General features: G+C 65.6%; 75 protein-coding genes, 3 tRNA genes and 3 pseudogenes. 22 read left to right on the forward strand and 59 right to left on the reverse strand.

Translation table 11 applies throughout. The annotated features are described in order from the left end of the window. The 3 genes from AC1DKD_RS04695 to AC1DKD_RS04705 all read right to left on the reverse strand — a co-directional run. The coding region (locus tag AC1DKD_RS04695; protein WP_477143025.1) for an ABC transporter permease family protein at positions 1–534 on the reverse strand (534 nt) is incomplete at its 3' end. After that, complete coding sequence (locus tag AC1DKD_RS04700) at positions 531–1,583, reverse strand: microcin C ABC transporter permease YejB (RefSeq protein WP_441627430.1); 1,053 nt, start codon at positions 1,581–1,583, stop codon at positions 531–533. The genes AC1DKD_RS04700 and AC1DKD_RS04695, both read right to left, overlap by 4 nt. An 18-nt stretch (positions 1,584–1,601) precedes the next feature. Then, positions 1,602–3,482, reverse strand: a complete 1,881-nt coding sequence (locus AC1DKD_RS04705; protein WP_477143026.1) for an extracellular solute-binding protein — start codon at positions 3,480–3,482, stop codon at positions 1,602–1,604. A 237-nt stretch (positions 3,483–3,719) separates the two neighbouring features. Between AC1DKD_RS04705 and fabI the strand changes: the two genes are divergently transcribed. Next, the gene (gene fabI / locus AC1DKD_RS04710) at positions 3,720–4,508 is read left to right on the forward strand and encodes an enoyl-ACP reductase FabI (RefSeq protein WP_035860500.1); all 789 of its coding nucleotides are present in this window, start codon (positions 3,720–3,722) and stop codon (positions 4,506–4,508) included. A 122-nt stretch (positions 4,509–4,630) separates the two neighbouring features. Here the strand turns inward: fabI and AC1DKD_RS04715 are convergent, their stop codons facing one another. The 3 genes from AC1DKD_RS04715 to AC1DKD_RS04725 all read right to left on the reverse strand — a co-directional run bounded on the left by AC1DKD_RS04715 (position 4,631) and on the right by AC1DKD_RS04725 (position 7,005). After that, on the reverse strand, positions 4,631–5,518 hold the full coding sequence (locus AC1DKD_RS04715; protein WP_477143027.1) for an alpha/beta hydrolase: 888 nt from the start codon (positions 5,516–5,518) through the stop codon (positions 4,631–4,633). An 89-nt stretch (positions 5,519–5,607) separates the two neighbouring features. Then, positions 5,608–5,684: transfer RNA gene (locus AC1DKD_RS04720), tRNA-Arg, on the reverse strand. 103 nt (positions 5,685–5,787) lie between these two features. Then, entirely contained in the window at positions 5,788–7,005 is a 1,218-nt protein-coding gene (locus tag AC1DKD_RS04725) for a GGDEF domain-containing protein (RefSeq protein WP_441627437.1), read from the reverse strand. Positions 7,006–7,400: 395 nt separating this feature from the next. On the opposite strand from AC1DKD_RS04725, the gene AC1DKD_RS04730 reads away from it, so the two are divergent. The 4 genes from AC1DKD_RS04730 to AC1DKD_RS04745 all read left to right on the forward strand — a co-directional run bounded on the left by AC1DKD_RS04730 (position 7,401) and on the right by AC1DKD_RS04745 (position 10,271). Beyond that, positions 7,401–7,477 (forward strand) — tRNA-Pro (locus AC1DKD_RS04730). 746 nt (positions 7,478–8,223) lie between these two features. Beyond that, on the forward strand, positions 8,224–8,445 hold the full coding sequence (gene infA / locus AC1DKD_RS04735) for a translation initiation factor IF-1 (RefSeq protein ID WP_006157708.1): 222 nt from the start codon (positions 8,224–8,226) through the stop codon (positions 8,443–8,445). A 348-nt stretch (positions 8,446–8,793) separates the two neighbouring features. After that, positions 8,794–9,270 carry a SixA phosphatase family protein gene (locus AC1DKD_RS04740; protein ID WP_477143028.1) on the forward strand — a complete coding sequence of 159 codons (477 nt, stop codon included), beginning with the start codon at positions 8,794–8,796 and terminating at the stop codon, positions 9,268–9,270. 146 nt (positions 9,271–9,416) lie between these two features. Continuing rightward, entirely contained in the window at positions 9,417–10,271 is an 855-nt protein-coding gene (locus tag AC1DKD_RS04745) for a GNAT family N-acetyltransferase (RefSeq protein WP_081862006.1), read from the forward strand. A gap of 91 nt (positions 10,272–10,362) precedes the next feature. Here the strand turns inward: AC1DKD_RS04745 and ppx are convergent, their stop codons facing one another. Next, positions 10,363–11,895: an exopolyphosphatase gene (ppx, locus tag AC1DKD_RS04750; protein WP_441627440.1), complete on the reverse strand. Its 1,533-nt coding sequence runs from the start codon at positions 11,893–11,895 to the stop codon at positions 10,363–10,365. A 147-nt stretch (positions 11,896–12,042) separates the two neighbouring features. Between ppx and ppk1 the strand changes: the two genes are divergently transcribed. Continuing rightward, positions 12,043–14,166 (forward strand): polyphosphate kinase 1, encoded by a 2,124-nt coding sequence (gene ppk1, locus AC1DKD_RS04755; protein WP_477103524.1) that lies wholly within the window; start codon positions 12,043–12,045, stop codon positions 14,164–14,166. A 119-nt stretch (positions 14,167–14,285) separates the two neighbouring features. Here ppk1 and phoR read toward each other — a convergent pair whose 3' ends face one another. The 11 genes from phoR to AC1DKD_RS04810 form a co-directional block, all read right to left on the reverse strand. Next, on the reverse strand, positions 14,286–15,629 hold the full coding sequence (phoR, locus tag AC1DKD_RS04760) for a phosphate regulon sensor histidine kinase PhoR (RefSeq protein ID WP_441627444.1): 1,344 nt from the start codon (positions 15,627–15,629) through the stop codon (positions 14,286–14,288). 171 nt (positions 15,630–15,800) lie between these two features. Beyond that, a complete protein-coding gene (gene phoB, locus AC1DKD_RS04765; protein ID WP_441627446.1) occupies positions 15,801–16,508 on the reverse strand; it encodes a phosphate regulon transcriptional regulator PhoB in 708 nt (235 codons plus the stop codon). A gap of 26 nt (positions 16,509–16,534) precedes the next feature. Beyond that, complete coding sequence (gene phoU / locus AC1DKD_RS04770) at positions 16,535–17,239, reverse strand: phosphate signaling complex protein PhoU (protein WP_035860529.1); 705 nt, start codon at positions 17,237–17,239, stop codon at positions 16,535–16,537. A 56-nt stretch (positions 17,240–17,295) separates the two neighbouring features. Further along, positions 17,296–18,084 (reverse strand): phosphate ABC transporter ATP-binding protein PstB, encoded by a 789-nt coding sequence (pstB, locus tag AC1DKD_RS04775; RefSeq protein WP_006157701.1) that lies wholly within the window; start codon positions 18,082–18,084, stop codon positions 17,296–17,298. 53 nt (positions 18,085–18,137) lie between these two features. Further along, positions 18,138–19,025 (reverse strand): phosphate ABC transporter permease PstA, encoded by an 888-nt coding sequence (gene pstA, locus AC1DKD_RS04780; protein ID WP_477111526.1) that lies wholly within the window; start codon positions 19,023–19,025, stop codon positions 18,138–18,140. Positions 19,026–19,036: 11 nt separating this feature from the next. Further along, a complete protein-coding gene (gene pstC / locus AC1DKD_RS04785; RefSeq protein WP_477143029.1) occupies positions 19,037–20,002 on the reverse strand; it encodes a phosphate ABC transporter permease PstC in 966 nt (321 codons plus the stop codon). A gap of 242 nt (positions 20,003–20,244) precedes the next feature. Next, the gene (gene pstS / locus AC1DKD_RS04790; protein ID WP_441627453.1) at positions 20,245–21,279 is read right to left on the reverse strand and encodes a phosphate ABC transporter substrate-binding protein PstS; all 1,035 of its coding nucleotides are present in this window, start codon (positions 21,277–21,279) and stop codon (positions 20,245–20,247) included. 259 nt (positions 21,280–21,538) lie between these two features. Further along, positions 21,539–22,885: a phosphoglucosamine mutase gene (gene glmM, locus AC1DKD_RS04795; RefSeq protein ID WP_035860542.1), complete on the reverse strand. Its 1,347-nt coding sequence runs from the start codon at positions 22,883–22,885 to the stop codon at positions 21,539–21,541. A gap of 87 nt (positions 22,886–22,972) precedes the next feature. Beyond that, positions 22,973–23,770, reverse strand: a complete 798-nt coding sequence (gene folP / locus AC1DKD_RS04800; RefSeq protein ID WP_477143030.1) for a dihydropteroate synthase — start codon at positions 23,768–23,770, stop codon at positions 22,973–22,975. Between the two features lie 251 nt (positions 23,771–24,021). Continuing rightward, the gene (gene ftsH / locus AC1DKD_RS04805) at positions 24,022–25,905 is read right to left on the reverse strand and encodes an ATP-dependent zinc metalloprotease FtsH (RefSeq protein WP_477143031.1); all 1,884 of its coding nucleotides are present in this window, start codon (positions 25,903–25,905) and stop codon (positions 24,022–24,024) included. 103 nt (positions 25,906–26,008) lie between these two features. Continuing rightward, positions 26,009–26,674 carry an RlmE family RNA methyltransferase gene (locus AC1DKD_RS04810; RefSeq protein ID WP_477143044.1) on the reverse strand — a complete coding sequence of 222 codons (666 nt, stop codon included), beginning with the start codon at positions 26,672–26,674 and terminating at the stop codon, positions 26,009–26,011. 194 nt (positions 26,675–26,868) lie between these two features. On the opposite strand from AC1DKD_RS04810, the gene AC1DKD_RS04815 reads away from it, so the two are divergent. Further along, positions 26,869–27,366: a YhbY family RNA-binding protein gene (locus AC1DKD_RS04815; RefSeq protein ID WP_035860547.1), complete on the forward strand. Its 498-nt coding sequence runs from the start codon at positions 26,869–26,871 to the stop codon at positions 27,364–27,366. Between the two features lie 85 nt (positions 27,367–27,451). Here AC1DKD_RS04815 and AC1DKD_RS04820 read toward each other — a convergent pair whose 3' ends face one another. The 15 genes from AC1DKD_RS04820 to gloB form a co-directional block, all read right to left on the reverse strand. Beyond that, on the reverse strand, positions 27,452–27,955 hold the full coding sequence (locus AC1DKD_RS04820) for a DUF4149 domain-containing protein (protein ID WP_035860548.1): 504 nt from the start codon (positions 27,953–27,955) through the stop codon (positions 27,452–27,454). A 10-nt stretch (positions 27,956–27,965) separates the two neighbouring features. Beyond that, positions 27,966–28,442: a transcription elongation factor GreA gene (gene greA / locus AC1DKD_RS04825; RefSeq protein ID WP_035860659.1), complete on the reverse strand. Its 477-nt coding sequence runs from the start codon at positions 28,440–28,442 to the stop codon at positions 27,966–27,968. Positions 28,443–28,666: 224 nt separating this feature from the next. After that, a complete protein-coding gene (gene carB / locus AC1DKD_RS04830; RefSeq protein ID WP_477143032.1) occupies positions 28,667–31,915 on the reverse strand; it encodes a carbamoyl-phosphate synthase large subunit in 3,249 nt (1,082 codons plus the stop codon). 65 nt (positions 31,916–31,980) lie between these two features. Beyond that, positions 31,981–32,661 (reverse strand): leucine efflux protein LeuE, encoded by a 681-nt coding sequence (leuE, locus tag AC1DKD_RS04835; protein ID WP_477143033.1) that lies wholly within the window; start codon positions 32,659–32,661, stop codon positions 31,981–31,983. Between the two features lie 61 nt (positions 32,662–32,722). Next, positions 32,723–33,859 (reverse strand): glutamine-hydrolyzing carbamoyl-phosphate synthase small subunit, encoded by a 1,137-nt coding sequence (carA, locus tag AC1DKD_RS04840; RefSeq protein ID WP_441627466.1) that lies wholly within the window; start codon positions 33,857–33,859, stop codon positions 32,723–32,725. Between the two features lie 337 nt (positions 33,860–34,196). Further along, a complete protein-coding gene (locus AC1DKD_RS04845; RefSeq protein WP_035860557.1) occupies positions 34,197–34,607 on the reverse strand; it encodes a RidA family protein in 411 nt (136 codons plus the stop codon). Positions 34,608–34,697: 90 nt separating this feature from the next. Then, complete coding sequence (locus AC1DKD_RS04850) at positions 34,698–35,138, reverse strand: acyl-CoA thioesterase (RefSeq protein WP_441627468.1); 441 nt, start codon at positions 35,136–35,138, stop codon at positions 34,698–34,700. Next, on the reverse strand, positions 35,135–36,808 hold the full coding sequence (locus AC1DKD_RS04855) for an AMP-binding protein (RefSeq protein ID WP_477143034.1): 1,674 nt from the start codon (positions 36,806–36,808) through the stop codon (positions 35,135–35,137). The genes AC1DKD_RS04850 and AC1DKD_RS04855 overlap by 4 nt, the downstream gene beginning before the upstream one ends. Positions 36,809–36,871: 63 nt before the next feature. After that, positions 36,872–38,035: an acyl-CoA dehydrogenase family protein gene (locus AC1DKD_RS04860; RefSeq protein WP_477103526.1), complete on the reverse strand. Its 1,164-nt coding sequence runs from the start codon at positions 38,033–38,035 to the stop codon at positions 36,872–36,874. Positions 38,036–38,050: 15 nt separating this feature from the next. Then, the gene (locus AC1DKD_RS04865; protein ID WP_441627474.1) at positions 38,051–38,902 is read right to left on the reverse strand and encodes an enoyl-CoA hydratase family protein; all 852 of its coding nucleotides are present in this window, start codon (positions 38,900–38,902) and stop codon (positions 38,051–38,053) included. A gap of 46 nt (positions 38,903–38,948) precedes the next feature. Further along, the gene (locus AC1DKD_RS04870) at positions 38,949–39,749 is read right to left on the reverse strand and encodes an SDR family NAD(P)-dependent oxidoreductase (protein WP_441627476.1); all 801 of its coding nucleotides are present in this window, start codon (positions 39,747–39,749) and stop codon (positions 38,949–38,951) included. Between the two features lie 2 nt (positions 39,750–39,751). Further along, positions 39,752–42,133 carry a bifunctional salicylyl-CoA 5-hydroxylase/oxidoreductase gene (locus AC1DKD_RS04875; RefSeq protein WP_441627478.1) on the reverse strand — a complete coding sequence of 794 codons (2,382 nt, stop codon included), beginning with the start codon at positions 42,131–42,133 and terminating at the stop codon, positions 39,752–39,754. A 276-nt stretch (positions 42,134–42,409) separates the two neighbouring features. Next, positions 42,410–44,302, reverse strand: a complete 1,893-nt coding sequence (locus tag AC1DKD_RS04880; protein ID WP_477143035.1) for a propionate--CoA ligase — start codon at positions 44,300–44,302, stop codon at positions 42,410–42,412. Between the two features lie 282 nt (positions 44,303–44,584). Continuing rightward, positions 44,585–46,270, reverse strand: coding sequence for a transglycosylase SLT domain-containing protein (locus AC1DKD_RS04885; protein WP_477143036.1), 1,686 nt, complete (start codon positions 46,268–46,270; stop codon positions 44,585–44,587). 192 nt (positions 46,271–46,462) lie between these two features. Then, complete coding sequence (gene gloB / locus AC1DKD_RS04890; RefSeq protein WP_441627484.1) at positions 46,463–47,266, reverse strand: hydroxyacylglutathione hydrolase; 804 nt, start codon at positions 47,264–47,266, stop codon at positions 46,463–46,465. Positions 47,267–47,276: 10 nt separating this feature from the next. Between gloB and AC1DKD_RS04895 the strand changes: the two genes are divergently transcribed. From AC1DKD_RS04895 to AC1DKD_RS04915, 5 genes are all read left to right on the forward strand, one after another. After that, positions 47,277–48,068 carry a class I SAM-dependent methyltransferase gene (locus AC1DKD_RS04895; protein ID WP_035860582.1) on the forward strand — a complete coding sequence of 264 codons (792 nt, stop codon included), beginning with the start codon at positions 47,277–47,279 and terminating at the stop codon, positions 48,066–48,068. Positions 48,069–48,157: 89 nt separating this feature from the next. Continuing rightward, complete coding sequence (gene rnhA, locus AC1DKD_RS04900) at positions 48,158–48,595, forward strand: ribonuclease HI (RefSeq protein WP_441627540.1); 438 nt, start codon at positions 48,158–48,160, stop codon at positions 48,593–48,595. Between the two features lie 51 nt (positions 48,596–48,646). After that, a complete protein-coding gene (gene dnaQ / locus AC1DKD_RS04905) occupies positions 48,647–49,369 on the forward strand; it encodes a DNA polymerase III subunit epsilon (RefSeq protein ID WP_441627487.1) in 723 nt (240 codons plus the stop codon). Between the two features lie 120 nt (positions 49,370–49,489). Continuing rightward, positions 49,490–49,564: transfer RNA gene (locus AC1DKD_RS04910), tRNA-Val, on the forward strand. Positions 49,565–49,872: 308 nt separating this feature from the next. Beyond that, positions 49,873–50,244, forward strand: a complete 372-nt coding sequence (locus tag AC1DKD_RS04915; protein ID WP_441627489.1) for a hypothetical protein — start codon at positions 49,873–49,875, stop codon at positions 50,242–50,244. A gap of 104 nt (positions 50,245–50,348) precedes the next feature. Here AC1DKD_RS04915 and AC1DKD_RS04920 read toward each other — a convergent pair whose 3' ends face one another. From AC1DKD_RS04920 to AC1DKD_RS04990, 15 genes and pseudogenes are all read right to left on the reverse strand, one after another. Continuing rightward, positions 50,349–51,011 carry a hypothetical protein gene (locus AC1DKD_RS04920; RefSeq protein ID WP_441627491.1) on the reverse strand — a complete coding sequence of 221 codons (663 nt, stop codon included), beginning with the start codon at positions 51,009–51,011 and terminating at the stop codon, positions 50,349–50,351. A 98-nt stretch (positions 51,012–51,109) separates the two neighbouring features. Next, complete coding sequence (locus AC1DKD_RS04925; RefSeq protein ID WP_441627493.1) at positions 51,110–51,931, reverse strand: IclR family transcriptional regulator; 822 nt, start codon at positions 51,929–51,931, stop codon at positions 51,110–51,112. Between the two features lie 255 nt (positions 51,932–52,186). Next, the gene (locus tag AC1DKD_RS04930) at positions 52,187–53,482 is read right to left on the reverse strand and encodes an MFS transporter (protein ID WP_441627542.1); all 1,296 of its coding nucleotides are present in this window, start codon (positions 53,480–53,482) and stop codon (positions 52,187–52,189) included. 300 nt (positions 53,483–53,782) lie between these two features. After that, positions 53,783–54,739, reverse strand: coding sequence for a PDR/VanB family oxidoreductase (locus AC1DKD_RS04935; RefSeq protein WP_276287907.1), 957 nt, complete (start codon positions 54,737–54,739; stop codon positions 53,783–53,785). A gap of 97 nt (positions 54,740–54,836) precedes the next feature. Further along, positions 54,837–55,826, reverse strand: a complete 990-nt coding sequence (locus AC1DKD_RS04940; protein WP_477143037.1) for a VOC family protein — start codon at positions 55,824–55,826, stop codon at positions 54,837–54,839. Positions 55,827–55,877: 51 nt separating this feature from the next. Continuing rightward, on the reverse strand, positions 55,878–57,350 hold the full coding sequence (locus tag AC1DKD_RS04945; RefSeq protein ID WP_477143045.1) for an aldehyde dehydrogenase: 1,473 nt from the start codon (positions 57,348–57,350) through the stop codon (positions 55,878–55,880). A 12-nt stretch (positions 57,351–57,362) separates the two neighbouring features. Beyond that, positions 57,363–58,067, reverse strand: a pseudogene (locus AC1DKD_RS04950) (aspartate dehydrogenase); the annotation flags it as partial. A gap of 12 nt (positions 58,068–58,079) precedes the next feature. Continuing rightward, complete coding sequence (locus AC1DKD_RS04955; protein WP_477143038.1) at positions 58,080–59,795, reverse strand: thiamine pyrophosphate-binding protein; 1,716 nt, start codon at positions 59,793–59,795, stop codon at positions 58,080–58,082. Next, the gene (locus tag AC1DKD_RS04960; protein ID WP_045238404.1) at positions 59,788–60,591 is read right to left on the reverse strand and encodes an SDR family oxidoreductase; all 804 of its coding nucleotides are present in this window, start codon (positions 60,589–60,591) and stop codon (positions 59,788–59,790) included. The genes AC1DKD_RS04955 and AC1DKD_RS04960 overlap by 8 nt, the downstream gene beginning before the upstream one ends. A 5-nt stretch (positions 60,592–60,596) precedes the next feature. Next, positions 60,597–61,427: an IclR family transcriptional regulator gene (locus tag AC1DKD_RS04965; RefSeq protein WP_477143039.1), complete on the reverse strand. Its 831-nt coding sequence runs from the start codon at positions 61,425–61,427 to the stop codon at positions 60,597–60,599. 68 nt (positions 61,428–61,495) lie between these two features. Continuing rightward, a complete protein-coding gene (locus AC1DKD_RS04970) occupies positions 61,496–62,032 on the reverse strand; it encodes a cupin domain-containing protein (RefSeq protein WP_477143040.1) in 537 nt (178 codons plus the stop codon). A 17-nt stretch (positions 62,033–62,049) separates the two neighbouring features. Beyond that, positions 62,050–62,820: an SDR family oxidoreductase gene (locus AC1DKD_RS04975; RefSeq protein WP_441627508.1), complete on the reverse strand. Its 771-nt coding sequence runs from the start codon at positions 62,818–62,820 to the stop codon at positions 62,050–62,052. After that, complete coding sequence (locus AC1DKD_RS04980) at positions 62,813–63,880, reverse strand: Rieske 2Fe-2S domain-containing protein (protein WP_441627510.1); 1,068 nt, start codon at positions 63,878–63,880, stop codon at positions 62,813–62,815. The genes AC1DKD_RS04975 and AC1DKD_RS04980 overlap by 8 nt, the downstream gene beginning before the upstream one ends. A 119-nt stretch (positions 63,881–63,999) precedes the next feature. Further along, positions 64,000–64,305: a recombinase-like helix-turn-helix domain-containing protein gene (locus AC1DKD_RS04985; protein WP_441627512.1), complete on the reverse strand. Its 306-nt coding sequence runs from the start codon at positions 64,303–64,305 to the stop codon at positions 64,000–64,002. Positions 64,306–64,576: 271 nt separating this feature from the next. After that, complete coding sequence (locus tag AC1DKD_RS04990; protein WP_477143041.1) at positions 64,577–65,458, reverse strand: alpha/beta fold hydrolase; 882 nt, start codon at positions 65,456–65,458, stop codon at positions 64,577–64,579. Between the two features lie 489 nt (positions 65,459–65,947). On the opposite strand from AC1DKD_RS04990, the gene AC1DKD_RS04995 reads away from it, so the two are divergent. Then, positions 65,948–67,045, forward strand: coding sequence for a porin (locus AC1DKD_RS04995; protein ID WP_441627516.1), 1,098 nt, complete (start codon positions 65,948–65,950; stop codon positions 67,043–67,045). Between the two features lie 82 nt (positions 67,046–67,127). Then, positions 67,128–68,111, forward strand: a complete 984-nt coding sequence (locus tag AC1DKD_RS05000) for a Bug family tripartite tricarboxylate transporter substrate binding protein (protein ID WP_441627518.1) — start codon at positions 67,128–67,130, stop codon at positions 68,109–68,111. A 70-nt stretch (positions 68,112–68,181) separates the two neighbouring features. On the opposite strand, the gene AC1DKD_RS05005 is transcribed toward AC1DKD_RS05000, so the two are convergent. The 5 genes from AC1DKD_RS05005 to AC1DKD_RS05025 all read right to left on the reverse strand — a co-directional run bounded on the left by AC1DKD_RS05005 (position 68,182) and on the right by AC1DKD_RS05025 (position 73,654). Continuing rightward, complete coding sequence (locus AC1DKD_RS05005; RefSeq protein ID WP_441627520.1) at positions 68,182–69,303, reverse strand: NADH:flavin oxidoreductase/NADH oxidase; 1,122 nt, start codon at positions 69,301–69,303, stop codon at positions 68,182–68,184. A gap of 95 nt (positions 69,304–69,398) precedes the next feature. Next, complete coding sequence (locus AC1DKD_RS05010) at positions 69,399–70,625, reverse strand: YbfB/YjiJ family MFS transporter (protein ID WP_441627522.1); 1,227 nt, start codon at positions 70,623–70,625, stop codon at positions 69,399–69,401. Positions 70,626–70,674: 49 nt separating this feature from the next. Further along, positions 70,675–71,289, reverse strand: a complete 615-nt coding sequence (locus AC1DKD_RS05015) for a TetR/AcrR family transcriptional regulator (protein WP_441627524.1) — start codon at positions 71,287–71,289, stop codon at positions 70,675–70,677. Between the two features lie 567 nt (positions 71,290–71,856). Then, a complete protein-coding gene (gene waaC, locus AC1DKD_RS05020; protein WP_441627526.1) occupies positions 71,857–72,855 on the reverse strand; it encodes a lipopolysaccharide heptosyltransferase I in 999 nt (332 codons plus the stop codon). A gap of 196 nt (positions 72,856–73,051) precedes the next feature. Beyond that, positions 73,052–73,654 (reverse strand): cysteine hydrolase family protein, encoded by a 603-nt coding sequence (locus tag AC1DKD_RS05025; RefSeq protein ID WP_441627528.1) that lies wholly within the window; start codon positions 73,652–73,654, stop codon positions 73,052–73,054. 145 nt (positions 73,655–73,799) lie between these two features. Between AC1DKD_RS05025 and AC1DKD_RS05030 the strand changes: the two genes are divergently transcribed. Then, positions 73,800–74,672, forward strand: coding sequence for a LysR family transcriptional regulator (locus AC1DKD_RS05030; protein ID WP_441627530.1), 873 nt, complete (start codon positions 73,800–73,802; stop codon positions 74,670–74,672). 185 nt (positions 74,673–74,857) lie between these two features. Then, positions 74,858–76,225, forward strand: a complete 1,368-nt coding sequence (locus AC1DKD_RS05035; protein WP_441627532.1) for an APC family permease — start codon at positions 74,858–74,860, stop codon at positions 76,223–76,225. Here AC1DKD_RS05035 and AC1DKD_RS05040 read toward each other — a convergent pair. Together AC1DKD_RS05040 and AC1DKD_RS05045 are read right to left on the reverse strand one after the other, a co-directional pair. Continuing rightward, positions 76,222–76,806 (reverse strand): TetR/AcrR family transcriptional regulator, encoded by a 585-nt coding sequence (locus AC1DKD_RS05040; protein ID WP_477143042.1) that lies wholly within the window; start codon positions 76,804–76,806, stop codon positions 76,222–76,224. The genes AC1DKD_RS05035 and AC1DKD_RS05040 overlap by 4 nt on opposite strands. Beyond that, positions 76,766–77,254 carry a copper resistance protein CopQ gene (locus AC1DKD_RS05045; RefSeq protein ID WP_477143043.1) on the reverse strand — a complete coding sequence of 163 codons (489 nt, stop codon included), beginning with the start codon at positions 77,252–77,254 and terminating at the stop codon, positions 76,766–76,768. Before AC1DKD_RS05045 ends, AC1DKD_RS05040 begins: the two co-directional genes overlap by 41 nt. 262 nt (positions 77,255–77,516) lie before the next feature. Here AC1DKD_RS05045 and AC1DKD_RS05050 point away from each other — a divergent pair, with 262 nt between their 5' ends. After that, a complete protein-coding gene (locus AC1DKD_RS05050) occupies positions 77,517–77,843 on the forward strand; it encodes a hypothetical protein (protein ID WP_441634055.1) in 327 nt (108 codons plus the stop codon). Positions 77,844–77,964: 121 nt separating this feature from the next. Here AC1DKD_RS05050 and AC1DKD_RS05055 read toward each other — a convergent pair. The 3 genes and pseudogenes from AC1DKD_RS05055 to AC1DKD_RS05065 all read right to left on the reverse strand — a co-directional run. Further along, positions 77,965–78,156 (reverse strand): annotated as a pseudogene (locus tag AC1DKD_RS05055) (alpha/beta fold hydrolase); the annotation flags it as partial. Positions 78,157–78,188: 32 nt separating this feature from the next. Beyond that, complete coding sequence (locus AC1DKD_RS05060; RefSeq protein ID WP_477111205.1) at positions 78,189–79,403, reverse strand: FAD-dependent oxidoreductase; 1,215 nt, start codon at positions 79,401–79,403, stop codon at positions 78,189–78,191. Between the two features lie 49 nt (positions 79,404–79,452). After that, positions 79,453–79,896 (reverse strand): hypothetical protein, encoded by a 444-nt coding sequence (locus AC1DKD_RS05065; RefSeq protein ID WP_477111204.1) that lies wholly within the window; start codon positions 79,894–79,896, stop codon positions 79,453–79,455. A gap of 121 nt (positions 79,897–80,017) precedes the next feature. On the opposite strand from AC1DKD_RS05065, the gene AC1DKD_RS05070 reads away from it, so the two are divergent. Together AC1DKD_RS05070 and AC1DKD_RS05075 are read left to right on the forward strand one after the other, a co-directional pair. Next, positions 80,018–80,896 (forward strand): AraC family transcriptional regulator, encoded by an 879-nt coding sequence (locus AC1DKD_RS05070; RefSeq protein WP_477111203.1) that lies wholly within the window; start codon positions 80,018–80,020, stop codon positions 80,894–80,896. A gap of 125 nt (positions 80,897–81,021) precedes the next feature. Beyond that, entirely contained in the window at positions 81,022–81,459 is a 438-nt protein-coding gene (locus AC1DKD_RS05075; RefSeq protein ID WP_441634063.1) for a MarR family winged helix-turn-helix transcriptional regulator, read from the forward strand. A gap of 138 nt (positions 81,460–81,597) precedes the next feature. Here the strand turns inward: AC1DKD_RS05075 and AC1DKD_RS05080 are convergent, their stop codons facing one another. Next, complete coding sequence (locus AC1DKD_RS05080; protein ID WP_477111202.1) at positions 81,598–81,858, reverse strand: hypothetical protein; 261 nt, start codon at positions 81,856–81,858, stop codon at positions 81,598–81,600. A gap of 197 nt (positions 81,859–82,055) precedes the next feature. Between AC1DKD_RS05080 and AC1DKD_RS05085 the strand changes: the two are divergent. The 3 genes and pseudogenes from AC1DKD_RS05085 to AC1DKD_RS05095 all read left to right on the forward strand — a co-directional run bounded on the left by AC1DKD_RS05085 (position 82,056) and on the right by AC1DKD_RS05095 (position 85,210). Continuing rightward, a pseudogene (locus tag AC1DKD_RS05085) lies at positions 82,056–83,136 on the forward strand (NnrS family protein). A gap of 102 nt (positions 83,137–83,238) precedes the next feature. Continuing rightward, complete coding sequence (gene pdxR, locus AC1DKD_RS05090; protein WP_477111200.1) at positions 83,239–84,678, forward strand: MocR-like pyridoxine biosynthesis transcription factor PdxR; 1,440 nt, start codon at positions 83,239–83,241, stop codon at positions 84,676–84,678. A 94-nt stretch (positions 84,679–84,772) separates the two neighbouring features. Then, positions 84,773–85,210: a carboxymuconolactone decarboxylase family protein gene (locus tag AC1DKD_RS05095; RefSeq protein WP_035871037.1), complete on the forward strand. Its 438-nt coding sequence runs from the start codon at positions 84,773–84,775 to the stop codon at positions 85,208–85,210. Positions 85,211–85,218 lie beyond the last annotated feature (8 nt).

Below are 85,218 nucleotides of genomic sequence, written 5' to 3' on the forward strand. Positions count from 1 at the left end.
GCCCATCAGGGCGCCCGTCAGGGTGCCGATCACCACGCCGATCAGGGTCAGGGCCAGGCTGAACAGCACGGAGACGCGAAAGCCGTAGAGCAGCCGTGCCAGCACGTCGCGCCCGCGGTCGTCGGTACCCAGCCAGTTCTCCGCCGAAGGCGGCGCCGGATTGGGTTCCTTGGAGAAATAGTTGATCGAATCGTACGAATAGCGGTTGGGCGGAAAGATCGCGAAATTGCCATTGCTGGTGATGCGGTCGCGGATAAAGGGATCGAGGTAGTCCGCCCTGGTAGGAAAGTCTCCGTCGAAGGTGTTCTCGGCGTAGGTCTTGACGATGGGGAAATACCATTCGCCCTTGTACTTCACCACCAGCGGCCTGTCGCTCGACAAGGTCTCGGCAACCAGGCTGAGGAGGAAGATGGCAACAAAGAGGATCAGGCTCCAGTAGCCGAGGCGATTGCGGCGAAACCGCTGCCAGGCTCGCTGGCGCGGCGAGGGCGAATGCGGCAGCCCGTTGGGGAGCGTGCGCGAGCGGAATTTCATCGGTGCACTGCCTCGAAGTGGATGCGCGGGTCGACCATCACATAGCAGACATCGGAAATCAGCCGGGTCACCAGGCCGATCAGGGTGAACAGGTAGAGCGTGCCCAGCACGACCGGGTAATCGCGCCGCAGCACGGCCTCATAGGACAGCAGGCCGAGTCCGTCGAGCGAGAACAGCGTTTCGATCAGCAGGGAACCCGTGAAGAAAGCACCGATAAAGGCCGCCGGGAAACCGGTCACAAGCGGGATCAGCGCGTTGCGGAAGATGTGCTTCCACAGCACGCGCCGCTCCGCCAGGCCCTTGGCGCGGGCGGTCAGCACGTATTGCTTGCGAATCTCTTCGAGGAAAGCGTTCTTGGTCAGCATGGTAACCACGGCAAAACTGCCCACCACCGATGCGGTGATCGGCAGCACCAGGTGCCAAAGGTAATCCATTACCTTGCCCATCAGCGAGAGCTGCTCCCAGTTGTCCGACGTGAGCCCGCGCAGCGGGAACCACTGCACGAACGTGCCGCCCCCGAACAGCACCAGCAGCAACACACCCAGCACGAAGCCGGGAATGGCATAGCCCACCAGCACCACCATGCTGGTCACCACATCGAAGCGGCTGCCCGCCCGGATCGCCTTGGAGATACCGAGCGGCACCGATATCAGGTAGGTCAGGAAGAAGGTCCATAGACCCAGGCTGACGGAGACCGGCATCTTCGACTTCACCAGCTCCCACACGCTGCGGTGCTGGAAATAGCTCTGCCCCAGGTCGAACTGGGCGAAGCGCTTGAGCATCATGAAGTAGCGCTCCAGCGGCGGCTTGTCRAAGCCGTACAGGGCCTGGATCTCCTTGATCTTCTCGGGGTCCACGCCGCGCCGGCCGCGGTATTCCGCGCCGCCGCCGCTGGCCTCGCCGCCACCGCCTCCCCTGCCCTTGAGCTCGAGCATCATCTGCTCGACCGGCCCCCCCGGCACGAACTGGATCACCGCGAAGGTGAGGGTGATGACGCCGATCAGGGTCGGGATCATCAGCAATACGCGCTTGAGCAGATAGGCGAGCATCTTGTTTCCTTGTCGCGCTTATTGAGCGGCCGGCTTGGTGTCGGCACGCCACCAATCGCTCAGTATCCAGCCTTCGGCCGTGTAGTAGTGCGGCAAGCGCTGCGGATAGACCAGCTCTTTCCGATATGACACCCGGTGCGAGGCGCTATACCAGTTGGGCACGATGTAGTAGCCGTGCATCAGCACGCGGTCCAGCGCGCGCCCGGCGTTGACCAGTTCCTCGCGCGTATGGGCGTGCAGGACATTGTCCACCAACCGGTCGATGGCGGGCGATTTCAGGCCGAACAGATTATCGGAACCGGGCGTGCCTGCGGCTTCGCTGTTGAAGCGGTCGCGCAGTTCGTTGCCGGGGCTCTGCGAATCCGGGAAGCGGATCGACACCATATCGAAGTCGAAGTCCTCCAACCGCTTCTGGTATAGCGCGAAATCGGTGGTGCGCTGGTTCACCTCCATGCCCAGCTTTTCCAGGTTGCGCACATAAGTGGTAATGACGCGGCTCATGGCGCCGCCGTCATCCAGGAACTCGAAGACGAAAGGTTCACCCTTGGCATTGCGCAGCGCACCATCCGTGTAGGTCCACCCCGCCTGCGCCAGCAACCTGCGCGCCTCGCGCAGGTTGTCCCGCAGGGAGCGCGGCGGATTGGTGGTAGGCATCGTCACGATAGGCCCGAATACCTCCGGCGCCAACTGTGTGCGCAGCGGCTCCAGCAGCGCCAGCTCGCCGGGGCCTGGCCGGCCGTCGAAGGTGGCACTGGCTGCCAGTTCGCTGTTGGAGAACCAGCTATCGAGACGCCGGTAAGCACCGTAGAAAAGCTGGCGGTTCAGCCACTCGAAATCCAGCGCCAGGATCATGGCTTGCCTGACCCGCACATCCTGGAACACCGGCTTGCGCATATTCATGACGAAGCCTTGCATGCCGGCTCCGTTGCGATGCGGAAAATCGGTCTTCACCAACTCGCCGTTGCTAAAGCGCTTGCCCTCATAGCTCTTGGCCCAGCTCTTGGCCTTGTACTCGACGATGGCGTCGAACTCGCCGGCCTTGAAGGCTTCCAGCTTGGCGGTCTCGTCCTTGTAGAGGCGGTAGACCACGCGATCGAAGTTAAAGGTGCCGCGCCGCACCGCCAGGTCCTTGCCCCAATAGGCTGGATTGCGCTTGAAACTGATGCCGCGCCCGGCATCGTAGCGCTCGATCAGGTAGGGCCCGCTGGCCACGGGATCCTCGAAGGTCAGCTTGTCGAACGGTACCGTGGCGGTCCACTTCTTCGAAAAGACCGGCAGCGAACCGACAATCAGCGGCAACTCGACATTGCGCTGCTTGAAATCGAAGCGCACCGTGTGCGGAYCCACCACAGTGACGGCTTTCACATCGGTGCACATGCTGCGGTAGCCTGGGCTGGATGCCTTGCTCATCAGCATGTCGTAGGAATACTTGACATCGCTGGCCAGCACCGGATCGCCGTTGCTGAAGCGCGCCTGCGGCCGAATGTGAAAGGAGACGGACAGCTCGTCCGCCGCCACGGTCACGTCGTCGGCCAGCAAGCCATAGGCGCTGGCGGTTTCGTCGGCGCTGGCGATCAGCAGGGATTCGAACATCAGCGAATTCACGCCGGGGGCGGAGGTACCCTTGAGCGTAAACGGGTTGAACTTGTCGAAGCTGGTGCGGCGATCCGGATTCGCGAGCGTCAGCGTGCCGCCGCGTGGCGCGTCCGGATTGACGTAATCGAAATGGGTGAAGTCGGCGGGATACTTGAGGCCGCCATACTGCGCGAAACCATGGGCCGCGCCAGCGGATAAGGGAAAACCCGCGGCACACAGGGCTACTAGTCCACAGCCCAGCGCCGCAATCGTGCGGAAGCGCTGCCATGCCGCCTGAAGCGGTCTACGTGCGCGAATAGACATCCGGTTGGGGTCCTCCACCTGAATCGGATTCGTCCGCGGCCGTCTGCGGCGCGGTCAAGTTATGAGACAATTTTACATGGGTTCGGCCGGCATTCAGCCATCCGGACATTCCAGTACGCGGCACCGCTAGTTTGCCGGTCGTCAGCCTGCTGCCAAGCAGCCACCGCGGCGCGCGCTGCAACCCGGACGCGATTGCACGAACCGTGCCCGTCCACCTCGAACATCATTGGAGAAGTTATGGGATTTCTCGCAGGTAAGCGAATCCTGATTACCGGCTTGCTGTCCAACCGCTCGATTGCCTATGGCATCGCATCGGCCTGCAAGCGCGAAGGCGCGGAACTCGCCTTTACTTATGTCGGCGAGCGTTTCAAGGACCGCATCAACGATTTTGCCAAGGAGTTTGGCAGCAGTCTGGTGTTCGAATGCGATGTCGGCAGCGACGAGCAAATCGCCGCCACCTTCGCCGCACTGGGCCAGAGCTGGGACAAGCTCGACGGGCTGGTGCACTCGATCGGCTTCGCACCGCGCGAAGCGATCGCCGGCGACTTCCTCGAGGGCCTCTCGCGCGAATCCTTCCGCGTGGCGCACGACATTTCCGCCTACAGCTTCCCGGCGCTGGCCAAGGCCGCACTGCCCATGCTGTCGGACAAGGCCTCGCTGCTGACGCTGACCTATCTGGGCGCGGAGCGCGTGGTGCCGAACTACAACACCATGGGCCTGGCCAAAGCCTCGCTGGAAGCCAGCGTGCGCTACCTGGCCGCCTCGGTAGGCCCGCGCGGCATCCGTGCCAACGGCATCTCGGCGGGCCCGATCAAGACCCTGGCTGCCTCCGGCATCAAGGGCTTCGGCAAGCTGCTGGGCCATATCGAGGAAGCAGCGCCGCTGCGCCGAAATGTGACCATCGACGAGGTCGGCAACGTGGCCGCATTCCTGCTGTCCGACCTGGCCAGCGGTGTGACCGGCGAGATCACCTACGTCGACGCCGGCTTCAACACGGTGGGCGCGAGCCTGCCCGAAGAAGCGTAATCCGGGTGCGGCCGCCTGGGCGGCCGGCCATCGCAAAAAAGGGGCGCCCGGCTTTGGCCGGCGCCCCTTTTTAGTGCCTGCGGCGAGCTGGCACCGGGACCACCGCGCATGGCACGCGCCAACTAATCGGGGCCCGGCGCGGGCAGGAGACCCGAGCGCAGATAAGCAATGATCGGCGCCCAGAAGGCATCCTGACGCTCCGGTTCGATCGCCGCATCGTGCGGCAACGCCGGCAACGCCACCAGTCGCCGCGCCCCCGCGGCGGCACGCTCCAGCCGCTCGGCATGCGCGAAGGGAATCACCTCATCCGCGCGGCTGTGCACAAGCAGCAGCGRCAACTGCAAATTACGCAAGTGCATCTCGTTGTCCCACGGCTCGGGCAACAGCCGCGCCAACCACGCCGGCACCCGCCCTGTCACCACCGCCGCCTCGCGCGCGGACGTGAATCCGGCGGCAATCACCAGGCCAGCCGGCGCCGGGCGCAATGTGGATATCACATCAAGCAGCACCGCTGAGCCCAGCGAAAATCCCATCACATAGCGCCGGGACGACAACGGCGTAGCGGCAAGGAACTGCCCGTAAGCGGCCACGCCATCTTCATGCAGGTTGACAACGCCGGGCTTGCCGTCGCTGGCGCCGTAGCCGCTGTAGTCGAACACACAGGAAGAAACACCGTTACGGTAAAGCAGCGCCTGGGCGCTGGCCCAGTCGGACAGGTTCTCCTCGTCGCCGTGATAGATCAGCACGGCAGGCGCCTCGGCTGCCTGCACCAATACGCAAGAGCCGCGCAACGTGCGCGCCCCGCTGGAAAAAGCGAACTGGCGTGACGGGGCGCCCAGGCGGTCGGGGGTCATGGCATCGGCGGAGCCGGCCGGCTTGGGTTCGAACGCATCACGTTCAACGGCCAGGAACAAGGCATGGCGGGCAGCAGCAGCCAGCAACAACAGGCAGGCGCCGCCGGCCAACCATTGACGCAGCTTCCTGGCACTGCCTGCCGGGGACTTTGCCATGGGGACACCTCGGGAAACGAGACCGTGGCCAAAAACCGCGGCTCAACCCTGGAATCTTAATCCGGACTTGTGGGGAATGCGGGAGAAGGTGGCCCGCCCTACACGATTCGAACGTGTGACCGCTCGCTTAGAAGGCGAGTGCTCTATCCAACTGAGCTAAGGGCGGATACGTGGAAACTGCTGAAGACTACCGATACGAAGCCCGGTATTCTACCTCAGAGCCGCAGCCTATCCTACCGCCCCGACACGGCGCGCCGYACAGGCAATCGTCACGATGCCTGCGAAATCCGCATGCGCGGTGTCTTTGCCATGCCGGCAATTCGCTCGACGGGCTGCGTGGAAACGCAATTCCGACCCATTGTCTTGGCGTCGTAGAGGGCATTGTCGGCTCGGCGCATCAGCGCATCCGCGCCCTCTCCCGGCAGCCGCTCGGCCATGCCGACGCTGACCGTGTAGGAGATCGCATCCGGCTCGGACGGGCATGGCGTTGCGCGCACCAGCATATTCAACCGCAAGCTGATCGCCCGCCCCTGGTCCAGTGACGCATCGGGCATCACGATGCCGAACTCTTCCCCACCCAGCCGGCCGACGAAATCGCCCGTGCGCACCGACTTGCGCAGCAACCCGCTGAAGTGGCGCAGCACGCTGTCGCCGGCGAGGTGGCCGTAGAGATCGTTGATGGCCTTGAAGTGATCAAGATCGATGAAGGCCACGGTCAAAGGACGTTGCAGGCGGTCCGCCTGCTTGCAGGCATCCTCCAGCGCCTCCCAGTAAGCGCCGCGCGTCAGCAAATCGGTAAGATCGTCATAACTGGCGCGATGCTCGAGCCGGCGGCGCAGGCTGTCGTGGGCCATCAGCGCGAAGCTGACCGACAGGCTGACGATGCCGAAGGCGTGCAGGAGGGTGAACGTTCCCTCGGGTGGCCCCTTCGCCAGCCAGGCGAGCCCGGCAGGAAGCAGGGCCAGGTCGGCTGCCTGATAGACGCCCATACCCGCGCAGGCGAGCGCGATCAACCCAAGCGACAGCGCCGCCAGCCGCCCGGTGCCGCGCTTGGCCGGCACTTGCGCCGCCACGACGCGCAGCAACGCGAGCGGAAGATAGATATTGGCCAGGGCGAAGAGCAGCGCCGGCCCCGATGGCGGCGCCCCCGACCAATCGAAGTAGACCGCACCGGCCAGCACCGCAAGATTCAGCAGGCAGAGTGCGCCCGCGCGCCCACGCCTGCCGAAGAAGCAGCGCGTGCCGTAAACCATCAAGGACAGCGCCGCGGTCATGACCATGTCCGCCAGATTGAGCGTCAGCCATTCCGGCAGATAGTCATGCGCGGCAAGCAAGACCGTGGCGGCCGTTACCAACAGGTCGCCAACCGCCCAGGAATTCAAGCCCGCCCGGCCCATACCCGGTGTGCGCTGCAAGACGGCGAATACCACTGCCATCTGCAACCCGAATAGACCCGCGACGAGCATACTAACTTGCGACTGAAACATGATTTCCCCGTCCAACTTGGCAGGTGGCGTTCCATCACGCCACCTTGCGCCCCAGGACCCGCGCGGACCCAAGGTTTTCGCCATTCATTCTTTTTACGCATCTGACCGACTTCATGCGCCCCGGCGGACGAGGGCTGGGCCTCGCGATCGTGGCGAGGGCACTCTTGTTTTCATGCTCGGCGCCAGTCCGGCAGGCGGCACGCTTCCCCTTGCGCCTGACCGGGCGCGGGGTCTGGCCGCTGCGGTGTGCGGATTATGTCAGCGCTTGCGACCAAGTCAAGCGAACCTTACCCATCGAATACGGCAGCGCTACCGGCACCGGCCAGCGCCATGCGCGGCCGGTGCAAAAGTAAAATTTGACCCGTGCCCCCCAGCCGGGCTACAATCCGACGCTTCGGGGCGTAGCGCAGCCTGGTAGCGCATCTGATTTGGGATCAGAGGGTCGCATGTTCGAATCATGTCGCCCCGACCAGTATTTGGCAATATGATCAAAGGCTTAGACCATAGGGTCTAAGCCTTTTTTTCGTCCACTGTTGGTACATGGGCCGAATCTCGGCCACTCGCCTGCCGCCCCCTCCACTGCGCCGCACCAATTCCATGGCAATGCCATAAACATGGGATGCCCCGCGAGAGCCGGAACGACGACACTGATCGCGGGCGGATCCGCAGAACGCCCACACCACTTTTAGCCCGTCACCTACCCGGCCGCGGGCTTTTTTTCGTGTTTTTGCGAGTGGAAACCAACAAGGTACCCGAGAGCACACCACGCCCGGGCAGCACTGGCATGGTATAATCGCGCGTTAGCCCGGGGTGTATGCAGCATGCCCTGTAACCGGGCGCCCTTGCCGAAATCTGCAATCAAGCCGCAATTTATACTGCGACGCAGTATCGGCAAGCCACCGGGAACATCTTGCCCGCTTCATTGCCCCGCGCCTATCACGGTAGCTCGGCCGCATTAGCTTGGGCCGCAACCGGCAAGGCAATCGGCCGGGCACTGACGCGCCCCCTGGCGATTCCCTAACGTGGACCACGTTGCACGCGCTTCGGCCGTGCCGGTCCGGGTCAGCTTGCCTCCCGCAACTCCAAGGCGCAACCAAGCAAGCCGGCGCTTGTCACTGCTGGCACCCGGACCTCGCGAGTCAGCAGGCGGCAAGCCCGCGCTCGCCTCACCGGATTTACCTAAATCATGCAGCCCAAGGCTGCCGTAAAGGAAGAAGATTGGCTAAGGAAGAACTCATTGAATTTGGCGGCGTTGTCTCGGAAGCCCTGCCCGACAATCGTTACCGCGTAACGCTGGAAAACGGCGTGGAAATCTGGGCCTATGCCTCGGGCAAGATGCAGAAACACCGCATCCGCATCCTGGCCGGTGACCGCGTGACGCTGGAAATGTCGCCCTACGACTTGACCAAGGGCCGCATTAACTTCCGCCACAAAGTCTGATCTTCTTCCACGCTCGCCGCCAGCGAGCGTTGCGCCAAGCGCGCTCCCAGGGCACCGCATAGCGGCGGTCCGGCCCAGGGAAACATCTGGCCATTGGTACCGCTTTGGTACCGGCAAGGGCCTGCCGGAAGCGTCGCCGTGGCAACGCCGGCCTGATCCCCCAGGCCTGGCATCCACGTGCTGGCGCCGTATGCGTTTCCGGCGGTCTTGGCATGAGGTGCCCGTCACATGCGCGTCATCCGGGCTTGCGATGCTGCAAGCCCGTTTGGCCGGTGTTTGCCCGCCTTGCATGCACCTGCAGGCGTAGCCATACTCAAGCCACCCCCCTAGTCCGAATACCCCGCCCCCATGAATCTGATCCTTTGGCGCCATGCCGAAGCCGAAGAGTTGCCTGGCTCGCTCGGCCTCAGCCGCAATGCCGACCTGCAGCGCCCATTKACAAGGCGCGGCCATAAGCAGGCGGATGCCTCGGCAGCCTGGCTGCGCGCGCACCTTCCGGCCGGCACGCGTGTTGTCTGCAGTCCGGCGCTGCGCACCCGCGAGACCGCCGCCGCCCTGCGGGAGAACGCCGAGATATTGCCCGAGCTCGCTCCAGGCGCCGACGTCAGTTCGGTACTGGCCGCGGTCGACTGGCCGCAGGGCGCCGAGCACACTGTCCTCGTAGGCCACCAGCCGTGGCTAGGCCGCCTTGCCAGCCTGATGCTGGCAGGCACCGAGATGAACTGGAGCGTGCGTAAGAGCGGCATCTGGTGGCTATCGGGCCGCACCCGCGAAAGCGAATCCCAGGTGGTGCTGCGGGCCGTCATCAATCCTGAATTTCTCTGACTTTTCCAGAGATTTCTTGCCTCCCGGGCCAGGCAGGCTCCACTTGCCTGGCCATCGTCACCGAACCGTCACAGCGGCTTCACGGCACTGTCACCTGCCCTCTCTACATTCGACCGCAACAGTTTCGTCACCGTAAGGACATACTGATGCGAGAGCTACCGACGCCCACCCAGCCGTTGTTCGATTCCTTGCCCAATGGCCTCTCCGGCCATTCGGCGCGGAGGCGTCTTCATCGCCAGCAACCTGCACAGGCAAATGAACAAGGGCATGAACAGCCTGCTTTCAGCGTGGCGTGGGCGCGCCACCAGGACGAAGTAGTCGAGGCGCAACGCCTGCGCTACAAAGTCTTTGCCGAAGAAATGGGCGCAAGGCTGAACCCGTCGACGCCGGAACTCGACGTGGATATGTTCGACGCCTATTGCGACCACCTGATCGTGCGCGACATGACCACGCTCAAGGTGGTCGGCACGTACCGCGTCATGGCGCCRCACCAGGCCAAGCGCATCGGCTGCCTCTATGCCGAGTCGGAATTCGACCTGGTGCGCCTGGCCCACCTCAAACCCAAGATGGTCGAACTGGGGCGCTCCTGCGTGCACCGGGACTACCGTTCGGGCAGCGTGATCATGGCGCTGTGGGGGGGCCTTGGCGAGTACCTGCAGCGCTGGGGAATCGAGTCGATGCTAGGATGCGCGAGCGTGCCGATGAGCGACGGCGGCCACTATGCGGCCAGCCTTTACCGCGTCTTCGCGGAGCGTGCCCTGGCGCCGATCGAATACCACGCCTTCCCGCGCCTGGCCTTGCCGATCGATGAGCTGAACCAGACGCTGGAGGTGGAACCGCCGGCACTGATCAAGGGCTACCTGCGGCTCGGCGCGCGCATTTGCGGCATGCCGGCCTGGGATCCCGACTTCAACGTCGCGGACTTCCTCACGCTGCTGCGCGTGAACGATATGAACCCCCGCTACGCGCGCCATTTCCTCGGCCTGAACCGCGGCGCCTGATCCGGACAGTTCCTGCGCGAGCGCTGGCTCGCACAGGCAACATCGGGTCATTGACCGGGGGCCGCCTGCCGGCCGGCCCCCGCCCTCTTGCTCAGGCGTAGACCACCTTGTAGCGCTTGCCGATACGTTCCCACTCATCGGCTTCCTGCGCCAGGCTGTATTCCACCAGCGGATTGGCTTCGATCCAGGCCTTCGGCAAGCGGACTTCGAAGCCCTCATCCAGTTCGTCCGAGCGCTGACCAACGGTGATCTCCGGCAGCGGCTCGTCGGCGCGGCGCCGGCACAGCACGAAGGCCAGGCGCAGGCTGAACAGCATGCGCCAGTCGAGGAACTTCCCGCTGCCTGACAGCTTGCCCAGCTTGCCGGCGTGTCCGAGCAGTAGCGTCGCCAGCCGTGCCTGGTCGGTCTTGGAGAAGCCAGGCATGTCGGCGTGGGTGGCGATATACGCCGAGTGTTTGTGATAGCCACTGTGCGAGATGGTCATGCCGATCTCGTGCAGCCCGCCAGCCCAGCCCAGCAGCGCAAGATTGTCATCGCGGCGCTCATTGCGCGGCTCGGGAAACTGTGCCAGCAAGCCCAGCGCGGCCTGTCGCACGCGCTGCGCCTGGGCACGGTCCACGCCATAGCGTCGCATGAACTGATCGACGGTAATGGTGCGCATATCCTCGTGATGCGTGCGGCCGAGCAGGTCGTACAGCACGCCGAGGCGCAGCGCGCCATCGGTCACGTCCATGCGCTCGATATCGAGTTCGGCGAACACGCCGAGCATGATCGACAGGCCGCCGGGCAACACGGGAATGCGGTCCGCCTTCAGCCCGACCAGCTTGACCCGGTTGGCGTTCTCCGCCTTGACCAGCGCGCGCTTGAGACGTTCCAGACCTTCACGGGTGATGCCGTGCTCGGCCGGGTTGTCGTTCATGCCGTTCAGCTCGATCAATTCAGCCAGCGCGCGCGCCGTGCCGGACGATCCCACCGCCTGCTGCCAGCCGGCGGCGCGGTACTGGCGCACCAGCACCTGGATCTCCCGGCGCGCGGCCAGTTCCGCCTGCTTCATCGCGTATTCATCGACGTTGCCACTGGGAAAGAATTGCCGGCTGTGCGAGACGCAGCCGATGTACAGGCTCTCCATCAGCTTGGACGAGTAGCCACTGCCAATGATGAACTCGGTCGAACCGCCACCGATATCAACCACCAGCCGATTGCCCGCGCAGGCCGGCGCATCGTGCGAGGCCCCCAGGTAGATCAGCCGCGCCTCTTCCCGCCCGGCAATCACCTCGATCGGGAATCCCAGCGCATGCTCGGCCTCGATGAGGAATTCCGAAGCGTTCTTGGCCACCCGCAGCGTATTGGTGGCCACAGCACGCACATGGTCCGCGGAGAAATCGCGCAAGCGGTCGCCGAAACGCCGCAGCGCGTCGATGCCGCGGCGGCGAGCCGGCTGGTCCAGGTATTTGTCGGGCGTCAGGCCCGCAGCCAAGCGCACGGGCTCGCGCAGCGCGTCGACCTGGAAAATCTGGCTGGCCGGCCCGGATGCGGTCAGGCTCTCGTCCACCCGGCCGATCATCAGGCGGAAGCTGTTGGAGCCCATATCGACGGCGGCCAGCAAGCGAGGGGTTTGGTTCATCGCGGTAGGGGGAATGTTAGTCGGTGCCGCAAGCCGCGGCGCAAAAGATTGCATCGGGCGAAACAAGGCTGCCCAACCATGGAAAATATGTCTTTATCATGTCTGCATCGTGACAAAATCACTTTGTCATCAATTTGACATCAATCTATGAAAAAGTCGCCGCATTACCAAAAGAAGGTCATGCCAATGTCGACAAGCCCACCTGGCACGCTGCTCAACCGTGAACTGGGCATTCTGGAATTCAATACGCGAGTGATGGCACAGGCTGCTGACGCCAAGGTGCCGTTGCTGGAACGTCTGAAGTTCATCTGTATCGTATCAAGCAATCTGGACGAGTTCTTCGAGATCCGCATGGCCGGATTGAAGGAGCAGATGCGTGACAATCCGTCCGGCATCACCCCCGATGGGCTCTCGCTGCAGCAGGCTTACCAGATCGTAACGGAACGCGTGCAAACGCTGGTGGCGATGCAGTATGACATGCTGCAAAACGTGATCTTCCCCCTGCTGGAGAAAGAAGGGGTGTTCTTTCACCTGACCTCCACCTGGAACGAGGCGCAACGCGAATGGGCGCGCAGTTTCTTCGTGCGCGAACTCGGCCCCGTCCTGACGCCGATCGCGCTGGACCCGGCCCACCCCTTCCCGCGGGTACTCAACAAGAGCCTGAATTTTGTCATTGAATTGTCGGGCAAGGATGCCTTCGGCCGGGAGGCCGACCTGGCCATCGTGCAAGCGCCGCGCGCGCTGCCGCGCATGGTCAGGATGCCCGAGGAGCTCTCGGGCTATCCCTACGGCTTTGTGCTGCTGTCGTCCTTCATGCAAGGCTTCGTGCATGAGTTGTTCCCCGCCATCAAGGTCAACGGCTGCTATCAGTTCCGCGTCACCCGCAACTCTGACCTGTTTGTGTCCGAGGACGATATCACGGACCTGCGCGAAGCGCTGCAGGGCGAGCTGCCCACCCGCCACTTTGGCGACACGGTGCGCCTGGAAATCTCTTCCGACACACCGCCGACGATCGCGCGCCGACTGCTGCTCGAATCCGGCCTGGGCGAGCAGGATGTCTACCGCGTGAGCGGCCCCGTCAACCTGGTGCGGCTGATGCAGATCCCCGACCTGGTCGACCGCCCCGCCCTCAAGTACCCGCCCCACGTGCCGGCGCCGGTCAAGGCATTCGTGCCCGGCGTGCCGATGTTCGACGCGATCCGCCAGCAGGACGTGCTGCTGCATCACCCCTACGAGAGCTTCAGTTCGGTGCTCGACCTGCTGCAGCAGGCCGCAGTCGATCCCGCCGTGGTGGCCATCAAGCAGACTGTCTATCGCACCGGCAACGAGTCGCCGGTGATGGAAGCGCTGATGACCGCGGCCCGCAATGGCAAGGAAGTCACGGTCGTGGTGGAACTGCTGGCGCGCTTCGACGAAGAAACCAATATCAACTGGGCCGAACGGCTCGAGTCCGCCGGCGCGCACGTGGTCTACGGCGTAGTCGGCCACAAGTGCCATGCCAAGATGCTGCTGATGGTCCGCCGGGAACTGGCCGGCGCCAAGAGCAAGCAGTACAAGCTGCGCCGCTACGCGCACCTGGGCACCGGCAACTACCATCCGCGCACCGCGCGGCTGTACACCGACTTCGGCCTGCTCACCGCCAACGAGCAGATCTGCGAGGACGTCCAGCATGTGTTTCAGCTGCTCACCGGCACCGCGGGCACCATCCGGCTGAACCATCTGTGGCAGTCGCCGTTCACCATGCAGAGCAACCTGGTCGAGCATATCCGCGCGGAAGCGCGCAACGCCCGCGCCGGCAAGCGCTCGCACATCATGGCCAAGATGAATGCGCTGCTGGAGCCGTCTATCATCGATGAGCTGTACAAGGCTTCGCGCGCCGGCGTGAAGATCGACCTGATCATCCGTGGGGTTTGCGCGCTGCGTCCGGGCGTGCCGGGCATGTCGGAGAACATCACGGTACGCTCGATTGTCGGGCGCTTCCTGGAACATCATCGCGTCTACTACTTCCTGGCCGACGGTGCCGATGTCGTCTACTTGTCCAGCGCGGACTGGATGGACCGGAACCTGTTCCGCCGGGTCGAGGTCGCCTTCCCCGTACTGGACAAGACACTGAAGGCGCGCGTGATCAGCGAGAGCCTGCGCGTTCACCTGCGCGACAATGCTTCCGCCTGGATCATGCAGGAAGACGGTAGCTACACACGCAAGCACACCAAGTCCAAGCAGCCCCACGTCAGCCAGCACGACTTGCTGGCCATGTTCGGCAGTGCCTGAGGCGCGGGTGGCACGGCACGCCTGGCGTGCCGTGTCCAGCGAACTGGAGCAGTCGATGCCCTGGGCCAGCCGCAAACCTCCGGTCTGGGCCGGCGACTGACCACCGAGAATCGCCCTGGTCAGGCTGCCTTCTGCGGCGACTGGCCGGGGCGCGGCACGGCGGCCGGCACGTAGCCACTGCGATCGGTCGGGAATACCACGCGGAACACGCTGCCGCGGCCTACCTCGCTGGTGATACGCAGATCGGCATGATGGCGCGACAGCACGTGCTTGACGATGGCCAGCCCCAGGCCGGTGCCGCCGGTATCGCGCGAGCGGCTGCGATCGACCCGGTAGAAGCGCTCGGTCAGGCGCGGGATGTGGTCGGCGGCGATGCCCAGGCCCGTATCGCTGACCGAGAAGATGGCGTGCTCGTTCTCGTACGTCAGCGCGATGCCGATGCGCCCGCCCTCGGGCGTATAGCGCACCGCGTTGGAAACGAGGTTGCCGAATGCCGATAGCAGTTCCCGCTCCGCGCCGCGGATCACCACCGCCGGATCGATCTGCGCGGACACCTGATGGCCGCCCTGCGACAGCGCCTCGGCGTCATGCACCAGGTGCCCGACCAGTTCGGCCATGTCGATGCGCTCCGGGCTCGGCGGCTGCTCGTCGCTTTCCAGTTTGGCCAGCACCAGCAAGTCCTCGACCAGATGCTGCATGCGCATGGACTGCACCAGCATCATGTCGAGATAGCGGTTGCGATCCTGCTCCGATACCGGCAGGTCGCGCACCGTCTCCAGGAAGCCGGTCAGCACTGTCAGCGGCGTCTTCAACTCGTGCGAGACATTGGCGACGAAATCCCTGCGCATCGCCTCGGTGTTCTCCAGCTTGGTGATGTCGTGCGTCAGCACCAGCTTGCGGTTCTCCCCGTAAGGCAGGATCTGTACGGCAATCACGCTGCGCTTGTGCTCGCCCATGTCGCGCATCAGCAGCGGATCGTCGAAACGCTGCAGGTGCAGATACTGGACGAACTCGGGGCGCCGGATCAGGTGGGTAATGCGCTGGCGCACGTCCCGCCGCGCATTGAGGCCGAAGTGCTGCTCGGCCACGTCGTTGCACCACTCGATCTGGTCGGCGTCATCGAGCATCAACACGCCGTTGGGCGAAGCCTGGATGGCCTGGATAAAGCGGGTATGTTGCTGCTCGACCTGGAGCACCTGGGTACGCCACCGCTTGACCAGCCGATGCAGGCGGTAATACACCTCGCCCCACAGCCCGAGCGCGCTGGGAATCTCGCCGTAGGCCGGCGCATCGAGCACTTTCCACAGGCGGTTGATCTGGTACAGGTAGTAGAGCAAGAGTCCCAGCAGCGCGACGCACATCATGGCCAGCGCGGGTACGGGACCGGCAAGGAAGTACAGCCCCGACGAAGCCAGGGCCAGGAAGATCAGGATGGCCGCCGAACGGGCCCAGATGACGTTCATGAAGAAGGAAGAAGGTCAGGCAGGCGGCAGGACCGCAGGGAATGCGGTGGAGTGTGCCACGAAACAGGCCACAAGAAACAGGCCACAAGCGAGGCAACAAGCGAGCGGCCGGCGGTCGGCCGCCCGCCCGGCGACAGGCGCCACGCCAGCGACGACGTGGCAAGCCTGGTGTCAGTGGCTGGGAGCGCGCGCCAGACGGTACCCGCTGCCCCGCACCGTCTCGATCATATTGCTGTACCCGCCGGGCGTCAGCGCGGCACGCAGGCGCTTGATATGGACGTCGACCGTCCGCTCTTCGACGAACACGTGATCGCCCCAGACCTGGTCCAGCAGCTGCGAGCGGCTGTGCACGCGCTCCGGATGCGTCATCAGGAAGTGCAGCAGACGGAACTCGGTGGGCCCCAGATCCAGCTTGATCAGCCCGGTCTCGTCCTGGCCGGTGACACGGTGCGTGGCCGGATCGAGGCGCAGGCCATTGATGGCAACCACGTCGTCGGTGAGTTGCGGTGCGCGGCGGCGCAACACGGCCTTGATGCGGGCCAGCAGTTCCTTGGGGGAAAACGGCTTGGTGACGTAGTCGTCCGCGCCGGCCTCGAGCCCCAGTATCTTATCCTGCTCCTCGCTGCGCGCGGTCAGCATGATGATCGGAATCTGCTTGGTACGGTCGTTGTTGCGCAGTTCCTTGGCGAAGGTTGCACCCGACTTCCCCGGGAGCATCCAGTCGAGCAACACCAGGTCCGGCAACACGTCGCTCATCAGCGACAGTGCCTGCTCGGCGTTGTAGGCCCGGATCGGATAATGTCCCGCGTGTTGCAGGTTGACCGCGATCAGTTCGGCGATCGCCGGTTCGTCTTCGACAACAAGAATGCTGCTTGGCATGTAGTTTTCTCCGCAGTGGCGCCGTTTTAACTCAGCGCTTCGCGCTCCATGTCCTCACGCGAGGCGTGGCGGACGTCGGTTCCCTTGACGATGTAGATGATGAATTCGGCGATGTTCTTGGCGTGATCGCCAATACGCTCGATTGCCTTGGCGATGAAGAGGAAGTCGAGCGCGACCGAGATCGTACGCGGGTCTTCCATCATGTAGGTGATGAGCTTGCGCACAAAGGCGCGGAATTCTTCATCAATGGCTTTGTCTTCCTTGACGATCCGGGCCGCGGCCACGGTGTCCAGGCGCGCAAAGGCGTCCAGAGCCTGGCGCAGCAGCGCGATGGCCATATCGCCCGAGAGCTTCACCTCGGAATAGTTGATCTGGTGGGCACCCGAATCTTCCATGATGTGCTTGGTGCGTTTGGCGATCTTCTCCGCCTCGTCACCGGCGCGTTCCAGATTGGTGATGGTCTTGGAAATCGCCATCACCAGGCGCAGGTCGCGCGCGGTCGGTTGCCGGCGCGCGATGATATTGCCGCAATCGGCATCGATCTCGAGCTCGAGCGCGTTGAGCTGCTGCTCGCGCGCGATCACCTGGTCGGCGAGATCGGCATCGAACTCCGATAGCGCCCGCATGGCGATTTCGATCTGCGACTCGACCAGACCGCCCATCTGCAGCAGCTTCGTGCTGATGGCGTTCAGGTCGGCGTCGAATTGGGTCGACAGGTGCTTGTCAGACATGTTGTTCTCCTAGCCGCTCTATTTGCATGCTATGCGTTACGTGCACAACGCTCAAATCAGCCGAAACGGCCGGTGATGTAGTCTTCGGTTTCCTTGCGATGCGGCTTGATGAAGATCTTCTCGGTCTCGCCGAATTCGATCAGTTCACCCAGATACATATATGCGGTGTAGTCCGAGCAGCGCGCGGCYTGCTGCATRTTGTGSGTSACGATSACCACCGTRTACTCRTCCTTCAGCTCCGCAATCAGTTCTTCGATGCGCCCGGTCGAAATCGGGTCGAGAGCAGAGCACGGTTCGTCAAGCAAGAGCACTTCGGGGCGGATGGCGATGCCTCGTGCGATGCACAGGCGCTGCTGCTGCCCGCCCGACAGACCATAGCCCGACTGGTTGAGCTTGTCCTTGGCCTCGTTCCACAACGCAGCCTTGGACAGTGCCCACTCAACGCGGTCGTCCATCTCGGAGCGAGACAGCTTCTCGAACAAGCGCACCCCGAAGGCAATATTGTCRTAGATCGACATGGGGAACGGCGTGGGCTTCTGGAACACCATGCCAACCTTGGCGCGCAGCAGGGCGATGTCCTGCTTGGCGGTCAGCAGGTTGTCGCCGTCCATGTTGATCTCGCCCTCGGCTCGCTGCTCCGGGTAGAGCGCGTACATCTTGTTGAAGGTACGCAACAGGGTCGACTTGCCGCAGCCGGACGGGCCGATGAAGGCCGTCACTTTGCGCTCCGGGATCGACATGTTGACGTTCTTCAACGCATGGAACTGGCCATAGTAGAAGTTCAGGTTGCGCACGTCGATCTTGGCGCGGGTCGTGTCGGGAATGTCGATGACGGTCGAGGTCATGCTCGTCTCTCGCAAGGAATTTCGGGAATGCCGTGTGGCTATCACGCCGCTGGTCATTTCTTGAACAGAATGCGGGCCAGGATGTTCAGCGCCAGCACCCCAACGGTAATCAGGAACACGCCGGCCCAGGCCAGTTGCTGCCATTCGACAAACGGGCTCATGGCGAAGCGGAAGATGGTCACCGGGAGGTTCGCCATCGGCTTGTTCAGGTCGCTGGTCCAGAACTGGTTGGACAAGGCCGTGAAGAGCAGTGGCGCGGTCTCGCCGGCGATGCGGGCCACCGCCAGCAGCACGCCGGTGACGATGCCCGCATAAGACGACTTCACCGTGATGGACAGCACCATCTTCCACTTGGGCGTGCCCAGGGCGAAGGCCGCCTCACGCAGTGCGTTCGGGACCAGGTTCAGCATGTTCTCCGTGGTACGCACCACGATCGGGATCTGCAGCAGCGCCAGCGCGCAGATGCCTGCCCAGGCGGAGAAATGGCCCATGCGGGTCACCACCAGCGCGTAGACGAACAGGCCAATCACGATCGATGGCGCCGACAGCAGGATGTCGTTGATGAAGCGGATGAAGCTGGCCAGCGGCGAAGTCTTGCCGTATTCCGCCAGGTAAATGCCAGCCAGGATGCCTAGCGGCGTGCCGCACAGCGTGGCCAGCCCGACCATCACGAAACTGCCGTAGATTGCATTGGCCAAGCCGCCGCCGGCGGTGTTCGGCGCCGGCGTCATCTGCGTGAACAGGTCCATCGACAGCCCGCCCACCCCCAGCGAGATGGTGGTCCACAGGATCCAGGCCAGCCAGAACAGGCCAAACCCCATGGCGCCCAGCGACGCGGTCAGCGCATAGAAATTGGTGCGACGGCGGCGCGCCTGCAGGCGCTTGCGCATTGAGTCCGCATCCGGACTGACTGCCGGAATCGAGGAGGAGGAGGAAGACATTGCGGCTTGGCTCATTTTGCGCCCTCGTTCTTGGCCAAGCGCAGCAGAAGGATCTTCGACAGCGCCAGGACCACGAAAGTGATGAAGAACAGGATCAGGCCGAGTTCCATCAGCGCAGCAGTGTGCAGCCCCGCGCCGGCTTCGGCGAACTCATTGGCCAGCGCCGAGGTAATGCTGTTGCCCGGCGAAAACAGCGAGGCGCTGTCCAGCAGGTTGGTATTGCCGATGACGAAGGTGACCGCCATGGTCTCGCCCAGCGCGCGGCCCAGGCCCAGCATCACGCCGCCGATCACGCCGGCCCGGGTGTAAGGCAGCACCACGCGCCACATCACTTCCCACGTCGTGCARCCSATGCCGTAMGCCGATTCCTTGAGCAGCACCGGCGTGACTTCGAACACGTCGCGCATCACCGAGGCAATGTAGGGAATGATCATGATCGCCAGGATCACCCCGGCGCACAACAGGCCAATGCCCAGCGGCGCGCCCTGGAACAGCTTGCYGATCAGCGGCACCTGGCCCACCGTGGCGGCCAGTGGCTTCTGGAAGTACTCGCCGAAAATGGGCGAGAAGACCAGCAGGCCCCACATGCCGTAGACAATCGAGGGCACCGCCGCCAGCAGTTCGATGGCCGTGCCGAGCGGACGGCGCAGCCACGCCGGCGACAGTTCGGTCAGGAACAGCGCAATACCGAAGCTGATGGGCACCGCGATGATCAAGGCGATGAGCGAGGTCACGATGGTGCCGTAGATGGGCACCAGGGCGCCGTAGACATCGGCGGGTGGATCCCACTCGGCGGTCCACAGGAAGCGCAGGCCGAAGGCCTCGATGGTGGGCCACGCGCTGATCGCGAGCGATACGATGATGCCGCCCAGCAGCAGCAAGGTCACGATGGCGGCGCCGCGCGTCAGGCCACCAAACAAGATGTCACCGGTACGGCTGGGTGGCCGCACAGCGGATAGATCGGATGTAGTCGCCATGATGTGGTTTTTGAGTTCGGTTAAGGGCAGGTCGCCGGCTGCTCCGCCCGCTCAGGCTCGTGAGCCGGCGCATTGCGCTGCGGGTGCCAGGATGTTTGCCATACGTTCTGCGTTGCTGTTTCTGCTGTGATGCTGCTCTGCTGCTGCGTAGTACTTTATTGCCTGCCCGGCGCCTTTTGGGCGCCAGGCAGGCGAAGCTGCAACCCCGGCCCGCACATGCGGCCGGGTTCGCAGCCGGCCGATCAGTTGTACAGTGCCTTGCCCGAACCGTCCTTGACCGAGCTCTTCCAGGTCGCGCGGATCTGGTTCACCACGGCGTCCGGCAGCGGCACGTAGTCGAGATCGCTGGCCATGTTGCCACCGCTCTTGTACGCCCAGTCGAAGAACTTCAGCACTTCCGTGCCCTGTGCCGGCTTTTCCTGGTTCTTGTGAACCAGGATGAAGGTGGCGCCGGCGATCGGCCATGCCGCCTTGCCAGCCTGGTTGGTCAGGATCTGGTAGTACGTCTTGCTCCAGTCGGCACCGGCAGCAGCTGCCTTGAAGGCATCGTCGCCCGGCTGGACCACGGCACCCGAAGCGTTCTTCATGTTCAGGTGGGTCATCTTGTTCTGCTTGGCGTAGGCGTACTCGACGTAGCCGATGGCGCCGTTCAGGCGCTGCACGAAAGCAGCGACGCCTTCGTTACCCTTGCCACCCGTGCCGCCGCCCGGCCAGTTGACCGTGGTGCCCTCGCCAACCGAGCTCTTCCACTCGGGGCTGACCTTGGTCAGGTAATTGGTGAAGATGAAGGTCGTGCCCGAACCATCGGCACGGCGCACCGGCAAGATGTCCTGGTTCGGCAGCTTGGCGTGCGGGTTCAGCGCCTTGATGGCGGGATCGTCCCACTTCTTGATCTTGCCCAGGTAGATGTTGGCCAGCACTTCGCCGGTGATGGTCAGCTCGCCCGGCTTGATACCTTGCAGGTTGATCACCGGCACCACGCCGCCGATCACCGTGGGAAACTGCACCAGGCCTTGCTTGGCGAGTTCCTCATCCTTCAGGGGAGCGTCGGAAGCGCCGAAATCGACGGTCTTGGCGCCAATCTGCTTGATACCACCGGACGAGCCGATGGATTGATAGTTGACCTTGTTACCCGTTGCCTTTTGGTATGCGTCGGCCCACTTGGAATAGACGGGCGCCGGGAAGGATGCGCCAGCACCGGTAATTTCCGCCGCGAACGCAGTGCCCGCCACCACCAACGACACGATGCCTGCAACGGCAGTCTTGACCAGCTTCATATGTCCTCCAGAGACATGGTTGGGGAATGACAATTTTTTGACAAGTCGAACTGTATGCCCCCTGTATGACAATTCCATGACATCACGAGATCTTCTTGCTGGCGACTGGGAAGTTAGCCTCGACTCACATAAAACAGCTGCCGCTCACCTCCCTTCCGCTCTCGCTTCTGGCCTTCAACTCCGCCGGTTAATTGCTGATTGGAGCAAAAAAATGCCGGGCAATGCCCGGCATTCCTGACCGCGTCGAATCAATCGATGCTCAGGCCCGCAACGCGTCCGCCAGCGTCTGCGCCGCCTGCTCCGCGGTATCGGCCTGCTCGGCCTCGACCATCACGCGCACAACCGGCTCCGTCCCCGACGCACGGATCAGGACACGGCCGCGGCCTTCCAGTTGCGGCTCGATCACAGCACGCGCCGCGCTCAGTCCAGCGTGCGACTGCCAGTCGAAGCCTTTCTCGACGCGCACGTTGATCAGCGTCTGCGGGAACAGCGAAACGCCTTCCAGCAACTGGGCCAGGCTCTTGCCGCTACGGCGCAATGCCGCCAGGACCTGCAAGGCGGACACGATGCCATCGCCGGTGGTGTGCCGGTCGAGGCAGAGCAGATGGCCCGAGCCCTCGCCGCCCAGCGTCCACTTGCGCTTGTTCAGTTCCTCCAGCACATAGCGGTCGCCCACCTTGGCGCGCACGAACTCCACGCCCTGGCGCTTTAGCGCCAGCTCGACCGCCATATTGGTCATCAACGTGCCCACCGCGCCCTGTACGGCCTGCCCCGCATGGAGACGATCCTGCACGATGAGGTAAAGCAGTTCGTCACCGTTGAACAGACGGCCGTCGCGGTCCACCACCTGCAAGCGGTCGGCATCGCCATCGAAGGCCAGGCCCAGGTCCGCGCCATTGGCCTTGACAGCCTCGATCAGCTTCTCAGGCGCGGTGGCGCCATAGCCCGCATTGATATTGCGTCCGTCTGGCTGGTTGCCGATCGAGATCACGTCGGCGCCCAGTTCGTGGAAAACGTGGGGGGCAATGTGATAAGCGGCCCCATGGGCGCAATCCACCACCAGCTTGAGCTTGTGCAGGTCCTGCTCGTAGGGGAATGTGCTCTTGCAGAACTCGATGTACCTGCCGGCGGCATCCTCGATGCGGCGTGCGCGGCCGAGATCGTCCGAGCGCACGCACACCATTGGCTCTTCCAATGCCTCCTCGATCGCCATTTCCACCGCGTCGGGCAGCTTGTCTCCGTCTGCCGAGAAGAACTTGATGCCGTTGTCGTAGTAGGGATTATGGCTGGCGGAGATCACCACGCCCGCCGACAGGCGAAGGGCGCGCGTGAGATACGCCACGCCCGGCGTCGGCAGCGGCCCGGTCAGCAGCACGTTGACGCCAGCCGAGGTAAAGCCGGCCTCCAGTGCGGCCTCCAGCATATAGCCGGAGATACGCGTGTCCTTGCCAATCAGCACGGTCGGACGCGCCTGGTCTTGCTGCTTCGCGCCATGGGCGAGCACCATGCCCGCCGCATAGCCCAGGCGCATCACGAAGTCGGGCGTGATCGGCGCCTCGCCTACCCTGCCGCGCACCCCATCCGTGCCGAAGTACTTGCGTGTCATAAGGTCTTTCTCCCGTTGTTCTGTCTTGCGATGCCGAATGCTAAGGGCTAAATGCGCAACGCTGGATGCCAATAGTCAAAACAAATGTTAACTGGCAATGGTTTCATGACGGATGGCCCACCAGATCTTGAGGGCATCCACGGTTTGCGCTACATCATGCACGCGCACGATATACGCACCCCGCTCCGCCGCGCACACCGCCGCGGCCAGGCTGGCTGCGACGCGTTCCTGCGGTGGGCGGCCGCCCAGAATCGTGCCGAGCGTCGACTTCCGTGACAACCCCACCAGTAGGGGCAATCCTTCCACGGCGAGTTGCGGCAACTGGCCCAGCAAGCGCAGATTATGATCCGGCGTCTTGCCGAAGCCAAAACCCGGATCGAGCGTGATGCGGGCATCGTCGATGCCCGCATCACGCAGCACGCCGATGCGCTCCCGCAGGAAGTCGGCCACGTCGCGTACCACGTCCTCGTACTGTGGGCGCTCCTGCATGGTTTGCGGATCGCRTTGCATGTGCATCACGCACAGCGCGGCCTGCCCGGCATCCGCCCCGCTCACCGCCTCGACCGCGCCGGGCATGCGGAAGCCCCAGATGTCATTGATCAGGTCGGCACCGGCGGCCAGCGCGGCGCGCATGACTTCCGGCTTGTAGGTATCGATCGACAAGGCCCGGCCACAGTCGCGCAGCGCCTCGACCATCGGCAACACGCGCTCCAGTTCCTGCTCCAGCGGCAGCGCCGCCGATCCTGGCCGGCTCGACTCGCCGCCAATATCGATGATGTCCACGCCTTCGGCAATCATGCGTTCGGCATGCCGCAAGGCGGCATCGCGGCCGGCATGCTGGCCACCATCGGAAAAGGAATCCGGGGTGACGTTGAGAATACCCATCACCAGGGGTCGGCGGTCACGCGCGAATCGGTAGCGGCCGCATTGGAAATACGAATCAGTTGAGATCGACGACAAGATACGAGAGCGAGAGACGATAAAGGAAACCTGGCTGTGCAATATGCGGCGCCAGCAAAGCAAAAGCCGGCGCACAAGGCGCCGGCTTCAGGCTTGGTGAACAAACGCTACAGCCACCACTACGGCACCAGGGCTACTGGTCCGCCGACGTCGTTGCCGCGCGCCGGCTATGCCGCTCAGGCCGTGGCGGGTGCGTTGGCGGGGGCCACCGGCGAACCACCCGACGGGGTGTTGCCACCACCGTTCTGGCTGGAGGCACCACGCGGCGGCCGCGGCGGCTTGCCTGCCATGATGTCGTTGACCTGGTCCGCGTCGATGGTTTCCCACTCCATCAGGGCCGCGGTCATTGCCTCGACCTTGTCGCGGTTTTCCTCGAGCAGTCGCYTGGCCAGGTTGTACTGTTCGTCGACGATGCGGCGGATTTCCGCGTCGACCTTGACCTGGGTGGCTTCCGACACCGTCTTGGACGACATCTTGCCGAACATGCCATCCTGCTCGGTATCCACATACACCATGGTACCCAGCGTATCGCTCATGCCGAACCGGGTGACCATGTCGCGGGCCGTCTTGGTGGCACGCTCGAAGTCGTTGGAAGCACCGGTGCTCATGGCGTTGAGGAAGACCTCTTCCGCCGCGCGGCCGCCAAACAGGATGGCGATCTCGTCGAGCATGTTGTCCTTGTACTTCGAGTACTTGTCGTGCTCAGGCAATTGCCAGGTCACGCCAAGCGCCCAGCCGCGCGGCATGATGGTGACCTTGTGCACCGGATCCGCCTTCGGCAGCAGCTTTGCCACCACCGCATGGCCGGACTCGTGGTACGCGGTAGCGCGGCGTTCCTCTTCGCGCATGACCGTGGACTTGCGCTCCGGACCCATGTAGATCTTGTCCTTGGCGTCCTCGAAGTCCTGCATGTCGACCACGCGCTTGCTGCGGCGGGCGGCGAACAGTGCGGCTTCATTGACCAGGTTGGCCAGATCGGCGCCCGAGAAGCCCGGGGTACCGCGTGCGATTACCGAGGCGTCGACGTCGTTGCCAATCGGCACCTTGCGCATATGGACCTTCAGGATCTGCTCGCGGCCGCGGATGTCGGGCAGGYCGACGTACACCTGGCGGTCGAAACGGCCCGGGCGCAGCAGCGCCTTGTCCAGCACGTCCGAACGGTTGGTGGCCGCGATCACGATCACACCCGAGTTGGCCTCGAAGCCGTCCATCTCGACCAGCATCTGGTTCAGGGTCTGCTCGCGCTCGTCGTTGCCGCCGCCCATGCCAGCGCCGCGGTGACGGCCGACCGCATCGATTTCGTCAATGAAGACGATGCAGGGCGCCTGCTTCTTGGCGTTCTCGAACATGTCGCGCACACGGGCCGCGCCCACGCCGACGAACATTTCAACGAAGTCMGAACCGGAGATGCTGAAGAACGGCACCTTGGCTTCGCCGGCGATCGCGCGCGCCAGCAGCGTCTTGCCGGTGCCCGGAGGGCCGACCAGCAGCACGCCGCGCGGGATACGGCCGCCCAGCTTCTGGAATTTCTGCGGATCCTTGAGGAAGTCCACCAGTTCGACCACTTCTTCCTTAGATTCATCGCAACCGGCGACGTCCTGGAAGGTGACCGCGTTCTGGTTTTCATCGATCAGGCGTGCGCGCGACTTGCCGAAGGAAAAGGCACCGCCTTTGCCGCCGCCCTGCATCTGCCGCATCATGTAGAACCAGAACACGATGATCAGCAGGGTGGGCCCGAGGTAGTACAGGGCCTGCACCAGCATGTTGGGTTCGTCGTCAGCCTTGCCGGTCACCTGAACGCCGTACTTCATCAGGTCGCCGACCATCCAGATGTCGCCCGGCGAGATGATGGTGTACTTCTGCCCTTCCTTGGGCGTCACCACCAGATTACGGCCTTGCACGTCGACCCGGCCCACCTTGCCGGACTTGGCATCATCCATGAACTGCGAATAGGTGACGCCTTCCTGCGTGCGGGGCTTGTCGAACTGCTTGAAGACGGTAAACAACACCAGCGCGATCACGAGCCAGATTGCCGCCTTTTGAAACAGGTTGTTATTCAAGGCCAAACTCCTTTACGAACGCCTTGCCAACGGGATAGCTGCATTGTAATGCAGCGCCCGGCGTCGGGGGAAAAAGCAAATTGATCGAAGCGATAGGCTCGCTTCACCCCGCCGACTTGAGGTAACGCCCAAGAATGAAGGTCTCTGAAGACTTGTCGCGCGACGCCTTGGGCTTGCGTTTGGCGACCACCTTGAACTGGCGCTTGAACTTCTCCACGATCTGGCTGTAACCGCTGCCATGGAAACACTTTACCAGCAATGAGCCCTCCGGCTTCAGATGCGCCTGGGCAAATTCCAGCGCCAGGTCGCACAAGTAATCGATACGGGCAGCATCGGCAAAGGCTACACCTGACAAATTGGGGGCCATGTCCGACAATACAAGGTCGATCTTTGCGCCGCCGGACGCCTGGAGCACGATTTCCTCCAGCTGCCGGAAAACGTCCTCCTCGCGGAAGTCMCCCTGGATGAATGTGACGTCGGCGACCGCCTCCATGGGCAGCAGGTCGATGGCGATCACCGCGCCGTCGATGCCGCCGTCCTTGGCGCGCGGCGAAGCCGCCAGCTTGTTGCGGGCGTACTGGCTCCAGCTGCCGGGGGCAGCGCCCAGGTCGACAATGACCTGGCCGGGACGAATCAGCTTGTCCTGCTCGTCGATCTCCTTCAGCTTATACGCTGCGCGGGCCCGATAGCCCTCGCGCTGCGCYATTTTGACGTAGGGGTCGTTGATATGGTCGTGCAACCACGCCTGATTGAATTTGTTCTTGGCCATTCCGGAGACATCTGTTTGAGAAAAACGCCGCCGACCCGCGGTCGACCGTGCGTTTTTCACTCGTTTTGCTGATTTTGCAGCCTGACCGTGCCAGTTTGACGGATAATACGCGCCGATTCGCTTTTTCGGCACTTCAGTGCCTTGGTTTGCGCACCACTTGCGCGCCCATTTGCGCCCTCGCCTGCGCTTTACTTATGCCCGCTCTTCAACTCATTCCCGCCCAGCGCTCCGAACTTCGCTCACGTGCCCATGGCCTCAACCCGGTCGTGATGATCGGCGGCGAGGGCCTGACCCGGCCCGTCCTGGCCGAAATCGACCGCAGCCTGGCGTCTCACGACCTGATCAAGATCCGCGTGTTCGGCGACGACCGCGAAAGCCGCATCGCCATGTACGAAGCCATTTGCGAGGATCTCAGCGCCGCCCCGATCCAGCATATCGGCAAGCTGCTGGTGGTATGGCGCCCGGGTCCGGCCGTCCTGAAGGAAAATCGTCCGCAGGAACTGGGCCGCCTGGCCCCGCGTGGCGGCGCCGCGCCGCGCACCGTGACCGTCAGAAAGCCGAGCGCCGCGCCCAATCGCCGCCCCAAGCGCTCGCAAGTGACGGTGCTGGGCAATGAGCGCGTCACCGCTGGCGGCAACGTCAAGCGTGCGCGTGCCCGTCCGACCAGCCAGAAGAAGAAAGCGCTCGACTGAGCGACTGGCCGGCGCCTCCTGACGCGCGCCGGCTTGATATCGGCGCCCCCACGCGGGGGTCCGCCACACTCCTTGCCGGCTTGCCCTACTCGCCCGCCGAACGCGGTGCCGCCGCGCGCCACACCAGGACCAGTGCAAGCAGGCTGTGCGCCAGGTAGAACACGCTGGACACACCATGCAGCATGCCGAACTGCCCCTTATAGGGGGATTCGGACACGCCCACGCCCAGCGCCGTCGCCTTGTCCTTCAGGTTCTCCATGAAGGGCTGGATGCCGAAGTATCCCACCAGCACGCAAAGCAGCATGCCCAGCACCAGCCAGCGCAGCCCCCGGTAGCGCCTCGCGCCACGGCGGATCATCAGGTTGCATAGCGCCAGTTGCAGCACGCCGACCACCACGCCAAGGATTGCCTCGGTCCGGAACAGCTGCCCGGCGATCAGCCCGGCGGTCTCCCGGCTGGGCAGCACCGAAAACAGCGTCGGGGCCACCATGTAGCCCACGGTCCACAGGCTGCCGGCCCAGACTACGGTCAGCAGGAGAAAGATCCGATGCGGCAGCGGCGGCAGGCTCGAGTAGGAGGAGGAGAACACGCAGCCTCGTTCAGACGTAGCGAACCGTGATGACTTCGTACTCGCGCTCGCCGCCAGGGGCCAGCACGATAGCCACATCGCCCTCGAACTTGCCGATCAGCGCGCGCGCGATAGGCGAGCTGACCGAGATCTTGCCGCTGTCGAGGTCGGCCTCGTCGTCACCGACGATCTGGTAGCTCACGGGCTTGCCCGACTCCAGGTCTTCCAGGTCCACGGTGGCGCCAAACACGATGCGGCCATCGGTATCGAGCTGGGTCGGGTCGATGACTTGCGCGGTCGACAGCTTGGACTCCACCTCCAGGATGCGCCCTTCGATAAAGGCCTGCTTTTCCTTGGCGGCGTCGTATTCGGCGTTTTCGGACAGGTCACCCTGCGCGCGCGCTTCGGAAATGGCATTGATCACCGCGGGACGTTCGACGGCCTTCAGGCGCTGCAGTTCCTCTTTCAGCAGCTCGGCGCCGCGCTTTGTAATCGGAATCGTGCTCATGTCTTCGTTCTGCAAAAAAATGAGCCGCAGCGGAGCTGGAGCCATGCACCRGCATCGCTGCCCGGGGCACTTCCGCTCAACCGCGGCCTTTCAGGTTGTCAGGTTGGATCGACCCATTGCCCGGACGCTTGCCCGGTCGGCGGATCGACGGTATTGCTGTTAGTTTAGGCCATGAGGGCTGCCCGCAGCAACTGCGGGCAGCCCAGGGGGCCCAAAGGGGGCCGTCAGGCCAGCGAGGCGTGCAGGCCTTGCAGGTCGTAGACCTCCAGGCTCTGCATGTGCTTCAGACCCTCCACCGCGGCGCGCGCGCCGGCGATGGTGGTGTAGTACGGCACCCGGCTGGCCAGGGCCGAGATACGGATCGAACGCGAGTCGGCGATAGCGGTGCGGGTTTCGTCCACCGTGGTGAACACCAGCGCCAGTTCGCCGTTCTTCAGCATGTCGACGATATGCGGGCGGCCGTCCTTCACCTTGTTGACCACGCGAACCGGGATGCCGGCGGCTTCGATGGCCGAGGCGGTACCGCGGGTGGCAACGATGGGGTAGCCCATATCGTGCAGCATGCGCGCCACGCCCACGGCGTGCGGCTTGTCGCTGTCCTTCACGGTCAGCAGCACCGTGCCCTTCTCCGGCAGGCGCGAACCGGCGGCGAGCTGGCTCTTGAAGAGCGCTTCGCCGAAGGTCTTGCCCACGCCCATCACCTCGCCGGTGGAGCGCATTTCAGGTCCGAGCACCGGGTCGACGCCGGGGAACTTGTTGAACGGGAACACCGCTTCCTTGACGCTGTAGTACGGCGGCACCACTTCGTCATGGATGCCTTGCGAATCCAGCGTCTGGCCGGCCATGCAACGCGCGGCGATCTTGGCCAGCGACAGCCCGGTGGCCTTGGACACGTACGGCACCGTGCGCGAGGCGCGGGGGTTCACTTCCAGCACGTAGACGATATCCTCGCCGTTGACCTGCTGGATGGCGAACTGCACGTTCATCAGGCCGACCACGTTCAGGGCCTTGGCCATGGCGGCGGTCTGGCGCTTGAGCTCGTCCACGGTGGCTTGCGCCAGCGAGTACGGCGGCAGCGAGCAGGCGGAGTCGCCCGAGTGCACGCCGGCTTGCTCGATGTGCTCCATCACGCCGCCGATGAACACGCGCTGGCCGTCGCACAGGGCGTCGACGTCGCACTCGATGGCGTCGTTCAGGAAACGGTCCAGCAGCACCGGGGAATCATGCGACACCTTGACGGCTTCGCGCATATAGCGCTCGAGGTCGCGCGGCTCGTGCACGATTTCCATCGCGCGGCCGCCCAGTACGTACGACGGACGCACCACCAGCGGGTAGCCGATCTCGGTGGCCAGGCGCAGCGCTTCGTCCTCGGCACGCGCGGTGCGGTTGGGCGGCTGGCGCAGGCCCAGCTCATGCAGCAGCTTCTGGAAACGCTCGCGGTCTTCCGCGGCGTCGATCATGTCGGGGCTGGTGCCGATGATGGGCACGCCGTTGGCTTCCAGGTCCAGCGCCARCTTCAGCGGGGTCTGGCCGCCGTACTGCACGATCACGCCGACCGGTTTTTCCTTGTCGACGATTTCCAGCACGTCTTCCAGCGTCAACGGCTCGAAGTAGAGGCGGTCCGAGGTGTCGTAGTCGGTCGACACGGTTTCCGGGTTGCAGTTGACCATGATGGTCTCGTACCCGTCCTCGCGCAGCGCCAGCGCGGCRTGCACGCAGCAGTAGTCGAAYTCGATGCCCTGGCCGATCCGGTTCGGACCGCCGCCCAGCACCATGATCTTGCGATTGGTGGTGGGCTCGGCTTCGCACTCGCCATGCTCGGCTTCATACGTGCCGTACATGTAGGCGGTATTGGTGGCGAACTCGGCGGCGCAGGTGTCCACGCGCTTGTACACCGGGCGCACGCCGGCGGCATGGCGCGCGGCGCGCACGGCCTTGGGCTCGGCGCCCATCAGCTTGGCCAGGCGGCGATCCGAGAAGCCCTTCTGCTTCAGGTGGCGCAGCTCGGCGGCCGACAGGCTGTCCAGCTTGCGCGCCTTGACCAGGGTCTCGGTCTTGACGATGTCTTCGATCTGGGCCAGGAACCACGGGTCGATGTCGGTCTCGGCGTGCACTTCTTCCAGCGACATGCCGATACGGAAGGCGTCGCCCACGTACCAGATGCGGTCCGGGCCGGCTTCGCCGATTTCCTCGACGATCTCGTCGCGGTCGGTGGACTTGTCGTCCAGGCCGTCCACGCCGACTTCCAGGCCACGCAGCGCCTTCTGGAACGATTCCTGGAAGGTGCGGCCCATGGCCATCACTTCACCCACGGACTTCATCTGGGTGGTCAGGTGGCTGTCGGCCTGCGGGAATTTCTCGAAGGCGAAACGCGGCACCTTGGTGACCACGTAGTCGATCGACGGCTCGAACGAGGCCGGGGTCGCACCGCCGGTGATCTCGTTCTTCAGCTCGTCCAGCGTGTAGCCCACCGCCAGCTTGGCGGCAACCTTGGCGATCGGGAAGCCGGTGGCCTTGGACGCCAGCGCCGACGAACGCGATACGCGGGGGTTCATCTCGATCACGATCATGCGGCCGTCGGCCGGGTTGATCGAGAACTGCACGTTGGAGCCGCCGGTATCGACGCCGATCTCGCGCAGCACCGCCAGCGAGGCGTTACGCAGGATCTGGTATTCCTTGTCGGTCAGGGTCTGKGCCGGYGCMACSGTGATGGAGTCGCCGGTGTGGATGCCCATCGGGTCCAGGTTCTCGATCGAGCAGAYGATGATGCAGTTGTCCTTTTTGTCGCGGACCACTTCCATCTCRTAYTCTTTCCAGCCCAGCAGCGATTCTTCGATCAGCAGTTCGCGGGTCGGCGAGAGATCCAGGCCGCGCTTGCAGATTTCCTCGAATTCCTCGCGGTTGTAAGCGATGCCGCCGCCGGAGCCGCCCAGCGTGAACGACGGGCGGATCACGATGGGGTAGCCGCCGGTCGCGGTTTCCTTGGCGATCTGCGTCTGCACGGCCAGTGCTTCTTCCATCGAGTGGGCGATGCCGGACTTGGCCGAACCCAGGCCGATCTTGGTCATCGCCTCCTTGAACTTCTGGCGGTCCTCGGCCTTGTCGATGGCTTCCGGCGACGCGCCGATCAGCTCGACCTTGTACTTGTCCAGCACGCCATGGCGGTGCAGGTCCAGCGCGCAGTTCAGCGCGGTCTGGCCGCCCATGGTCGGCAGGATCGCGTCGGGACGCTCTTTCTCAATGATGCGCTCGACCACTTCCCAGGTAATCGGCTCGATGTAGGTCACATCGGCCGTGTTGGGATCGGTCATGATCGTGGCCGGATTGGAGTTGACCAGGATGACCTTGAAGCCTTCCTCGCGCAGCGCCTTGCAGGCCTGGGCGCCGGAATAGTCGAACTCGCACGCCTGCCCGATGATGATGGGGCCGGCGCCGATGATCAGGATGCTCTTTATGTCTGTGCGCTTTGGCATTGCACGCTCTCATTATTGGCCGGTCCCCACGTTCGCGYGGACCGCACCGGATATCAGGATTCGATTCAGTTCAGGGTGGCCGTCGCCAGCTTGGCGCCGAAGYCGATGAACATGGCGCCCACACCGCTCGCCATGCCCGCCGACAGGCGCCGTCGGCGGCGAAACGCCTCGGCCAGCCTGGCGCCCACGAAGATAATCGCGGTCAGGTAGGCGAAGCTGCACAACTGGCACACCAGCCCCAGCGCGACAAAGGACAGCGCCGGATAGCCGAACTGCGGATCGACGAACTGGATGAAGAAGGAGATGAAGAACAGGATGGCCTTGGGGTTGAGCAGGCTCACCACCAGCGCCTTGCGGAACGGGCTGACGGCACGGTCCACGGGCATCTCGCCCTGTGCCGCCGTCCCGCTATCGCTGCCGCGGCTGGACCAGCCGCGCACGGCACCGCGCAGCATCTGGAAACCGATCCAGCCGAGGTAAGCGGCACCGATGTACTTCACCACGTAGAACAGGCCCGGGCTGGCCTTCAGCAGCGAGGCCACCCCCGCTGCCGACAGCACCATCAGGATGGCATCGCCCAGGAACACCCCGCAGGCGCCCTTGTAGCCTTCGCGCACGCCACGCTGCGCGGCGACGGAAAGCACATACATCGAATTCGGGCCCGGCAGCAGCACGATAAAAATCGTGCCGAGCACAAAGGTCCAGAAATCGGTAATGCCCAGCGCGGTATGCATGAAGGCGTTCATGGGATCGTCCTGCGGTCTGCCTGTCTACTAATCTTCTCGTCTTGACTTCTTCGCTGCGCGCTTACTGGCGTGCGTCCGCCATCATCTTGGTGAAGCGGTCGAACAGGTAAGCCACGTCGTTCGGGCCCGGCGAGGCTTCCGGATGGCCCTGGAAGCAGAAGGCGGGCTTGTCGGTCAGCGCGAAACCTTGCAACGAACCGTCGAACAGCGACACGTGGGTGGTGCGCACGTTGGCAGGCAGGGTATCGGCGTCCACCGCGAAACCGTGGTTTTGCGAGGTGATCACCACACGGCCGTCGTCCACGTCCTTCACCGGATGGTTCGCGCCATGATGGCCGAACTTCATCTTCAGCGTCTTGGCGCCAACTGCCAGCGCCATGATCTGGTGCCCCAGGCAAATGCCGAAGGTGGGGATGCCGCGTTCGATGAACTCGCGGGTAGCGCGGATCGCGTAGTCGCAAGGCTCGGGGTCGCCGGGGCCGTTCGACAGGAAGATGCCATCCGGGTTGAGCGCCAGCGCGTCGGCGGCGCTGGCTTGCGCCGGCAGCACGGTCACCTTGCAGCCGCGTTCAGCCAGCATGCGCAGGATGTTGAACTTGACGCCGTAGTCAAAAGCCACCACGTGGAAGCGCGGCGACGCCAGCTTGCCGTAGCCGGCACCCAGCGCCCATTCGGTCTGGCTCCACTCGTACGGTTCCTTGACCGAAACCACCTTGGCCAGGTCCATGCCGGCCAGGCCGGGGAAGGAGCGCGCCAGGTCGATGGCCTTCTGCACATTGTCCTCGCCAGCCAGGATGCAGCCGTTCTGGGCACCCTTCTCGCGCAGGATACGGGTCAGCTTGCGGGTATCGATGCCGGCGATCGCCACCACCTTTTCCTGCTTCAGGTAATGGCCGAGGGAATGTTCCTTGCGGAAGTTGGAGGCCAGAAGCGGCAGATCCTTGATGATCAGGCCGGCGGCATGGACTTTCGTGGCTTCGACATCCTCAGAATTGACCCCGACATTGCCGATATGCGGATACGTCAGCGTGACGATCTGCCGGGAATAGCTGGGGTCGGTGAGGATTTCCTGGTAACCGGTCAGAGCGGTGTTGAACACCACTTCGCCGATGGTATGGCCGGAAGCGCCAATGGAATAGCCACGAAAGACCGTGCCGTCTGCAAGCGCGAGAATGGCGGACGGAAAAGACGGTAACACGGGTAGGCTCCTGCTGGATTCACCCCGTGACCGACCTGCTCAACGCCTCTTGCCCCGTTGTCCGGCGGGGCGACAGGCAGCGTGATGGACGCGATGCTTGTCGCCGGGGCCGTTCGCCTGGTGCTCGATACGCCACACAAATTAGTGCAGCGGAGCCAAGGCGAAATGGGGGCGGCGGAAGGTGGAATTCGGTAGGCGCTAGGGTGAGGGGTTCTGAAAGCGAAACTTTTGGATTATACCCCGCGCCACCCATTTTCTCAAGTTATCAAGGACTTGCGGACGCGGCAGGGCCGCTGCGCGCGCCCGCCGGCAGGCCGGAACGCCCGGCCGGCACCGCTCATTCGCTGGCAGGCACCACCGCCGTCACCTCGATCTCCACCTTGGCGCGGGCCTCCACCAGATCGGCGACCTCGACCGCCGTCATGGCCGGGAAGTGACGCCCGATGGTGGCCCGGTAGTGCTCGCCGATGGCGCGGTAGGCGGCGACATATTCCACCTTGTCCTTCACGTACCAGGTCATGCGCACGATGTGATCGGGACGCGCCCCACCCGCGGCCAGCACCGCCACGATGTTGCGCAGCGCCTGGCCGACCTGCTCGGCGAAGTCATCGGTTTCGAACTCGCACTGGCCGTTCCAGCCGATCTGGCCGCCGACGAAGAGCAGGCGGCTGCCCACCTGCATCTCGGTCATGATGCCGTTCGAGTAGCCGCGCGGCGCGGCCCAGTCTGGTGGCTGGAGAATCTTCATGGTCGGTCTTCCGTAATCAGTGATTGGGATCTGGTTGGTTCGCACCACGCCCCGGACGGGCGCATGGGTGCGGGATGTCAGGTGGCGCGCTTACCGCGCCGCGGCTTCTTGCCCTGGCGCCAGGAAGCGCTCCATGCCCGCGCGGACCTCCGGCGGCAGCGCGCGCGGCATCATTTCGCCGGTATCGACGCACACCAGGCGCTGGGCGATCTCCACGCGGAGGTCCGCGGCAGGCCCGACGAAGCGCACCTGCAAGGAGAAACTGGTGCGCCCCAGCCGCGTCACACGCAGCTCCCGCGTCAGCAACTCGCCCAGCCGGCTGGGCGCCACGAAGCGGCAGGACACTTCCGCCGTCGGCACGCCGGCCTGTGCCGCGCCATGCATGGCGTCGAAGGACCAGCCCAGTGCCTCCCGAAACCAGTCCTCGACCAGGTCGTTAAGCATCTCGAAGTAGCGCGGGAAGAACACGATGCCGGCGGCGTCGCAGTCCTTGAAGCGCACCCGCACGGTGTTGGTGAACACTTCGCTCACGGCTGGCGCCCTCCTCCGGCCGCGCCGGCCTGCTCCGCCATCTGCCGCAACCGGAAGCGCTGCAGCTTGCCGGTCTCGGTGCGCGGCAGCGCATCGACGAAGATCACCCGGCGCGGATACTTGTACGGCGCGATCTCGGCCTTGACGTAGGCCTGCAGCACGGCGCACATCTCCTCGCCGGCCACCACGCCGGGGCGCAGCACCACGTAGGCGGCGACGACCTGCCCGCGCTCGGGATCGGCCATGCCGACGACGCCGCATTCGGCCACCGCTTCGTGCCGCATCAGCGCGCTTTCCACTTCCGGCCCGGMAATGTTGTAGCCGGCCGAGACGATCATGTCGTCGGAACGCGCCTGGTAGTAGTAGTAGCCGTCGGCATCGGCCATGAAGGTGTCGCCCGGCAGGTTCCAGCCGTCCCTCACATAGCTGGCCTGGCGCGGGTCGTCCAAATAGCGGCAGCCGGTGGGACCGCGCACCGCCAGCTTGCCGACCGTGCCGGGCGGCACCGGTTGCATCGACTCGTCGACAATCTGCGCGACATAGCCCGGCACCACCTTGCCGATGGCGCCCGGCCGGACTTGCGCGCCGGCGCTGGAAATGAAGATATGCATCATCTCGGTGCCGCCGATCCCGTCTGTCATCTCGATGCCCGTGGCCGCCTTCCAGCTCTGGCGCGTCGCATCGGGCAGCGCCTCGCCGGCCGAGACGCTCTTCTTCAGGCTGGAGATGTCATACCCCGGCGCCAGCGCCGCCATCTGCCGGTAGAAGGTCGGCGCGGTGAACACGATCGTCGCGCGCCAGGACTGGATCAACGYAAGCAGGCTCTCGGGCGTGAGCCGCTCGGCCAGCACGGTGGACGCCCCGACCCGCAGCGGAAAGCACAGGATGCCGCCCAGGCCGAAGGTAAAGGCCAGCGGCGGGGTGCCGCAGAAGATGTCGTCCGGCCCCGGCTTGAGCACATGACGCGGGAACAGGTCGCACATGGCAATCACATCGCGGTGGAAATGCACCGTGCCCTTGGGCTGGCCGGTAGTCCCGCTGGTGAWGGCGATCAGGCAGATGTCGTCGCTAGCGGTATCGCACGCGTCGAACGACTCGGGCTTGCCGGCCATGGCGGCTTCCACCGAGTCTGCGCCGCTGCCGTTGAAGTAGCGCACCTGCGCCAGGCTCGGGCAATAGTGCTCGTTGCCGGGATCCAGATTGGCTTCGAGTTCTTCGCGCAGGCGCTCGTCGCACAACGCCGCGCTGACCGCGGCACGGTCGATCACCTGCTTGAGTTCCTTGGCGCGCAGCAACGGCATGGTCGGCACCGCGATCAGCCCCGCCTTGACCACCGCCAGCCAGCACGCTGCCATCATCAGGTTGTTGGGGCCGCGCAGCAGCACGCGATTGCCCGGCACCAGCTCCATATCGCCGGTCAGCACGTGGGCGATGCGGTTGGAGAGCGCTGCCAGTTCGGCATAGCTGACGGTGCGATGGGCGCCGTCCTGCTCGTAGCGGATCGCGATGCGCTCGCCCCGCCCTTCGCGCACATGGCGCTCGACCAGTTCCAGCGCGCAGTTCATGCGCTCCGGATATTGCGTGTCCGCGTTGAACAGCAGTTCCGGCCACTGCTGCGGGAGCGGCAGGCGGTCGCGTGCAAAGGTATCTAGGTGGGCTGTGCTCGCCATGGTTGTCTCCGCTTCCTTCATTCTGGTGATGCTGGTAAGGGCTGTCCGGCCGCGTCGATCACGCTATGCGCGATGCTGTGCCAGCGTTTCGCGCGCGATGATCAGCTTCTGCACTTCGGTGGCGCCTTCGTAGATCCGCAGCGAGCGGATCTCCCGGTACAGGCTCTCCACGCGCGTGCCCACCTTGACGCCGAGCCCGCCGAACATCTGCACGGCGCGGTCGATGACCTGCTGCGCGTTCTCGGTGGCCACCATCTTGGCCATCGCCGCTTCGCGCGTGGTGCGCACACCCGCCACATCGCGCAGCCACGCGGCGCGGTAGGTCAGCAGCGCGGCCGAGTCGATGGCGGTGGCCATGTCGCCGATTGCCGCCTGGGTCAGTTGCAGGTCGGCCAGCACGCCGCCGAACATGGGCCGCGCGGTGGCGCGCGCGAGTGCTTCGTCAAGCGCGGCGCGGCCGAAGCCCAGCGAGGCGGCCGCCACCGAGGCGCGGAAGATATCCAGCGTCATCATGGCCACTTTGAAGCCCTGCCCTGCTTCGCCCAGCCGCGCGCCAACCGGCACCCGGCAGTTCTCGAAACGCAGCGTGGCAAGCGGGTGCGGCGCCATGACATCGATCCGCTCGGCGATGGTCAGGCCCGGCGTGTCCGCGTCCACCACGAAGGCGGAGATGCCGCGCGCGCCCGGCGCTTCACCGGTGCGGGCGAACACGCAGTAGAAGTCGGCGATGCCGCCGTTGGAGATCCAGGTCTTCTCGCCATCGATCACGTAATGATCGCCGTCCAGTACCGCGCGGCATTGCATTGCCGCCACGTCGGACCCGGCGTCGGGCTCGGACAGGGCGAACGCAGCGATCGCCTCGCCGCGCGCCACGCGCGGCAGGTAGCGCTCGCGCATGGCGTCGCTGCCGGCCAGCGTGATGGCGCCGCTGCCCAGGCCCTGCATGGCGAAGGCGAAATCGGCCAGGCCATCGTGACGGGCAAGCGTCTCGCGCAGCAGGCACAGCGAGCGCGAGTCGAGCGTTTCGAGCGCGCCGCCATAAGCAGCGGGCACGCAGTAGCGCAGCCAGCCGGCCTCGCCAAGCTGGCGCACCAGCGCGCGGCAGGCGGCGTCGGTGTCGCTGTGATCGACCGCGAGCGAGGCCGTGGCCCACGCGTCGAGCCGTTGTTCCAGTTCGCGGTGCGCGTCGCCGAAGAACGGCAGGGCGAGATAGCTTTTGTCGGACATGAAGTTTGTACCCTTTCAGTCGCCTTCGAACACGGGCCGCGTCTTGGCCACGAACGCGTCGTAGGCCCGGCGGAAGTCCTTGGTCTGCATGCAGATGGCCTGCGCCTCGGCCTCGGCCTCGATGGCTTCGTCCAGGCCCATGTTCCATTCCTGGTGCAGCAGCTTCTTGGTCACGCCGTGGGCGAAGGTGGGCCCGGCGGCGATTTGCGCGGCCAGCGACTGGGCTTCGGCGAGTACCGCGTCCGGTGCGTGCAACGCGTTGAAGAAGCCCCATTGCAGCCCTTCCTGCGCAGTCATCGCCCGGCCGGTGTACAGCAACTCGCTGGCACGGCCTTGTCCGATCACGCGCGGCAGCAGCGAGCAGGCGCCCATGTCCGCGCCCGCCAGGCCTACCCGCACGAACAGGAAGGCGGTCTTCGCCTGCTCGGTGCCCAGCCGCATATCCGAGGCCAGCGCCATCATCGCGCCGGCGCCCGCGCAGATGCCGTCGACGGCGCTGATGACCGGTTGCGGGCAGGCCCGCATGGCCTTGATCAGGTCGCCGGTCATGCGCGTGAACTCGAGCAGCTCGGGCATGGTCATGCGGGTGAGCGGGCCGATGATTTCGTGGACGTCGCCGCCCGAGCAGAAGTTGCCGCCGGCGCCGGTGATCACCACGGTCTTGATGTCCGTGGCGTAGCACAGCGCGCGGAACAGATCGCGCAGTTCGGCGTAGGAATCGAAGGTGAGCGGGTTCTTGCGCTCGGGGCGGTTCAGCGTCACGGTGCCAACCTTGCCGTCGGCCGAGACCGACCACAGGAAGTGCTGCGGCTGGTAGCCGGCAAAGCTGCGCTTGTGGTGGCGCATGTCCAGTGCTATTTCACTCATCTCGTTTCTCGCTTGCCTGTTCTGGTTTTCTCGAATTCGTTCGGGATCAACCCGCCATGACCTCGCCACCGGCCACTGCGATGGCTTGGCCGGTGACCGCGCTGGCGGTGGGCTGGCACAGCCATGCGACCGCGTCAGCCACCTCGCCCGGCTGCACCAGCCTGCCCTGCGGATTGCCCTTGGACAACTCGGCCCGGGCCTGCGCCTCGGTGCGGCCGGTCTTGCCCATGATGTTGGCGACCGCGTCGCGCACGATGTCGGTCTCGGTATAGCCAGGGCAGACCGCATTGACGGTCACGCCGCTGCTCGCGACTTCCAGCGCCAGCGAGCGGGTCAGTCCGATCACGCCATGCTTGGCCGCGCAGTAGGCGCTGACATAGCCGTAGCCAACCAGCCCGGCCGTGCTGGCCACATTGACGATGCGGCCCCAGCCGCGTTCCAGCATGCCCGGCAGCGCTGCCTGCGTGCAGAGGAAAGTGCCGGTCAGGTTGACCTCGAGCATGGATTGCCACAGGGCGAGATCCGTCCTGGCGAAGCTCGCGCTGCGCGCCTGCCCGGCATTGTTGATCAGCAGGTCGATCGGGCCCGCGCGGCCGGACGCTTCCGCGAACGCCGCCGCCACGCTGTCGGCCTGCGAAATATCCGCCGTCACCGTGCCGAGCATGGCGGGCGCGACGACCGCCTCGGCGAGCGCATCGGCTGTCGCTGCCAGCGTGGCCGCGTCGCGCCCCAGCAAGGTGACGCTGGCGCCTTGCGCGAGCAGGCGGCGCGCAATGGCCGCGCCGATGCCGCGTCCGCCACCGGTGACCAGCGCGTGCCGACCCTGCAGGGAAAGATTGGCGCTCATGCTCAGTGATCCTCGGGCTGACGGGCTTGCCGTGCCTGTTGCGCGGCCCGCTCCAGGTTGGTTTCCAGCTGGCGCTTGCCGGCCTGGTATTGCTTGGGCCATGCCAGGTCGCGATGGCCCAGCCGCGCTGCCTCGTGGATGGTCCAGGCGGGGTCCGCCAGGTGCGGGCGGGCAATCGCGCACAGGTCGGCACGGCCGGCGGCGATGATGCTGTCGACGTGGTCGGCTTCGAAGATCGCGCCGACAGCGATGGTGGCAATGCCGGCCTCGTTGCGGATGCGGTCGGCAAACGGCGTCTGGTACATGCGCCCGTACACCGGCGCCTGGTCAGGACTCACCTGCCCCGAAGAACAGTCGATCATATCGGCGCCCGCAGTCTTGAAGGCACGTGCGATCTCGATCGCATCGTCCGGCGTGATGCCGCCTTCGACCCAGTCGTGCGCCGAAATCCGCACCGACATCGGGCGCTCGTGGGGCCACACAGCCCGTACCGCCGCAAAGACTTCGAGCGGGTAGCGCAGCCGCGCGGCCAGCGAGCCGCCGTATTCGTCGCTGCGCTGGTTGGTCAGCGGCGAAATAAAGCTGGAGAGCAGGTAGCCGTGGGCGCAGTGCAGCTCGAGCCAGTCGAAACCCGCCTGCGCGGCACGCCGCGCGGCGGCCACGAAATCGTCCCGCACCTGATCCATGTCCGCGCGGCTCATCTCGCGCGGCACTTGCGACACGCCCGGCATATAGGGCAGCGGCGAGGCCGACATCACCGGCCAGTTGCCGCTGGCAAGCGGGTAGTCCATCGCTTCCCAGCCGAGCTGGGTCGAACCCTTGCGCCCGGCGTGGCCAATCTGCATGGCGATGCGCGCATCGCTGTTGGCGTGCACGAAATCGACGATGCGGCGCCAGGCGTCGCGCTGCGCGTCGTTCCACAAACCCGGGCATCCCGGGGTGATGCGCGCATCCGGAGAAGTACAGGTCATCTCCGCCACCACCATGCCGGCRCCACCGAGCGCGCGCGCGCCCAGGTGGGTCAGGTGGAAGTCGCCGGGCACGCCGTCCTCGCAGGAATACATGGCCATGGGCGACACCACCACGCGGTTCTTCAGCGTGACGCCGCGTACACGGAACGGCGTGAACATCGGCGGCACCGCGCGCGCATCGGCGGGTTGGCCGGCATTGGCAACGTTGGCCGCCGCCTGTGCCGCGAGCCAGCGCTCGAAGCCCTCGACGTAGCCGGAATCCCGCACGCGCAGGTTCTCGTGCGAGATGCGCTGCGAGCGCGTCAGCAGGGAATAGGCGAACTGCTCCGGCGCCATGCCCGCATAGCGCTCGACGTTCTCGAACCATTCGGTGGAGTTGCGCGCGGCATTCTGGATCTTGAGGACCTCGACGCTGCGGGTGGCCTGGTAACGCTCCAGCGCCTGCGGCAGCACGTCGGCGCCGCCCGGCCCGGCATCGCGGATATTGTTGGCGAGGTCGATCGCATCTTCCAGCGCCAGCTTGGTGCCGGAGCCGATCGAGAAATGCGCGGTATGCGCGGCGTCGCCCATCAGCACCACCGGCACGCGGCGGCCGTCGGCCAGTGTGTTCCAGTGCACCCAGGTGCCGCAGATCACACGCGGAAAGCGGATCCAGTTGGCCGAGCCGCGCAGGTGAGTGGCGTTGCTGATCAGGGCGTTACCGTCCAGGTAGCGGGCAAACAGGCGCTCGCAGAAGGCCACGCCCTCCTCCTGGCTCATCTGCTCGATGCCGGCGGCGCGCCAGACCGGCTCGGGCGCCTCGACGATAAAGGTGGAGGTGTTGTCGTCGAAACGGTAGGCATGGGCCTGGAACCAGCCATGCTCGGTTTTTTCGAAGGCGAAGGTAAAGGCGTCGAACAGCTTGCGCGTGCCAAGCCAGACAAAGCGGCACAGACGGGTATCGATATCGGGCTGGAAGGTCTCGGCGTAGCGGCCGCGCACGCGGCTGTTGATACCGTCGGCGGCGATCACGATGTCGGCCTGGTATTGCTGCGCCAGCGCCTGGTCATCCGTGACGTCGGTCTCGAAGACCAGATGCACGCCCAACTCCTCGCAACGTGCCTGCAGGATATTGAGCAGACGCTTGCGGCCGATGCCGATAAAGCCATGCCCGCCGGAACGCATGGTGCGCCCGCCGATATGGATGTCGATATCGTCCCAGTGGTTGAATGCCTCGTTGATCTGCTGCGCGCTGACCGGATCGGCCTGCTTGAGGTTGTCCATGGTGGCGTCGGAGAACACCACGCCCCAGCCGAACGTGTCGTAGGGCCGGTTGCGCTCCACTACGTAGACCTCGTTGGAGGGATCCCGCAGCTTCATCAGCAAACCGAAGTACAGGCCCGAGGGGCCTCCGCCGATACACAGCACTCGCATCTTGTCGTCTCCTGCGCGCCGGCCCGGATCCGGCTGGCCCGGCCCCTCGCGGCACATGCGATGCGCGGGAGCGCATCTAGATCATACTTAAATATTTGATGCTTAAAATATTAGTCCGCATCGGACCGTCGTGCAAGCACAATCTCTGACGCGGTGCAGCGCGTGCCCCGGGAGGCCAGCTCAGCCAACCCGGCAGCGGCGGATACGCCGCGTTTCAAGCCCTAAACATGCCTCTGCCGCCGCTCGCCCTCCGGCGCGCGGCGGCCTGGACAGCCGTCAGCCTTGCATCGCCGCCTGGAGTTGCGCCAGCGCGGTGGGATCTTCGATCGTGGTGAGATCGCCGGGGTTGCGGCCTTCCGCCACCGCCTGCATGGCGCGGCGCAGCAGCTTGCCGGAGCGGGTCTTGGGCAGCGCATTGACGAAGAACACGCGCGCCGGGCGCGCCACCGCGCCCAGTTGCCGGTCCACGGTCTTCATCACRTCGCCTTCCAGCGCCAGCCGGTCGGCCTGGGTTTCGATGCGGCCCGCGTCGCGCGCGATCACGAACGCCATCGCCACCTGCCCCTTCAGCGCATCGTGCACGCCCACCACCGCCACCTCAGCCACCGCCGGATGCGACGAGATGCTCTCCTCGATCTCGCGCGTGCCCAGCCTGTGGCCCGCCACATTGATCACGTCGTCGGTGCGGCCCAGGATAAAGATATAGCCGTCCTCGTCCTGCACACCCCAGTCGAACGTCGAATAGCAGCGGCGGCCCGGCACGCCGGACCAATAGGTCTTGACGAAGCGTTCATCGTCGCCCCACACCGTGGTCATGCACCCCGGCGGCAACGGCCCGTCGATGGCGACCACGCCTTTCTGCCCCGGCGCGCATTCGGCGCCGGTGGCTTCATCGACGATCTTCAGGTCGTAGCCATAGRCCGGYACGCCGGGCGACCCCAGCTTGGSCGGCARCGGATCGATACCGCGCTGGATGGCGATGATCGGCCAGCCCGTCTCGGTCTGCCAGTAGTTGTCCACCACCGGCTTGCCAATGCCCTGCTGGATCCAGCTGGCGGTGGGTTCGTCGAGCGGCTCGCCGGCCAGGAACARCAGGCGCAGGCTGGAGAGGTCGTAGCGCGTGAGCCAGGCCGGGTCCTGCTTCTTCAGCACGCGAATGGCGGTGGGCGCGCTGAACATGATGTTCACGCGGTACTGCTCGACCAGTTGCCACAGGATGCCGCCGTCCGGGCGCACCGGCGTACCTTCGTACATCAGCGTGGCCATGCCGGCCAGCAGCGGCCCGTACACAATGTAGCTGTGCCCCACCACCCAGCCGATATCGGAGCTGGAGAACATGGTGTCGCCAGCCTTGCCGCAGAAGATGTAATCCATCGAGGTGGCCAGCGCGACCGCGTAGCCGCCGGTGTCGCGCTGTACGCCTTTTGGTTTTCCGGTGGTGCCCGAGGTGTAGAGCACGTAGGATGGCTCGCTCGATTCGAGCCAGACGCACGGCACGCGCGCCGCGCCCACGCGCTCGCGCCAGGCTGCGTAGTCTTCGTCGCGGCCGGGCGTGAGCGCCATCGGCGCGAGCTGGCGATCCACCAGCAGCACGCGTTCGGGCTTGTGCGCGGCCAGCGTCACCGCCTCGTCGAGCAGCGGCTTGTAGGGCACCACCTTGCCCGCGCGCGAGCCGGAGTCCGCGCTGACGATCACACGCGGCTGCGCGTCGTCGATGCGCGCGGCCAGACTGACCGAGGCGAAGCCGCCAAACACCACCGAGTGAATGGCGCCGATCCGCGTGCACGCCAGCATGGCAAAGGCGGCCTCGGGAATCATCGGCATATAGATCAGCACGCGGTCGCCCTTGGCCACGCCCATCTGCTGCAGGATCGCGGCCATGCGGTTGACCTCGTCATGCAGTTCGGCGTAGCTGTAAGTGCGATGCTGGCCGGTTTCGGTCGACACGTAGATCAGCGCGGGCTGGTCCGCGCGCGCCGCCAGGTGACGGTCGACGGCGTTGTGGCAGAGATTGGTGCGCCCGCCAACGAACCACCGGGTAAATGGTGGACGGCTATCGTCCAGCACGGTCTCGAACGGGGTTTCCCAGTCGATGCGGCGAGCCTGTTCGGCCCAGAAACCTTCGGGATCGCTCACTGAGCGTGCGTGCAGGGCACGGGTAGCCGTCATGGCTTGTCTCCTCCGCTTGAATGCGGGTTGTCCATATGCAGTTTGTCTTGGCCGGGCGAACCGCCTGATGCTGTCTGCTGTCGCCCGTTAGTTTGCCACCATTCCAGGCGCATGGCGGCTGGCTTGCCGCAGCCAAGCCAGCCCACCGGTACCTGCAGTCTGGGTACGCCGGCTTACGCAACGCTTACCGCTGACGCACCGCACCAAGCAAAAGGGCGTGCCATTGGCACGCCCTTGATCTGGCTCAAACTTGCTGGCTCGAACCCGTTGGCCCGAGCCCGGTCAGCGCGCGTGCGCCTTGGTCTTGGCAGGCGCCGCGGCAGCCTTGCCGGCTGGCTTCGCGGACGGTTTGGCGCCGGCCTTGGCTGCCGGGACCGCCGGAGCGGCTTTGGCCGTCCTGCCGGCGCCGGCAGCAGCCTTGCGCGGGGCCGCCTCCACCGTCACACGCTGACGGCCCGCCGCGCGGCCCTTGGCGGTTGCCTGCACCGGCTCGCCGCGAACCGGCGCCAGGGCGGACGCAGTGGGCGGCGTGTCGGTGGCACTGGCGAAACGGGCCGCCGAACGCGCGGGCACCATCAACACCAGGCTCTGCCCCGCCACCAGCTTGGTGCCGGAAAGCTTGTTCCAGGATTGCACCTGCCCGGCCGACACGCCGTAGCGATGCGCCAGCGAAACCACCGTGTCGCGCCGCCCCGCGCGCACCACCACGCGGCGCGCGTCCGGCACATCCGGCTCGACAGCCATCATGGCGCTTTCCGCCAGCGTGGCGCTGATATCCTGGCCGTGGCTCTCCGAGCGCGGCACCACCACGGTGGAGCCGGCCTTCAGCCGCATGCCCTTGGGAATGCGGTTGATCTCGCGAATGGTGTCCGCGTCGATATTCAGCCGCGCCGCGAGCGCCTCGATGCGCTCGCGGTTGTCCACCGTCACCGCCGTCCAGCTCGACAGGCCGCCCCGGTAGGTATTGAGGTTGTACTGGAAGCGCTCGGCGTTATCGAACGGCAGCAGGATCTGCGGATTCGCCGCGCCGAGGATCACCGGCCGGTTGAAGGACGGGTTCAGCGCCTTGAACTCGTCGAGCGGCATATTGGCGAGCTTGGCCGCCAGCGAGACGTCGATATCGCGCGAKGTGGTCACCGTGACGAARTACGGGTGRTCGGGRATMTCGGGCAGCTTCACSCCGTACATCTGGGGGTTGGCRATGATGTTCTTSACCGCCTGCAGCTTGGGCACGTAGTAGCGCGTYTCGTTSGGCATGSTCAGGCTGGCGTAGTCCGTCGGCAGCCCGCGCGCCTGATTGCGCGCGATGGCCCTGGAAACCGCGCCCTCGCCCCAGTTATACGCCGCCAGCGCCAGTTGCCAGTCGCCGAACATGTCGTACAGCCGCTGCAGGTAATCCAGCGCCGCGTCGGTCGACGCCAGCACATCGCGCCGCTCGTCGCGGAACATGTTCTGCTTCAGGTTGTAGCTCTTGCCGGTGCTCGGAATGAACTGCCACATGCCGGCCGCCTTGGCGGTGGACTCGGCCTGCGGGTTGAAGGCGCTTTCCACGAAGGGCAACAACGCCAGCTCCGTGGGCATCTTGCGGCGTTCCAGTTCCTCGACGATGTGATAGAGGTAGCGGCTCGAGCGCGCGACCATCCGTTCCATGTATTCCGGCCGCTGCGCGTACCACTGCGTGCGATCGTCAACCAGCGTGCCTTCCAGGTCCGGCATGCCGAATCCGCGGCGGATACGGTCCCAGATGTCGCTTGACGGGCCGCGCAGCCAGTCGAGGCTGTCGCGGTCCAGGTTGATCACGGCCGCGCTGTTGATCGAATTGAGCGGATCGGGCTTCGAATACGCAGGTTTGGAAGCGGAGGCGGTCGTGCTGACGCCATCGGCGGCGCCGGGCGGAGTTGGCGTGCCGGCACACGCTGCGAGCAGCGCGGCACACGCAACCACCGCCAGTAATCGACCAATTTTCATTAAGTTCTCAAATCGTGACGCTAAAAATTTGCCTGATGCTAAGAAAAAGCGGCTTTCGCGTCAATGAAATTTTCCCTGCGGCGGCGCCAGGGCAGCGCCGCCAGGAACATAACGGGTACACGGAAATCGCCCTCCCGGCTTGCGGGGTCAACGGCTGGCGGGTCCGCCACGCCGGCATATGGCAATAAGGAATCAGCGGAAATTGTCTTTCCAGCCACGCAGCGCGCCGAAGGCCGCCGCGTCGTTGGCTGCCGGGCCACCCGCATGGGCGGCCACCGCCAGGCGTACCGAAGGTTCGCGCGAACGCAGGAAGGGATTGACCTCCCGCTCCTGCGCAACCGTGGTCGGTACGGTCGGCGTGCCCGCGGCACGCAATGCATCCACACGCGCCTCCCAGGCTGCCAGCGCGGCATTGTCCGGCTCCACCGCCCGCGCAAAGCGCACATTGCTACGCGTGTACTCGTGGGCGCAAAACACGCGGGTGGCGCCGGGCAGCGCCGCCAGCTTGTCCAGCGAGGCCAGCATCTGCGCCGGCGAACCCTCGAACAGCCGCCCGCATCCGCTGGCGAACAGCGTATCGCCGCAGAACACGGCCGGACCGGCGCCGGGCAGATCCGCCACGTAGGCAACGTGACCGGCGGTGTGACCCGGTACGTCGAGCACCTTGAGTTGCAGCGCGGGATGGGCCACCTCCACGGTGTCGCCTTCGCGCACGGCCACGGTACGCCCGCCGATGCGTTCGCCGGCCGGCCCGATCACGGGCAATGGCGTGCCATCCGGCGCCACCGGATGCGCCGCCAGCAGCTCGGCCACCCCGCCCTGGTGATCGCCATGGTGATGGGTGATTACAATAGCGCCCAGCACCAGCCCCGCGCGTGCCAGGAAAGCCTCGACCGGCGCGGCTTCGCCCGGGTCCACCACGGCGGCGCAGTGACCGTCGTGGATAGCCCAGATATAGTTATCCTGGAATGCGGGAATCGGCTCCACCTTCAACATGCGTGCTCCTATGTCCAAGCGTCCGATTATAAATTGGGAAGACTGGCTTGCCTCGCCTCCCGGGCAATACATGCTCCAGTGGGAGCAGGGTCAGTACGACCGGACCGTCGTGGATATCTTCGGCTACCACGCGGTGCAGCTTGGCCTGCCGCACATTGACACGCTGCGCGAAAACCGCATGCCGTTCTCCGCACTGGCGCTGGCTCCCGGCAGCGGCCCCCATGGCCCACGCGCCCAGGCCGACGCCCGCCAGCTGCTGTGCCGCTTCGACGAATTGCCGTTCGAAACGCAAAGTATCGATCTGATCACCCTGCCCCATATCCTGGAATTTTCGGAAGATCCCCACGAGGTGTTGCGCGAAGTATCGCGCGTGCTGATGCCCGAAGGCCGCGTCGTGGTGACCTGCTTCAACCCCATGAGCCTGTGGGGCGCGCGCCAGGGCCTCAAGCGGCTGGGCGCCGATCCTTTCCTGCCCAACGACAGCCAGTCGATCGGTTTCGTGCGGATCAAGGACTGGCTCAAACTGCTGGGTTTCGATATCATCCGCGGCCGGTTTGGCTGCTATTGCCCGCCCTACCACACAGAGCGCTGGCTGCAGCGCACCGCCTTCATGGAAAAGGCCGGCGACCGCTGGTGGCCGATCTTCGGCTCAGTCTATATGATTTCGGCGGTCAAGCGCGTGCGCAATATCCGCCTGGTCGGCCCCGCCTGGAAGAGTCCCAAGACGGCACTGTCACCCGTCGCCGCGCCGGTGGCCTCGCCCACGGGCACCCACGGCAAGGCGCCCGGCGACGAGCATTGAGCGCCACCGGCGCACACCCAATCACCCCGGTCGGCACCGCGCGCCATTGCCGTGCCAACCTTAGCGACAACGCAATGCAACCCAACGAAATCGAAGACGTCATCATCTACTCTGACGGCGCCTGCAAAGGCAACCCTGGCCGCGGCGGCTGGGGCGCTGTGCTGGTCTCCGGCAGCAACGAAAAAGAACTGTTCGGCGGCGAGCCCCTGACCACCAACAACCGCATGGAAATGACCGCCGTGATCGAAGCCCTGCGCGCGCTCAAGCGGCCGTGCCGGATCAAGGTCTACACCGACTCCCAGTACGTGCAGAAAGGCATCGGCGAATGGTTGCCGGGCTGGAAGGCACGCGGCTGGAAGACCGCCGACAAGAAACCGGTGAAAAACGCCGACCTCTGGCAGGAAATGGACAAGCTCGCGCAGCAGCACGATATCTCCTGGCACTGGGTGCGCGGCCACAACGGCCATCCGGGCAACGAACGCGCCGACGCCCTCGCCAACCGCGGCGTGGAGTCGCTCAAGGGTTAAGGACAGGCCCCGACGGCCGCCTGCCCCGCCCCTCCGGTTAGAATGCCCGCCATGCGACAGATCGTTCTCGACACCGAAACCACCGGCCTTAGCGCCGCCACCGGCGACCGCCTGATTGAAATCGGCTGCGTGGAGCTGCTCAACCGCCGCCTCACGGGCAGGCACCTGCACTTCTACGTCAACCCGGAACGCGATATCGACGAAGGCGCGATCGCGGTGCACGGCATCACCGTCGAATTCCTGGCCGACAAGCCCAAGTTCGCGGAAGTGGTACACGAGATCCGGGATTTCATCCAGGACGCCGAACTGATCATTCACAACGCGCCCTTCGACCTTGGCTTCCTCGACATGGAATTCAAGCTGGTCGGGCTGCCCCCGTTCCGCGAGCACGCGGGCAATGTGATCGACACCCTGCGCGAAGCGCGCCAGATGTTCCCCGGCAAGCGCAATTCGCTCGATGCGCTGTGCGACCGCCTCGGCATCAGCAATTCGCACCGCACCCTGCACGGCGCACTGCTCGATGCGGAACTGCTGGCCGAGGTCTACCTCGCGATGACGCGCGGCCAGAACTCGCTGGTCATCGATATGCTTGACGGCGGCGGCTCGCAGAGCGACGCCGTGGCATCCACTGACCTCTCGCGCCTGGACCTGCCGGTGCTGATGGCCAGCGAGGAAGAGACCACCGCGCACCTGGCCGTGCTCAAGCAACTGGACAAGGCGAGCGGCGGCAAGGTGGTGTGGCAGGAAGATGCGCCCGCGGCTGAAGCCGCGTGAGCCTGCCAGGAAAGCCAGAAGCGATTTTTTGCAGAAATCTCCAGAAAGGGCTTTACAAGATACAAGCGTGCTGACATAATCTTGTTTCTCTGCAGCACAGCAGCAACAACGCAGCAGCAGGGGTGGTTAGCTCAGCGGTAGAGCACTGCCTTCACACGGCAGGGGTCACAGGTTCAATCCCTGTACCACCCACCAAAATTCGGTGAGGAATGAAGGACTTGCGGCGACAGCCCAAGTCCTTTTTTCTTTGGGTGAAAAAATTTCCGCCGAAGCCATCGCGACACCTTGCATTGAAGATGCCGTCGAACCCAGGTGGGCGCCCGATTCTGCGACTCCCCCGATTCCGTCCATTGCCCAAGCGGCGGCGGCCACTGCGGGAAGGCGCCGGGACCATGGCCATCCGGATTCCTCCACCGTCATTCCTTGGTACCATCCAGCCCCAGACTCGTACACAAGCCAAGATGCGCCGCGCTTCCTGCAATGAAATCCTTGGAGATCATGCCGTGCAATACAAGAAGGTGCTGGCAGCGGTAGCCTGCCTGATATCGGCGGCATGCACTACGACCACGCCCGCGCCATCTGCTGGCCGACAGATGTCGACGTATGACATGGACACCGAATACACGGTTGAATACGTTCCAGACGGCTTCACCCTGATAGTCAACTATCGCTATTCGCAGTTCATCGTGCGATCCAGCTCGGCCGATGCGGCGTGCAAGGCAGCGCTTGCCAGCGTAGCCAACAGCCTGGCCGAGCGCCGGCAACGGCCGATCGAGCCGGTCAACGAACAGCTAGTCAAGGTCACTACCACCAGGAGCTGGTCCGGCAAGGTGGCCGCCTGCTCCGCCTCCGCGCCGATAGCCTGGAAACGCTGACGCAGGGCTAATGGCTCACTAGAGAGGCCCTCGGTCCAGAGGGATGGCGACGGGAGGGCCTCCTGTGGAAGATATCCAGCACGGCAACAACGCGCGCCGCCGCCTCAGCCACCGCCCTTCGCGGTATCGGACGTGGCCGGAAAGACGGTCAATCCTTGCGAGGCATCCAGTTTCCGGTGGAACTCCGCGCAGGCCTGATCTTCCTGGATTGGCAGTTGCTCAAACAAGCCCTTCCACAGGAATATGGAGAAGTAAATCTTCAGGTGCTCAGGATAGTCGGGCGCCTCTGGGGCCATTGCAACGCTGAGCGTAAACAAGCCTTCCAATCTGATGCTCCCCCAAGTGCCGGGAGCGCTCGCGGTGCAAGGACCTATCCCAAAGAGGAACTGCGTCGGGACGGACTGCTCAGGACAAGCCAGCACCAGGTCCGAGGGGCCCAAGGCCTCATCATGCTCATCAAGCCGCCCTGCCGACGGGACACGATAGACCGCGAAGAGATTCAGGCCGGTGATACGGCTCAAGGGCTCCATGAAGACGCTTTCGCCGGGCCGGTGGTCCAGGTGGACTTGCCCGGTGGCGTGATACGACAACTTCCTGGTTTTCGGCTGCCCGATCCGGTCAGAATCGGCGCCCGCGCCTTCCTGAACGGTGCCGGCACGGACGAAGCGGATATTCAGCGAGCCCTCATCTTCGATTGCGTATCGCGCAAGCCGGCGGTAACCGCCTTCGCTCCCCACTAGAATCCAACCGCCAACCTTCTCAGCCATTTCGCTTCCCGGGGTTCCCTGATCGTCCTGCCTGGCCGCGCCCGTCCACCAGCGGGACAGGATGGGCCTGCAGGAATTCGCGCCGCTCGCCCGGCACCTTAGAAATTCGCCACCACGCCACCCATCGGCGGCCGATAGTCCAGCAACCGCGACAACTCCGCCGCGGCCCCCCTCACCTGCTCCACCATCGTATCCAGCCGCTCCGGATCGATCCGCGAAGCCGGGATGGTAGCCCCAAGCGCCGCCACCACCTTGCCGCTGCGGTCGCGCACCGGTGCGGCAATGGTCGAGATGCTGGTTTCGAAAAAACCCTCCTGCAGCACATAGCCGCGCTGGCGGTCRCGCTGMACCATGTCGAACAGGGCCTCCACGGTCTTGGGTGTGCTGTCCGAGAAGACTTCCAGTTGCGGCTCGGGATAGAGTTCGCGCAACGCCTCCAATGTCAGGTCTTCAAGCAGCACGCGGCCGAGCACGGTCGCGTGCGCCGGCAGGCGGGTGCCGACATTGACCGAACTGGCGAACGGCGTGGGCGCCACGGACTTGGCCACATAGACAATGGAGCGGCCGTCGCGCACCACGAGGTTGCAGGGGTAATTGATTTCGTCGCGCAGCCGGTCCAGCAGCGGGCGGCCCAGCTCGGTCAGCTCCAGCGAAGCGAGATAATCGAAGCCGAGGCGCAGCACCGCCATGCCGAGCCGGAACTCGCGGCCGCCGTCGGTGCGCTCGACAAAGCCCATCATCTCCAGCGTGGTCAGCAGGCGGAACACCGTGGAGCGCGGGACCTGGAGCCTGCGAGCCAGTTCGGCCGCGGACAAGGTCTTCTCGTTGCGGCTGAACTCGCCCAGCAAGCGCAGGCCGCGTTCAAGTCCCGGCACGATGTACTTGTCCTGGAGATCGGTTGGCTCGACAGCGTCTGTCATGGTGATATCTCTGCGAATGAAGTGCTTTGGCGTTGCTATATGGTACCGGCTTTGGGCCGGGCCCCGCCCGATGCGGGCCCCGCGCCCCGACCCCGGCGCGCCATCCCGCGACTGACCGATATAACACGCCCGGCGTCGATCCTCCAGCACTTCAATCACCAGACCGGTGCGCGGACCCTAGCCCTTCAGGTATTCCCGCAGCCAGGCCGCGCATTCGCTGGCGTGCCGAGCGCCCGCGGCCTCGCACCGCTCGCTTCAGGCCTCGAGTTGCTCGAGGACCTTGCCCTTGGTTTCGATGCCAAGGAAGTGAATCGTCAGCGCGGCCAGGAACGGCACCAGCGCGAGCGCATAGAACGCGCTGCTGAGGTTGCCCGTGCCGATCGTATTGGCGACCAGCGTCGGCGCGAAGATCGCCGCCAGTTTCAGCCAGGCGCCCCCGAAACCGCAGCCCATCGCGCGAATGCTGGTGGGATACAGTTCCGGCGTGTACACGTAGGCCGTGATAAAGCCGCTGGCCAGGAAGCCAAGGGCCAGCGCGCACAGGCCTGCCACCACATACACCGACTCCGCATGGAACACGCCGGCCAGCGCAAGCGACAACGCGCACAGGACAAACGAGACGTTGATCACCGGCTTGCGGCCCACCTTGTCGACGATCATCGCGCAGACCAGCGAGCCCACCACGCCCAGCACTGATGCGCCGGCGGCGAGATTCAGCGCCAGTTGCAGCGGCGCGTGATACACGGTCTTGTAGATCGTCGGCAGCCAGGTCGATAACCCATACTGGATAAAGCCACAGGTGGCCCACAGCATCCACACCGCCAGCGTGCGCCCGATATAGGCCTTGCCCAGCAGGTCCTTCACGCTGCGGCGCGGGTGCTTGTGGGTCATCGCATCGTAGGCGGACACATCGCCCAGCGGCGCCAGCGGCCCCTTGGCGCGCGCCTCGAAGGCCTGCAGCGCGCGGTCGGCTTCCTCCAACCGGCCCTTCTCCGCCAGCCAGCGCGGCGACTCCGGAATGGCCCGGCGCAGGATGAAGAAGAGAATGACAGGGGCGCCGCCGATGAAGTACATGACGGTCCAGCCGAACTTCGGCACCAGCCACGCGCCTACGGCATTGGAGATCAGCAGGCCGATCGGGAACACCACCTCGTACAGCAGCACGAAGCGCCCGCGCCCGTGCGCGCGCGTGACCTCGTTGATATAGGTGGCGGCCACCGGCAATTCGCCGCCAAGCCCGAGGCCCTGCACGATGCGCAGCAAGGCGAAGATTTCGAATGATGGCGCGAAGCCGCAGGCAATGCTCATCAGCCCGATGATGCCGGCGCTCCAGCCAATCGAATGCAGCCGGCCAAAGCGCTCGGCGAGATAGGGGAACAGCAGCGCGCCAATCAGTTGCCCCACCGACGGCGCCGCGATCAGGAAGCCGACCTGGGCCGGCGTGAGCGACCACATCGAGATCAGCAGCGGCAGCGTGGCCGCAATCGCGATCACATCAAAGCCGTCGAAGAACGTGGCCAGGCCGATCAGCAACCGGGCCCGGACATGCATGCCGTTGCTGGGCAGCCGCTCGATACGCGCGATGATCTCGCCGCGCGTGGCCGTGGCCGGCGCGCCGGCCGCGCGATTCGCGCCGCCGTCTGCCGCGATGTTGCTGGATGGGGTCGCCACGCCCTCGGCGTTCGCATCGGCGAACGGGGCCTCTTGTCTCTGGATCAACACGGTGTTTCTCTTCAAAAGTATCCGAGGCACGCAGCCGCCTCGCGCTGGCGCATCGCGGGATTTACCCCGCGCTGGCCACCACCGCCGCCGCCGCATCCGATGCGGCGCGCGGTAGCGCTTGGAGGTCGCTCAGAGGTCCAGCACCAGGCGCTTGCCCTTGCAACCCGACACGCACACCATCATGGTCTGGTTCGATTCGCGTTCGCTCTTGCTGAGCACGCCGTCGCGGTGTTCTGGAATGCCTTCCAGCACGCGCGTTTCACACGAGCCGCACACGCCTTCCTTGCAGCTGTGCTCGACGGCGATGCCCGCTTCGAGCAAGGCATCCAGCAAGGACTTGCCTGCCGGCACTTTCAGCTCGCTGCCCGTGCTTGCCAGCGCCACGGTGTACTCGCCTTCCTGCACGGCCGCCACCGACGGGTCTGCCGCAAAGCGTTCGATATGCACTTCGGCATAGCCGTGTCCGGCGCAGGCGGCTTCGAAGGCATTCAGCATCGGGCCGGGGCCGCAGCAGTAGAAGTGCGTGCTGGCCGCTTGCCCCGCCAGCAGCGCGGACAGGTCCGGCGGGCTGCCCGCCTCGTCGTCGAAGTGCATGCGCACCGCGTCGCCATAGGCGGCCAGCTCGTCCGCGAAAGCCGCTTCCGCGCGAGACCGCGCGCAGTAGAGCAGTGTGAAGGAGCGCCCCAGTTCATGCAGCCGCCGCGCCATGCAGACGATGGGCGTCACACCGATCCCGCCCGCCACCAGCACCGTGTGGGCCGCGCCCTCTTCCAGCGCGAAGTGGTTGCGGGGCACCGCCACGGCAAGCGTGCTGCCCACGCGCAGTTGCTCGTGCACATAGCGCGAGCCGCCGCGGCTGGCGCGGTCGAGCAACACCCCCACCACGTAGCGGTCGCGCACTTCCGGCGCGCCGCACAGCGAGTAGCTGCGCACCAGGCCATTGCCCAGATGCAGGTCGATATGCGCGCCGGGCGCGTACGCCGGCAACTCGCGCCCTTCCGGGTCGCGCAACTCCACGCTGACAATGCCGCGCGCTTCGAAGCGCATGGCCTGCACGCGCAGGGTAAGGGATTGGCTGGTACTCATGGCACTTCCTTGTGTTGCTTTGTATCGCTATGTGTCGCTTCGTATTGCTTCGTATCGCCTTGCTGCCTGTATTGCTACGCTGCCTGCCACACCGTATTCAGCGCTTCTCGGTCAGGAACTTGCCCTGCGGGCCGCCCGCGTTCTTCTGCCGGCGGGTATTACCGTCCAGGCCGCCTTCCACCGCCCATTCCGCGAACATGGTGGGACCCGGTTCGAAATCGCGCGGCTCCCATCCGGCGTCCAGCTGGTCCTCGTCCGCGTAGTACTCGATCAGGCCGCCGGCCGGATTCTTGAAGTACCAAAAGTAAGCCGAGGAAATCGGATGCCGGCCCGGGCCGAGCTGCGTGTCCCAGCCGCTGCGCGACACATGCAGGCCGCCGCCGAATACTTCATGGATATCGCGCACGGTGAAGGCCACGTGGTTCAGGCCGCTCTTGGCCTGCGGCAACTGCAGCAGGAACAGGTCGTGGTGGCCGCCSTCSGSCGCGCAGCGCAGGAAGGCGCCACGGCCGGGATAGTGGTCCGACGGCACGAAGCCCAGCTTCTCGGTGTAGAAGCGCTCGGTCGCCGCCACGTCCTTGACGAAGAACACCACGTGCCCCACCTCGATCGGCGTGGCACGCTCGTAGATCGGGCTGCGCTGGTTCAGGCGCGGCTTGTCGTTCCAGGTGTTCATCGTGGCGCATTCGACCTCGACGTCGCGCTTGCGGGTCAGCTGGAAGCGCACGGCCAGGCCGTTGGGATCGGTGCAGCCCACGCGCTCGCCTTGCTCGCCCTGCATACCGTGCTCTCCCGAGCTGACAAAGCCTGGCTCGGCGCGAATGGCATCCGCGATCTTGTCCAGCGCGGCCTGCGTGTCCACGCCCCACACCACTTCGCGCAGCGTCGGGCCGTCTTCCATCGCCACCGGCAGCGCGGGGTCGTCGGTGCGGCGCACCAGCACGCGGCAGCCGTTCAGCGTCTCGAAATCCAGCCCGCCCTCGTCCTCGCGCACCAGCGTGAGGCCCCAGTCGGCGAAGAAGCGCCGGCAGGCGTCCAGGTCGTCGGCACCGTAGACGATTTCGTCGATGCCCAGAATCGTGTTCATTACCCTCTCCTGCTGTGTCGCTTGTGCAGCGTCCAATTTCGTCGTGCTCACTTAGTTAGCCCACGGCAGCGGTTGTTCATGCATGCCCCAGTACACGSYCTTCTGYTCCATGTACTGCAGGATGCCCAGCCTCCCCTTCTCCCGGCCCAGGCCGCTGTCSCGCCAGCCGCCRAACGGCGTCGAGATCGAGAACTGCTTGTACGTATTGATCCACACGTTGCCCGCCTGCACCGCGCGCGCAAAGCGCCATGCACGCTTGTAGTCGCGCGTCCACACACCGGCCGCCAGCGCGTACACGCTGTCGTTGGCCTGCGCGATCAGGTCGTCCTCGTCGTCGAAGGCCATCGCCACCAGCACCGGCCCGAAGATTTCCTCCTGGCACACGCGGGCGCTGTTATCCAGCCCTTCGATGATGGTGGGCGTGTAGAAGTAGCCGTTCTCGCAGCCCGCCACCGCCGGGCGGATGCCACCCGTGCGCAACTGGCCGCCTTCGGATACGCCCAGCGCCACATACGATTCGATCGAGTCGCGGTGGCGGTCGCTGATCAGCGGCCCCATCTGGGTGCGCTCGTCGGCCGGATCGCCCACGCGCAGGCGCGCCGCGCCCTCGGCCAGGCGGTCCATGAAAGGCTCATACAAGGAACGTGCCACGAACAGGCGCGAGCCCGCGATGCACGATTCGCCCGAGGAACTGAAGATGCCGTACAGCACACCGTTGACGGCATGATCCAGGTCCGCGTCCTCGAACACCATCGTCGGCGACTTGCCGCCCAGTTCCAGCGACACCGGCATCATCTTGTCGGCGGCGATATGCGCGATATGGCGTCCCGTGGTGGTGCCGCCCGTGAATGACACGCGGCGCACCAGCGGGTGCTTGGTAATGGCGTCGCCGATCACCGAGCCCTTGCCGGGCAGCACGCTGATGAGGCCCTTGGGCACGCCGGCTTCTTCGCAGATGGCCGCCAGTTCGAGCGCCATCAGCGGCGTGATCTCGGCGGGCTTGATCACCACCGCGTTGCCGGCTGCCAGCGCCGGCGCCAGCTTCTGCGCCTCGCTGGCGATGGGCGAGTTCCACGGTGTGATCGCCGCCACCACGCCCATGGCTTCATGCACGCTCATGGTGAGAAAGTCACCACGCGCGGGCGTGAGCGTCTCCTCCAGCGTCTCGCAAGCCGCGGCGAAGAACTGGAAGGTGCCCGCGGCGCTGGCGACCAGCGCACGCGTCTCGCTGATGGGCTTGCCGTTGTCCAGGCGCTGGCGCTGGGCGAGGGGCTCGGCGCGCGCGCGGATCAGGTCGGCCACGCGATGCAGCACGGCTGCGCGCTCGTGCGGCTTGCGCTGGGCCCAGCCGCTGGTGAGGAACGCGCGATGCGCACCCTGCACGGCCTCTTCCACGTCGTCCAGGCTGGCCGCGTTCAGTTCCGCGACGACTTCGCCGGTGGCCGGGTAGCGCGTGGCGTAGCGCTCGCCGCCGCCCAGGCGCCACTGGCCTGCGATACAGATGGGGAGAATCTCTTGCTTCATGATGATTGCCTTGCTCAGCTCGAAACCGCCGAAAGCGCCGCGCGCTTCCACATGGTGCACGTTCTCGTCCACGCCCGGATCGGCCAGCAGCCTCACCTGCGTGTGATCCAGCCCGAGCCCGGCCATCGACAGCGTGGCGGCCACATTGGCGTTCTTGGGATAGAGGCGCGCCGCTTCGCGGGCGGTGCCTTCGAAGATCACCGTGGCTTCGGTCAGCGCATCGAGATCGAACAGCGCTTCCGCCGGCGTATCCTTCCACGCGCCAGGCGGCTTGCGCCCGGTATAGACCACCGCATCGAGGCCGCCCACGCGCGCTGCCGCCAGCGCATCGATGGCGCCGATCGCGCCGGACAGCAGCTGCACCTGGGTGCCGCCGCGCCGTGCCGCCGCTTCCAGCCGTTCCGCCAGGCCCGGCGCCGACAGCGCGCCCACCGACACCACCATGCAGGCGATGCCGCGCTCCAGCGCCGGCACGATGTGCTCTTCCAGCGCATGGTGACCGGCGCATTCCACCAGCAGGTCGGGCCGTCCGTCGGCCTGGCTCAGGCTGGTGGCGACGCGCGCCCGCGGCGCCAGCGCGGAGACGGCGTGGCGGGCCTGGTCCATCTGGGCTTCCGGCACCACCACCACGTCGAACACGACATCCGGATCGCTCTTGAGCAGTTCGAGCACGCCGAGCCCGATCGCTCCGCACCCCACCATCGACACGTGCAGCATGTTGCGTCTCCCTCAGACAGTCACGGTGCTGTGTTCGGCCGCGCGCGCGGTCTTCTCGGCGTCGGCTTCCTTGTTGACCGGCGGGCCGGCGAATGCGGTCTTGAAGGTACCGATGGACAGCATGTCGATCTCCAGCAGGAACGGACCTTGTTCGGCGGTCGCCTCGTCCAGGGCGGCGCCGACATCCGCCAGGTTGCTGACGCGGCGATGGCGCAGCGCCAGCGATTGCGACAGTTGCGCGTAATCAGGCGTATGCAGGTCCACGTAGTGGCGGCGGCCGCCGTACTGCGCGTCCTGGATGTTCTTGATCACGCCGTAGCCTTTGTCGTTCATCAGCACGAAGACCACATCGGCGCGTTCCTGCACCGCGGTGGCGAGTTCGCCCAGGTTCAGGATGAAGCCGCCGTCGCCGGCCAGGCAGAAGGTCTTCTTGCCCGATGAAGTCACCGCCGCGCCCACTGCCGCGCCGATGCCCATCGCCAGGCCCTGGCCGATGCCGCCGCCCAGCGCATGCACGCCGGCGCGGGAGTCGAAGATGCGCAGCTGGCGGTTGCCCCAGGTGCTGTTGGAGACGGTAACGTCGCGCACCCAGTTGAAGTTGCGGCCTACCGCGCCCTGTAGCGCCTCCACCAGTGCCGAGTACGGGCCCAGGCCGTCGATCAGGCCGTTCATGGCGGCCTCATGCGCAGCGCGCAGGTCGGCGGCGAAATTCGGATCGACCTTCAGCTTGCCTTCCAGGCGGTCGGCCAGTCCGTCGAGCGCCAGCGCCGCATCGCCGCTGGCGAAGTAGTCGCTCTGGTAGCAGCGGCCTTCGGCGGAGGCATCGGCGTCCACGCGGAACAGCGGGCGCGGCAGCTTCAGTTCGTACTTCAGCGTTTCATTGCCGCGCAGGCGCGAGCCCACCACCAGCATGGCGTCGCAGCTTTGATAGAACTGCTCCACCGGCTTGTGCAGGTTGAAGGCGCCAAGCGAACGCGGATCGTCTTCCGCCACGATGCCGCGACCCTGCGTGCTCGTGACCACACCGAAGCCCAGCGCCAGCAGGCGCTTGACCTGCGCGCCGGCGTGGCGCGCGCCGCCGCCCAGCCACAGCAGCGGGCGCTTGGCCTGGGACAGGCGCTCGGCCAGTTCGTCCAGCGCATGGGCCGAGGGCACATGCGTGGGCACGGCCAGCGGGCGCAGGTCGGTCGGCATCGGGATCAGCGCGGCCTGGATGTCGATGGGGATTTCCACGCTGACGGGACCGCTCGGCGCGGTCAGCGCGGTCTGCACGGCGAGCTTGATCGTGCTGAGCGCGGTATCCGCGCTGCGGATGCGGAACGCGGCCTTCGAGATGGCCTTCAGCATGGTGAGCTGGTCCGGTGCTTCGTGGATGTAAGCCAGGCTCTGGTCCAAGTACGGCGTTTCGATCTGGCCGGTCAGGTGCAGCAGCGGCGTGCCGRCTGTGAGCGCTTCCACCATGGCGCCGGCGGCATTGCCGGCAGCGGTGCCGGTGCTGGTCAGGCACACACCCAGGCCACCCGTGGTGCGGGCACAGGCGTCGGCCATATTGGTGCCGCCCGCTTCGCCGCGCGCGGGGACGAAGCGGATCTTGCCGCGCTCGCCCATCGCGTCGAGGATGGGCATGTTGTGGATCGAGATGACGCCGAACGCAGCCTTGACGCCGCATTGTTCGAGGAAGGCGGCGATGGCGTAGCCCACCGTGACTTGTTGCTGTTCGTTACGCATGACGGGAAAGTCCTCCGGAAATATCGATGTGGCTGCCCGTGGTGTACGAAGACAACGGCGAGGCAAGGAACAGGATCGCGCGCGCAGCTTCCTGCGGCAGGCCAAGACGGCCAAGTTGAATATGCTTTTGCTGCGCCAGGCGCGCGGTCCACGCGGCCCAGTCGAGATCGCGCTCGGATTCCGGGCGCGCTTCGAAGCGCCGGCGCCACTGGCCCGACTCGACCAGGCCGAGCAGGATGCCGTTGACGCGGATGCCCTTGGGGGCGAATTCGGTTGCCAGCGAGCGCACCAGGTTATGCACGCCGGCACGCGCCGCGGACGTCGCCACCATATGCGGCTCCGGCTGCACGGCCAGCAGCGAGTTCACGCAGACGATGGCCGCGCTGTCCGAGCGCTCCAGCTGGGCAAGGAACGCGCGCGTGGCATGGATCACCGAGAAGAACTTGAGTTGCAGCTCTTCGAGCCATGCAGCGTCCTCGGTGTTCGCGAACGTGGAAACGCGGCCTTGCCCTGCGTTATTGACCAGCATGTCGGCCGGGCCGAGCGCGGCCTCGCTGGCGGCGGCAAAGGCGGCTACCTGCGCGGGATCCAGCACGTCGCAGGCGGCGGCGTACAGGCGGGCATCGGGGAAGCGTGCGCGCAGTTGGCTTTCCGCTTCGCGCAGCCGCGCTTCGTTGCGACCGCACAGCGCCACGGCGGCGCGCGCTTCCAGCAGTTGTTCGACGGTGGCCAGGCCGATGCCCGAGGATCCACCCGTGACGACGGCAACCTTGCCGTCGAGTTCAATCATGGACATCGTCCTCACTCCCGATACAGGTTGACCACCTTGCCGTGCTCACGCGGCCGGTAGTCCAGCAGGCGGGACAGCTCGCCCGCGGTGTCTCTGACTTTGTCTTCCATCATGTCCAGTTGCTCCGGATCGATGCGCGAGGCCGGGATGGTCACGCCCAGCGCCGCCACCACCTTGCAGGTACGATCCCGCACCGGTGCCGCGATGGTCGAGATGCTGGCCTCGAAGAACGCTTCCTGCAGCACCACGCCACGCTCGCGGTCGCGCTGCACCATCTCGAACAGTTCCTCGACCGTGGCCGGCGTGCTGGGCGRGAACGCTTCCAGGCGCGGCTCCGGATAGAGCTGGCGCAGCTCAGCCAGCGTCAGGTCTTCGAGCAGCACGCGTCCGAGCACGGTGGCGTGCGCCGGCAGGCGGGTCCCCACGGTGACGGAACTGCTGAACGGCGTGGGCGCCACCGACTTGGCCACATAGACAATCGAGCGGCCGTCGCGCACCACCAGGTTGCACGGGTAACGGATGTCGTCGCGCAGGCGATCCAGCAGCGGGCGTCCCAGCTCGGTGAGTTCCAGCGAAGCCAGGTACTCGAAGCCCAGGCGCAGCACCGCCATGCCGAGGCGGTAGTCGCGGCCGCCGTCGGTGCGTTCGACAAAACCCATCATCTCCAGCGTGGCCAGYAGCCGGAACACCGTGGAGCGGGGCACCTTGAGCCGGCGCGCCAGGTCGGCCGCCGACAAGGTACGGTCGCGGCGGCTGAACTCGGCCAGCAGGCGCAGGCCGCGTTCCAGTCCGGGCACGATGTACTTGTCCTGGCTGTCTTCCGGAAGGCGTTCTTGAGTCATGAGAGGTTCGTGTTCCACTGGGTCCGGCGCACGGCCGCGGTTGCTTTGGCGCGCCGGTTTTTCGCTTTTCAGCGCTTGACCTTGGTGAGCGGATGCTCGGGCGGGTACGTCGGCGTGATCGGCTTCTTGGCGCCGAGCATCACGCACATCAGCGCGTCTTCCTCGCCGATGTTGATTTCCTCGCGGTACACGCCGGGGGGCACCGAGACCAGATCGCGGTCGGTCAGGATGGTTTCGTAACGCTCGCCGTCCTTTTCCAGGATCAGCTTGATCTTGCCGCGCATGACGAAGAAGACTTCTTCCACATCCGTGTGCAGGTGCGACRGGCCTTCGTGGCCGGCCGGGATGATCATGGTCGAGAAGGTGAAATTCTCGGACGGCACGGTATTGGTGTCGGTGGCCACGCCGGTGCCGCCGGTGCCGAGGTAACGCATCTGCGCACGGCGGTACTTGGGATCGTAGTCAGCCTGGAACTTGAGAGCGTCCCAGTCGTAGCGGCGGGTGGAGAAGCGCGCGACGCGGGTCTCCATCCACTGGTCGAAGGAAGCGCCGGACGGCTGCTCCCAGGAACGCTTGATGTTGTCTTGTTGGGAAAGATCGCTCATTTGGATTCCTTGTTGACTCAGTGCATGACGAAGCCGCCGTTGACGGCCAGCGTCTGGCCCGTCACGAAGCGGGACAGATCGGATAGTGCGAACAGCACGGCCCCGGAAACATCCTCGGGTAGCTGCTCGCGGGAAATCGCGCGTTGCTCGCGATACAGGTCGCGCCTCTTCTGGGGCACGTATTCCGTCGCCTCCACCATGGTCAGCCCCGGTGCGATGGCATTGACAGTGACCTGGGCGTCGCCCAGCTCGCGCGCCAGCGAACGGGTCATGCCGATGATGGCGCTCTTGCTGGCCACGTAAGCCAGCAGGTTGGGCGCGCCCCACAGCGGCGTGTCCGACGCGAGGTTGACGATGGCGCCGCGGCGCGAGGCGCGCAGTGCCGGCAGGCAGGCCGTGGTCATCAACCAGGTGCCGCGCACGTTGATGTTCATCACGCGGTCCCAGGTGGCGATGTCGATGGCACTGGCGTCGCGGCCGCCGGAGTCGGTGACCGCGGCGTTGTTGACGAGCCCGTCCAGGCCGCCAAGCCCGGCCACGGCGGCGGCGGCGCAGGCCGTCACCGATTCGGGGTTGCCGAGGTCAAGCGCGAGCGGCAGCGCCGTCAGGCCACGGGCCTGCAACGCGGCGGCTTCCTCGTGCAAGCGATCGGCGAGGATGTCGGCCATCGCGACGGCGGCGCCGGCTTCGGCGATCGCGGTGGCAAAGGCCAGGCCCAGCCCGCGCGCCGCGCCGGTCACCAGCACGCGGCGGCCGGCCAGCAGGTTGTTGCGGTCGATCTCAGGCATGGCTCGCCACCCCGCCCACGGGCTTCAGCATGGCGACCGGCTCGTCGGCGACTTCCTGGTCGGCACGGCGGCGCAGCAGGCGGCGCACGCGCGTGATGCCCACATCATGCTGGTACAGCGTTTCATGTTCGCGCGCGTTCGGCGCCATCATCTCCAGCACCACGCGGTCCTGCTCCAGCACGTCCCAGTGCAAGCCTTCCAGGCGGTTGCGGTACAGGAAGCGCCAGACATCGCGCTCCCAGCCCTGCACGTGGCGGGTACGCCAGAAGAACACCATGCAGTGCTCCTCGTCGACCGGCGTGGCGATGCCGACGATGCCGAACGGGCCGCCGGGGCCCACCTTGGCGCGGTAGGGAATCGCCAGGCGCAGCCACAGGGTGCCGGTCTCGCCGAATTCCACCCAGTCGAAGTTCACGCCGCGCTGGCCGGTCTTCTCGAATACCAGGCCGGTATCGGTTTCGCGCACGGCCATCACGGCCTGCTTTTCACCCGAGGCCATCGAGTGCGACACCGCATGCAGGTAGGCGCCGTGCATCGGGTCCATGACGTTGTCGATGGCGTAGCGGTAGTTGCAGTCCCAGTGCGCCACGCACAGGAAGTTGCTGTGCTCGTCGCTCTCCAGTTCTTCCGGCAGGCGCAGCGCATCGGCACCGCCCTCGCCTTCCACCGGAGCGCGCTCGCCGAACCACAGGAAGATGGCGCCGGCCTTTTCCCGCACGGGGTAGCTGCGCACGCAGGTCTTGCCTTCGAGCGGGCAGTTGTCCACGGCCGGCACGCTCTTGACCTGGCCGTCGCCGCCGACTTCCACGCCGTGGTACCAGCAGGCCACGCGGTCGCCGAGGTTCCAGCCCATCGACAGGCGCGCGCCGCGGTGCGGGCAGCGGTCTTCCAGCGCGTGCACTTGGCCGGCGCCGTCGCGCCACAGCACGATGTCCTGGCCCAGGCGCGTAATGCCGATCGGTGCATGCGTGACCGCCCACGCGGCCGATACCGGATACCAGTAGTTATGCAGGCCGGCGTTCAGGCGCGCCTCAGCACGCGCTTGCTTGTTCGATTCCATTGTTTGCTCTCTTGCGGGTACCGGATCGGATCGCTATCTCGGAAGGGCATGCCTTGTTTCGCCGCCCGTCATGACGCAATCGCGTTGATGTTCTTGAACTGCCTCTTGGCTTCAGCCTCTCAGGCGCCCAGACGGCGCATTTCGGCGAGGAAGCGCTCTTCGGTCCAGGCCAGGCCATCCGCGCCCAGCAGGCCAGCGTCGTTGAACGCTCGCACGATGTCCGCCGGGCTCCTGGCACCGCCCTCGAATGCGGCCTCCAAGGCATCGCCGAGCGCGTCTTCATAAGCGGTGGGGGCGGCGGCGCGGGTCTGCCACACGATATTGGCCACCTTGCCGGGCTGCTCGATGTGGCCCTTGCCGGCGACATTGTTCGGCGCCGGACGCTCCCAGGGCGCCAGGTTCGGGTTGTATGCGAGGTTCTCCATTGCGCTGCTCCTTTGACCTTGTTGCCAGTCCGCTGATCTAGCGTTTTGTTCCACCTATAAAACGCTGATTTAAATATTGAACACAGACACCACTATAGGCAACGAAACTTTAAAAATAGAGTGGGGTTTACCCTGGAGATAAGCCGATGCCACTTGGGACTGGGCACGGGGCCGGGGACCGGCCGGAAGCACGCCGGAAGCGGGCTGGGAAAAACGGTGCGGAAGGGCGCGGCGCGGCTGCGCGCAGCCGTTTCCGCGCCCGGTGGACGTGTCAGGCGAGCGCGCTGCGAATCCAGCGGGCGACAGAGCCTGCCTGCTCCACATAGCAGGCATGACCGGCATCGGGCACCAGTTCGAACGGCAGGGCGAAGCGTTCCGCCAGCGCCGCGCATCCTGGCGGCGGCGTCACGATATCCAGTGCACCACAGCCGACCCGCGCACTGACGCCCGGGTCCCGGCGCGCAAGGTAGTCGCCGATATCGTCTCCGCACAGCATCGCCACGGCTTGCCGGTAGCCGTCCGGGTCCAGGCGGCGCATATTCCAGCGCACCCAGGCCTGCGCATCGGCGTCGGCCGCGGCGCTCAGCAGGCGGCCCGGACCACGCTCGGCCAGGCCCTCCACCCCAACTGCCGCAAGTGCGTCGAGCCGCTGGCGGGCCACCTCTTTTGCCTTTTCAGCCTTGCCGGGGCCGCCGTAGCCCTGGGCCGGGCTGAGCAGCAGCAGTTGTCCGGGAAGCTGCGCCGGGCCGGCTTGCGCCACGTAGGCGGCCRCCATCAACGCGCCGAGCGAATGGCCGACGATCACATCGGGCCGCACGTCCAGTGCGCGCAGCAGCCCCGCCAGGCTCCGGGCGTAGTCGGCTGCCGTGGGCGCAGCGGTTTGCAACGCTTGCGAATTGCCATAACCGGGTGCATCCCACGCAATCACACGGGCATCGGCCGCCAGCAGGCTCGCGCATGGCAACCAGGAAGCCGCGCCGGAACTGATGCCATGCAACAGCACCACGACCGGCCCGTGGCTTCCGCCGCGACGGTAAGCGATTTGCGCGCCGTCGCTGCCGGTAGCCACTCGCCGCTCCGTAAAGCCGGTGTCGAGCGCCCGCAGCAGCGCTGCCGCAGGCTGGATTGCCCGGGATGGGTCATTTTGTTCCATATATGAAACCGTAGTTTGCGAATAAAACCTAGGAAATATAGACCGCCTGCTGCCGGAAATTGATCAGGGTTAACCCCTCGCAAAAAAACTTCCGTAAACCGAGGCGCTGTCACGTTTTGGTGCAGGCGGACATGCCCCGGCACGCCGGCTATCGCCGGTCCCAGCGGCCGTGCGGTTCGTGGCGCGCGGCGGAGTCTTGCCCTACCGAACCATCRCACCGTTCTTGTGCACCGCTGTGCCGCGGATGCCGCTTATGCGGCGCTATCTCGTCGCGTCTCCACATCACTAGGGATTTCCCGCCCATGTTTTTCCGGAAACGAACGGCTATATTTTGCTCGTTGTTTCTTATGTAATCTGATGTTTCACATATAAAACAAAAAGCCGGAACGTGCACAACCAGAGATGCACCCATCCGGACCGGGTAATGGTCTGGCGAAGCATGGCGACGCCAACGAAACAATACGGTGGACAAGGAAGAGGAATCGATCAATGAAACTTGGACGGATTGCGCTGGCTGCGCTTGCAGCCACGGTACCCCTGCTGGCCTCGGCCCAATCGACGGTGACGCTGTACGGCGTGGTCGATACCGGCGTCGAGTACGTGAACAATATTGGCGCAGCAAAGGACAACGTGTTCCGCATGAACACCCTGACCGGGACGGTGCCGTCACGTTGGGGCATCCGCGGCACGGAGGACCTGGGCGGCGGCCTCAAGAGCCTGTTCGTGCTCGAATCCGGTTTCGCGCCTGACTCTGGCACGTCCAACCAGGGCGGCCGGCTGTTCGGCAGGCAAGCCTTGGTGGGCCTCTCCGGCCCCTGGGGCCAGGTGGCCCTGGGCCGCCAGTACACCATGCTGTTCTGGGCCACATTGGACCCGGACATCCTCGGCCCCAACGTGTACGGCTCGGGCTCCCTCGACAGCTATCTGCCGAACGCGCGCGCCGACAACGCCGTTTCCTACAAGGGCACGTTTGGCGGTTTCACGCTGGGCGCCACCTACAGCTTTGGCCGCGATACGGTGAATGCGGGCCCGAGCCCGGCCGGCACCAATTGCGCAGGCGAAAACCCGGCCGACTCAAAGGCTTGCCGCGAATGGTCGGCATTGCTCCAATACGACAACAAGTGGTGGGGCGTGGCAGCGGCCTATGACTCGCTGCGCGGCGGACCCGGAGCATTCGGCGGCCTGTCCAGGAGCAACCAGTCGGACGACCGGCTCTCGCTCAACGGCTATGTGCTGYTGTCCAAGACCAAGATGGGCCTGGGCGTGATCCGCCGCGACAACGATGGCAGCCCGACGCCGCGCAGCGACCTCTGGTACGCCGGCCTGGCGTATGACATCACGCCCGCGTTCACGCTGGCCGGCCAGGTCTACTACCTCAAGTTTCACAACAGCGACAACAAAGCGATGCTGTACGCGCTGCGTGGTACCTACGCCTTCTCCAAGCGCACCTCCGTGTATGCCACGGCCGGCTTCATCGACAACGGCGGCCAGCTCGCCCAGTCGGTCAGCGGCGCCCAGACGGGCTCCAACCCCAAGCCCGGCGGCAACCAGCTGGGCACGATGATCGGCATCAAGCACACGTTCTAAAGCCCGCGCGCCGCCATGCGGCGCAAGCCGGATGGCACGAATCGTCCCATCCGGCGCGAAGTCTACCTAGAGGCGTCTCATCATGAAGTTTGCAACCCGCAACCTGTTTGCTGCCCTCGCAGCCACGGCCGCCGTGATGGCGGCAGGCACCGCCTGCGCGCAGGCCTATCCCAACAAACCCGTTACGCTGGTCGTGGCCTACCCCGCCGGCGGCGATACCGACGTGCTGGCTCGCCTGCTCGCGGAAAAGCTCTCAGCGCGCCTGCACCAGTCCGTCGTGGTCGAAAACCGCACCGGCGCGGCCGGCACGATCGGCAGCGCCTACGTCGCCAAGGCCGCGCCCGATGGCTATACCTTGCTGGTCGCGCCCAACACGGTCGCCATCGCGCCGCTGGTGCTCAAGAGCGGCACCGGGGGCGCCTACGACGTGCGCAACGATTTCACGCCCATTGCGCAGATCGGCATCCAGTCGCTCTTCGTGGTCGTCAATAAGAACTCCGGGATCACCAAGCTGCCCGATCTGGTCGCACGCGCCAAATCCGGCAGCCTGCAAACCTATGCCAGCCCGGGCAACGGTTCGCCCATGCACATTCTTGGCGAACTGTTCAACAAGGCGGCTGGCGTGAAGATCTCGCAGGTGCCGTATCGCGGCACGGCGCCGGCGGTGGTCGACGTGCTGGGCGGCCAGGTGCCGATGACCTACTCCACGCTCGGCGCGGTGGGCCAGTACATTACGGCCGGCAGCATCGTGCCGCTGGCCGTGGCCGACCTGAAGCGCTCGCCGTTCGCACCGAACGTGCCGACGCTGCTCGAACTGGGCTACAAGGATGTGGACGTCGGCGCCTGGCAGGCGCTGCTGGCGCCGAAGGGGCTTTCGCCGGAACTGGTGAAGACGCTGAACGCGCACGTCAACGACATCCTGAAGATGCCCGACGTGGTCGCGCGCATGGCCACCATCGCGGTTACGCCAATTGGCGGCGAACCCGGCACGCTGGGCAAGCTGATCGCGTCCGATTCGACGCGCTATGCAAAGATCGTCAAGGAGTTCGGCATCCAGGCTGACTGACGCGAACAGGTGATGACGGCCCGCCCCTTCCGGCGGGCCGTTTTTCGTTGATTTTTCGCTGACACCGTGACTAGCGTTGCCCGAAGCTGGCATCGAAAAACAGATCCTTGTACTCGCGCGGCTGCGAACGCCAGTACTGCTTCGGCGCATGGACCTGCGCGCCAAGCCTGGCCGCGGCGTGCCACGGCCAGCGCGGATCGTAGAGCATGGCGCGCGCCAGCGAAACCGCATCCGCTTCCCCGTTGGCGATGATGGCTTCGGCCTGCTCGGGCTCGGTGATGAGCCCCACCGCGATGGTCGGCAAGCCGACCTCAGCCTTGACCCGCTGCGCATAGGGCACCTGGTAGCCGGGCCCCAGCTTGATGGCCTGCGCCGGCGAGACGCCGCCGGTAGTCACGTGGATCGCCGCGCAGCCACGCGCCTTGAGCGCCTTCGACAGCGCCACCGTGCCTTCGATATCCCATCCGCCAGGCACCCAGTCGGTGGCCGAGATGCGCGCCCACACCGGCTTGTCGGCGGGAAATGCCGCACGCACCGCGTCGAACACCTCGATGGGGAAACGCATGCGGTTCTCCAGGCTGCCGCCATACTCGTCCTCGCGCTTGTTAGCCAGCGGCGACAGAAACTGATGCAGCAGGTAGCCATGCGCGAAATGCAGTTCGATGCCGTCGAGCCCGAGACGCGCCGCGCGAACGGCGGCGGCGACGAAATCGTCGCGCACCTTGTCCATGCCTGCGCGATCCAGGGCCAGCGGCGCATCCTCGCCCTCCGCGTGCGGCACAGCGGATGGCGCCACCGTCTTCCAGCCCAGCGGCTGTTCGGGCCGTATCTGGCTGCCGCCGTCCCAGGGGGCATGGCTGGATGCCTTGCGCCCCGCATGGGCAAGCTGTATCGCAAGCGCAATCGGCGCGTGTGCCCTGGCTGCGCCGATCACTTTGCCAAGGGCCGCCTCATTCGCATCCGAATAGAGGCCAAGATCCCCCGGCGTGATGCGCCCTTCCGGCGACACGGCAGATGCCTCGATGATCATCATTCCGGCGCCGGACAGCGCAAGCTGGCCGAGATGAATCATGTGCCAGTCGCCGGCCGAGCCCTCCTCGGCGGAGTACTGGCACATTGGCGCAATCACGATGCGGTTTTCCAACCGCAGATTGCCAATGGATAAGGGTTGGAATAACCGGCTTTGACTCATGGGAACGACTCCTTGCTGTTTCCTGGCACTTGTCTGTGGCGTTTGTCTGTGGCGTGCGTGGCGCCCGTCCATTCTAGGACGCCTTCCTGTTTTCATCAGGACGCGGCAACTGGCTGCGGCTTGCGCCCCGTGAGGATGTCGGCGGTCAGCGCCAGGGCCAGCGCCACCGCGCCGCACAGGAAGATCAGCGCATAGTTGTTGTGCGAAAGCGTGAACAGGTAGGAGTAGCCGTAGCCGGCGAGGGCCTGGAACAAGGCAAAGGCCGTGGTGGCGCGGCTCCACGCTGCGCGCTGCTCGAGATGGTCGTGCGGCACCATTTCCTGGATACGCCCGAGCACCAGCGGCACGATGCCGGGCGTGAAAATGCCCAGGGCCACGGTGGCGACGCCAATGAGAATCGGGTTGCCGGACAAGGCAAGCGTGGCTACGGCAATCGCCTGCAACAGCAACGCGATGCGATAAGCCGCGCCAAAGCCGATGCGATCGGCCACATTGCCGCTCAGGACAGGTCCCGCGATGGCCGCGACACCGTACAAGACCCAGTACCCGGCACCGGTCTCCGCACCCCGGCCCAGCCCGCGCGCCACATAATCCACCAGCAGCACCATGGCGGGCACAAGCCCGAGCGCGTTCGCGGCGTACTGGGCGTACAACACGCGCAACGCCGTGTTCCCACGCCCGACCGGCTGCCTACCGGCAGCCGGTGCCGGCGCCGCGGGGGCCGAGCCCGGCCAGCCAAACCAGCTCACGGCGGTCAGGATGGCCGCGAACACGCCGAGACCGATCCAAGTGTCCTTCAGACCCAGCTGTAACAACCTGGGAATGATGGTGCCCGAGGCCGCAATGCCGAGTCCGAGCCCCAGGAAGATCATGCCGCTGGCAAAGCCGCGCCGGGCGGGTGGGATATGCGGCAGGATCGTGGTCGCCACCAGCACCATGATGGCGCCGCCCGAAACGCCGGACGCGAAGCGCCAGGCAAAGAACCAGCTCACCGAGAACGGGTACGCGCAGGCAAAGAAGGCGGCCGTTGCGATCAGCATCAACAGCCGCAACGCATGGCGGTTGGATAGCGCATTGGCAATGGGACGACCCAGCAGCGCCCCGGCCAGGTAGCCGGCGAAATTCGCCGCGCCGAGCGTCACCGCCTGCGACGACGTGAACCAATGCGCCTGGATCAGCGGCGGAATCAGCGGCGTGTAGGCGAAGCGCGCGAGGCCGATGGCTACCAGGCTGCCGCACAACCCGGCGAGGGTGGCGAACAGTGCGCGGGCATCGAGTGTCGACGCCATGGAGCTTGGGATCGTGGCTGTGTTTTCAGACATGATGCATTCCTGCGGATTCGATATGTGGTTCGCTGTGCCGGCGTGCGGCTCATGCCGTGCTGGCCGCGACGGGCAGCGGCGGCAGGCCGAGCAGGCTCAGCGCCGGACTGACGGCGCCGGTGAGCAGCGCGCGTTCCGGCCTGACCCGGGCGAGCACTCGCACCCCCAGCAGGACCGCCAGCAGGTGCGCGCCCGCGTCCGCTGCCGGGAGGACCGTCGGCACCTCGCCGCTTGCCTGCCCCGCCTCCATGCAGCGCTGGAAGAAAGCCTGGATCTGGGCAAGTTCGCCGGCGATGCCCTGGCGGCATGCGGCGTCGCCGGGCGTCGACTCCACCGCGGCATTGACCAGCATGCAGCCGCGGTGCCGCGCGTCCGCAACGGAACGATCGACGATCTCGCCGAAAAAGGACGCGATGGCATGGCCGGGCGTTTGCGACGATTCCAGCCGCGCAATCCGCTCGTGCAGCGTGCGCTCCAGGTAGTGCTCCAACGCGCGCAGGAACAGCCCGCGCTTGTCACCAAAGGCGTTGTAGAGGCTGGGCTGCGTCAAACCCGTGCACTTGACGAGATCGCGCGTGGAGGTGGCTTCGAAACCGTTCGCCCAGAAGGCATCTCCGGCTGCTTCCAGCACCTGTTGTTCGTCGAATTCGCGGGGTCGTGCCATGGTTGCTGCTCCGGCTTGGCTGACTAAGGTGGATCTGGATGGATACGTTTTGTATCGCACGATACAAAAGCGATTATATATCGGACGATATAGAACGCAAGGTGAATGCAAATGACCGTTAGAGGACCAGGGGAACGTTCATCAAATGATCAAGATGGAATGCGGCCAGATAGCGGTATCGGCACATGTGCGAAGCCGTGGCAGGCTATTGCGTCGTGAAAGCCACCCGGACGGGCATATGATGTCGAGACAGACAGCGAACCGCCGCTGCGCGCGCAGCGCCGCAGCTACAGCCATCGTGGGATCTACGTGGACAACGGGAAGGTGATGCCAGGAATGCCTGGAACACCAATTGAACGCGCTTCGGCTGATGGGCGGCTAGATGAAGTTTTAGCGGCAGCGCCGGTGCGACGGCAAGCCATCGCCCAGGCGGGGTACCCGCCCGGCACATCCGGCGTCCGGCGCGCGGGGCGGGCAAGCGATCAACGCGTGACGTGTTGAAGCGCCCGCGGCGGCTGGCTGATCACCCCAGTCCGCAACGCGGGCAGCCGCGGATCGGGCACCGGTTCAGCCCAGGCTGGCGGCCGCCACTTGTGGCCTGGCCTGACCGCCGGTGACCCGGTCGATCGCGGCAAGCACCTCATCAACTTCGGGCACCACGCCGCGGGCGCCCACGGAGACAGACTGGCCCGGCGTGTCGATCCCGAAATGCTGGCTGTCGGTCACCGTGAACAGCATCACCGACGGCTTGCCCAGCGCATCGGCCAGGTGGACGAAGCCGGTGTCGGTGCCGACCACCAGCGCGGCGGCATCCACCCGCTGCGCGCATTCGGTAATGGTCATGCGCGGCAACACCTCGGCGCCGGGAATCTCGGCAGCCAGCGCCTCCGATTGCTCGCGCTCGGCGGGCGAGCCCCAGGGCAACTGAATCTTGTAGCCCCGACCAGCCAGCGTCCTGCCGACCGAGATCCACCGCTGCGAGGGCCATTTCTTGGCCTCGACCGAGGTAGCGTGGAACAGCATGGCGCGTGGCACGCCGTCGGCATTGAGCGGTGCGGCGGGCGCAGGCACGCGCAGTGCGTAATGCTCAACGGGATCCAGTGCGTAGCCGAGCGCGTTGGCGACCACCATGCGCATCTTGTGGCGCGCGGTGGCGTCTCCGTGCGGCCCGAAGATCTGCGTATAGGCGAACACGGCACGCGCCTCGCCCAGATACTCGGCGGCGTAGCCCAGACGCCGGCTCGAGCGCGCCAGCCAGGCCACGATGGCGCTTTTATACACGCCGTGCACATCCACCACCACATCGTACTTTTCGCGACGCAATGCCCACAGTGCGCCAAAGATGGCACGCAGGTCAGCCCAGCTACGGGACTTCTTGAAGCCGCGCAGCGGCGGCGCGATCACGCGGTCGACGCCCACGGCCCAGCGGGGAATATCGGCGCAGGAAGCATCGGCCACCCAGTCGATCTTGGCCTCGGGATAAGCGCGGCGCAGGTCGGACACCAACGGCAAGGTGTGCACCATATCGCCAAGCGAGGTGATCTTGATGAGGAGGATGCGTTTCATGGATAAGGCGGGGATCGGGTTGCGGACAGGCTTCGCCGGCTTGCGGCGAGGCCGTAGTATGCACCAGGGCCATAGCCCGCGCACGCATTACCCGATGTGCACCCGCCTGTAATGGGGTCTGCGCGGCACTCGCCACGCGCCCGCGCCATGCCATCTTTTCCTTCGACTTCCGCTAACGCGCAGCCCGCCCCACCGCTCAACGCCAGGCAGCGGCGCTGGCCACGACCGTGGCAAAGCGGTCATGCAGCGCGGCCAGCGAGCCACGGTGGATTTCCGCCGCCGCGAGGGGCGCTCCGCCCAGCGGGTCCGGCAGGTCCCGCGTGGCGCAGGCCGAGGCCACCACGGTGCTGCGATAACCATGATCGAGTGCGGACCGCACCGTTGCGCTCACGCACATATGGGTCTGGAACCCCGCCACGATCAGCTCCTTGCGGCCAAGTTTTTCCAGCAACACCGCCAGGGTCGTACCGGCAAAACTATTTGGCAGGCCCTTGACCACGGTATGTTCACCGGCCTGCGGCTCCAGCCCCGCGACGATGGCCGCGTAGGGTCCTTCCGGATCGAAGGCGCCGCCGCCGGCCCGGCCGTGATGCACCACGTGCACCACCGGGCTGCCGTGGCGGCGCGCCAGCGCCAGCAGTTCGCCGCACGCCGCGATGGCCGCCGGCATGCCTGTCAGCGGCAGCTTGCCGTCCACGTATTCGCGCTGGTGGTCGATCAAGACCAGGGTGGCTGCCTCCCAGGCCGAAGGAGCGCGGCTGGCGCCGGCGAGGTCGAGCAAGGTGAAGGGTGCGGCCATCGTGATTCCTTTCGAAGTCGGTATGTGAGCCGGTACTGAACGGGTATGGATCGGGTACAGGCAGGCGCCACGGTGGCGGCAACCATGCAAGCGATGATAAGCCGCGCTATCCTGTTCGCCAATTCTCAATTGCCTCACAACCATTGTGCAAAAACGCTCACTGCACTGGGATGACCTGCTGACCCTGTCCACGCTGATCCGGACTGGCAATTATTCGGCCTGCGCCCGCGAACTGGAGGTCACGCACGCCACCGCCATCCGCCGCATCCGCCGGCTGGAGACCGCGCTCGGCAAGCCCGTGGCGACGCGCACCGATGGCGCCTTCGCGCTGTCCGCCGCCGGCCGCGCGGCACTGGCCGCGGCGCAGCAGATGGAGAACTCGGCCGAACGCCTGCTACGCGAAGTGGAGGACGCCGGCGGCGGCGTTTCCGGCGTAGTCGGCATTGCCTGCACCGCGACGCTCGGCAGCAACTTCCTGACGCCGCGCATGTTCGCGCTCTATTGCGCGCACCCGCAACTGGAAGTCCGGCTGGAAACGGACAATCGTATCGCCAGCCTGGCCCGGCGCCGCGCCCACATCGCGGTGCGTCTGGCGCGGCCGCAGGAAAGCGACGTGATCGCGCAGCGCGCCGGCAGCATGAGCTTCGGCCTCTATGCCCCGGCACGGCCAGCCGGTGCCGGCGCCTGGAGCGAGCAGGATCTCGCTGCCGCGCCGCTGTGCGGCCTGCTGGACGAAGGCCTGGCCCTGCCGGAAGCCGAATGGACGCGGGCGCTGGCAGCGCGCAAGGGTTTCCAGTCGAACAATCTGCTGGCGGTGCATGAGGCAATCCGCACCGGCCTAGGTATCGGCCTGCTKCCGCATTATCTGGCGCGCGACGATGCGCGGCTCACGATGGTGCGCGAGGTGCCGGAGGTGGTGCGGGAGATCTGGCTGGCCTATCCGCAGGAATTTCGCGGCGCTTCACGGTTCCGGCCGGTCATCGACTGGCTGGCCGGGGAGTTGCGGCAATGTCCTTGAACCTTGCAACCTGGACGCTGGCCGATGCCGCCCGTGGCGGCGGAATCCGTTGAAAGCGCGGGGGCAGGCAGTATAGTTGGCTAATGCACGCCGGCACGCGCCGTGGCGCGGGTAGCGCGCTCATTGCGATGATTGGCCAGCCGGCCTGCCGCCCCCGGCAAGCCGGCCGCACCGGGAGCACCACCATGGACCGGGACTCACCGGCAAAGCTGGATGCAGGCGCGCTCGGGCTGGGCGAATCCGTGGTGATGGGCGTGGCGGGCACGGCACCCGCCTTCAGCCTGGCGGCAACCACGGCCACCCTGGTCGCCACGGTGGGGGTCCTGGCGCCGGCCAGCTTGCTGTACTGCGGGCTGATCATGTTCGGCGTGACGCTGTCCTACCAGCAACTGAACAAGCTGCATCCCAACGCTGGCGCCTGCTATACCTGGGTGTCCGAGATCTTTCATCCCGTGCTGGGTTTCTTCGCGGGCTGGACGCTGCTGGTGGCCTCGGCGGTATTCATGGTGTCGGGCACCATTCCCGCCGCGACCGCCACCTTGCTGCTGTTCGATCCGGCGCTGGCCGAACGTCCGCCCGTGGTCACGCTGGTCGCAGCGGGCTGGCTGCTGGCGGTAAGCGCCGTCGTGATCAAGGGCATCAAGCTGACCAGCTATACCCAGGTGGCGATGACGCTGGCCGAGGTGGGTGTGCTGGCGGCAATCGTGCTCGCAGCCCTGCTGCGGGCGCCGTTGCCGCTTGCGCATCCGATCTCGCTGTCATGGTTATCGCCAACCGGCTTTACGCCGCAACTGTTTGCCAACGGCGCGCTGGTGGCGCTGTTCTTCTTCTGGGGCTGGGACGTGACGGCCAACCTGACAGAGGAAACACGCGATCCCGAACACGCGCCCGGACACGGGGCCGTGCTTTCCATGCTCATCGTCCTTGCGCTGTTCCTGGCCTTCGTCGTCGCCAGCCTGGCGGTGCTGAGCGACGAGGAGATTCGCCGTGCCGGCACCAATACCGTGTTCGCCCTCGCCGCCCGGCTCTTGCCGCGCCCGTGGGACTACCTGGCCGTACTGGCCGTCATGCTCAGCACCGTGGGTACGCTGGAAACCTCGATCCTGCAGTTCACCCGCACCCTTTACGCCAAAGGCCGCGATGGCTTGCTGCACCCGCGCTATGCCGCATTGCATCGCACCTGGCGCACGCCGTGGGTGGCGACAACCGCGATTGCATCGTTCGGCTTGCTGTTGCTGGCCCTGTCCGCGGGCTTCAGCAGCGTGGGCCAGATCATCCAGGACTCGGTCAACGCCATCGGCTTCCAGGTGGCATTCTATTACGGACTGGCAGGATTCGCCTGCGCCTGGCACTCCCTGCACCATGCCGCACGCACGCCGGCCAGGCTGTTGTTGCGGGTGCTCTGGCCGGCCGGCAGCGCAGCGTTCCTGTGGTTTATCGCGCTTTACAGCATCCCGAGTTTCGACCTGGCCACGCGCGTGGTTGCCCTGGGCGGCATCGCCGCCGGTGCCGTGCCGCTCTGGCTGAACCGGCGGCGCCAACTGACCGCTTAGGCGGCAACGGACGCCATCAGCAGATCCGACGCGGCTTCGATACGCTGGGGGGCGCCGAACAGGCGCGCCACCACCAGCCCGTTCTGCAGGGCGCCGAAGACCGCTTGCGCCATCGACTGAGGAGGCAATGGCATGGCATGGCTCTGCGTAGCCCGCCCGTTCCGCGGCACGCTTTCGAGCAAGCGGGTGAGCCAGCTTTCATTCAGCCGATAGAAATCCTTGAGGATGCGATGCACCGCCTCGGGCAGCAGCAAGGTTTCCGTGGAAAGCATGCCGACCAGGCAGATCGCGTCACCGCCCGCCGTAGCTTGCCAGGGCCTCAGATACGCGCGAGCCTGTTCGGCCACGGGCAGGCTGGTGTCGATGTCGCGCACATACCCGGAGATGCGCGCGCTGTATTCCGTCACCGCCGCCGTCAGCAGGTCCTCCTTGGAGGGGAAGTAGTAATGGATGCTGGAGGTCTTGACCCCCACCTTCTCGGCGAGGTCCCGATAGCTGAAGCCATTGAAGCCCCGCTGCCGCACCAGCACCAGGGTGTGCTCAAGCGAACTTGCCGCTACGGGCGCCATCGGTATAGGCATCCACGCTGCGGGCCGGGGAAGCCGACACGCCGGTACGGTCCAGGCCGGCGACGATACGGGCGCCGTCGGTGTACGGATCAGCCTTGCCGACGCGGGCACCTTCGGTGAACGGGTCGAACTTGCCGCTGCGGGCGCCATCGGTATAGCCATCCACGCTGCGGGCCGGGGAAGCCGACACACCGGTGCGGTCCAGGCCGGCGACGATACGGGCGCCGTCGGTGTACGGGTCAGCCTTGCCTACGCGGGCGCCGTCGGTGAACGGGTCGGCCTTGCCGCTACGCGCGCCGTCGGTGAACGCGTCGGGCGTGGCGCTGCGGAACACATAGCCGTACTTGTCGCCGGCGAAGCTGCTGTCCTTCGGGCCCGAGGCCTGCGCGGTGCCGGCAACGAAGGCGGCGGCAAGGGCGGCGGCGGTGATCAGGGTCTTGGCGAAGAGGTTCGAGGTCATGATGTTCTCCATTCACTTTGAGGATCCGCGCTGGGGCGGAATCGAATCGGTACGCTTTGGAAGCCTTCGTTCTTTCTGGACGGGCGCTCGAGCAGGATTTGCACGTCCATCAACGTGTGCCCGCACCCTCCGGCCCAAAAGGGAATCGCCGAAATGCCAGCAACAAGGATTTACAACGTTTTACTTCAGGCAGCATGAAATCACTCCTACGATGATATTTGCGGGATGCAGTACAGGGTCCTCGCTACCACCGGAGCAAGAGATGCGCAAAGTCCTCACGATGACGTTACTTATCGCCGCCGCGACGGCTTCAGGCTTGAGCTATGCCCAGCAAAAGAAGTTCGACCCGTACACCGACGGCGCCAAGGCAGGCAAGGCCGACCCCTATACGGACGGCGCGAAATCCGGCAAGTTCGATCCATACACGGATGGCGCCAAGCAATCCACCCAGATGGACCTGAATGCCAACCAGGCCAAGCCCGACCCGTACACCGACGGTGCCAAGGCTGGCAAGGCCGATCCCTATACGGACGGCGCGAAGGCCGGCAAGGCCGACCCCTATACGGACGGCGCGAAGTCTTCCAAGTAATTGGCATCCGCGTTGCCGCTCCGCAAGCGGCAACGCATATCCACCATGGCGCGCCTACCGCAGCGAACCCGCGCGGCCTCCTCCCCTAGCCGCGCGGCCTGCACTTATGCCTGTCGCGRCTTCATCCGTGCAACCCCTGCAAAAAGGCAAGCAAGTCTGCATTGACCTGCTCTGCGTTGACCGCGCACATCCCATGCGATGCGCCCGGGCAGACCTTCAGCGTCGCGTTTCTGACCAGCCTGGAGGCCAGCATGGCCGCCGCCCCGATCGGCACGATCTGGTCGGCGTCACCATGCAGGAACGGCGTCGGCACGATTCCGATTGCCGCCCCGCAAGCCGTGGCGCCTAGCCAGCCAGGACGCGCTTGGGCGCATGGGGCCGGCCCCCGTAGCCAAGCAAGATTTCCGTACCGCGCTGCGAAGCCAGGATGGCGTGCGAACTGTGTTCCCGCATGGCGGTTTCGTAACTGCCGATGGCCGCGCGCAGCGAACAGTGGCCGGCGGCGGCCTCGCCCAGTTGCCGCGCCAGCAGGTAGGCATCGTGCAGCGCCGCATTCGCCCCCAGGCCACCTGCGGGACTCATCGCATGGATGGCATCCCCCAGCACCGTGACCGCATTGGTCGGCCAGGCCGGCGGCACGTCTGCCGTCCTGACGGGCAGCATGGCCAGCGAGGCGCGATCGCCCAGCTGGAACAGCGCCCGCAGCCCGCTGTGCCAGTCTGCCGTGACGCGCTCGATGCGCGCGGCGAGTTCGTCCTGGCGCAACGCATCGCCACCCTCCCAGCCGATGCCAAGGCTCTCGCGGGCGCCGACGATGGCCCAGTAGAGATAGTCCTCGCACTCGCCCAGGCGGTAGCCCGTGGACTGCGGCCGGAACCGCATCGGATCGATGATGACCGCGAGGCCATCGCCGAAGACGATAGAAGTCCTGTCCCGCAGCACGCCGGAGATCCGCGCCAGCGCGGCAGGCGTCGGGCAAGTCTTGCCATAGAGGCAGGCGCACCCGGTATCCGCCGGGGTGGCGCCCGGCAAACGGCGCCGGCGCACCTGGGAATTGACGCCATCCGCCGCCACCAGCACGTCCGAGACGGCGGATGAACCATCCGCAAACACGGCGGCCACGCGCCCGTCTTCGCACTCCCGGTAACGCACGCACGCCTTGCCGAAATGCACACGGTCCTCGATGCCGCACAGCAGGACTTCGCGCAGCGTCTGGCGGTTCACGCTCAGGTCGTCCTCTTCAACATTTCCAGCGCCTTCGTTCCCGGCCCGCCGCCACGACTCCACCCACATTCCGGTCACGGCATCGAGCCCTGTGTCAACCACATTGACGCCCTCCACGGGCATCGCGCCGGTTGCCTTGAACAAGGCGAAAAGGTCTGCCGGCAAGCAGGCCTTCAAGGCTTGCTGGCCCCGATGATCGATGCGGATGCGGTAGCCCTGCGTGCGGCTGGCCAGTGCCGCATCGCGCTCGTAGACATCGAAGGCGATGCCATGCCTCCTGAGCCCTTGCGCCAGGCACAAGCCGCCCAGGCCGGCGCCGACGATGGTGATGTGCATGGGCCTCGCCATCAAGGCGCGCTGCGCCGCCACAGCGCCCGCCCGGCGTTCAGCGCGCGGGGCCATCTTGCACTCCGGCAACCGCATTCGCCGTGGTCGTGGCAGCCAGGGCATCGTTGCCCAGCGCCAGCGCTTCCGCCATGGTGGCGGCCATCGCCACGGGCACGCCAAAGGCCTTGACCGCCATCTGCGCCTGCTCGGCCATTGCCGCCCGCTTGTCCGGGTCGGGTTCGATATGGATCAGCGCCCTGCAGCTTCTCCCGAGTGGCGCCTTGTGCTGTTTGAGCCATAGCGCGCGTTGCTTGCGGTCCTCGTGCGCTTCTTCGCCCCGCGCGGCATGGATCAGCACAAAGACCCGGTCCTGCCCGACCAGGGCCGTCATCTCGTCGCGCCACCGGGCGGCGTAGCCTGGCAGCATGGCTTCGGCGCGGCCGACCACGAGGGGGAAGTTCGATACGTCGTAGATGTGGAAGCTGGAAGCCTGTGCTTGCATGTCGCTCTCCTGCGCTGCGGGTAAAAGTTGACGCGTTGAATAAGGCGCCTCGCATGCAGTATCCAGTGGAAGCGGGTAGACTCGATAACGTTATCACGCCTAAAAATATTGAATTCCGGCCATGCCTTCCCGCCCAGCCCATCCTGCGGTCCCTAACGCTGACGACGCGTCCCTGCAGGCGGAAACCCAGACCCTGCTCGCCTCCTTTGCCGACTCGAGCGAGCAAGCGGGCGGCCCTGCCCTGATCGCCATGCGCGGTGCCGACAGGACCGACAACGAATTCCGGCTTGGCACGCGTGAGCTGGACTGGCATAGCCACGTGCGCGGCCAGTTGTTCTGCATCGACAACGGCCTGGTGCATGTCCGCACCCGCCACGGCTCCTGGCTGCTGCCCGCCCAGCGCGCTGGCTGGATGCCGCCGGGCGAGACGCATCGCGTCACCATCAGCGGCGTGCTGGGCGGCTGGAACGTGTGGATTGCCCCCTCCGCGGCGCAGGACCTGCCGCGCCTGCCTTGCGTATTGGGAACCAGCGAACTGATGCGCGCGCTGATCAGCCGTGCTGCGTCCTGGCCCTCGCCTTTCGCGCCGGATCCTGCGCAGGAGCGCATTGCCGCGGTACTGCTCGACGAGATCCGGCAGGCGCCGCGCGAGCCCCTGCATCTGCCCTTGCCAACCGACCGGCGCGCGCTGCGGATCAGCAATGCCATCCTGGGATGCCCGGATGACCATCGCAGCCTGGTGGAGTGGGCAGACTGGGCGGGCATGTCGCCGCGTACGCTATCCCGCCTGTTCCTTGGAGAGACTGGCCTGAGCTTTGCCCATTGGCGCCAGCAGGCTCGCCTGACCCTGGCGCTGGAACGGCTCGCACGCGGCGAAGCCGTGGCCGCTGTGGCCGAGACCCTGGGCTACGCCACGCCGAGCAACTTCATCGCCATGTTCCGCCGTGCTTTTGGCGACTCGCCGGCCCGGTATTTTGCGAACCGCGGACTGGGTGGCTAGCTACCGGAAGCGGCCCGTTCCTCGCCCTCACTCCCGCCCCGGCGGCTCACTGAAAATCCGTAGATTCTGACCTTGAATTTATCTGACTTATCAAATAACATCCATCCAGCAAACAGGAGGCGCCCATGAAGCACTACACCAGAGAGAACTTTCGCCTCACGCAGAGCGTGGGGTTCTTCCTCAACAAGGCCCGCAACCTTGTGCTGATGGAAATGGACGCCGCCCTCAAGGAACTGGATATCACCGCCCAGCAGATGGGCATCCTGCTGTCGCTGTCCCGAGGCGTCGCCACCACCCCGTTCGAACTCAGCAAGCTGCTGGTGATCGACACCGGCCTGATGACCCGCATGCTCGACAAGCTGGAGCACAAGGGCCTGCTGACCCGCTCGCGCAGCGTGGACGACCGCCGCGTGGTCAACCTGGAGCTGACCGCCAAGGGCCATGGCGTTGCCGAACAGATCCCGGAGATCGCCCCCGAGGTGCTGAATGCGCGCCTGAAGGATTTCACCAAGAGCGAGTTCGACGAGTTCATCCGCCTGCTCGGCAAATTCTCGGCCGCCTGAGCGCATCATTTTTAATTATTTAAAAGCGCGCGACAATTTCCTTGCGCCGGTGCCGGGCAAAATCATGCCGTGCCCCGATGCGCGTGCTGCTACCCTGGCCTTCGCCGGTTTTGCAGTGGTGTTCTTCATTCGCTCGGGCTACACCACCACCGTGGACACCTTGACGCTGGTGCCGCCCGCGTTGCGGCAAGGCATTCCGACCGCGCCCGCCAGGTGGTAGATGATGGGCGGCAACATCTGCGCCACGCCCGCAGCGATGATGAAAAAGCTGAAGGTCCGCTCTGCCGCCGCGGGATCGAAGGACACAGGATCAGAGCGCAGCGCGCGCATACGTTCCAGATTGCCAAGCACGGGCTCCGCCAGCGCCCGGTCGCTATCGGCATAGCGGCAAATTGTCATGCCGGATCCGAGCCTCGCCATCGGTCTTTATGTTGCATTTAAAATGCTTGTTTTATAGAATCGTTATCAGGTTGCTGCGCCGCACGATATGAAGCGCCGGTAACACCGGTAACGCCGGTTGGCAAGCGAGGCCGCTGCGACACCGCCTTGGCGGCTGCCGCATCCCGAATTCCACCCGACACATTGAGAGCCGAACCATGCTGCCCCTTGCGCAAAACCAGCCACCGGCAAGCCACGCCACCACGCGCTATCACGGCCATCCCGTCCTTGCGCTGGCGTTCCGGCCGTTCTACCTGCTGGCGGCCGCCTTTGCCGTGGTGGCCGTTGGCGTCTGGACCGCGATCTACCTGGGCTGGTGGCCCCATGCCGGTGCGCAGCCGGCCATGGGCGGCATGCTGTGGCACGCGCACGAGATGGTGTTCGGCTTTGCCGCCGCGATCGTGGTCGGCTTCCTGTTCACTGCCGGCAAGAACTGGACAGGCCTGCAAACACCGCAGGGCGGCTTGCTGGCCTGCCTCGCTGCCGTCTGGCTAGCGGCGCGCGTGCTGATGTGGACGGGCGCTGAATGCGGTGTTCCATGTGGCGCTGGCCAACGGCGCCGTGCTGCTCGCGCTGCAAAGCGCCGATGCGGGGATCGGGCTGATCGTCATCTTCATTACCGTGATCGGCGGGCGCGTGATCCCGATGTTCACCGCCAACACGGTCCCAGGGGTACGCATCCGGCGCTCGGCGGCTATCGAGCGCAGCGTTGTGGCGCTGACGCTGGCCGCGATGACCGCCTGCACGCTGGCGCCGCGCGGCATGGCCACCGCCGCGATCGCGCTGCTGGCCGCGCTGGCGCAAGCCGTGCGACTGGGCGGCTGGAGCTCGCGGCGCACGGCAGGCAAGCCCCTGATCGCCATCCTGCACCTCGCCTACGGCTGCCTGCCGCTGGGCCTGCTCTTGCTGGCGGCCGCCGCACTTGGCTGGGCCGACCGCTCGACGGCCTTGCACGCGCTCACCGTGGGCGCGATCGGTTGCGCCATCCTGGGGATGATCACGCGCACCGCGCTGGGCCATACGGGCCGCAAGCTGGAGGCCGGCCAGATGGAGAAAGCGGCTTATGCGTGCATCGGCACGGCTGCCCTCTTCCGCGTCCTGGGGCCGCTATTGCTGCCGCAATACAAGCCGTTCTGGATAGCCGGGGCCGCTGCGCTGTGGATGGCGGCGTTCTTGCTTTACCTGGTGAAATACACGCCCTACCTGACCAGGCCACGCGCCGACGGGCGGGACGGCTGAGCGGCCAGGGCCCGGGCCAAGCCCCCCTCCAGCGCCCCTTCACCGATGGCATGAGCGGCTACTAAAATCAATGAACTTTTCTCCGTCTCAGGTAGCCAGCAAATGGACGTCCATTTGACTATTCACGGCCGGCAGGGCCTGGCCGGCCAGCTTTATCGCCAGTTGCGCGCGGGTATCGTCGACGGACGGCTGGCGCCGGGCGAGAGACTGCCGTCTACCCGCGACCTCGCCACGCAGCTCGGCATCTCGCGCAAGACCACGCTCGATGTGTTCGAGCGGTTGATTGCCGAGGGCTACCTGCGCTCGCGCGCCGGCGACGGCACCTTCGTGGCGCACGAGATGACCCGCCTGGCACCGGCGCCGGCACCGGTCTCCCCGAGTCCCGGCTCCGGCTCGATCTGGGAGACGTTGCCGGACGCCTTGCCGATGACGGCGCCCGGCGCGGCGCCCGCGTTCGACTTCGTGGGCGGCATCACAGACAAGGCCTTGTTTCCCTTCGATAAATGGCGCAGTTGCGTGAGCCACGCGCTGCGCATGCAGGCCCGCGGACGCGGCACCTACCGGGATCCCGCCGGGGAGCAGGAGCTGCGCCTGGCGGTCTCGCGCTACCTGGCTTTCAGCCGCGCCGTGGCCAGCAACTGGCAGGACGTCATCGTGACGCAAGGCGCGCAGCAGGCGATCGACCTGATGGCACGGGTCGTGATCCGCCCAGGCGATGTGGTGGCGGTGGAAGATCCCGGCTACCCGCCCGCGCGCATCGCATTTTCCGCGCTCGGCGCGCAGGTGGCGCACGTCCCGGTCGATGCCGAGGGGCTGGTGGTGGACGCCCTGCCCGGCAACGCACGCATTGTCTACGTCACGCCCTCGCACCAGTTCCCGCTGGGCATGGCCATGAGCATTGAGCGCCGCGTCGCGCTGCTGGAATGGGCGCAACGCCGCGGTGCGCTGCTGCTGGAAGACGACTACGACGGTGAATTCCGCTTCATGGGCCGCCCGATGGAGTCGCTCAAGAGCCTGGACAAGACCGGCGTGGTGGCGTACGTGGGCACCTTCTCCAAGACGATCTTTCCCGAACTGCGCATTGGCTACGTGATCCCCCCGGCACCGTTGGCCACAGCGGTACGCCGCGCCAAGCAGGTCGGCGACTGGCATAGCTGCACCATGACGCAGACCGCCCTCGCCAAGTTCATGCTCGACGGCTATTTCGGCAAGCATCTGCGGCGCATGCACAAGGAATATGCCGCGCGCCGGACCGCGCTGCTTGCGCACCTGGACGGCCCGCTGAGCCGCTGGTTCACGGCGCTCGCGCCGGCCGCCGGCATCCACCTGGTTGCCCGGCTGAAGACGGAGCAGGATGAGCAGGCGCTGATCGCACGTGCCGCCGCCGCATCCATCGGCCTGTACGGCATCTCCGGCATGTACGCAGGGCAACGGCCAACACCCGGGATCCTGTTTGGCTATGGCGGCATCGGCGTGGCCGACATTCACGCCGGCATGGAAAAACTGGCCGGGGCGATGGATGGCCATCACTGGCTACCTTAAATTACAAAAAAGTGGCTATTTTTTATAACCAGTTGCCGTCCTAATCTTGTTCCTGTCGCGCAGCCAACCCGGCGGCGCAAACCAGGAGCAAACCATGGAACAACGTCTCGACTTCTACAAAGCCAGCCCCGCCACCATCAAGGCGCTGATCGGGCTGGAGGAACGCATCGGCAAGAGCGGACTGGAACAGCCGCTGGTGGAACTGGTGCGCCTGCGGGCTTCGCAAATCAACGGCTGCGCCTATTGCATCGACTTGCACACCACCGACGCGCGCAAGGGCGGCGAAGACGACCGCCGCCTGGCCACCCTGTCGGTCTGGCGCGAAACGCCCTTCTTCTCCGCGCGCGAGCAAGCCGCGCTGGCCTGGACCGAGGCAGTCACGTTGGTCGCGCAGGACCACGTGCCCGACGCCGCCTGGGAAGCCGTCCGCCCGCACTTCAGCGACGCCGAGCTGGTCGACCTGACGCTGCTGATCTCCGCGATCAATAGCTGGAACCGCTTCGCCATCTCGTTCCGCAAGACGCCGGCCTGAGCCAGGGG

Source organism: Cupriavidus sp. 05T313, from assembly GCF_056396665.1.

What these genes read in the sequence shown, in the direction of transcription:
- pstS (WP_441627453.1), bottom strand. Translation starts at nt 21,279, where the DNA reads ATGAAGCTGGTCAAGACTGCCGTTGCAGGCATCGTGTCGTTGGTGGTG.
- AC1DKD_RS04930 (WP_441627542.1), bottom strand. Translation starts at nt 53,482, where the DNA reads ATGCATGTCCGGGCCCGGTTGCTGATCGGCCTGGCCACGTTCTTCGAC.
- AC1DKD_RS04860 (WP_477103526.1), bottom strand. Translation starts at nt 38,035, where the DNA reads ATGTCCGACAAAAGCTATCTCGCCCTGCCGTTCTTCGGCGACGCGCAC.
- glmM (WP_035860542.1), bottom strand. Translation starts at nt 22,885, where the DNA reads ATGACACGCAAGTACTTCGGCACGGATGGGGTGCGCGGCAGGGTAGGC.
- phoR (WP_441627444.1), bottom strand. Translation starts at nt 15,629, where the DNA reads ATGAACGTCATCTGGGCCCGTTCGGCGGCCATCCTGATCTTCCTGGCC.
- AC1DKD_RS04895 (WP_035860582.1), top strand. Translation starts at nt 47,277, where the DNA reads ATGTCCAAGCGTCCGATTATAAATTGGGAAGACTGGCTTGCCTCGCCT.
- AC1DKD_RS05015 (WP_441627524.1), bottom strand. Translation starts at nt 71,289, where the DNA reads ATGGCACGACCCCGCGAATTCGACGAACAACAGGTGCTGGAAGCAGCC.
- AC1DKD_RS04980 (WP_441627510.1), bottom strand. Translation starts at nt 63,880, where the DNA reads ATGGAATCGAACAAGCAAGCGCGTGCTGAGGCGCGCCTGAACGCCGGC.
- AC1DKD_RS04935 (WP_276287907.1), bottom strand. Translation starts at nt 54,739, where the DNA reads ATGAGTACCAGCCAATCCCTTACCCTGCGCGTGCAGGCCATGCGCTTC.
- AC1DKD_RS05075 (WP_441634063.1), top strand. Translation starts at nt 81,022, where the DNA reads ATGAAGCACTACACCAGAGAGAACTTTCGCCTCACGCAGAGCGTGGGG.
- AC1DKD_RS05000 (WP_441627518.1), top strand. Translation starts at nt 67,128, where the DNA reads ATGAAGTTTGCAACCCGCAACCTGTTTGCTGCCCTCGCAGCCACGGCC.
- AC1DKD_RS05080 (WP_477111202.1), bottom strand. Translation starts at nt 81,858, where the DNA reads ATGACAATTTGCCGCTATGCCGATAGCGACCGGGCGCTGGCGGAGCCC.
- dnaQ (WP_441627487.1), top strand. Translation starts at nt 48,647, where the DNA reads ATGCGACAGATCGTTCTCGACACCGAAACCACCGGCCTTAGCGCCGCC.
- AC1DKD_RS05035 (WP_441627532.1), top strand. Translation starts at nt 74,858, where the DNA reads ATGGACCGGGACTCACCGGCAAAGCTGGATGCAGGCGCGCTCGGGCTG.
- AC1DKD_RS05065 (WP_477111204.1), bottom strand. Translation starts at nt 79,896, where the DNA reads ATGCAAGCACAGGCTTCCAGCTTCCACATCTACGACGTATCGAACTTC.
- AC1DKD_RS05045 (WP_477143043.1), bottom strand. Translation starts at nt 77,254, where the DNA reads ATGACCTCGAACCTCTTCGCCAAGACCCTGATCACCGCCGCCGCCCTT.
- AC1DKD_RS05025 (WP_441627528.1), bottom strand. Translation starts at nt 73,654, where the DNA reads ATGGCCGCACCCTTCACCTTGCTCGACCTCGCCGGCGCCAGCCGCGCT.
- greA (WP_035860659.1), bottom strand. Translation starts at nt 28,442, where the DNA reads ATGAGCACGATTCCGATTACAAAGCGCGGCGCCGAGCTGCTGAAAGAG.
- AC1DKD_RS05040 (WP_477143042.1), bottom strand. Translation starts at nt 76,806, where the DNA reads ATGCCTATACCGATGGCGCCCGTAGCGGCAAGTTCGCTTGAGCACACC.
- fabI (WP_035860500.1), top strand. Translation starts at nt 3,720, where the DNA reads ATGGGATTTCTCGCAGGTAAGCGAATCCTGATTACCGGCTTGCTGTCC.
- AC1DKD_RS04865 (WP_441627474.1), bottom strand. Translation starts at nt 38,902, where the DNA reads ATGAGTGAAATAGCACTGGACATGCGCCACCACAAGCGCAGCTTTGCC.
- AC1DKD_RS05060 (WP_477111205.1), bottom strand. Translation starts at nt 79,403, where the DNA reads ATGCACATCACCATCGTCGGCGCCGGCCTGGGCGGCTTGTGCCTGGCG.
- phoU (WP_035860529.1), bottom strand. Translation starts at nt 17,239, where the DNA reads ATGTCTGACAAGCACCTGTCGACCCAATTCGACGCCGACCTGAACGCC.
- AC1DKD_RS04985 (WP_441627512.1), bottom strand. Translation starts at nt 64,305, where the DNA reads ATGGAGAACCTCGCATACAACCCGAACCTGGCGCCCTGGGAGCGTCCG.
- AC1DKD_RS04725 (WP_441627437.1), bottom strand. Translation starts at nt 7,005, where the DNA reads ATGTTTCAGTCGCAAGTTAGTATGCTCGTCGCGGGTCTATTCGGGTTG.
- waaC (WP_441627526.1), bottom strand. Translation starts at nt 72,855, where the DNA reads ATGAAACGCATCCTCCTCATCAAGATCACCTCGCTTGGCGATATGGTG.
- AC1DKD_RS04960 (WP_045238404.1), bottom strand. Translation starts at nt 60,591, where the DNA reads ATGTCCATGATTGAACTCGACGGCAAGGTTGCCGTCGTCACGGGTGGA.
- AC1DKD_RS05050 (WP_441634055.1), top strand. Translation starts at nt 77,517, where the DNA reads ATGCGCAAAGTCCTCACGATGACGTTACTTATCGCCGCCGCGACGGCT.
- AC1DKD_RS04870 (WP_441627476.1), bottom strand. Translation starts at nt 39,749, where the DNA reads ATGAGCGCCAATCTTTCCCTGCAGGGTCGGCACGCGCTGGTCACCGGT.
- pdxR (WP_477111200.1), top strand. Translation starts at nt 83,239, where the DNA reads ATGGACGTCCATTTGACTATTCACGGCCGGCAGGGCCTGGCCGGCCAG.
- AC1DKD_RS04815 (WP_035860547.1), top strand. Translation starts at nt 26,869, where the DNA reads ATGCCCGCTCTTCAACTCATTCCCGCCCAGCGCTCCGAACTTCGCTCA.
- AC1DKD_RS05095 (WP_035871037.1), top strand. Translation starts at nt 84,773, where the DNA reads ATGGAACAACGTCTCGACTTCTACAAAGCCAGCCCCGCCACCATCAAG.
- AC1DKD_RS04920 (WP_441627491.1), bottom strand. Translation starts at nt 51,011, where the DNA reads ATGGCTGAGAAGGTTGGCGGTTGGATTCTAGTGGGGAGCGAAGGCGGT.
- ppx (WP_441627440.1), bottom strand. Translation starts at nt 11,895, where the DNA reads ATGAACCAAACCCCTCGCTTGCTGGCCGCCGTCGATATGGGCTCCAAC.
- AC1DKD_RS05070 (WP_477111203.1), top strand. Translation starts at nt 80,018, where the DNA reads ATGCCTTCCCGCCCAGCCCATCCTGCGGTCCCTAACGCTGACGACGCG.
- AC1DKD_RS05005 (WP_441627520.1), bottom strand. Translation starts at nt 69,303, where the DNA reads ATGAGTCAAAGCCGGTTATTCCAACCCTTATCCATTGGCAATCTGCGG.
- ppk1 (WP_477103524.1), top strand. Translation starts at nt 12,043, where the DNA reads ATGAAAAAGTCGCCGCATTACCAAAAGAAGGTCATGCCAATGTCGACA.
- phoB (WP_441627446.1), bottom strand. Translation starts at nt 16,508, where the DNA reads ATGCCAAGCAGCATTCTTGTTGTCGAAGACGAACCGGCGATCGCCGAA.
- pstA (WP_477111526.1), bottom strand. Translation starts at nt 19,025, where the DNA reads ATGTCTTCCTCCTCCTCCTCGATTCCGGCAGTCAGTCCGGATGCGGAC.
- gloB (WP_441627484.1), bottom strand. Translation starts at nt 47,266, where the DNA reads ATGTTGAAGGTGGAGCCGATTCCCGCATTCCAGGATAACTATATCTGG.
- AC1DKD_RS05010 (WP_441627522.1), bottom strand. Translation starts at nt 70,625, where the DNA reads ATGTCTGAAAACACAGCCACGATCCCAAGCTCCATGGCGTCGACACTC.
- AC1DKD_RS04845 (WP_035860557.1), bottom strand. Translation starts at nt 34,607, where the DNA reads ATGAAGATTCTCCAGCCACCAGACTGGGCCGCGCCGCGCGGCTACTCG.
- AC1DKD_RS04975 (WP_441627508.1), bottom strand. Translation starts at nt 62,820, where the DNA reads ATGCCTGAGATCGACCGCAACAACCTGCTGGCCGGCCGCCGCGTGCTG.